113 protein-coding genes and 2 tRNA genes (1 of these 115 running past the window's edge) are annotated in these 115,343 nt (G+C 43.7%); 45 read left to right on the top strand and 70 right to left on the bottom strand.

The window, feature by feature from the left end; all coding sequences use genetic code 11:
* The 5 genes in view from moaC to HWN40_RS00545 are tightly spaced (at most 56 nt apart) and all read left to right on the top strand, a layout consistent with a single transcriptional unit that may run on beyond the window.
* Positions 1–129 carry the final stretch of a cyclic pyranopterin monophosphate synthase MoaC gene (gene moaC, locus HWN40_RS00565; RefSeq protein WP_176963937.1) on the top strand. Its footprint begins 348 nt before the window's first position, so 129 of the gene's 477 nt are visible here — the last part of the coding sequence; its start codon lies off the left edge, out of view; its stop codon occupies positions 127–129.
* 56 nt (positions 130–185) lie between these two features.
* Positions 186–1,034, top strand: coding sequence for a ribose-phosphate diphosphokinase (locus tag HWN40_RS00560; protein ID WP_176963936.1), 849 nt, complete (start codon positions 186–188; stop codon positions 1,032–1,034).
* Between the two features lie 38 nt (positions 1,035–1,072).
* A complete protein-coding gene (locus HWN40_RS00555) occupies positions 1,073–1,585 on the top strand; it encodes a hypothetical protein (RefSeq protein ID WP_176963935.1) in 513 nt (170 codons plus the stop codon).
* A gap of 24 nt (positions 1,586–1,609) precedes the next feature.
* Positions 1,610–2,257, top strand: a complete 648-nt coding sequence (locus tag HWN40_RS00550) for an endonuclease III domain-containing protein (RefSeq protein WP_176963934.1) — start codon at positions 1,610–1,612, stop codon at positions 2,255–2,257.
* A complete protein-coding gene (locus HWN40_RS00545; RefSeq protein WP_176963933.1) occupies positions 2,247–3,026 on the top strand; it encodes a C15orf41 family protein in 780 nt (259 codons plus the stop codon). The genes HWN40_RS00550 and HWN40_RS00545 overlap by 11 nt, the downstream gene beginning before the upstream one ends.
* Here the strand turns inward: HWN40_RS00545 and HWN40_RS00540 are convergent.
* Both HWN40_RS00540 and HWN40_RS00535 read right to left on the bottom strand, forming a co-directional pair.
* On the bottom strand, positions 3,017–3,289 hold the full coding sequence (locus HWN40_RS00540) for a hypothetical protein (RefSeq protein WP_176963932.1): 273 nt from the start codon (positions 3,287–3,289) through the stop codon (positions 3,017–3,019). The two genes, HWN40_RS00545 and HWN40_RS00540, sit on opposite strands and share 10 nt — an antisense overlap.
* 158 nt (positions 3,290–3,447) lie before the next feature.
* Positions 3,448–3,876: a metal-dependent transcriptional regulator gene (locus tag HWN40_RS00535; protein WP_176963931.1), complete on the bottom strand. Its 429-nt coding sequence runs from the start codon at positions 3,874–3,876 to the stop codon at positions 3,448–3,450.
* A 223-nt stretch (positions 3,877–4,099) separates the two neighbouring features.
* Between HWN40_RS00535 and lysS the strand changes: the two genes are divergently transcribed.
* Both lysS and HWN40_RS00525 read left to right on the top strand, forming a co-directional pair.
* Positions 4,100–5,692, top strand: coding sequence for a lysine--tRNA ligase (gene lysS / locus HWN40_RS00530; RefSeq protein ID WP_176963930.1), 1,593 nt, complete (start codon positions 4,100–4,102; stop codon positions 5,690–5,692).
* 1 nt (position 5,693) lies between these two features.
* On the top strand, positions 5,694–6,323 hold the full coding sequence (locus HWN40_RS00525; protein WP_176963929.1) for a class I SAM-dependent methyltransferase: 630 nt from the start codon (positions 5,694–5,696) through the stop codon (positions 6,321–6,323).
* Here the strand turns inward: HWN40_RS00525 and HWN40_RS00520 are convergent.
* The 9 genes from HWN40_RS00520 to hisF all read right to left on the bottom strand — a co-directional run bounded on the left by HWN40_RS00520 (position 6,320) and on the right by hisF (position 13,440).
* Complete coding sequence (locus HWN40_RS00520; RefSeq protein ID WP_176966214.1) at positions 6,320–6,568, bottom strand: pro-sigmaK processing inhibitor BofA family protein; 249 nt, start codon at positions 6,566–6,568, stop codon at positions 6,320–6,322. The genes HWN40_RS00525 and HWN40_RS00520 overlap by 4 nt on opposite strands.
* Before the next feature lie 54 nt (positions 6,569–6,622).
* Positions 6,623–7,054 (bottom strand): nucleoside 2-deoxyribosyltransferase, encoded by a 432-nt coding sequence (locus HWN40_RS00515; RefSeq protein WP_176963928.1) that lies wholly within the window; start codon positions 7,052–7,054, stop codon positions 6,623–6,625.
* A complete protein-coding gene (locus tag HWN40_RS00510; protein WP_176963927.1) occupies positions 7,051–9,504 on the bottom strand; it encodes a U32 family peptidase in 2,454 nt (817 codons plus the stop codon). The genes HWN40_RS00515 and HWN40_RS00510 overlap by 4 nt, the downstream gene beginning before the upstream one ends.
* 63 nt (positions 9,505–9,567) lie before the next feature.
* Positions 9,568–9,900 carry a DUF8060 family membrane protein gene (locus tag HWN40_RS00505; protein ID WP_176963926.1) on the bottom strand — a complete coding sequence of 111 codons (333 nt, stop codon included), beginning with the start codon at positions 9,898–9,900 and terminating at the stop codon, positions 9,568–9,570.
* Positions 9,893–10,882, bottom strand: a complete 990-nt coding sequence (locus tag HWN40_RS00500) for a DUF7490 domain-containing protein (protein ID WP_176963925.1) — start codon at positions 10,880–10,882, stop codon at positions 9,893–9,895. Before HWN40_RS00500 ends, HWN40_RS00505 begins: the two co-directional genes overlap by 8 nt.
* A gap of 102 nt (positions 10,883–10,984) precedes the next feature.
* Positions 10,985–11,443 (bottom strand): redoxin domain-containing protein, encoded by a 459-nt coding sequence (locus HWN40_RS00495; RefSeq protein ID WP_176963924.1) that lies wholly within the window; start codon positions 11,441–11,443, stop codon positions 10,985–10,987.
* A gap of 82 nt (positions 11,444–11,525) precedes the next feature.
* Positions 11,526–12,236 carry a class I SAM-dependent methyltransferase gene (locus HWN40_RS00490; protein WP_176963923.1) on the bottom strand — a complete coding sequence of 237 codons (711 nt, stop codon included), beginning with the start codon at positions 12,234–12,236 and terminating at the stop codon, positions 11,526–11,528.
* Between the two features lie 81 nt (positions 12,237–12,317).
* Positions 12,318–12,605 (bottom strand): MazG nucleotide pyrophosphohydrolase domain-containing protein, encoded by a 288-nt coding sequence (locus HWN40_RS00485; RefSeq protein ID WP_176963922.1) that lies wholly within the window; start codon positions 12,603–12,605, stop codon positions 12,318–12,320.
* A 13-nt stretch (positions 12,606–12,618) separates the two neighbouring features.
* Positions 12,619–13,440, bottom strand: a complete 822-nt coding sequence (hisF, locus tag HWN40_RS00480; RefSeq protein ID WP_176963921.1) for an imidazole glycerol phosphate synthase subunit HisF — start codon at positions 13,438–13,440, stop codon at positions 12,619–12,621.
* 215 nt (positions 13,441–13,655) lie between these two features.
* On the opposite strand from hisF, the gene HWN40_RS00475 reads away from it, so the two are divergent.
* Positions 13,656–14,300, top strand: a complete 645-nt coding sequence (locus HWN40_RS00475) for a DUF6064 family protein (RefSeq protein WP_176963920.1) — start codon at positions 13,656–13,658, stop codon at positions 14,298–14,300.
* Positions 14,301–14,377: 77 nt separating this feature from the next.
* On the opposite strand, the gene HWN40_RS00470 is transcribed toward HWN40_RS00475, so the two are convergent.
* Positions 14,378–17,689 (bottom strand): NosD domain-containing protein, encoded by a 3,312-nt coding sequence (locus HWN40_RS00470; RefSeq protein ID WP_176963919.1) that lies wholly within the window; start codon positions 17,687–17,689, stop codon positions 14,378–14,380.
* Positions 17,690–17,970: 281 nt separating this feature from the next.
* On the opposite strand from HWN40_RS00470, the gene HWN40_RS00465 reads away from it, so the two are divergent.
* The gene (locus HWN40_RS00465; RefSeq protein ID WP_176963918.1) at positions 17,971–18,270 is read left to right on the top strand and encodes a hypothetical protein; all 300 of its coding nucleotides are present in this window, start codon (positions 17,971–17,973) and stop codon (positions 18,268–18,270) included.
* A gap of 211 nt (positions 18,271–18,481) precedes the next feature.
* Here the strand turns inward: HWN40_RS00465 and HWN40_RS00460 are convergent, their stop codons facing one another.
* From HWN40_RS00460 to HWN40_RS00440, 5 genes are all read right to left on the bottom strand, one after another.
* Positions 18,482–19,189, bottom strand: coding sequence for a DUF1614 domain-containing protein (locus tag HWN40_RS00460; RefSeq protein WP_176963917.1), 708 nt, complete (start codon positions 19,187–19,189; stop codon positions 18,482–18,484).
* 45 nt (positions 19,190–19,234) lie between these two features.
* Positions 19,235–19,645 (bottom strand): bifunctional nuclease family protein, encoded by a 411-nt coding sequence (locus tag HWN40_RS00455; RefSeq protein ID WP_246275940.1) that lies wholly within the window; start codon positions 19,643–19,645, stop codon positions 19,235–19,237.
* 108 nt (positions 19,646–19,753) lie between these two features.
* Entirely contained in the window at positions 19,754–23,383 is a 3,630-nt protein-coding gene (locus HWN40_RS00450; protein WP_176963915.1) for a hydantoinase B/oxoprolinase family protein, read from the bottom strand.
* Positions 23,384–23,489: 106 nt separating this feature from the next.
* Positions 23,490–24,167, bottom strand: coding sequence for a protein-L-isoaspartate O-methyltransferase (locus tag HWN40_RS00445; RefSeq protein WP_343044089.1), 678 nt, complete (start codon positions 24,165–24,167; stop codon positions 23,490–23,492).
* Positions 24,113–24,766, bottom strand: a complete 654-nt coding sequence (locus tag HWN40_RS00440) for an HVO_0476 family zinc finger protein (protein ID WP_176963914.1) — start codon at positions 24,764–24,766, stop codon at positions 24,113–24,115. Before HWN40_RS00440 ends, HWN40_RS00445 begins: the two co-directional genes overlap by 55 nt.
* A gap of 225 nt (positions 24,767–24,991) precedes the next feature.
* Here HWN40_RS00440 and HWN40_RS00435 point away from each other — a divergent pair, with 225 nt between their 5' ends.
* From HWN40_RS00435 to HWN40_RS00420, 4 genes are all read left to right on the top strand, one after another.
* Positions 24,992–25,906 (top strand): PAS domain S-box protein, encoded by a 915-nt coding sequence (locus tag HWN40_RS00435; RefSeq protein ID WP_176963913.1) that lies wholly within the window; start codon positions 24,992–24,994, stop codon positions 25,904–25,906.
* Positions 25,849–27,282, top strand: a complete 1,434-nt coding sequence (locus HWN40_RS00430) for a PAS domain S-box protein (protein WP_343044110.1) — start codon at positions 25,849–25,851, stop codon at positions 27,280–27,282. Before HWN40_RS00435 ends, HWN40_RS00430 begins: the two co-directional genes overlap by 58 nt.
* 152 nt (positions 27,283–27,434) lie before the next feature.
* Positions 27,435–28,271, top strand: coding sequence for a hypothetical protein (locus HWN40_RS00425; RefSeq protein ID WP_176963911.1), 837 nt, complete (start codon positions 27,435–27,437; stop codon positions 28,269–28,271).
* A 140-nt stretch (positions 28,272–28,411) separates the two neighbouring features.
* Complete coding sequence (locus HWN40_RS00420) at positions 28,412–29,224, top strand: hypothetical protein (RefSeq protein WP_176963910.1); 813 nt, start codon at positions 28,412–28,414, stop codon at positions 29,222–29,224.
* Between the two features lie 18 nt (positions 29,225–29,242).
* Here the strand turns inward: HWN40_RS00420 and speB are convergent, their stop codons facing one another.
* The 5 genes from speB to HWN40_RS00395 all read right to left on the bottom strand — a co-directional run bounded on the left by speB (position 29,243) and on the right by HWN40_RS00395 (position 33,583).
* Positions 29,243–30,139: an agmatinase gene (speB, locus tag HWN40_RS00415; protein ID WP_176963909.1), complete on the bottom strand. Its 897-nt coding sequence runs from the start codon at positions 30,137–30,139 to the stop codon at positions 29,243–29,245.
* A gap of 29 nt (positions 30,140–30,168) precedes the next feature.
* Positions 30,169–30,552, bottom strand: coding sequence for a translation initiation factor IF-5A (locus tag HWN40_RS00410; protein ID WP_176963908.1), 384 nt, complete (start codon positions 30,550–30,552; stop codon positions 30,169–30,171).
* Between the two features lie 187 nt (positions 30,553–30,739).
* Positions 30,740–32,464: an aldehyde ferredoxin oxidoreductase family protein gene (locus HWN40_RS00405; protein WP_176963907.1), complete on the bottom strand. Its 1,725-nt coding sequence runs from the start codon at positions 32,462–32,464 to the stop codon at positions 30,740–30,742.
* Positions 32,465–32,511: 47 nt separating this feature from the next.
* Positions 32,512–32,892, bottom strand: coding sequence for a methylated-DNA--[protein]-cysteine S-methyltransferase (locus HWN40_RS00400; RefSeq protein WP_246275939.1), 381 nt, complete (start codon positions 32,890–32,892; stop codon positions 32,512–32,514).
* Positions 32,870–33,583 carry a matrixin family metalloprotease gene (locus tag HWN40_RS00395; RefSeq protein ID WP_176963905.1) on the bottom strand — a complete coding sequence of 238 codons (714 nt, stop codon included), beginning with the start codon at positions 33,581–33,583 and terminating at the stop codon, positions 32,870–32,872. The genes HWN40_RS00400 and HWN40_RS00395 overlap by 23 nt, the downstream gene beginning before the upstream one ends.
* Positions 33,584–33,702: 119 nt before the next feature.
* Between HWN40_RS00395 and HWN40_RS00390 the strand changes: the two genes are divergently transcribed.
* From HWN40_RS00390 to HWN40_RS00350, 9 genes are all read left to right on the top strand, one after another.
* Positions 33,703–34,554, top strand: a complete 852-nt coding sequence (locus HWN40_RS00390) for an HAD family hydrolase (RefSeq protein ID WP_176963904.1) — start codon at positions 33,703–33,705, stop codon at positions 34,552–34,554.
* 217 nt (positions 34,555–34,771) lie between these two features.
* Entirely contained in the window at positions 34,772–36,388 is a 1,617-nt protein-coding gene (gene atwA, locus HWN40_RS00385; protein ID WP_176963903.1) for a methyl coenzyme M reductase system, component A2, read from the top strand.
* Positions 36,389–36,428: 40 nt separating this feature from the next.
* Positions 36,429–37,991 carry a methyl-coenzyme M reductase-associated protein Mmp3 gene (mmp3, locus tag HWN40_RS00380; RefSeq protein WP_176963902.1) on the top strand — a complete coding sequence of 521 codons (1,563 nt, stop codon included), beginning with the start codon at positions 36,429–36,431 and terminating at the stop codon, positions 37,989–37,991.
* The gene (locus HWN40_RS00375) at positions 37,991–38,428 is read left to right on the top strand and encodes a methanogenesis marker 6 protein (protein WP_176963901.1); all 438 of its coding nucleotides are present in this window, start codon (positions 37,991–37,993) and stop codon (positions 38,426–38,428) included. Before mmp3 ends, HWN40_RS00375 begins: the two co-directional genes overlap by 1 nt.
* A 9-nt stretch (positions 38,429–38,437) precedes the next feature.
* Positions 38,438–38,899 carry a methanogenesis marker 5 protein gene (locus HWN40_RS00370; RefSeq protein ID WP_176963900.1) on the top strand — a complete coding sequence of 154 codons (462 nt, stop codon included), beginning with the start codon at positions 38,438–38,440 and terminating at the stop codon, positions 38,897–38,899.
* A complete protein-coding gene (locus HWN40_RS00365) occupies positions 38,896–40,137 on the top strand; it encodes a methanogenesis marker 15 protein (RefSeq protein WP_176963899.1) in 1,242 nt (413 codons plus the stop codon). The genes HWN40_RS00370 and HWN40_RS00365 overlap by 4 nt, the downstream gene beginning before the upstream one ends.
* A gap of 4 nt (positions 40,138–40,141) precedes the next feature.
* Positions 40,142–40,741 (top strand): methanogenesis marker 17 protein, encoded by a 600-nt coding sequence (locus tag HWN40_RS00360; protein WP_176963898.1) that lies wholly within the window; start codon positions 40,142–40,144, stop codon positions 40,739–40,741.
* Positions 40,741–41,676: a methanogenesis marker 7 protein gene (locus tag HWN40_RS00355; protein ID WP_176963897.1), complete on the top strand. Its 936-nt coding sequence runs from the start codon at positions 40,741–40,743 to the stop codon at positions 41,674–41,676. The genes HWN40_RS00360 and HWN40_RS00355 overlap by 1 nt, the downstream gene beginning before the upstream one ends.
* A gap of 37 nt (positions 41,677–41,713) precedes the next feature.
* Positions 41,714–42,187, top strand: a complete 474-nt coding sequence (locus tag HWN40_RS00350; protein ID WP_176963896.1) for a carboxymuconolactone decarboxylase family protein — start codon at positions 41,714–41,716, stop codon at positions 42,185–42,187.
* Between the two features lie 3 nt (positions 42,188–42,190).
* On the opposite strand, the gene HWN40_RS00345 is transcribed toward HWN40_RS00350, so the two are convergent.
* Positions 42,191–43,105: a presenilin family intramembrane aspartyl protease PSH gene (locus HWN40_RS00345; RefSeq protein ID WP_176963895.1), complete on the bottom strand. Its 915-nt coding sequence runs from the start codon at positions 43,103–43,105 to the stop codon at positions 42,191–42,193.
* 149 nt (positions 43,106–43,254) lie between these two features.
* Between HWN40_RS00345 and HWN40_RS00340 the strand changes: the two genes are divergently transcribed.
* From HWN40_RS00340 to fen, 3 genes are all read left to right on the top strand, one after another.
* On the top strand, positions 43,255–43,578 hold the full coding sequence (locus tag HWN40_RS00340) for a hypothetical protein (protein WP_176963894.1): 324 nt from the start codon (positions 43,255–43,257) through the stop codon (positions 43,576–43,578).
* A gap of 106 nt (positions 43,579–43,684) precedes the next feature.
* A complete protein-coding gene (locus HWN40_RS00335) occupies positions 43,685–43,975 on the top strand; it encodes a hypothetical protein (protein WP_176963893.1) in 291 nt (96 codons plus the stop codon).
* A 35-nt stretch (positions 43,976–44,010) separates the two neighbouring features.
* Complete coding sequence (fen, locus tag HWN40_RS00330; protein ID WP_176963892.1) at positions 44,011–45,027, top strand: flap endonuclease-1; 1,017 nt, start codon at positions 44,011–44,013, stop codon at positions 45,025–45,027.
* On the opposite strand, the gene gpmI is transcribed toward fen, so the two are convergent.
* The 3 genes from gpmI to HWN40_RS00315 form a co-directional block, all read right to left on the bottom strand.
* Positions 45,024–46,568, bottom strand: a complete 1,545-nt coding sequence (gene gpmI, locus HWN40_RS00325) for a 2,3-bisphosphoglycerate-independent phosphoglycerate mutase (protein WP_176963891.1) — start codon at positions 46,566–46,568, stop codon at positions 45,024–45,026. The genes fen and gpmI overlap by 4 nt on opposite strands.
* 38 nt (positions 46,569–46,606) lie before the next feature.
* A complete protein-coding gene (locus HWN40_RS00320; protein WP_343044088.1) occupies positions 46,607–47,980 on the bottom strand; it encodes an MATE family efflux transporter in 1,374 nt (457 codons plus the stop codon).
* Between the two features lie 117 nt (positions 47,981–48,097).
* Complete coding sequence (locus tag HWN40_RS00315) at positions 48,098–48,427, bottom strand: hypothetical protein (RefSeq protein ID WP_176963890.1); 330 nt, start codon at positions 48,425–48,427, stop codon at positions 48,098–48,100.
* Between the two features lie 199 nt (positions 48,428–48,626).
* Here HWN40_RS00315 and msrB point away from each other — a divergent pair, with 199 nt between their 5' ends.
* On the top strand, positions 48,627–49,025 hold the full coding sequence (msrB, locus tag HWN40_RS00310) for a peptide-methionine (R)-S-oxide reductase MsrB (protein ID WP_176963889.1): 399 nt from the start codon (positions 48,627–48,629) through the stop codon (positions 49,023–49,025).
* Positions 49,026–49,064: 39 nt separating this feature from the next.
* On the opposite strand, the gene HWN40_RS00305 is transcribed toward msrB, so the two are convergent.
* Positions 49,065–49,484 (bottom strand): cupredoxin domain-containing protein, encoded by a 420-nt coding sequence (locus HWN40_RS00305; protein ID WP_176963888.1) that lies wholly within the window; start codon positions 49,482–49,484, stop codon positions 49,065–49,067.
* Positions 49,485–49,592: 108 nt separating this feature from the next.
* Between HWN40_RS00305 and HWN40_RS00300 the strand changes: the two genes are divergently transcribed.
* Positions 49,593–49,880: a DUF1294 domain-containing protein gene (locus HWN40_RS00300; RefSeq protein WP_176963887.1), complete on the top strand. Its 288-nt coding sequence runs from the start codon at positions 49,593–49,595 to the stop codon at positions 49,878–49,880.
* Between the two features lie 7 nt (positions 49,881–49,887).
* Here HWN40_RS00300 and HWN40_RS00295 read toward each other — a convergent pair whose 3' ends face one another.
* Positions 49,888–50,247 (bottom strand): carboxymuconolactone decarboxylase family protein, encoded by a 360-nt coding sequence (locus HWN40_RS00295; protein WP_176963886.1) that lies wholly within the window; start codon positions 50,245–50,247, stop codon positions 49,888–49,890.
* A gap of 58 nt (positions 50,248–50,305) precedes the next feature.
* Between HWN40_RS00295 and HWN40_RS00290 the strand changes: the two genes are divergently transcribed.
* From HWN40_RS00290 to HWN40_RS00280, 3 genes are all read left to right on the top strand, one after another.
* Positions 50,306–50,767, top strand: coding sequence for a GIY-YIG nuclease family protein (locus HWN40_RS00290; protein ID WP_176963885.1), 462 nt, complete (start codon positions 50,306–50,308; stop codon positions 50,765–50,767).
* 25 nt (positions 50,768–50,792) lie between these two features.
* On the top strand, positions 50,793–51,830 hold the full coding sequence (locus HWN40_RS00285; protein ID WP_176963884.1) for a DUF2278 family protein: 1,038 nt from the start codon (positions 50,793–50,795) through the stop codon (positions 51,828–51,830).
* Between the two features lie 203 nt (positions 51,831–52,033).
* Positions 52,034–52,819, top strand: a complete 786-nt coding sequence (locus HWN40_RS00280) for a helix-turn-helix transcriptional regulator (RefSeq protein WP_176963883.1) — start codon at positions 52,034–52,036, stop codon at positions 52,817–52,819.
* 542 nt (positions 52,820–53,361) lie between these two features.
* On the opposite strand, the gene HWN40_RS00275 is transcribed toward HWN40_RS00280, so the two are convergent.
* Positions 53,362–54,018: a DUF2284 domain-containing protein gene (locus HWN40_RS00275; RefSeq protein WP_176963882.1), complete on the bottom strand. Its 657-nt coding sequence runs from the start codon at positions 54,016–54,018 to the stop codon at positions 53,362–53,364.
* Positions 54,019–54,159: 141 nt separating this feature from the next.
* On the opposite strand from HWN40_RS00275, the gene HWN40_RS00270 reads away from it, so the two are divergent.
* The 5 genes from HWN40_RS00270 (at position 54,160) to HWN40_RS00250 (ending at position 59,787) form a co-directional block, all read left to right on the top strand.
* Positions 54,160–54,978: a plastocyanin/azurin family copper-binding protein gene (locus HWN40_RS00270; protein WP_176963881.1), complete on the top strand. Its 819-nt coding sequence runs from the start codon at positions 54,160–54,162 to the stop codon at positions 54,976–54,978.
* A gap of 193 nt (positions 54,979–55,171) precedes the next feature.
* Positions 55,172–55,879, top strand: coding sequence for an SDR family NAD(P)-dependent oxidoreductase (locus HWN40_RS00265; protein ID WP_343044109.1), 708 nt, complete (start codon positions 55,172–55,174; stop codon positions 55,877–55,879).
* Positions 55,880–55,982: 103 nt separating this feature from the next.
* A complete protein-coding gene (locus HWN40_RS00260) occupies positions 55,983–56,420 on the top strand; it encodes a YbhB/YbcL family Raf kinase inhibitor-like protein (protein ID WP_176963880.1) in 438 nt (145 codons plus the stop codon).
* 42 nt (positions 56,421–56,462) lie between these two features.
* Positions 56,463–57,443, top strand: coding sequence for a 2-hydroxyacid dehydrogenase (locus HWN40_RS00255; protein WP_176963879.1), 981 nt, complete (start codon positions 56,463–56,465; stop codon positions 57,441–57,443).
* A 370-nt stretch (positions 57,444–57,813) separates the two neighbouring features.
* Positions 57,814–59,787 carry a VIT and vWA domain-containing protein gene (locus HWN40_RS00250; protein ID WP_176963878.1) on the top strand — a complete coding sequence of 658 codons (1,974 nt, stop codon included), beginning with the start codon at positions 57,814–57,816 and terminating at the stop codon, positions 59,785–59,787.
* A gap of 113 nt (positions 59,788–59,900) precedes the next feature.
* Here HWN40_RS00250 and HWN40_RS13485 read toward each other — a convergent pair whose 3' ends face one another.
* The 4 genes from HWN40_RS13485 to HWN40_RS00230 form a co-directional block, all read right to left on the bottom strand.
* Positions 59,901–60,539 (bottom strand): PEF-CTERM sorting domain-containing protein, encoded by a 639-nt coding sequence (locus tag HWN40_RS13485; RefSeq protein ID WP_246275938.1) that lies wholly within the window; start codon positions 60,537–60,539, stop codon positions 59,901–59,903.
* Between the two features lie 233 nt (positions 60,540–60,772).
* Positions 60,773–61,993 (bottom strand): PAS domain-containing sensor histidine kinase, encoded by a 1,221-nt coding sequence (locus HWN40_RS00240; RefSeq protein WP_176963877.1) that lies wholly within the window; start codon positions 61,991–61,993, stop codon positions 60,773–60,775.
* Positions 61,980–63,161: an alcohol dehydrogenase-like regulatory protein ErcA gene (ercA, locus tag HWN40_RS00235; RefSeq protein ID WP_218165474.1), complete on the bottom strand. Its 1,182-nt coding sequence runs from the start codon at positions 63,159–63,161 to the stop codon at positions 61,980–61,982. The genes HWN40_RS00240 and ercA overlap by 14 nt, the downstream gene beginning before the upstream one ends.
* Before the next feature lie 712 nt (positions 63,162–63,873).
* A complete protein-coding gene (locus HWN40_RS00230) occupies positions 63,874–64,032 on the bottom strand; it encodes a hypothetical protein (RefSeq protein ID WP_176963876.1) in 159 nt (52 codons plus the stop codon).
* A gap of 341 nt (positions 64,033–64,373) precedes the next feature.
* Between HWN40_RS00230 and HWN40_RS00225 the strand changes: the two genes are divergently transcribed.
* Positions 64,374–64,913, top strand: coding sequence for a type II toxin-antitoxin system death-on-curing family toxin (locus tag HWN40_RS00225; protein ID WP_176963875.1), 540 nt, complete (start codon positions 64,374–64,376; stop codon positions 64,911–64,913).
* A gap of 524 nt (positions 64,914–65,437) precedes the next feature.
* Complete coding sequence (locus HWN40_RS00220) at positions 65,438–65,680, top strand: hypothetical protein (protein WP_176963874.1); 243 nt, start codon at positions 65,438–65,440, stop codon at positions 65,678–65,680.
* Positions 65,681–65,758: 78 nt separating this feature from the next.
* On the opposite strand, the gene HWN40_RS00215 is transcribed toward HWN40_RS00220, so the two are convergent.
* The 5 genes from HWN40_RS00215 to ilvE form a co-directional block, all read right to left on the bottom strand.
* Positions 65,759–65,834 (bottom strand) — tRNA-Gln (locus tag HWN40_RS00215).
* A 67-nt stretch (positions 65,835–65,901) separates the two neighbouring features.
* Complete coding sequence (locus HWN40_RS00210; protein ID WP_176963873.1) at positions 65,902–66,993, bottom strand: OBG GTPase family GTP-binding protein; 1,092 nt, start codon at positions 66,991–66,993, stop codon at positions 65,902–65,904.
* Between the two features lie 63 nt (positions 66,994–67,056).
* The gene (locus HWN40_RS00205; RefSeq protein ID WP_176963872.1) at positions 67,057–68,973 is read right to left on the bottom strand and encodes a molybdopterin biosynthesis protein; all 1,917 of its coding nucleotides are present in this window, start codon (positions 68,971–68,973) and stop codon (positions 67,057–67,059) included.
* 10 nt (positions 68,974–68,983) lie between these two features.
* Positions 68,984–69,232 (bottom strand): sodium:proton antiporter, encoded by a 249-nt coding sequence (locus tag HWN40_RS00200; RefSeq protein ID WP_176963871.1) that lies wholly within the window; start codon positions 69,230–69,232, stop codon positions 68,984–68,986.
* Positions 69,233–69,375: 143 nt separating this feature from the next.
* Positions 69,376–70,254, bottom strand: a complete 879-nt coding sequence (gene ilvE, locus HWN40_RS00195) for a branched-chain-amino-acid transaminase (protein WP_176963870.1) — start codon at positions 70,252–70,254, stop codon at positions 69,376–69,378.
* A 150-nt stretch (positions 70,255–70,404) separates the two neighbouring features.
* On the opposite strand from ilvE, the gene HWN40_RS00190 reads away from it, so the two are divergent.
* A tRNA-Arg gene (locus HWN40_RS00190) sits at positions 70,405–70,479 on the top strand.
* Between the two features lie 75 nt (positions 70,480–70,554).
* Here HWN40_RS00190 and HWN40_RS00185 read toward each other — a convergent pair.
* The 4 genes from HWN40_RS00185 to HWN40_RS00175 all read right to left on the bottom strand — a co-directional run bounded on the left by HWN40_RS00185 (position 70,555) and on the right by HWN40_RS00175 (position 72,899).
* Positions 70,555–70,725, bottom strand: a complete 171-nt coding sequence (locus tag HWN40_RS00185; protein WP_176963869.1) for a hypothetical protein — start codon at positions 70,723–70,725, stop codon at positions 70,555–70,557.
* Between the two features lie 173 nt (positions 70,726–70,898).
* Positions 70,899–71,021 (bottom strand): hypothetical protein, encoded by a 123-nt coding sequence (locus HWN40_RS13600; protein WP_281361355.1) that lies wholly within the window; start codon positions 71,019–71,021, stop codon positions 70,899–70,901.
* 649 nt (positions 71,022–71,670) lie between these two features.
* Positions 71,671–72,453, bottom strand: a complete 783-nt coding sequence (locus HWN40_RS00180; RefSeq protein WP_176963868.1) for a winged helix-turn-helix transcriptional regulator — start codon at positions 72,451–72,453, stop codon at positions 71,671–71,673.
* A 2-nt stretch (positions 72,454–72,455) separates the two neighbouring features.
* Positions 72,456–72,899, bottom strand: coding sequence for a hypothetical protein (locus HWN40_RS00175; RefSeq protein WP_176963867.1), 444 nt, complete (start codon positions 72,897–72,899; stop codon positions 72,456–72,458).
* A gap of 403 nt (positions 72,900–73,302) precedes the next feature.
* Here HWN40_RS00175 and HWN40_RS00170 point away from each other — a divergent pair, with 403 nt between their 5' ends.
* The 4 genes from HWN40_RS00170 to HWN40_RS00155 all read left to right on the top strand — a co-directional run bounded on the left by HWN40_RS00170 (position 73,303) and on the right by HWN40_RS00155 (position 78,716).
* Positions 73,303–74,397 (top strand): phospholipase C/P1 nuclease family protein, encoded by a 1,095-nt coding sequence (locus HWN40_RS00170; protein ID WP_176963866.1) that lies wholly within the window; start codon positions 73,303–73,305, stop codon positions 74,395–74,397.
* Between the two features lie 103 nt (positions 74,398–74,500).
* Positions 74,501–75,286, top strand: coding sequence for a hypothetical protein (locus HWN40_RS00165; RefSeq protein WP_176963865.1), 786 nt, complete (start codon positions 74,501–74,503; stop codon positions 75,284–75,286).
* Complete coding sequence (locus tag HWN40_RS00160; RefSeq protein WP_176963864.1) at positions 75,279–75,947, top strand: hypothetical protein; 669 nt, start codon at positions 75,279–75,281, stop codon at positions 75,945–75,947. Before HWN40_RS00165 ends, HWN40_RS00160 begins: the two co-directional genes overlap by 8 nt.
* Positions 75,948–76,442: 495 nt before the next feature.
* Complete coding sequence (locus HWN40_RS00155) at positions 76,443–78,716, top strand: ATP-binding protein (RefSeq protein WP_176963863.1); 2,274 nt, start codon at positions 76,443–76,445, stop codon at positions 78,714–78,716.
* A 33-nt stretch (positions 78,717–78,749) separates the two neighbouring features.
* On the opposite strand, the gene HWN40_RS00150 is transcribed toward HWN40_RS00155, so the two are convergent.
* The 6 genes from HWN40_RS00150 to modA form a co-directional block, all read right to left on the bottom strand.
* Positions 78,750–79,358, bottom strand: coding sequence for a superoxide dismutase (locus HWN40_RS00150; protein WP_176963862.1), 609 nt, complete (start codon positions 79,356–79,358; stop codon positions 78,750–78,752).
* 239 nt (positions 79,359–79,597) lie between these two features.
* Positions 79,598–82,033: a phosphoenolpyruvate synthase gene (gene ppsA / locus HWN40_RS00145; RefSeq protein ID WP_176963861.1), complete on the bottom strand. Its 2,436-nt coding sequence runs from the start codon at positions 82,031–82,033 to the stop codon at positions 79,598–79,600.
* Between the two features lie 102 nt (positions 82,034–82,135).
* On the bottom strand, positions 82,136–83,431 hold the full coding sequence (locus HWN40_RS00140; RefSeq protein WP_176963860.1) for a coiled-coil domain-containing protein: 1,296 nt from the start codon (positions 83,429–83,431) through the stop codon (positions 82,136–82,138).
* A gap of 98 nt (positions 83,432–83,529) precedes the next feature.
* A complete protein-coding gene (locus HWN40_RS00135) occupies positions 83,530–84,654 on the bottom strand; it encodes an ABC transporter ATP-binding protein (RefSeq protein ID WP_176963859.1) in 1,125 nt (374 codons plus the stop codon).
* A gap of 8 nt (positions 84,655–84,662) precedes the next feature.
* Positions 84,663–85,331 (bottom strand): molybdate ABC transporter permease subunit, encoded by a 669-nt coding sequence (gene modB, locus HWN40_RS00130; RefSeq protein WP_176963858.1) that lies wholly within the window; start codon positions 85,329–85,331, stop codon positions 84,663–84,665.
* A 14-nt stretch (positions 85,332–85,345) separates the two neighbouring features.
* Positions 85,346–86,149: a molybdate ABC transporter substrate-binding protein gene (gene modA, locus HWN40_RS00125; protein WP_176963857.1), complete on the bottom strand. Its 804-nt coding sequence runs from the start codon at positions 86,147–86,149 to the stop codon at positions 85,346–85,348.
* A 345-nt stretch (positions 86,150–86,494) separates the two neighbouring features.
* Here modA and HWN40_RS00120 point away from each other — a divergent pair, with 345 nt between their 5' ends.
* Complete coding sequence (locus tag HWN40_RS00120; RefSeq protein ID WP_176963856.1) at positions 86,495–87,670, top strand: SDH family Clp fold serine proteinase; 1,176 nt, start codon at positions 86,495–86,497, stop codon at positions 87,668–87,670.
* A gap of 293 nt (positions 87,671–87,963) precedes the next feature.
* On the opposite strand, the gene HWN40_RS00115 is transcribed toward HWN40_RS00120, so the two are convergent.
* Positions 87,964–88,395 carry a peptidylprolyl isomerase gene (locus HWN40_RS00115; RefSeq protein ID WP_176963855.1) on the bottom strand — a complete coding sequence of 144 codons (432 nt, stop codon included), beginning with the start codon at positions 88,393–88,395 and terminating at the stop codon, positions 87,964–87,966.
* A 191-nt stretch (positions 88,396–88,586) separates the two neighbouring features.
* Between HWN40_RS00115 and HWN40_RS00110 the strand changes: the two genes are divergently transcribed.
* Entirely contained in the window at positions 88,587–94,538 is a 5,952-nt protein-coding gene (locus HWN40_RS00110; RefSeq protein ID WP_176963854.1) for a VWA domain-containing protein, read from the top strand.
* A 189-nt stretch (positions 94,539–94,727) separates the two neighbouring features.
* Here the strand turns inward: HWN40_RS00110 and HWN40_RS00105 are convergent, their stop codons facing one another.
* The 12 genes from HWN40_RS00105 to HWN40_RS00050 all read right to left on the bottom strand — a co-directional run bounded on the left by HWN40_RS00105 (position 94,728) and on the right by HWN40_RS00050 (position 102,724).
* A complete protein-coding gene (locus tag HWN40_RS00105) occupies positions 94,728–95,459 on the bottom strand; it encodes a DUF7289 family protein (RefSeq protein ID WP_176963853.1) in 732 nt (243 codons plus the stop codon).
* Positions 95,443–95,886, bottom strand: a complete 444-nt coding sequence (locus HWN40_RS00100; RefSeq protein ID WP_176963852.1) for a hypothetical protein — start codon at positions 95,884–95,886, stop codon at positions 95,443–95,445. Before HWN40_RS00100 ends, HWN40_RS00105 begins: the two co-directional genes overlap by 17 nt.
* Positions 95,883–96,335: a hypothetical protein gene (locus HWN40_RS00095; protein WP_176963851.1), complete on the bottom strand. Its 453-nt coding sequence runs from the start codon at positions 96,333–96,335 to the stop codon at positions 95,883–95,885. Before HWN40_RS00095 ends, HWN40_RS00100 begins: the two co-directional genes overlap by 4 nt.
* Positions 96,323–96,835 carry a DUF7288 family protein gene (locus tag HWN40_RS00090; RefSeq protein ID WP_176963850.1) on the bottom strand — a complete coding sequence of 171 codons (513 nt, stop codon included), beginning with the start codon at positions 96,833–96,835 and terminating at the stop codon, positions 96,323–96,325. Before HWN40_RS00090 ends, HWN40_RS00095 begins: the two co-directional genes overlap by 13 nt.
* Positions 96,832–97,797: a DUF7287 family protein gene (locus tag HWN40_RS00085; RefSeq protein ID WP_176963849.1), complete on the bottom strand. Its 966-nt coding sequence runs from the start codon at positions 97,795–97,797 to the stop codon at positions 96,832–96,834. The genes HWN40_RS00090 and HWN40_RS00085 overlap by 4 nt, the downstream gene beginning before the upstream one ends.
* 165 nt (positions 97,798–97,962) lie before the next feature.
* Entirely contained in the window at positions 97,963–98,928 is a 966-nt protein-coding gene (locus HWN40_RS00080) for a DUF7308 domain-containing protein (protein WP_176963848.1), read from the bottom strand.
* Positions 98,929–98,950: 22 nt separating this feature from the next.
* The gene (locus HWN40_RS00075) at positions 98,951–99,472 is read right to left on the bottom strand and encodes a DUF7289 family protein (RefSeq protein WP_176963847.1); all 522 of its coding nucleotides are present in this window, start codon (positions 99,470–99,472) and stop codon (positions 98,951–98,953) included.
* A 21-nt stretch (positions 99,473–99,493) separates the two neighbouring features.
* Positions 99,494–100,267 carry a DUF7289 family protein gene (locus HWN40_RS00070; RefSeq protein ID WP_176963846.1) on the bottom strand — a complete coding sequence of 258 codons (774 nt, stop codon included), beginning with the start codon at positions 100,265–100,267 and terminating at the stop codon, positions 99,494–99,496.
* 15 nt (positions 100,268–100,282) lie between these two features.
* Positions 100,283–100,759: a DUF7266 family protein gene (locus HWN40_RS00065; protein WP_176963845.1), complete on the bottom strand. Its 477-nt coding sequence runs from the start codon at positions 100,757–100,759 to the stop codon at positions 100,283–100,285.
* Complete coding sequence (locus HWN40_RS00060) at positions 100,756–101,613, bottom strand: hypothetical protein (protein WP_176963844.1); 858 nt, start codon at positions 101,611–101,613, stop codon at positions 100,756–100,758. Before HWN40_RS00060 ends, HWN40_RS00065 begins: the two co-directional genes overlap by 4 nt.
* 15 nt (positions 101,614–101,628) lie before the next feature.
* On the bottom strand, positions 101,629–102,222 hold the full coding sequence (locus tag HWN40_RS00055) for a DUF7288 family protein (RefSeq protein WP_425487359.1): 594 nt from the start codon (positions 102,220–102,222) through the stop codon (positions 101,629–101,631).
* A gap of 22 nt (positions 102,223–102,244) precedes the next feature.
* Positions 102,245–102,724 (bottom strand): DUF7287 family protein, encoded by a 480-nt coding sequence (locus HWN40_RS00050; RefSeq protein ID WP_246275936.1) that lies wholly within the window; start codon positions 102,722–102,724, stop codon positions 102,245–102,247.
* Between the two features lie 270 nt (positions 102,725–102,994).
* On the opposite strand from HWN40_RS00050, the gene HWN40_RS00045 reads away from it, so the two are divergent.
* Positions 102,995–108,523 (top strand): VWA domain-containing protein, encoded by a 5,529-nt coding sequence (locus HWN40_RS00045; RefSeq protein ID WP_176963843.1) that lies wholly within the window; start codon positions 102,995–102,997, stop codon positions 108,521–108,523.
* A 31-nt stretch (positions 108,524–108,554) separates the two neighbouring features.
* Here the strand turns inward: HWN40_RS00045 and HWN40_RS00040 are convergent, their stop codons facing one another.
* The 9 genes from HWN40_RS00040 to HWN40_RS13460 all read right to left on the bottom strand — a co-directional run bounded on the left by HWN40_RS00040 (position 108,555) and on the right by HWN40_RS13460 (position 115,343).
* Positions 108,555–109,289 carry a DUF7289 family protein gene (locus HWN40_RS00040; protein ID WP_176963842.1) on the bottom strand — a complete coding sequence of 245 codons (735 nt, stop codon included), beginning with the start codon at positions 109,287–109,289 and terminating at the stop codon, positions 108,555–108,557.
* Positions 109,273–109,716, bottom strand: a complete 444-nt coding sequence (locus HWN40_RS00035; RefSeq protein WP_176963841.1) for a hypothetical protein — start codon at positions 109,714–109,716, stop codon at positions 109,273–109,275. Before HWN40_RS00035 ends, HWN40_RS00040 begins: the two co-directional genes overlap by 17 nt.
* Entirely contained in the window at positions 109,713–110,174 is a 462-nt protein-coding gene (locus HWN40_RS00030) for a hypothetical protein (RefSeq protein ID WP_176963840.1), read from the bottom strand. Before HWN40_RS00030 ends, HWN40_RS00035 begins: the two co-directional genes overlap by 4 nt.
* A complete protein-coding gene (locus HWN40_RS00025) occupies positions 110,162–110,680 on the bottom strand; it encodes a DUF7288 family protein (protein ID WP_246275935.1) in 519 nt (172 codons plus the stop codon). Before HWN40_RS00025 ends, HWN40_RS00030 begins: the two co-directional genes overlap by 13 nt.
* Complete coding sequence (locus HWN40_RS00020) at positions 110,671–111,645, bottom strand: DUF7287 family protein (protein ID WP_176963839.1); 975 nt, start codon at positions 111,643–111,645, stop codon at positions 110,671–110,673. Before HWN40_RS00020 ends, HWN40_RS00025 begins: the two co-directional genes overlap by 10 nt.
* 96 nt (positions 111,646–111,741) lie before the next feature.
* Entirely contained in the window at positions 111,742–113,178 is a 1,437-nt protein-coding gene (locus HWN40_RS00015; protein WP_176963838.1) for a DUF7289 family protein, read from the bottom strand.
* A 14-nt stretch (positions 113,179–113,192) separates the two neighbouring features.
* Positions 113,193–113,981, bottom strand: coding sequence for a DUF7289 family protein (locus HWN40_RS00010; protein ID WP_176963837.1), 789 nt, complete (start codon positions 113,979–113,981; stop codon positions 113,193–113,195).
* A 13-nt stretch (positions 113,982–113,994) separates the two neighbouring features.
* A complete protein-coding gene (locus tag HWN40_RS00005; protein ID WP_176963836.1) occupies positions 113,995–114,468 on the bottom strand; it encodes a DUF7266 family protein in 474 nt (157 codons plus the stop codon).
* Positions 114,465–115,343, bottom strand: coding sequence for a hypothetical protein (locus HWN40_RS13460; protein WP_218165473.1), 879 nt, complete (start codon positions 115,341–115,343; stop codon positions 114,465–114,467). The genes HWN40_RS00005 and HWN40_RS13460 overlap by 4 nt, the downstream gene beginning before the upstream one ends.

Below are 115,343 nucleotides of genomic sequence, written 5' to 3'. Positions count from 1 at the left end.
GTTTCCACGGCGCTGCTCACGATCTGGGATATGGTGAAGTCTGCCGAGAAGGATGAAACGGGTAACTATCCCCATACCTGTATACGCAATATAAAGGTCGTTGAGAAGATAAAAGGCGACCAAAACTAATGTATTACATTATACATTACCAGTACTAAAAATGAAGTTCTAAAGAGGTAAATTAATTGAAGATCATAGGAGGACCAGCATCTCAGGCCCTTTCATCACAGGTTGCAAGGGAGCTTAATCTGGAACCGACGATAACTGATTTTTCCAGGTTCCCTGACGGTGAGCTCTATACACGAATACTTGACGAAGACGTCGATGAAGTGACCATTATACAGAGCACAATGACAGACTCGGACTTTGTGGCACTGTTGCAGTTGATCGATGCATGTGAGGATTCACCTGTAATCAACGTTGTCATCCCTTACATGGGCTATGCAAGACAGGATAAAAAATTCAAAACCGGCGAACCTATAAGTGCCAGGGCGATCGCAAGGACGATAAACGCTGACAGGGTCTTTACCGTAAATGTACATGAGGCCAGCATTCTGGATTATTTCAATGCCGACGCATTTGACCTGGATGCGGCATACCTTATAGGCCATCACTTAAGATCACTGGATCTGCAGAACCCTCTGCTTGTTTCCCCGGACCTTGGAGCCCTTGACTTTGTGGAAAGGACCGCAACGGAAATTGGTTTTGATTATGATTACCTTGAAAAGACCCGCCTTTCGGGAGACACTGTTACCATCAAAACAAAGAATGTGGATGTCAAAGGCAGGGATATAGTCCTTCTTGATGATATGATAGCAACCGGCGGGACAATGGTCGAGTCGATAAAACTGCTCAAAAGCCAGGGTGCAAAGGATGTATACCTGGCATGTGTGCACCCGGTACTGGCACGCAACGCAGTCATGAGGCTCTATAATTCAGGAGTTAAGGAAATAATCTCCACCGATACCATAGAAAGGATACAGAGTTCTGTAAGTGTTGCACCTCTGATCGCAAATGCTATCAAAGGACTGTAATAGTATTAGCTACCACTTATAATTTGAGGCACATTACCATGACGCTACCTGAAGTCTGCCCCCGTGACGGGGTATCGCAATGCAAGAAGGCTGATTGTCATCTTTATGTTATAGACTGGCGTTCAGGGGATGAACAGTGTATCATAGGATATGGTTCCACACATAAACAGATGTCAAGATCCGCACCTGTCGTGGATACCTATGCAGAGAGGACGCGGATCAAACGTGAGATCAGAAGAGATTGTCCTGTGGAAGAAGCTCCGGCAGAACCATCTCAGCCGCGCCGGGAAACAAGAATTCCTGATGCAGGGCCGGAAAAACCTGAAACTCCGGAAAAAACTCCTCTTCAGGAAGCAAAGACTCCTGCTTATGAGGAACCTGAGAATGATCCTTTCAATGAAAAGGTAGTCTCAAGCGACAAGAATACGACCCTCATCGAATCCGGTGAAAGCAGGGATGAAAGTCAGCCAGAGCGTAAAAAGAAGAAATCAATAGATGATGTTATGAATCTTGATCTTCCTGAAAACTATGAGGAGGAATTCTGGAAATAATGAGGTTTTGATCTTCATTTGAGCATGAAAAACAATCAGTTAATTGAAATCTACCGTATTCTTCTGGACGAGCTGGGTCCACAATACTGGTGGCCTGCTGATACGGCTTTTGAAGTTGTGGTGGGTGCCATACTGACCCAGCAGACAAAATGGTCCAATGTTGAAAAGGCCATAGGTGGCCTGAAGGAGGAGGGATGGCTTGAACCCTGCTCTCTTGCGGACGCTGATATATCCCGCCTGGAAGAAATTGTAAAGTGCTGTGGTTTTTTCAGACAGAAAGCCTCAAGGTTGAAGAATATCGCCCGCTTTTTCATGAAAAACGATATGGAGGAGCTTTTCTCCATCCCGGTTGATGAACTCAGGGAAATCCTGTTGTCCATCAGAGGCGTAGGTAACGAGACCGCTGACTGTATAATCCTCTATGCTGCCGGCAGGCCGAAATTCGTAATTGATGCATACACCACCCGCATCATGAAATGCCTGGGCAGGGAAGGAAACTACATTCAACTGCAACGGCTTTTTGAGTCATGTCTTCCGGAAGATGTTGAAATGTATAAGGAATACCATGCTCTGATCGTTGAATATTCAAAAGCCTTCTGCGGGAAGAAAAGGTGTGAAGATTGTTTGCTGAAAGGAATATCCACAGATAAGGTGCATGGATATGGACATTGATACCTACGAACAGATATACGGCGCTCTTGACGGAGTGGAGGATGTTGTCAGGGTAGCAGAGCATTTCTGCCAGCCTGTTGGTGTAATATATTCTATACTTAACCAGAAAACAATTGAAGAGGTCAAGAAGAACTTCTCAAGGGTGAAAAACAAAAGCAAGGCCCATCTGCAGCACTGGAAAAAAGGAAGGTCGATAGTCCAGATCGCAAAAAGGAACCATATTCCAGCGACCCTTATGGTTTCCATGATCCTGAAAGAAATGGGCATCCCAAAGAAATCCTTTGTAAAGAACCTTGATGATACTCCCGATACACGCCTTAAAAAAGAGGTGCAGGAAGCAATTGATTCCGATTTCTTTTTCTCGCCCAGGGCCCATGAGATGCATGCCATAAAGGGTCAGCTCGGAGAGAGTATACTTGAAGCATGGCTTGTGGACCAGGGAATCACTTTCAGTACAGAGGAGGACCTCAGGGAAATAGGAATGGCAAAAACACCTGATTTCTTCCTTGATGAAGATGTGGAAATAGAAGGTAAAAAAATATCCTGGATAGAAAGTAAAGCTTTATTCGGCGACGAAAAAGAACACCAGTATTATGTAAAAAAACAATTCACCGATTATGAAGAAAGCTACGGTACCGGTATGGTTGTATACTGGTACGGCTTCCTTGACACGATCACACTGAACGGGCACCTGATCAAAGATTACCGGTTCTTCGGAAAGGACTGGAGCATAATCGACGAATTGCTGAACTACGAAACTCAGTGGTAAATAGTACCGACGTCTGCTTCAACCACGTTCTCCTGAACAACAGTGACCTTCGGAATACTTCCGAAGACGTTTTTTGTGTACACGTGAGCAACTTCCTCATCGTCGTACAGCACTGATTCCTCGTTGATGGTCGCGTGGTTGCCATGAATGGCAAGGAATGGCAGTACTTCTTCGTCCACGGGGTCTCGTCTGTTTTTCATATGGAAGATATCCATGGAGGTACTCAATGGCATATCCTCTCGGGTGGTGGTTATACGGGTCATCAATACTAGACTAGTTGTTTCTTATTAATACCTTCCGGTTCGCATCTGTACGAACAATCTATATTATTTGAGGATGATAATGGCGCCGGCTAGCAATTTTTCGGTAAAACTAAATGCGATTTCTCGGCATCAGAAGCCGTTTTAGATAATTTAAGAAGTCACTGTGTAAGGTTACAACACTTTTTCCCTTTAATATATCCTTCACATTTCGGGCATATCTGTGAATGACGCATGTATCTGCAAATATGTTCCAGAAATGTCTCTGATGCAGAATGTTTAAGCAGGGATGCTTCTTTTGTTGCCTCTTCGGAACCAACGCCAAGCACCTCACAAAGGAATTTCCTTATAACCCTGTTGTTATGTCTCAGTTTTATCGCCTGTATCTTCCCCTGCTCTGTTAATTCCACGCCGTAGTAGGGCCTGTAATCTACGAGTCCTGCGTCTGATAACCTCTGCAGCATCTCGGTAACACTCGGGGCCGAGACCTCCAGAGCGTCAGCTATCTGATTTGTTCTTGCCGGTGAACCATTCCTTCTTACCAGAAGAAAAATAGTTTCAAGATACTCATCCGTACGTTCCGGATACATTCACATCTCTCCAACTCCTAGAATTCCCGTAAGTTATCAAGTAATATATGTTTTTTGAATTGAGTCCACAGTTTATCTTACATGATAAGAAATTCAATGAGATGCTTTCTCAGACTTTGCACCTGTCTTTAGCAAAGATTATAATGGTAGCAATAATTAAGGTAAGAATCCTTAAAACAAAAAATCACAAATGACAATTATCCACTCTTAAAATGGTGAAAGAATGGCAGATATCACACACTGGGCGGATGTAGTTGCAGATGAGGTCCTCAAGAGAGGAAATAAGCACCTGGTTGCAACGGGAATCACGCCTTCCGGACATATTCATATAGGCAATATGCGTGAGGTAGTAACAGCAGACGTAGCATACAGGGCTCTGCTTGACAAGGATACTGAAGCTGAGTTCATTTATATTGCAGATACCTACGATCCCTTAAGGAAAGTCTATCCTTTCCTTGATGAGAGCTATGCTCAGCATGTGGGAAAACCTCTTTCTGAGATTCCATGTCCCTGTGGGGAACATGAAAGCTATTCCGAACACTTTCTCGAACCTTTCCTGGTAGCCCTTGAGCATCTTGGAATACATCCGAAGGTCTACAGAGCAGATGAGCTCTATAAGCAGGGTCTTTACATGGATGCAATAAAAACAGCCCTTGTAAAAAGAGATGAGATCGCATCCATACTTCAGAAATTATCCGGTAAGACACCTGCTGAGGACTGGAGTCCTTTCAATCCCATCTGTAATGTATGTGGCAAGATCAACACGACCAAAGTGACAGGTTTTGATCCGGATGCGGAAACCGTTGATTATACCTGTTCCTGCGGAGACTCGGGTACTGTATCCATGAAAGGCGGGGGAAAACTTACCTGGCGTGTGGACTGGCCGGCAAGATGGAAGGCACTAGGAGTCACTGTTGAACCTTTCGGCAAGGATCATGCATCCAGGGGAGGTTCATATGATACCGGACAGGCAATCGCAAAGGAAATATACGGATATGAAGCACCTTATCCTATAGTTTACGAATGGATCATGCTTGGTAAGGAAGGAGCAATGTCATCCTCCACTGGCGTGGTAGTCTCGATCTCGGATATGCTCAAGGTTGTACCTCCTGAGGTACTGCGTTATCTTATCATCCGTACAAAGCCGGAAAAACATATCAGGTTCGATCCCGCTCAGCCATTGCTAAATCTCGTGGATGAGTTCGAACGCCTCCATTCAGCAGAGGAACCCGGCTCATATGAAAGCAGGATAATCGAACTCTCACATGCTGCGGGGCTATGCCATACGGACATTCCCTTCAAGCACATGACAACCATCTATCAGGCAGCAGGTGGCGATTTCGATCGTATCATGAAGATCGTCAAAAGGGCGGGCTATGATACGGGGAATGAGAAGTGCATCAAGGAACTTGTTGATAATGTCGGTAACTGGCTTGATATGTATGCACCCCCCTTTGCCAAGTTCAGTGTAAAGGAAGAGCTTCCTGTCCAGACGGCCAGTCTTTCGGATATGCAGCGCGCTTTCCTCTCATCGTTTGCAGACATACTTGCCGAAAGTGGTGAGCTGAGCGGAGAGGATTACCATAACCTTGTGTATTCCGCAAAGGACCCGGAGTCAAAACTGCATGTCATGATGGCTGAGTCTCTTGATGTTGCTCCAGAGGAGATGGAAGTTAACCCCAAAGACCTGTTCAAAGCCATTTACACCTCGGTTCTGGGACAGCAGTCAGGCCCCAAGGCAGGATGGTTCCTCTCATCCCTGGAAAAGGACTTTATTATCACACGTTTCAGGGAAGCTGCAGAGTACAGACCCTGATATGAAGGATCTTAAGCAGTCCCGTCGTGCCTGGGAAGAAGAGTACAGGCACGTAAACTGGGGCGGACCCCGCCCCATTTCTGGAGTGGAAGAGGCACTTGCTCCCGGTTCGCTTGTACTGGATGCGGGATGCGGGAACGGCAGGTATCTGCTTCCGCTTTCAAAAAATTTTGATGTGGTGGGTACGGACATCTCGGTAAATGCTCTTCTCAAGGCCGGTCAATATCTGGAAAAAGGCGGATCTCAGGCCGGATGTGTAGCTTCTTCCATCACGCACCTGCCCTTTGCCGATAATTCCTTTGATGCTATCATATGCTACGGCGTTCTGCAACACCTTTTTGAAAATGAGAGATTACTTGCGGTCAAAGAGCTCGGAAGAGTGCTTCGTACTGAAGGCTTCCTTTTTTTTGAGGTTTTCGGCACCGATGATATGAGATTTGGAGGGGAAGAGCTCGAGAAAAACACTTTTTGCAGGAAAAATGGTGTGATATATCATTATTTCACGGAAGAAGAGCTGAAACTGCTGTTCCGGGTTTTTGATATAAAGGAAATTAAAAGTACCAGGACTGAAAAGAGATTCCGGGGTGAAATCCACACCCGGCATCACATAAAAGGAATTGTTCAATCTTAAACAAAAGCGATGCCTGTATAGTTCAGCACGATTATCAGCAAAGCGCCGACTACTCCTGCAACTGCACAGATCAGGATAACCAGCCAGTCGTATGCGATTCCAAGTCCGAGTACGGTGTTTGCGACAATTAGCACAAGCAGTCCAAGTATTGCATTGACTGCCATTTTTGTGGCTGTTTTTAATAACTTGTACAGCACAACTGCAACTACAATGGCTACAACAAGTATTATGAGTTCTTCTACCATAGTGACCACGATTATATTGTCTTGGTTAGTATTTAATCATTACTAAAAAAATAGTTATCCCTGTATTTCCTTCATTCCTGAAAGAAAGGATGCAATTTCCTCCTGCAACTCCTGATCGTTTGCGTATTGTTTTATGACAAGGTCCGGACTGGTGTTCCCGAGTATCATTGCAGATACGTTTGCTTGCATGGTATGAAGGCATAGTACTGGAAGGCCGTATCTCAGGGCACTGCATATCTCATAGCCAACACCAATTGACGGCATGCTGACCTCGGCTATCAAACACTCACTTTTTTCAAGAAAGCCCATGTCACGTTTGAATATCTCCTCTTCTGACATGACAGATTCTCTTTCCTCAAGCTCCGGGTCTGCCACATGAGAGCTCAGGACCTCATGTCCCTGTTCTTGCAGCAAACTGCATATTTTTACATAGATATGAAGCATTTGCCTTCCGCCACGAATGGAGCCTGAAAGGAATATTTTCATAGTACACCTCTGTGGAAGTGACCTCTGGTGTATTCTTTTGAGATGTCCCTGCACTTGCCTTCTCTTACATTGTCATCTTCTGTGGAAAAATATGAATCAATTGTCTTCCTATACGAGGACACGATCTTTTTGATAAGTGAGTTATCTGTCATTCTTGCATCTATCCTGAATCTTGAGACTCCACTGTCGATCAGTTTAGGCATATCCTCAAGGAGGCATAACTCTTTTGAATTGAATATATGTGTCCTGCCTGAGCAATCGGTCCTTACAGGAAAGGCAAATCCTTTTTTGTCTATAAGCTCAAAATCTCTGCAGCCCGGATCAGACACCAAGTCCGGTCCTGTAAGGTTTTGAATAAGACCATGTTCGGATATCATGACCCGAAGGCTGCCGTGAACAATGAATTCCGTATAAGTTGAGGAGCTGATATCTCTGATCTGCTCATAATTCATCTCAGGAGAAAGTACCACTGTTCCGGCACCACTTTTCATGAACATTGATGCGCTTTCTCGGTTGAAAATATTCAGATTGCTGTCGGCGATCACCGGGATTCCGGATTCATTGGCCTTTCTGAATACTCCGATATTTGCAGCAAGGATTCCCTCAAAGCCTGACTCATTTGCAGCATTCATTATCCTCTCAATTCCCGGCATCTCGCTATCCTTTACTATAACTGGAGTGTGCAGGTAGATCGGTACATCCATCCCTTCTGTATACGCAGTTGCCTGACTCAGATCCGAATTATCATACTGCATGCAGTTTTTCCTTTCATAGTATATCAGATCCGCACCACTGGAAACTGCTGTTTCTACAGATGCCGGATCACTGACACTAACTGCAAGCAAGGGCTTTTGGTTTATATTTGCCGGAGCAGACCTTTCAGATTCTCTGAAGGGTTTATGCTCAGGTCTTCTTCTGCCTTCAACTCTCATTTTTTCAAGCTCTGAGACTGCCCTGTTCCTGAGCTCATTAATCTCTTTTATGGGGATGAATATGCCGTCTTCTATGGATATTTCAACATCCTGTGCATCAAAGACGGTGTTCCCGAGTTTTGTAAGTTGTTTTTTGATATCCTTCTCAGTGGTTGCCTTTTTGATAGCGGTCTCTATGACATACTCTGAGCTAATACAGGTGCTATTATCATCCTCATCCCTGACCAGCAATTCCAGCTTCTCTCCTGCAAATGCTCTGATTTTCATAAAAACAGCCACTTTCCTTAGCCCGGGGGATTCGAAGGATTGTTCCAGTTCTTTCATGAGAGAACTGTCAAGTGTTCTGTAAACTACAGTTTCTGTATCGTGTAAAACATCCGATGATACGCTGACGATATCTCCTTTTCCTGCTTCTTTTACAGGTTTACCTTTTTTATACATCTGCCGGACAATGCTTCCTGATTCCTGCTCAGCTTCAAAAACAATGCCATCACCAACATTGAGTTCACCGCTCAGCTCCAGGAGAAGATTCCTGCGTTTATTATCGAACCCTTTAACTTTTCCTATCCTCACTCCCCGGTTATATGGCCTCTCCCGGCTCATTAAGTCATTTCCCGGATTTCCTTTGAAGTATCCGGTGGTGAATTCTCTGTTGAAGAGTTGCTCGAGCTGGAGTCTCTCCTCTTCGGAAACAAAATGCCGCCCCGGATTCTCCATATATCTGTCAATCAGACGCCGGTAGATACGTACGACGCCTGCAACGTATTCGGGACGCTTCATACGTCCTTCGATCTTGAAAGAGCCGATACCGGCTTCTATGAGCTCGGGCAGGATATCGGAGCTGTTCAGGTCCCTGGGGCTTAACAGGAATTTGCCGTTTGTGCTCACTTTTTTTCCTTTTCTGTACAGGTCATATTTTTTCCTGCATGGCTGGGCACAATATCCCCTATTTCCACTTCTTCCGCCTATCATACTGCTCATGAGGCACTGCCCGGAATAACAGATACAGAGTGCTCCATGCACGAAAGTCTCGATTTCCATGTCTGTATTCTGTATGATCTCCTTTATTTCTGAAAGTGCCATCTCCCTTGCAAGTACCACTCTTTTGACACCCATGTCATGTAGAAAACGTACCCCTTCGCTATTGTGAATGGTCATCTGGGTGCTGGCATGCACATTCATCTCGGGTACGATTTTTCCTGCAAGTGACAGCAGTCCCATGTCCTGCACGATTATGGCATCGGTGCCGAGCTCATCCAGTGTCTGCATGAGCTTTGCTATCTTTTCCATTTCTGTATCTTTTATGAGTGTATTCAGGGTAACATAGACTTTGACTCCCCGCATGTGCGCGTAGTCGAGTGCTTCCCTGAATTCATCGATTGTAAAATTACCTGCATATGCCCTTGCACTGAAATCCTTTATCCCAAGGTATACGGCATCGGCACCGTTCTCCACGGCTGCGATTAGCGACCGCATGTCTCCTGCAGGGGCAAGCAGTTCCGGTTTTCTTCTTATCATAAACTGTGCAGTATACTCATGAAAGCTATATAAAAATGAAGACTAAAAAGACAAAAAAGCAGGTTATGCCTGCTTTCTGAACACGAAGAGTTTTATGATGTAGACACAGAGGCCAATTATCACGAGGTTGTACACTGATTTGAACAGGGACACATATTCCCACTCGAACCATGTGCTGATTGCGTCCTGCATGGAGAAATAGAACTGGATCGCTGCAATAAAGAGCAGTAACATGGTGATCCCGAATACAGCCCATCTGAAGTATTCTTCAGGACTCTTGTTCTTCTTATCTGTGTTCCTGACCCTCGAAATATATCCTTTGCTCATACTTTCCTCCTCTGTAACAGCTGTGTCGGAAGTGATGCTCTCCCGGGAGCCTGTATTATCTTCATTCATCCTTTCCCCTCCTGCTTTTTATCCTGATGACCAGCAATGCAGATAGAATAATACCTGCAGTCATTAATGAACCAAGTCCGGGAGCTGCCTCAGAAGCTGACTCAGACGTCTCTTCTGTAGCCATTGGCTCTTCGAAACCTTCCTCAACAATGAAATCACCGGTCTGGATATTCTTGTTCTGGACCTCTTCTTCCTTGCTGATAACCTTTTCAGGATTGAGTTGCACGTAATCCTCACCTGTCATGACAATGACATCATCATCCCAGATACTGACCTCGACCGCGTAATTGTAATCGTCAGGTACTGTCAGGCTGACCGTGCGGATTGCGGTTGCTTCAGGTTCAATAGTTCCGGTATCTGTCCATTCTTTATCTGCCAGGAGTCTTGCATCCATCTCCCTTGCCTTGACAAGCATCCTGTAGTTCTCCGTGCTTTTAGAACCCTCATTTTTCAGGTAGATATCACTCTCGATGAGAACTTTCCCGGATGTCACGTTCTTGACCATGAAATCCATTCCCGATATCTGCAGCCCGATCTCCTGCAGATCGGTCTGCATTGCTTCCAGGTTACGAATGGTTATCGATGAGCTGGCTTTTCTCTGTTCATCCTCGTAAAGGTCAAGTCTTAAGGTATAGCTTCCTTCCCTTGGAAGCCTGATCTGCTGGCTTACGGTAACAGTATCACCTTCTTCAATGACCCCTACTTCATTTTCCTCGGATACTTCAAGCAGGCCTGTCTGTTGCCTGAAGGCTTTGAACAACAGGGTTGTATTTCCTTTGCTGTCAGCTCCTCTGTTCTCGATATAAGCTGTCACGTTCAGGTCAACATAGGAACTTTTGACGCTGTCGGCAGACATCTCAATATCGGTTATCCCGTAGTTGCTTCCCTCTTCAAAATCTTTGATGCATCCGGCTGAGACCGTGAAGGATACAACGAGGAGTAAAATAAGAATAAAATGTTTTTTCCTATCCCTTTTTTCCATGCATTTTCCTCTATTATGCATCAGAAGGGATATTATTTAAGAGTTTCCAAAAATTTAAGACGTACTGGTAATATTTTCTATTGAAGCACTAGGTATAATCTTTCAGACTTCAATGGCATCAAATATCTCATTTATGTCCGGTAACTTATGGTCTTCGTAGACTTTAACGAACTTCACCTTAAGGTCTTCATCGATAAGGATGCTTGCCCTTTTTGACACCCCCATATCCTCATAGAACATGCCGTACATCCTCGCAACCTCCCCATGCGGCCAGAAGTCGGAAAGGAAAACTGTTTTCTCAACTCCGAGCTCTTTTGCCCATGCTTTCTTGGACGGTACCGAATCGATACTTATCCCAAAGGCCACAGTGTTCATGGAACTTAGTTTTTCGTAGTTGTCCTCGAGCATCTTCATATGCCTGGCACATCCTTTGGTCCACGCCAGTGGATGGAAAGCCAGTAATATGTTCTTGCCTTTGAGGTAATGAAGTCTCACTTCATTACGTTTGGTGTCATAGAGTGTGAAATCTACGATTGTTTCTCCGGTCTTTAATTCGCTCATAACTAACCCCCTTAGTTATGAATAGAATATGCAGATTGAACTTATAAAAAATGATCCGGTAATTCGGGAAAGGTAAAAGATCTCACTTTTCTTTAATGCAAAGGTAGCTTGCAATAAAGCCGTTATCGTAGATGGATTCCTCTATCCTGAAACCCGCTCTTTCGATAAGTCCTTCCATCACCCAGTCAAAGGTCGAGAATTCTTCCTTTATGTGCAGGATGTACTCACTGGCCATTTCATCTTTTACATCTTCGGGAATGTTTTCCAGCAATTTTGAAATTAACTCATCGAAATCATCAATACCTGATGAAAAAACAACATCCCTGAGATAGAACCTCCCGGCTGTTTTCAACATTGAATTTATACGTTTGAGTGCGGTAAACTTCCAGAAATCCGGTAGGTGATGCAGGGCCAGCTGGCTTACAACTGCATCGAATAATTCATCATCAGCTTCGTATGTCAGAAAACCGCCTTTGATAAAGCTGATATTGTTCCTGTTTCTCGACCTTGCTTTTTCACGGGCATATTCAAGCATTCCCTCTGAAACATCCAGAGCAATGACTTCTCTGCAGTGTCTCGAAAGTTCAATGGAGAATTCTCCTGTCCCACACCCTATCTCCAGTACTCTGTCATCTGGCCGGGGATCAACCAGCCTGAGCATTGTTTTTACTTCTTCACCTATATTCCGGATTCTTTGCATTTTCCGGTCATAGCTCATGACCTCTTCTTTATCGGTGTAATCGGTACCTGTCTGAACGAACTCATTGTAATACCATTCAGGTAATTTTCTCATGGTTCTCCCCCTATTCTATGAATCACACATGCTATAAAAACAGATGATCATGTAGCAAAATATGATGTGTGAAAGATCATCTCAGTCCGTACAGATGCAGGGCTTTTTGCCACAGCTGGGACACTTATCAGGGTACTTTTCCAGAAAAGCAGCTTCAAGGTCAATGTCATAAAGATTTGCCAGGGCTCCCACCCAGGCAAAACAGTCTGCGAGTTCCTCCCTGATATTCTCGCTGTCGTCTCTGCGGATGGCCTCTGCCAGCTCTCCTACCTCTTCCACAAGCCAGAGCATGGTTGCACTGGGTCCGCGTCTTTTATCGTTATGCGCGTAGAGATCGGACATGAGCTGCTGGAACTCTGCTATTTCCATAGTAATCACCTGTTTAGAGTCTTACAGGTATGCTTTTCTCTTTGAGGTATTCCTTTGTGTCATTAACTGTGTATTCACCGAAGTGGAAGATGCTTGCAGCAAGGGCTGCATCGGCCTTCCCCCTGGTAAAGCCCTCGTACATGTGCTCGGGATTGCCCACGCCACCGGATGCGATGATGGGTATTTCCAGCTCTTCCGAGAGTTTTTTTGTGATGGGGATGTCGAAACCGTCATAGGTGCCGTCCCTGTCCATGCTGGTAAGTAGTATCTCTCCTGATCCCAGTTCCTCGACCTTTTTCGCCCATTGAACGGCATCGATACCTGTGGGCTGACGTCCGCCGTAGATGACGACCTCATACCATGCCGGAGTACCGTCTTCCAGTTCAAGTATGATCTTGTCTTGATTGTCTTCCACGTTGGTGTTTCTTTTGCAGTCGATGGCTGTGACGATGCACTGGGCTCCGAATATCTCTGAGGATTCCTTGATGAGCTGCGGGTTCTTCACGGCTGCCGTGTTTATGGATACCTTGTCGGCACCTGCACGCAGTATCTGGCGTATGACTTCGATGGAGTTTATGCCGCCTCCCACGGTCAGGGGAATGAATACCTCATTTGCGGTTCTCTCGATGACGTCTATCATCGTGGCACGTCCTTCATGGGAGGCCGTGATATCCAGGAAGACAAGTTCATCCGCACCCTGTTCGTTATATTGTTTGGCGAGTTCCACAGGGTCACCTGCTTTTCTCAGGTCTACGAATTCTATTCCCTTGACAACAGTTCCGCCTTCCTCATCAAGCGTAACATCAAGACATGGTATTATCCTTTTTGTAAGCATTATGATTTTGTCCTTTACACTGCATTTGATTATTCGTATCTGTCAGCTAAGCTGGCAGGTGGTGTATTTAATAAGAAGATATCTATTTTTTATTTAATACTTGTTGTATGATTCTGTAACATCTGATCCCCGAAACTATTAGGGGGTAAGAAAATATCCTTAAATATTTATTAATTGGGTCCATAGTGGCATTCTGGAAACAAAAAGGTGCTATTATGAATATACCTTTCACAGAAGAGCAATTCCTGAGTAATTTTGCAAGTTATAACACGGATGTTTTCCCTGCACAGATATTGTTATATCTGCTTGCGGGAGTGGCGATATATCTGGTATTCAGCAGGAAGGAATACTCTGACAGGATCATTTCAGGAATACTAGCATTTCTCTGGCTCTGGATGGGTGTGGTTTACTATATCTTTTATTTCTCCTCGATAAACAAACCGGCCTATCTCTTCGGTTTCCTGTTCATTATCCAGTCTGCTCTGTTCTTAAAATACGGAGTGATTGACAAAAAACTCACTTTTGGCTTCAGCAAGGACATCTACGGGCTGGCAGGACTGGCAATGGTCCTCTATGGATTGCTTATCTATCCTGTATTCGGCTATTTTGCAGGACACATCTATCCGTACCAGCCAGTCTTTGGTGTTCCCTGTCCTACTACGATATTTACTTTCGGAATCCTTCTATGGACCTCTTCCAAAGTGCCAAAATCAATCTTTGCGATTCCTCTGCTATGGTCATTCGTAGGATTTACGGCAGCCTTTGCATTTGGAATCCTGGAGGATATACTGCTGCTGGTGTCAGGTCTTGTGGCTGTGATCTTACTATGGCATCGGGACAGGTACAAAAGTATAGGCTGAAAGATTGAAAAATGAGTGTCTTTGAAAACGAACTCTAATTAACTTTATTTTTTAAAAAAAGTAATAGTAAGAAGGACTTATAGTCCTTCTTTATCTTTCTGGTTTTTCACAAATATGATCACAGCGCCAAGGATAATCACGATTCCTATTATTCCAAGGAAATATCCGCTGCTATCATCATCCTCGGCAGGCGTATCTTCCTCGACAACAGCCGGTGAACTGATATCTTCCGATGCCAGTTCCACCGAAGTGTCCTGCACTTCTTCTGCATCTGCTCCGAACAGGGCATAGAGTGAGAAGTGATTGATCATTGCTGTTGCTCTGCCGTTTTCCCAGTCAACAGTTGTCTCCAGTGCTATCCACCCGTCTTCTGATGTGTAGGTATAGATCACAGGAGAACGTCCCTCGAATTCTTCAGGATTGAAATCAAGTGTTATCATGACATCCTGACTGAAAGTGGTTCCATCAGGTCCGAAATCGAAGTAAAGCCCTGATTCCACAACTTCACGGGGTGTGTCCGCAGGCAGGGAAGCCGGTGTGGTAACGATGATCTTGTTCACAGGATCTCCATTTGGATCTACGGCTTTTGTTCCCTTGTACAATGTCAGGGTGCTTGTTGAGTCGGATGATTTCACGACTGTGTCACCGGTAACTTCTCCGTCATTACCAACCGGTATGTCTGTTATGGTTCCCTCGGATCTGATCCTTGCCATCAGGGAGGAACCATCTCCTGAGCTTTCAGGTTCCGGGTCTTTGAAGAGCCCGAAAGTTCCGAATTCGGTCAGATTTGCAGAGACATAGTTGCCGTTGGTATTGAGTGTGGTATCAGAAACTTTTACCCAGCTACTATTGTTGAGTCTGTATAGTGCAATTGAAGATTCACCTGAGCTGCTCATTCCCGAATCGCTGTAAGAGAATTTAGTGATTATATTGTCGGGGAATGAAAGGGCAATATCCGGGGCAATGGATTCCGTTGACATGGTGATATAACCATTGACATTTGCCTTACCAGACAGAGAATATGGATTTGTTTCAGTTCCGTTTAGCTGTATTAATCTTTCATCTGTCACAAAAGAAACCTGTGCAGATTTGTCATTTAATATCACCTTATCTACTGTAATATTATTTGAAAATTCAGAATGGAATTCGTAGTCATTACCAATTGAGCGATCTCCTGTTGATGTGGAATTGGCAGACCCAGAGAATACAATTCCATAAGATGTAGCTGATATTGCATCTCTATTTATGACAGCATTCAGCTCTATTGAGCGAAGCATCTCATAATTTCCAGTGCTGTAGCTGGCAATATTATTGGCAAGTGTATTATTCTTTGAAGAGCGAATAACAATACCTGCCTGGGAATTAGTATTTGCAGTATTTCCAGTTAGAGTATTCTTATCTGCGTAATAGGTGTAGATTCCATATAGGTCATTGTCATTGGCAATGTTATCTGTTAAAGTATTGTTATCAGAGTATAACAGTCCAATGCCACATGGATAAGTGGCCATTGCTGTGGGATATACTACAAGATCCGGATTTATGGAAGTCATATCATAATTTTGCGAATTACTGCTTGCGGTATTGCTGATAAGTCTGTTATTGACAGAACTATATAGATAGATGCCAAGTTCATTTCCATTGGCAGTGTTGCCATTCAACGTGTTATGGTTACTTGAACTCTGAAGGAAAATCCCATACTGGTTATGGTAATTAGCACTGTTATCATCTAAGTCATTATTACTTGATTCATATAGATAGATACCATTATATCGATTATATTTGGCTGTGTTACTATCTAATGTATTATCATTGGAGTTTTCAAGGTAAATACCATTTCCATAGTTCCTGCTAAATTCATTAGGAGATACAATACCTTTTGGATCAATGGAGCCGATTTCTACATTCGGGTTGTTATTTGCAGTATTTTCTGTCAGTGAATTATTATTTGAACTGCTGAGGTATATTCCACAATCATTTTCACTGGCAACGTTATCGTTCAAAGTATTGTAATCACTTGAATTGTAAAGGTAGATACCATTCTGTGAGTTTTCACTTGCGTTGTTATCAATAAGGGTGTTATAGGTTGAAATATTCAGATAAATACCATGGAGGATATTGTTAGTGGCAGTATTGCTGATCAGATCGTTATTTCCTGACTGGTAGAGACTAATTCCCGAACCCAGATTATCAAGAATAATGTTACTTCTCAGGGTATTGTTTCCTGAGTACCCAAGATCAATTCCATTATCCTCGCTTGAATTTACGATATTATTGCTTACAGTATTGCTTTCTGAATAATCGAGATCAATTCCGTCATCAACATTTGAATTGAGTATGTTATTGGAGATTGTGTTGTCTCTGGACCCATCGATATTAATTCCGTCATCGCCACTGGCGTTGATTGTGTTGTTGTCCACAATACTACGGTTACTCAGGTCAAGGATGAGACCGTCAGCGGTACTGGAAATAATTTCATTGCTGGTTAGAGTGTTGTCATCCGATTCCTCAATATAAACACCATAGTAGTTTTCACTGGCATGGTTGTTATCAACTATATTCGAATGTGATCTGAAAAGATATATTCCGGCATCACTTCCCGACGCGGTGACATTTTCGATTCTTGAATTGTTCGTATATGCAAAAGCTATACCGTCATATCCATTTGATACTGAAATATCTTTTATGGTGACATCTACTGAGTTTATAACATAAACCTGTCCGGAATCCGGGAGTTCCTGAGTGCCAGTTTCATTTACCAGATAATAGAGTATTTTGCTGTCAACCAGATTACTGTTATCTATATCATGGAGGAAATGCTCCAGGTCTGACCCGGATACTCCGAAATTGTTATTATCAGATGTCATCACGTTATTTTGCAGGGTACCATTAATTGATTCCCAGAGATAAATTCCGTATTCATTGGAACTGACAGTATTGTTTGTCAAAATGGTATTGTTTGTACGGGCGAGGTTTATTCCACAGTAATTCTCAGATATCTCATTATTTGAAATATTTCCATTGGAAGCTGAAAGCATATAGATAGCGGTATAGTTTGTCGCACCGGTAACATTAAATCCGGAAATAGTTACATTGCTGGCTGTTACATTGAAAATATGTGCATCCACTGATTTTGCCTGAACTATTGTGCTGTCAGGACCATTCTCTGAGCGGATTGTTACACTTTTATTAACAACTATGTTTTCCGTGTAAGTTCCGTCTGAAACTATGATTGTATCACTGTTGTTTGCATTAGCAATTGCAGTGGTGATGTTGGTATATTCTTGACCGTCACCGACTGTTATCTCGGCCGCGGACGCTGTTTCGATTACTGAAAATAAGAGCAGTAAGAATAGTGAATATTTTAGGATTCGTAATGTAATTTTTGTCATAAAACCTCTTCCTCTATCATAAATTCGATTCCTAAAAATATTCAAACATATTATATAAAGTAATCTATATTTATGGTGTAAGATATCGATGTCGGAACAACCCAAAGTTTCCATTTCTCTTATTCTCTATGAAGATTAAATTTCGCAAGGATTTTCTAGAAGCCTATATTTGCAAAAACCAGTCTATTAATCGTAAAACTTATATTTTAATAGCCTGTACTGTTTTTGGCATTTTACAGTGATACATAATACGCATGGATATTGTGGACAGGAGGATTTACTTGAATACTGACAATACATTACCGGGAAAGTACTGGATTTACGTGTGGGGAATACTTGCAGTATTTTTTGCTTTTTCCTATGTTGCCTTCATTCCAGAGGGACTTGGTGTGGCAGTTCTCATGAGCATAGTAGTTGCAGTGTTTTTTACCGCATGGTTGATACTTGTGCATTTATTGTGGTTTGAAGGCAGCCTGCTTCTAAAAATCCTGGCTCTCATATTTGGTGGTCTGTTTGCTGTAATATTTGTCATTATAATCCAGTTTGCCTATGAGAAGCTCGTTTTGAAAAAGGCGATCTAAGAAGTACCTATGAACGATTTCAAAATACCCGGTATTGCTTTCGGACTGGCTGCAATGCTCAAACCCTCCTATATTCCAGAGATGGATAGCCGGAATGCTCGAAAAGGATAATTGCAGGAAAATTTTGGTGATTGATATACTGACAGGTATTTTCAGGTTAACTGTTCTTGTAATTTTGCTGGTGTTGTATTGATAGATTAAATCCAGTTTCTCACAACAACAACACCGCAATAACCCCTGCCAGAAACACCCCATCAAATGTCCCCGCGCCACCGATACTAGCCACCGGCGCCCCGATCTTGCTTATTGCCCTGAGGTTCAGCAGGTCGGCACCTATGAGTGTGCCCATGGTCCCGCTCACGTAGGCTGTGATGAAAAGCATGTCCCGGCTTGCTCCGGCCATGGAAACCACAAGCATGGAACTGAGTGCGGCTGCAATGGGTGGAATGAATGCGGGAGATACGATTCCCACACCTTTTACGGGGCGGGCTATGATTTTAGATATCACTGCGACTATGGCGGTCGCGTAGATGGAGTATTGGATTGCTTCCGGGAAGAGGCTCAGCAGGTAGAAAGATACCAGAGCCGGGATAATTGCTCCGCCTACGTTTATTGCCAGGGTTGTCTTTGTCTTGAAAGTTTCCTTGAAAGGAACCCGGTAGGATACTCCGAAGACCTTTACAAAACGGTGGTTCTCAATAGGGGTCTCGGATTCTATCGTCGTGAGAGGGATATTGATATTGCTTCCCAGAAGTGAGAGGAAGAGAAGTACAAAGGCATCACTCCATGAGAACCCGATCCTCGCGAATGCCGTACTGGCAAGGCCGAAAAAGAGGATGGATATGCTGAAGGCAAGTAAGATCACCAGAATGACGGTGAAAATGAACTTCAACGGATGATAAAAAATTCTATGTCTCATGGGTATGCTTCTTGTCCCGGGACATTTTTCTCACAGGAATATCGTCTATTCAAAATCGTCAGATGATTTTGATAGCTGGAAGTTTTCCTTGTCTATGGAATCATCAGCAAAGATATCCCTGTCGATCAGGATCGGAGCATTCTGCCTGAGTGCCATGGCGATGCAATCACTCGGACGGGCATCGAACTCGATATCGCTTCCCTCCCTGTCAAGCCTGAGCCTTGCGTAATAGATGTTGTCGATCTTCTCGTCTATAAACACACTTTCGATCTTCGTTCCCAGTCTCTCAAGCATGGTAATGATCAGGTCATGTGTCATGGGTCTTGGCATTGTCTCGCTCTTCAATACCGAATTGATGGAAAGTGCCTCTGCATTGCCAATATGGATTGGCATAAGGGAACCTTCTTCGTCTTCGAGCATCACAGCGGGAACAGATCTTCCCAGAATATTTACCATAAAGACACCCTTGATGGTGACTTCCTTTAGATTTGTATCAGAGTTCATATGATTCAGAGAATTTTGTTTCGTTCACGATGCACATATTAGATTTACGAATGTCATTACTTAAGATTTTCTGGAATTCCCCTCCGACTCTCCGAAACCTCCACCTCCGGGGGTCTCAATAACAATGACATCTCCCGGATTCAGAGAACATTCGGCTTTTCCCCCAAGTTCAAGAATGACCCCATCCCTTTTAACTATATAGTTACGACCGGCTTTTCCGTTCTCCCCTCCATTCAATCCGGCTGGTTCCACCTCTCTGTGTCCGGATAATATGGCCACTTTCATCGGCTCAAGGAAACGTATCTTCCTGACAGCTCCGTTGCCTCCGGAGTATTTTCCTCTTCCACCACTTCCCTGCCTGATGGAGAACTCCTCCAGCAGTACGGGAAAGCGCCACTCAAGGACCTCAGGATCGGTAATCCTGGAGTTTGTCATATGTGTATGCACCGTATCTGTTCCGTTAAAACCATCTCCTGCTCCTGAGCCTCCGCATATGGTCTCGTAGTACTGGTGCTCTGCATTGCCGAAGGTGAGATTGTTCATGGTTCCCTGGGAGCCTGCCATCACTCCGAGCGCTGTGAGCAATGCATCCACGATCGCCTGTGATGTCTCCACATTTCCTGCAACAACCGCCGCGGGATATTCAGGATTGAGCATAGATCCCTCAGGTATATGGATGTCCAGTGGTTTAAGGCATCCTTCGTTCAGCGGAATGTTCTCCTGCACCAGTGTCCTGAACACATAGAGCACAGCCGCCCTGCAGACAGCCACAGGCGCATTGAAGTTTCCGGGATGCTGGGCCGAGCTTCCATTGAAGTCGATCTTTGCCTCTCTATTTTCCCTGTCAATGCTGACCTTTACCCTGATCTCACTTCCGTCATCAAAGACCTGCACGGACTCCCCGTCCTTCAGCTGGCTGATCACCGACCTCACAGCCTCCTCGGCATTGTCCTGAACATGCCTCATATATGCCTCCACGGTTTCAAGGGAAAATGCCTCTGCAAGCCGTTTTAATTCTATAGCACCCTTCTCATTGGCAGCCACCTGTGCACGCAGGTCCGCGATATTCTGTTGGGGATTACGTACCGGATTTTTGCTGTATAGCAACCATTCGTTTACACCTTCTTCCAGGAAATGCCCCTGTTCGACTATACGCATCCCGTCGGTCATGACACCTTCCTCCTCGATATGTGTACTTCCGGGTGGCATGGAAGCCGGACTGATACCTCCGATGTCAGCATGGTGTCCCCTGGATGCGACATAGAAGACTGGCTGATCCTCAATGAAAACAGGGCTGATCACAGTGATATCCGGGAGATGTGTGCCTCCCCTGAAAGGAGAGTTTATCATGTAGACATCCCCTTCCTGCATATCCCTGAACTGGTCTATGATGGAGCGGACACTTTCTCCCATGGAACCCAGGTGTACGGGAATATGGGGAGCATTGGCAACAAGATTGCCTTTCCTGTCAAAGACAGCACACGAAAAATCAAGCCTTTCTTTGATATTCACCGAATAGGCTGTATTCTGGAGGGTATAACCCATCTGCTCCGCAATGGACATGAACCTGTTATTGAATATCTCAAGCATCACAGGATCGGCTTCTGTCCCGATATCTCTTATTTCTGAGACTTTCTCTACCTTCCTGATCACCAGGCAGTTATTCTCTGTGATTTCTGCCTCCCACCCCGGCTCGATCACAACAGTGGTATTCTCTTCGGCTATTATGGATGGTCCTTTTATCTCTGCTCCCGGTTTCAGGCTAGTGCGTTTGATGGTCGGTATCCTGTGGAAGCTTCCATGAGTGTACATTCTGGTAAAGTTTGTTTTCTCACTCTCGTTTTCGGAAAACAAGGTCTCATTTTCCACCATCTTCTCTCCGGCACCCACGGTCTCCACCGAAATTGCTTCCACAACAAGCTCCTTGTCTTCCATTATGAACCCGAAGCGTTTTCTGTGTTCCCGGTTGAATGCATCGGCAATCTCTTCCCTGCTTCCTGAGTCAACTATAAGGGGCGTATCGGTTCCCATGTACTTTACATGCACCTTGTGAAGCGAACTGATATTTTCTTCCCGGACTCCCTGTGCCAGCATCTCATCTTTTCCTTCTGCTTCCATCCTGGCAAACTCGACACTCAGTTTTCTGACCAGTTCATCGCTTAGCACCTTTTCCACTGCATGTTCCTTCAGTATTCTCTGGTCTGCAAGTCCCATGCCATAAGCTGAGAGCACTCCTGCAAAGGGATGTATGAAAACAGTCTTAAGGCTCATCGAATCCGCAACCCTGCAGGCATGCTGTGCCCCTGCACCACCAAAGCAGCACAGGGTATAGTTCTTGATGTCGTAACCTCTCTGTATGGATATCTTCTTGATGGCATTGGCCATGTTCTCAACAGCGACTTTCAGAAAACCCTCTGCAACCTTTTCGGGAGAGTAATCCTCACCTGTGAACTCCGCGACCTCTTTTGCAAGCTCTTCGAACTTCCTGACTACGATATTTGTGTCAAGAGGCATGTTTGCTTCAGGGCCGAACACATGGGGAAAATGGTCCGGCTGTATCCTTCCAAGCATGAGATTGCAGTCTGTGACGGTCAGCGGTCCTCCTTTTCGATAGCATGCAGGTCCGGGGTCTGATCCTGCGGAGTCCGGGCCTGTGCGGAACCTGCCAGAATCAAAATGCAGCACTGACCCTCCGCCAGCTGCAACGGTATGGATGTGTAACATCGGAGAACGCAGATGCACTCCTGCAAGTTCTGTCTCAAAACTCCTCTCATATTCACCGCTGTAATGGGCAACATCTGTGGATGTGCCTCCCATATCAAATGTGATTATATTTTTAAAACCTGACATTTCCGAAGTCCTGACAGCACCCACTATACCTCCTGCAGGTCCGGATAGTATACAGTCCCTGCCCCTGAAATATCGGGAATCTGTAAGTCCTCCTCCTGACTGCATGAACAAGAGCTGTGTTTTCCCGCCTGATTCGTCCAGCTTTTTTGTAATCATATCAATGTATCTTTTCAATACAGGTGACAGATACGCATCCACAACGGTGGTCTCTCCGCTGCTAACAAATTTCATCAGCGGGCTGACCTCGTGTGAAAGTGATATGTGAGAAAAACCGATCTTCTCTGCTATTCCCTTTAACTGCAGCTCATGTTCCGGGTAACGGTAGGCATGCATCAGCACAATTGCAACGGATCGGATTCCTGTATCATATATCCTTTGAAGCTCTTCTCGGGAATGCTCTATATCCAGTGGTACGATCTCCTCACCCCTGGCAGCATAGCGCTCCTGTATCTCCGCCACCCTGTCATAGAGTAGTTCTGGCAGCCTTATGTTAAGTGCAAATATGTCGGGTCTGTTCTGATAGGCTATGCGAAGTGCATCCCTGAAACCCTCAGTTGTGATAAGGGCTGTTGGCTCTCCTTTGCGCTCCAGCAATGCGTTGGTTCCCACGGTGGTTCCCATCTTTATGGATGAGATCTCTTCGGATCTTACGGACCCTTCGGATAAGGATTCAAGTATGTGCCGGACCCCGTGCATGGCTGCGTCTTCGTAGTGTTCAGGGTTGTCCGAGAGCAGTTTATGTGTAAACAGTTTTCCTTCCGGTGATTTTGCCACAATGTCGGTAAAAGTTCCGCCACGATCGATCCAGAATTCCCAGCTCTCGTTTTTCTCAGAAGGCATACTATCTCCCCGGGATATTTATAAAAATATTTAATGATCAGTATTTCCGGAAACAGGTTTTAGTTGAAAATATATTTATTATAGTTTTTCCCAGATCTGATTGGTTTCAGGGCTTTGTCTGGAACCTGAACCCATCCTCTCCTACAAGAGGCACGAAGGTCACTCCTCCCCAGTCCTCTTTTACAATATTGCCATCCTCATCCTTTTTAATCAGATAGAGGTGCTGGTATATGTCTCCCTCGGGCAATACCATAAGTCCACCTTTTTTTAACTGGTCAAGCAGCATCCGGGGTGTATCGGGTGCCGATGCAGCCACGGATATCCTGTCATAGGGTGCTTCAGCGGGATAGCCCAGGCTGCCGTTTGCCATTATGACTACCACGTTCTCGTATCCTGCATTCTTAAGGTTGACCTTTGCAAAGTTTACAAGAGGCTCAATCCGCTCCACTGTGTATACTTTTCCATCTTTACCGACAAGCTCTGCCATTACAGCGGCATTATATCCGGAACCGGTTCCGATCTCAAGCACCTTGAGTCCTTTTTCCAGCTCAAGCAGGCTACACATGGTGGCAACCATATGGGGTGCGGAAATCGTCTGTGCATAACCTATGGGCAGGGGCGTATCAACGTAGGAACTGTCACGATGGACCTCCGGAACAAAAAGGTGTCTTGGCACCTTTTTCATTGCTTCGAGTACTTTCTCGCTGACTCCCTGACCTCTGAGTGAATTTACCAGCCTTGCCTTTTTCCTTTCATACTCCATGCCGTTCTGCCTTCTCCCCATCCCTGCCGTCTTGCTTCGTCCGCAAATATCCTCTTGATATCCTTGGCCTCGACTACACTGCCTCTGCTCGACAGGAAGCTGCCGTCCCTTTTCTTGATCTTTGTGATCCTGAAATCCGTCTGTTCAGCTTTTTCACTGTTCCCTATCGTGAACTCGTAACCTCCGGGAACCCGCTTTTCCAATGCCTGGGTCTTTCTGCCTTTGTGAACGGATATCCTGACTATCACCTCGTCAATGGCCCTTCCCCAGATGGTATTGATATCCGATGCCATTGCGGCATTAACTCTTTTTTCATCCGTATCGATGGCTGTTACGATGATAGGATAGACCTCATCGTTCTCCTCGTCATCGATTATTATTTCATCATCAACTATAACGGCATCCTCGGATGTCATTCTGTGCGTGCAGGTAAATGATTCCTCTTCCCTGCTTATTATTACTTTTACGTCTAACTTTTTCGGCTTTTCAATAGTTGTGGGATGCACGCTACCGCATTCCTGACACTGCACAACTACATTCTGGCCTGATTTTAATACATCATGCGGCACCTCTATCTTAGGTGAACATGACGGACATACAACTTCTACTTCATCATTCATATTCTCAATAATCCCATTGTCCGGGGTATGTAAATAATTAACTGAGTGAAGCTGATTTTTATTTTCTATAGCTTTGTTATTCATGAAAGGACAAATGAAATTTTATGGACAGTGGTACCCATAATATATTTCTTTTCAACAGTTGTTTCTAAGAAGCAATTTATATAATATATTGTGCATAAATCTCTGTGATATCTGATCACTTTGAAAGGGAATGGATTGATTTTGAAACCAACTGTTTTTTTAGTTAAAAATAAAGTCAAAAGCAAAAGTTCATTCCAAAATATCATCGAAGATGATTTCGATCTGGTTGAAATAAGTCCGTGCAGTGCAACGTTAGAAGCACTGCAAAAAGTGATTCCCGATCTTATTGTTCTGGAAGAGGATATCAAAGATCCTTCTGCCTATGAAATATGCCAGGAGATAAAATCCTCGGACAAATATCATTTCATTCCTGTGATCTTTACAGGTCGTCCTCTGTCCCTGCAGGACAGTTTAAGGCTGGTAGAATCCTCTGCAGATTATTATTTTGCAGAACCTTTTGACAGGAATCTTACCTTTGATTGCTTAAAATCTCTTATCGAAAGGAAGCTGCGCTGCAAACACCTGATGGAAAAATATAACGAGCTTAAAAAAGAGGTTTCGGAAAACAAACCCATCCTGCCTGAATTTCTTTACTCCAAAGACGAAAAGCATTTCAGTTCTACCTTTGAACAGTTTGCAGTAGGAATAACTCAGATCGACAGAGAAGGATATTATCAGAAGGTCAATGACAGGTTCTGTGAAATTGTCGGCTATAGCAGGGAAGAGCTCCTGTCAATGAGGTTCCTGGATATAACTTTTCCCGACAGCAGGGGATTGGAAAGTGAGCTGATATCCAGGGTACTTGCAGGTGAGATCAATGCCTATGAGATTGAAAAAAGGTATGTCCACAAAAAAGGTCATCTGGTCTGGGTCAGGGTATATGCCAGTGTAGTCAGGGACAACTCAGGTTCCATCAAGTATTCTCTTAATATAATTGCAGACATTTCCAGGCAAAAGAGGGTCGCTCACTTCATGAAAGCGAGTCATTCTTCAGGTCAATATACGAATCCAGTTCTGTCGGCATTGTCAAGTTATCCGTATCTGATAAAAGGATAGAGCAGGCAAATGGTGCCTTTTGCAGAATGCTGGGATACGATGAGGATGAAATTATTGGCAAAACACTGAGGGAAATTAGCTATAGCGAAGATCTTCCGGAAAATATCATACAGCAAAAAAAACTGGCAGCCGGGGAAATCAATTCAATCCAGATGGAAAAACGTTATCTGCACAAAGATGGCCATCCGGTATGGGGCTTGCTTCATGCAAATCTTGTATTTGACAAAGATAAGAATCCTCTGTATTTTGTGGGGAATATTCTTGACATAACGGCAAGTAAGCAATCACAAAGGATACTTGAAGAGAGCGAAAAGAAATACCGTGCCTATGTGGATAATTCTCCCTATCCTATTTTTGTGGCGGATGCTTCCGGCAGATTCACAGATGCAAATCCTGCGGCCGGCGTAGTAACAGGATACTCTGAGGAAGAACTTAAAGGCATGTCAATACCTGATATCTGTGATCCGGAATCACTTGAATCAATGATAAATCATTTTAAAAGGGTGAAAACCGAAGGTTATGCTTCCGGCGAATTTGTGTTTGTAAAAAGTGGAGGAGTACGTTTTTACATGCAGGTCGAGGCTGTCAGGATAGATGATAACACTTTCATCGGACTCTGTGTGGATACTACAGAACGCAACATAACCGAACAGATACTGCTGGATGCAAAAATTCTTGCAGAAAATGCGTCCAATTCAAAAAGCGAGTTCCTTGCAAACGTCAGTCACGAACTGCGCACTCCGTTGAACGTTGTTATAGGTTATTCGGATGTCCTTCTGTCTGAAGTGTCAGGAAAGCTTAATGAGGATCAGAGAAAATTTGCAGCCAGTATAAAAGGCGCAGGTTCAAATCTACTGGAACTCGTTAATTCCCTGATATATATCGCAGAAATTGAAGGTGGTAATAGTAGGATCGAATTGAGTGAATTCGATCTTCCGTCATTGATTGAGGATATGAAAAAGATCACTGGAGCAGTTGCGGCTAAAAAGTGCGTATCAATTGATTTTCAAATTGAGAATGATATTGGTAGCATAATTGCAGACAAGTCGAAATTCAAGATGATACTTCATCACCTGATAGGAAATTCCATAAAATTCAATAATGACAACGGCTTTGTGAAAGTGGTCATTGAACGCAAGGATGGGGATATCTTTGTACAGGTTACAGATTCCGGAATCGGAATCCCCGAAGAGAGGCAGCAAGAACTGTTCGATCCCTTCGTCCAGCTTGACTGGTCTCATGCACGCAAGTATGAGGGTGTGGGTATCGGTCTTGCCCTTGTAAAAAGTCTTATTGAAATGCACAGTGGAACTATTGACCTGAAGAGCAAGGTCGGGGAAGGAACAACCGTTGCTTTTACACTTCCTCAAAAATAAGATTTTTCAACATTGCTTCAGGATGTCAATCATCCATCTAATCAAATTTTATACAATTATCCTATAAACCGTGCCAGATCATTAATATAAGTTACAACAAAGATTGAAACAGGACCTTTGATCTGCTTGGGGGATAAAAGGGAGTTTTTGATATGAAAAGAAAATTGCTAAGAAATGCATTGTTAATCCTTTTAGGGGTAATGGTCATTTTTGCTTCGGGGTGCACAGACAATTCCGAATCAGAGAACACATCTGTTCAGGAGGTCCCCGCTCAGGAAACGACTGATGAAGAAATGACAGATGAAACTGGTAATACCGCTGAGGGAGAAACAGCAACTGAAGATGAAGCAACGGATGGCTATAGTCCTGAGATAGATCCTGCGAATTTCGTAGAGCAAATAGACAATCCATACTTCCCGCTTACACCGGGCACGACTTTTGTTTATGAAGATGAGGACGAAGAAGGTGCAACCATTGATGTTGAAATATATGTAACCGATGAAACAAGAGAAGTGATGGGCGTAACCACTACTGTCGTCAGGGAAACCGAATGGGAAGACGGCGAACTTGTTGAAGATACATATGACTGGTTTGCACAGGATGCCGATGGAAATGTATGGTACTTTGGTGAAGAGTCAAATGAGTATGAGGACGGTGAGGTTGTAAGTACTGCAGGTTCCTGGGAGGCAGGTGTGGACGGTGCACAGCCCGGTATCATCATGCAGGCCGATCCACAGATCGGTGATGTTTACAGGCAGGAATACTATGAGGGTGAAGCCGAGGACATGGCCGAGGTGATCGGTCTTGATGACACAGCCACAGTTGCCTATGGTTCCTTCGATAACGTTCTGGTTACAAGGGAGTGGACACCGCTGGAACCCGGTATTGAGGAGAACAAGTACTATGCAATGGATGTTGGTCTTCTCATGGAAGAAAAAGTAGAGGGTGGATCTGAAACTCTGGAACTTGTAGATATAGCTACAGAATGAAAGATTTATTTTTCTTTCATTCTGTTTTTTAGAACACTTTTTGGAAATGGAATTTTTAAAGATGATTTACACCTGTATCAGAAATTATCCTACCAGAACTATTATTTAAAAATATAACTGAATTTAATATGACATTTTTTATGTCCGGGGATAAGGGGGAATGTACTTTGAAACAAAGACTTGTAAGAAATGCAATGCTAGTTTTCCTGACATTGCTGGTTATCTTTGCATCGGGTTGTACTGATAATTCCGATTCTGAAGATGCACCTGTCCAGGAAACGACAGATGAAGGAATGGCCAACGAAACAAACAGTGCAGATGAAGCGTCCGTAGACATGGTAGATACTGCTGATTTTGTGGAAAGTGTGGACAATCGGTACTTTCCGCTGGAGCCAGGAACGACTTTTGTTTATGAAGGACAGGTCCAAACTACTGATACGGATATCGAAGTATATGTGACCGACCAGACAAAGGATGTAATGGGAGTGACCACAACCGTTGTCAGGCAAAGCGAGTCATTTGACGGAGAACTTGTTGAAGAGACTGATAGCTGGTATGCACAGGATGTAGACGGAAATGTCTGGTATTTTGGAAAAGATGTAAAAGATTATGATAATGGTGAGGTTGTAAGTACCGAAGGTTCCTGGGAAGCCGGTGTGGATGGTGCGGAGCCTGGTATCGTAATGTTTGGTGATCCGCAGCCGGGACTTGCATACAGACAGGTATATTATGAAAACAGACTTGAGGATCAGGCTGCAGTGGTCAGCCTTACAGAGAATGTAACAGTACCGTATGGGTCCTTTGAGAACAGCCTTCTTATCAGGCAATGGTCTGATCTTGAAATGGGTTATGAAGTTAACAAGTATTATGCAGAAAATGTGGGGCTGATTAAGGAAATAGCTGTAAGGGGTTCAGATGAGGAATTTGAGCTTGTGAACGTAACTTCTGAATGAAAGCTTACTATTCTTTCATCATTTATCTCTTTTATTTAAACTATTTTTGGAATCGTCTGAAGCATGGGCTGCAATAAATTCCCTGAGCATTTTTGTGCCGAGCAGGGCAGTCTGGCCACTGTCATATTCAGGTGCAATCTCCACGATATCAAATCCTATCGATCTTGGTGCAAGGCTGTGTATGACATCTCTTACCTCAATATCGCTGAGTCCGAAGGGTTCAGGTGTACCCAGGCCCGGAGCATATGCGGGGTCCAGCGCGTCCATATCCAGTGAAAGATATATCTTTGAGCTTCCCAGGTAATCGATGATTTCTGAGAGTACTTCCTTTATTCCCTTCTCGCGGACATTATCGGGTGTATAATATTTGATCCCGTTTTCCCTTGCATAGGTCCATTCTTCCCTGGGACCGCTGCGAACACCGATGGTAACATACTTGTCCGTTACTTCGTTGAGGATGTGCCGGGAGACACAGGCATGGCTGTACTTTACTCCGCTGTACTCCTCGCGAAGGTCGAAATGTGCATCCAGTACCACAAAGCCGATATCCTCTTCTGAGTATTTTGCACATGCTTTCACACAGGGAAGGGTGAGTGAGTGCTCACCGCCAAGCATTATGGGGATCTTCCCGTCAGCAACAATGGGCTCCACGGCAAAGGAAAGTTCCTGCAGGGTATCGTCCACGGTGCTATAATGTTCCAGATTCCCTGCATCGTGTATGAGCAGGTCCTGGTAGTCAATATCAAAATGATGGTTATAGGTCTCGAAATTCTCGGAAGCCTGCCTCATGGCATCAGGTGCCCAGCGGCTTCCGGACCTGAAAGATGATGTACCGTCAAAGGGAACCCCGAAAATAACATACCTTGCAGATTCGTAGTCTGCCAGGGCATCCATCATCTCAGGCTTGTGGAACATGATAAAAAAGAGTGAGGAAATGAGATCGATTATCTCATATCGATCTTCATTTTGCCCATTGCTGTAAGGTAGGTGATCTCTTCTCCTTCGTTGACCCTGTCCTTGTATTCTTCTGGTATGGTGATCTCGAAGGTGGAGAAGTCTCCCATGTCCATTAGCTGGGCAATGTCGCCGGATACGCTGAGTACCTGTGCAGTCTTTCTCTCGACGATCGGTACGTAGACCTTATCAGTAACAGGACCTACAATGGATCTCTTCTGTCCGTCAAAAAGGCCGATGACATCGATCCTTGCCTTTGCAGAACCATGCTTTCCCGGCTTGGATTTGGATATGCTTTTGATCACACAGGGCTCATCATCCACAATGACGTATTTTCCTTCTTTGAGCTCTTTTACTTCAACTTGCACTTTCATTTTGTAATCCTCCGATTCGAAAATATATTAGTGATAATGATTTTGCTGTATAATTCCCTGTTCAGTATATCAAATTTACCTCTGAATACAGAAACCGGAACCATTTTATAGCAGGCACTAAGTTAAACATTCAACTATATAAATCAAATTGTTTGTTTTTCATCAATTCCGGTTATATCAGTACTCATTAAGCAAATTCAGTCTCATTTTTTACTGCAATATCCAGCTCCTTAAGTTTTTCCCCTGTCGGAACTCCGTTCGTATCCCATCCTCTGAAATGATAGTAGTCCGATAAGGCATTCCTGAACTGCTCCCTGTCGATACCGTCCTCCCCGAAGAACCTTCCGGGCAAAATGTCTTCCTTTTCATGGGCGCCATCTGTCCTGTTAAGGATTCTTTCAAGGTTGTATATTCGCTCTCCCGCCTGCAACAGTTCCTCTGCGGAATAATCCATGCCTGTTGCAGCATTAAGAAGGGATACAAGCTCAACCTCACTCATGGCAAAGAATGCAAAAGGGCAGAGTACGAGTGAATCGATGACCGCTGCAAGGTTCTGGAAGTACTGCACAAGTGCGGCCTTGCCATCGAAACTCTGTCTTTTGAGCAGCATGGGTTTACCCATAACCTCGGGTGCGATCATGAATGCATTCAAATGGCAGGCTCCTTTGTTGGACGTTGCATATGCAAGGGCCATACCGGCCGAAGCTCCGGGATCATATCCCGGTATCTCAAGTCCCATGACACTCATGTCGATATCTGTGGCACCCTGTGAGCAGAGGTAAGCATGAGAGCCCCTTGAAAGCTCACTTTTTCCCTCTCCTATTCCTGTAAGTGTGGCTTTCAGGTCGATATCCCCGACTGTAAAGGAGTTCAGTTCCATATATGAAGCAATTGAAGCACCACATGATACCGGGTCCATGCCGTAATCAAGGCAGATGTTGTTAAGTTCGATAATCGTCTTCAGGTCGCTGTTGCCCAGATTCGGCCCGAAAGCCCAGATGGCATCATAGTCGGGTACGGGTGTTCCATCGGTAAATGTTCTCCTGCAACCAATGGGGCAGGCATCACATGGAGTTTTGTTGATCTCATAGTTTTCAGCGATGAATTCCCCGGAGATCTTTTCAGCTCCTTGGAAATCCTTCTTTCGGAAATTCTCGGCAGGCAGGATTCCCATATAGTTGAGCAGGTTCACAAATACCGGTGTCCCGTACTCTGCGAGTCCTTTGGATGCAGGCGGATTTGCAACCAGCAGTCTGTTTGCCTTTTCCACTGACTTTTCAAAAGCATCCCTGTCTGCGACCTCAGGTTTATTGCTTCCCTTTATAACCACAGCCTTGAGATTCTTTGAACCTGCAACAGCTCCGTGTCCTCCGCGGGCCCCGTATATTCTGTCATTTACCATACTGGCCATGGGGAGCATTATCTCTCCGGCCCTGCCTATGCATGCAACTTTTCCCTTAGGTTCCAGCAGGCTGGTGGTTTCAGCGGTATTCTTCCCCCATAGGTGGTCCGCAGGCAGTATCTCTACTTCCTCATCCTCTATATGCAGATAAACAGGATTTTCTGCCTTTCCTTTTATTACAAGAGAATCTATGCCTGCAAATTTCATCTCCGAACCGAAGGATCCTCCTGCGTTGGAGTCAAAGATACCCTTTGTAGGGGGTGATCTTGTGCAGATACTGAAATGTCCCGAAAGCGGTGCAGCGCTTCCGGTAAGCGGGCCGGTGCTGAAGATGAGGGGATTCTCAGGGTCTAATGGTTCAACTTCCGGCTCTGCCATCCGGCTCATCAGAGCACAGGAAATTCCCCTGCCTCCTAAAAACTTCTCAGCATCTTTCTTTTTTGTCCTTGATTCGGTAACTGCATTGTTCTCAAGATCAACGATTACCGTTCTTCCTGTCCACCCAAACATGTTCTCTCCTCTTTTACTGACCTGCAGGACTTCATAGTTACTATATCTCACTTATCTGATAGGGCTTTTTTCTCCATTTCAAGCATCTTCTTCTTGAATTCGACCTTCTCTCCGCAGTTTTCCCCGCAAAAGCCGCCAGTGCCTGAAGATGAGACCACCCTATGGCATGGTATTATTATGGGATAGGGATTTCTGGAAAGCGCTCCTCCCACGGCCCGGCTAGCACCTTCTTTTCCAATGCGACAGGCCAGTTCCCTGTATGTGATGGTCTCACCGTAGGGGATCTTCCTGGTCTCTGTAAGTACCTTTTGCTGGAATTCCGTAAGCTCTGACAGGTCTAGTTCATAATCTGAAAAATCAACTTCCTCCCCGCTAAAATAGCGCAGTATGGCCTGGAAAACGGTCTTATTCTTCATCGTCTTGATCACCGAAAATCTCTTCCTCGAGCTTCTCCCTTCTCTTCCTGGAATGTATCCATCCTATTCCGTAATAGAGTATTATCGAGGATGCTATGATCATGCCGGCTATCAGATAGGGACGTGTGGATTCAAGAAGCAGCGGGTCAGCTTCTAGTTTCTGGTCGTAGCTTGGATACATGATATCTCCTCTGTCATTGCTGTGACCAAGTCCCAGGGCGTGTCCGATCTCATGTCTGGCAAGGTCTCTCATGGTGGTGTCTCCGTATTGCCTCCATGAATATCCCTGGTAGTTACCCACCTCCAGCACGATCTCCACTCGCTCGTATCTGCCATTGATCACATAGGGTTTTGCATAACCTGCAACGCCATCCTGGACTCCTGCATCCTCTTCAAGGTTCTCGACCCACATTATGAGAATATCTGCATCGTCCTCTTCGACTATGACAAATTCCGGTGTGTATTCAAGCTGGCCGTTACCGCCATTGCTCCAGTACTCCAAGGCACTTTCCACCTGAGTCCTGTAGCTTGGACTGTAGTGCTCCGGAACGTTCTCATCATCTATGTAGACCGTGATCGTCGTATTATCCCAGGGCATGGGGTTGAGTTTCGGATAGTCCGTACTGCCCGGTGCGAAGATTGTAGTAAAGAAGATGAGGATCAGGCCGATCAGCACTGCGGTTTTTAGCTTCTTGTATGGCATTGTATCCTGAACAGGGTTATTATCAGCTTCTACATATATCTATGGATACAAATTAGATCTTAATGGATACATCCTTTTGCCAGCGTAAAAGTAATTATGGTTCTGAACAATCAGGGAGTATGCAAAAAAAAGTGGCTGTGGTCTTTGACAGTGCAGGTACCCTGCTTCATATGTACCGTGTTGCAAAGGACGCAGGTACCGGTATGATACTTGAGGATATCCAGTCCACTCTTCTGGTAGCCCGGAAACCTCACCGTGCACTTGTGATAGTCAATGCCGATCTTGAAGAGGTATCATACTGTGATCCGAAGCTTACACTCCACGGTCTGATCAAGCAATATGATATCAAACTGGACATAAGCTGTGCAAGCCGGCCCTTTGAACTTGAAGAGGTATATGGTATCATCGAAAAAAGTGATGTTTGTGTCAGTGATGTGAACGATGTTGTATCCCATGTTAGAGGACACTGCCCTGATATCTTCTATCTGGCTGCCGGTATAATCGTGGATGCCCAGGATTATATGATTCCCTATGTTCTGAGCACAGCAGGAAAAATGTACTCCGATACTCCTGCTGCCATCGCAACTCTGCAGGATATGGGTGTTGATGTTTTCATAGCATCCGGAGACGGTTACAATAACCTGGAAAAACTTGCAATGTCCATCGGTATTCCCATGAGCTTTGTACACGGGGTTGCCACCACCCGTGATAAGGAAAGGATTGTACGGGAATTGCAGGAAGAATACGATTCCGTGGTCATGGTGGGGGATGGAATGAACGATATACTTGCACTGAGGGCGGCGGATGTGGGTATTCTGACGGTGCAGCAGGGTGATGAAAGGCCTGATGTCCTGCGCAGATCTGCGGATGTGGTGGTCGGAAATATTCTTGAAGTGGCAACAGTTGCTAAAAGTTTGCTAAATTCAGAAACATTAGAAAATCATGATCAATGGCCGGTTTTTAGAAGTTAACAGTGCTAAATATGTGCGTTATGTTTATGTACTGAGTTAAATAATCCAAGTGTAGTTTATTTAAAAAATCATTAAAATGTTGTCACCAGGATCACAGGGTTCCTGCATCATTAGTTTTGTATTGAAAATACAAAACCATTAAGTAATTTGCCTATATATGCATAGACACATATAATGGACAGTAAACCCCATGCATCCGGTAGGCGGAGGAAATCGTATGGCAGTATTTATTGAGGTCAAAGACCTTTCACTGGAATTCGACGGCGTTAAAGTTCTGAAAGATATCAACCTGAGTATCAATGAAGGTGAAGTGCTGGGTATTCTGGGAAGAAGTGGCTCAGGCAAGACTGTACTTATGCACGTCCTGCGTGGAGTCGAAGAGTATGAAGGGATAAGCGGTTCGGTTATCTATCACCTGGCACGTTGTGAGAAATGCGGCCATATAGAGCCTCCGAGCAAGACAGGAGAAGAATGTCCTGCCTGCGGCGGTGACACCTTAAAACCATTTGATGCTGATTTTGTCAAAATGCCTCTGCACGATCCGAAGAGAAAGGACATTACCAAAAGGATCGCGATCATGCTCCAGCGCACATTCGCGCTATACGGTGATGACAGGGTTATTGCCAATGTGGTAAATTCCCTTACCGAGATCGGGGTAAGCAGTGAAGATGCACTGAGCAAGGCCGTAGACCTGCTGGAAAAAGTACAGCTCTCCCACCGCATGATGCACGTAGCCCGTGACCTGAGTGGTGGTGAGAAACAGAGAGTTGTGCTGGCACGTCAGCTTGTAAGGGATCCAATGTTGCTGATAGCCGATGAACCCACAGGAACACTTGATCCACGTACAGCAAAGGTCGTACACGACGTGATAGAAAAGGCTGTCAGGGATTATAATATGACCATGGTGATCACATCCCACTGGTCCGATGTTGTGGAGGACCTTGCTGACAAGGCCATCATACTGGAAGACGGAGCCATTGTCAGTGAAGGCGATCCTGCTGATATCTCAAAGGAGTTCATGCAACGTGTGTGCTCTGTTGATAAGAGCTGCGAGGTTGAGATAGGAGATCCTCTGATCAGGGTGGACAACCTGGTGAAGAAATATATATCTGTCAGCAGGGGTGTGGTATATGCTGTTGATGATATCTCCTTCGAGGTCAAGGAAAGTGAGATCTTCGGACTGGCAGGTACAAGCGGTGCCGGAAAGACGACAACCTCCGAGATTCTTATGGGTATAGTTCAGCCGACAAGCGGTGAGGTCCAGGTCAGGGTCGGTGACGAATGGATAGATATGAAAAAACCCGGACCCGAATGCAGGGGACGCGCACTGCAGTATATGGGTATACTGCATCAGGAATACGGACTCTACAATCACAGAACCATTATTGACAATCTGACAGAGTCAATCGGTATCGACCTTCCATACGAGCTTGCTGTCAGGAAAGCTATCAATACTCTGATGTCAACCGGTTTTACCGAAGAGAAGGCAAAATCTATATTATCAAAGATGTCAGATGAGATTAGTGAAGGAGAAAGGCACAGGGTTGCCCTCGCCCAGATATTGATGAAAGAACCGGTAATAGTTGTAATGGATGAGCCTACCGGTACAATGGATCCCATCACAAAAAAGGATGTTACAAGGTCCATTCTCACAGCACGTGAAAAGATGGGCGATACATTTATCATAGTATCTCATGACATGGATTTCCTGCAGGAGATATGTGATCGCGTTGCTCTTATGAGAAGCGGCAAGATAGTGGATGTAGGCGACCCGGATATTGTCCTCTCACAACTTACAGAAGAGGAACGTCTGGAAGCTGCAACGGAATCATGACGAAAAACTTAAGGGGTGTTTAACCCCGATTATATAAGAGGTGTTTGACACGAGCGATGAAATTACGGTGGAGATCAATGGCTACGAAATCAAGTTGCCGGAAGGTTCAACTCTTGAAGATGCGATCAAGGTGTCAAATGCCCCGTACCGGAAAGGTACGGCAGTCGGGATATTAATAGAAAAAGAGGATGTCAAGGCCAAAAGTTCCCGGGAATACAAGGTAAGGACATCCAAGGGCGATTTCAGGATAGAACTGGATGAAAACACATCCTCATCCACGGAAAGATGGCTGGATAATTATGATAAATACAGTGACCTGCCGGTACGCTGGGTAAGCAGGAACGCCATTGCTTTTGGCCCGTTTGTCTCGGACACAGGCAGCGTCAGGGGGAACATGGAATTCGGGGCCTTTGAGCTTATGTTCGCAGCCGGAGGCGGTGATCCCGATAACACACATCTTATTTTTACAAGGGACAAACATGTTGCCGAATACGGTGCACCTGAAGAAGGCACATTCGCAAAAGTGATAAGTGCAAAACATGTCCTGCTGGATCTGGGAAAAAGTGACAGGATACTGGGCATCGAACCCTTCGTGGAATGGGAGGAAGTAGGAGAACATATCTTCACCACGGATCTCTCCACAAAGCTGGAAGCTGGCATGAAAGTCTTCACCTATGTGGAGATCGAGATCGACCCGGAGGCTCCGGAAGGTGCAGAACACCTGTTTGCGATCACGAGGGACGGGACATTCAATGTCGATTTTGTCTCATCGTCTTTTATTTCAGACCATCGTTTCCTGGGTGAGATCGTAACTTATGAGAATTTCGAGTCAAGGTCGGCAGGTTCGGTCTTTGTCAGGACCGTGGGTTACGGTTCGGGCAAACTGTTCATTGCCACGGATGACAGGACGTCCACTATCATGCATTCGGTTGTAGGCCATGTTGTCAAAGGGTTACAACTTGCAAAAATGACAACTTCCGGTCAGAAGATCACCATTGAGACATCTCCCGAGCCCATTATGCTTCCGGGAATAAGTCATATGGAAGCGGAAGAGAAAATGAAGGCTGTGGGTGTTGAGGTTGTCAGGAAGGGGTATACAGAGGATGAAGGTTTCATTGTCAGGCAGGATCCCGAAACCACCATTGATATACTGAGGTCGGGCAAGGTCACCCTCACAGGTGTGGACCCCGGTCATCTTGTGAAGATAGAACTCTATGATGAACTTGCTCCGAAAACCCTCGACTTTTTCAGACACGCTACGGACCTGCAATATAAGCCCGTGGGCGTGTTACCTGTGCTCATGACCTATGAGAACACTTATATCTTCAAGGCGGAAAAGGAAGCTGAGAAGTACAAGGAGATATTACCTGAGAACATTCCCAAAGGAGTTGTCAGTGCAGGTGAGATCGGTGTGACCAACCAGGCTGCAAAGAGAGCAGGAATGGTGGGTGTGAAAGCCGAGGATAGTGATCTTTTCGGGCCTACCGGTGAGAAGTTCACAAGCACCAATATCATCGGAAAGGTTATTGAGATGGATAAGCTCAAAACCCTGAAAGACGGGGATATCATGTATGTAATAGAAAGCAGCCGGGAGGATGAGTGATGTCAGACAGAGAAGAAGATGATGTTATTACCAAGCTTGTTGTGATCAGCTCTGACAGTGTCCTGCCGATAGATGCTGCCATGAAGATATATGAATCCGAGACCAGTATAGTTATCAAGGAGACATGTTTCGGGACCATGGTCACAGGTCCGAGGGAAGCTGTCAACAGGGTCGTAAAAGAGGTTGTAGACCTTGACAGGAATCATATATTCGTAAAGGAAAGGGGTTTTCCGCCCGGCGACGAGAGGCGCTGCCGTGCAAGCAGAGGCGGGGGGCCAAGACCCGGTTTCCATTATCTGCGGGAAGAGGTGCAGATGCTTCCAACAATAGGGAAAGCACTTGATGATTATGAGAAGAAGATCCCGTTGAAAGAGACCGGGAAAAAGAAAAAACTTGAGGTCAAACAACTGGAAGATATCATTGAATCCGCGTTATGAGGCATTATCATGGTAAAAGTCATTATTTATCCTACAAACAGTCTGATACTCTCGGACCTTGTCGAGAGATTCGGGCATACACCCATTGCTATGATGGAAAAAATTAAGGAGAAGATATCCACCGTGAGTGTGGATTCACCTCCGTTGAATATTACGGCAGAGGAACCAAAGACCGGATTGAAGTATGCAGCCGTTGAAGTGCCCGCTGGTGTCAGGGGAAGGATGGCGATAGTGGGTCCCATGATCGATGAGGCGGAAGCAGCCATCATTGTGAACGAATCGCCCATGTCCTTTGGGTGCATGGGTTGTGCACGTACCAACGAGCTCACAAAATTCCTGATAAGAGAGCGTGACATCCCAATGCTTGAAGTGGACTATCCCACAGGGGACGAGGAGGCCAGGGAATTCGTGTATGAGATAGGTGAATTCTTAAAATCTCTGCCCGGTGGCAAGAAGGAGGGTGAACAGTGAAGGACGAAGGTGTTGTAAAAGTAGCCCTGGTATCATGCGGCTCCGAGTATGCGGGGGTTCATGGTGAACTTGAGTCCGTGGCGGAATCGGTCAATGCAAAACTTGTCTATCCTGAGATCGATGTTGCTTCCCTGGATAATATGGGAAAGGATTTTGGTATTGAGGCTGCAAGTCCCGATCTTCGCCTGATGATGGCAAGAGCAAAGGCTGTTGTGGAAGGCATTGCGGATGTGGACGGTGTATTCATCACCTCCTGTTTCAGGTGTGCAGAGGCTGCAATTGTCAGAAATGAAGTGCGTCGCTATATTCACAGATATTCGGATATTCCTGTTATCAGTTATTCTTTCACGGAACGTACAACCGCTGCAACCCTGATGACCCGTATGGAAGCCCTCACGACCATTGCAAGACGCAGGCATCTGCTTGCAAGGGAGAACCAGAGCGGTCTGACAGCGGGTATAGATTCTGGTTCCACCACCACCAAGGCCGTTATTATGAAGGATGATGAGATCATCGGTTCCGGCTGGGTGCCCACGATCAAGGTTATCGAGAGTGCTACAGAGGCCTTTGATCAGGCACTTGAGGAAGCAGGTGTCAAACGTGAGGACATACAGGCAATGGGAACCACGGGCTATGGTCGTTTCCTGGTTGGTGAACACTTTAACGCTCAGCTTATACAGGAAGAGATCACGGTAAACTCCAAGGGAGCGGTTTACCTTGCTGACAAGCAGAAGGGTTCGGCCACTGTCATCGACATAGGAGGTATGGATAACAAGGCCATATCCGTTGAGGATGGTATCCCCGGAATGTTTACCATGGGAGGCATCTGCGCCGGTGCATCAGGTCGTTTCCTGGATATGACCGCCAAGAGGCTGGGTGTGGACATTACCGAACTGGGCGCGCTGGCAGTAAAGGGCATGCAGCAAAATGTGAGCATGAACAGTTACTGTATTGTTTTCGGTATCCAGTCCCTGGTGAACTCACTTGCAAAGGGTGCAAGTCCCGAAGACGTTGCTGCTGCTGCCTGTTACAGTGTTGTGGAACAGATATTCGAGCAGCAACTGCAGGAAGTCGATGTAAAGGAACCTCTCATACTTGTGGGAGGATCATCACTTATTGAGGGTGTTCCCAAGGCACTTGGTGACCTGCTAAAGGTTGAGGTACTTGTTCCTCCGAACTCCCATCTGATCGGTGCGGTGGGAAGTGCCTTGCTTGCATCAGGATATGTGGAGGATTAACTCCATGGAAGCTCTCGAGACCTTTATTGTAGAATCCACGGTACCTGAGGAAGGTGAAGCTTACAGGAGCATAATCTCGGACGTCATCTCGGAGCTTGTACTGGGCGGAGCCATCGGTAGAATAAAGGTTGTCATCAGGCCCGAGGATTCGCTCTTTCAGATGGCTATTATCCTGAGAGGAAGCCAGAACCCTGTAAAACTCTCAGACTTTGGCGAGGCAGGATACGGGGCACTGGAAAAGAAAGAGGTCAAAATCACGATCAATGAGGAAAAGTATCTGCCTGCCCTGCTTGAGAAACTGTGGGCAAGGTACGGCCGTGGAAATGTGACACAACCCGAGAGAAGGACCGTTCTTGTAAGACAAAAAGGTGATCTTGAAACGGAGATAGAGTTCCTGATGGAAATGGTGGTTGCCGATCCGAAACAGACCCTGCTCTCAAGACTTGTGGAAATGGCAATAAGGTCAACTCCCGAGGGTTTCAGGGTGCGTTATCATTCCATGAAGGACAATTATTTTATTTTCGTGGCCAGTGAGGACAGCCTCAGACCCGAATGGATAGATGAAGGGCATAAGATACTTGCCGAACTACAGGAGGTGGAATAATGGCTGCAGTGCTTGAACCGTATATCTACGAAGGTGGTATCCATAAGCACACCCTGATCACCGAACTTCTGGAAGATCTGGGCGGATACCTGATACAGAAGGTACCGGCTGCCACAGAAGTCACCCTTACCATGCTGATACCCCGGGAAGATGTGCATCTGATCGAGGAGCTCGGCAAGAAACTGCTCGGCACACTCACAAAGGCTCCGCTCACGGGCACTGAAATCGCCGTGGTGTCTCCTACATTGGCATCCCATCACCTGCCCCACTCTGCCTGCGACGTTGCAGAGCACCTGCGCAGGGATGGTGCCAATACGAATATGCTCGGTCTTGCAAGAGGTATGGGAAGAAGGGTTGCGCTGTCTGCTGACTATGAGCGCAGGCTTATAAACGAGCATGATCTGGCTGTATTCTCTTTTGGTACCTTCAGTGACTGTATCAAGAACAAAAAACCAAAGCTTCTTGAAGGTGTGAGGATTCCCAAGGTAGTGACCGGAGGCCCGGAGCTTAAGACCGAGGAGGTTGCACATGCCGATGTGTATGTGGGTAATATAGGAAGGGTTGCCCACCGTCTGCGCAAATCGGATGAGATCAGTTCACTGGATGTCATGAACCAGAAGGTCGGTGAGGTCGTGGAAAAGATGCGTGAGGAACTTGCAAAGGATCCTCTGGCGGTACTGCCCCCGAGGGTTATGAAGGAAGTGCATGAACAGGTACCTCAGATATACGAGGTACTCACGCCAGCCCCGATAACCCTGCAGCTTGACGGTCTGCGCATAAAACTTCCCTACGGGCAGTTCCATGAAAAGATAGAGAACCTTGAATTCGATGAGGGTATAAGGCTTTCAGAGCTTGCAAGGATAACCCCCTCCAAAATGAAAAATTATATATTGGTCAAAATCAAACGTGAATCTGAGGTTGGCTTTGTTATTTGACAGCAATCGTCCATCTCTCTGAACCGAGGCTGTTCTCATGGAAATCGAAAAGATACGGAAAACTATTGATAAGGATACCGACGAGGCTGTAGAAGATATTCTCACAGAGGTGGAAGAACGTTATGGTGAAATTCCGTATATTGTGAATTTCATGAAGGACATGCCCGAGCTGTTCATCCCGAGGATGATATACGAGAACAGCGTCATGCGTGAGTTCAGGCGTATGGACCCTAAAACTGTGGAACTCATATGTATTGCTGTTTCCTCAGCACTTCGGTGCGAATACTGTCTGAAGACCCATGTAAGGGTTGCGAAGAGACTTGGAGTATCAAAGGAAGAGATATTCGATTCTATTCTGATTGCTTCCACGATATCCAATGCCGCCGTGCTTGCTGAAGGTACACGTTCCCTGGACTCGGAATTCAGCGAGGATGAGTCCGAAAAGCAGAATAGCAGGGATGGTACCTGCACGATCTGCAATATCGCTTCGGAGCTTCCCGAAGAAGAATAATTTTCAGTAGAAAGGTGTTCCTGCTATGAGAACGCCTACGATGTAACCCAGGATCACACCACCGTTCAAAAATGGTAGTCCTGCCTGTGGTTTTCCTCTCATTACAAGTACTGTTAGTGCAATGAATCCCACTAGAGTACCTACCATGGCTGCCAGTGCCGGGATGTTTATGAATCCTGCTATCCGGTATGCGTCTGTGAGGAAGATGTTTGCCGATACCACAAGTATGGTCGGCATGATGGCGTCTCCCAGACCCATGAAGAACGCTTCCCTCTCCTCTCCCTCTTCTTTTTTGAAGGAGTCCTCGATAAAGGAATATTTCATGTGCTTTGGCATCACGAAAAGTATTGGGAGACGCATATCCATAACTCCTTCTGCAAGGTCTATCATGTGTTTTGTCCTGTAAACTGCGATGGCATCATATATTGCCAGAAGTCCGAGGAGTACCACCACCGGTATTATGGAAAGTGAGATGCCGAATATTGCACTGGCTCCCGCACCGATTAGCAGTCCCACTGTGTTTATCACATACCATTCCGGGAACTTATAGAGGAGCACGGTCAGGATCACGGCAAGGGAAATTGAGATCACGTTATTGATCAGAGCGGATACTGTGGTAAGTGCAAACAGAGCGTAGAATACATAATACATCGTTGAAGCCACTGCAAGCAGGATGACCAGTTGTATTATCCACTGCATACCTCTTCTGATGGCCATCAGCAGCAGGAATGTGAATACGAGTATGGCACCAATGTAGAATATGGCGTTTGAGGCATCATCAGGGTCTTCGAATGCCCTCATATCCTCGGCCACCATGGGTGCGGCCAGTAGAAGGGCCACCAGCTGTACGATTATAATGATACCTGCCATTGCGAGCATTGGCCTGTATTCTTTGAAGCTTTTTTCCTCCGAACTCAATTAATAAACTCCCGTTATTTATTACAAATATTTATATCAGTTCCAAATATGTTATGAGCATATATATTTAATACTATGCCACATCTCTGTCAAATATAAAACCTATAAGTACAATAGGATACCCATATAAAGCAAAAGAGGGAACGAAAATGGAAAGCCGGGATATTATATTCTCAGTTGTAATGGTAGTGTCTGCGTTTGTTCTGACATATGAATGGCTTGGAAGGTTCAAGTACAGTCCGGCAAACGCTCTGATCATACTTGCCGCCATCGTGATGGTTGGTTCTCTGGCAGCTATGATCCTGTCTGTAGATATGCGTCTCAGAAAAATAGACAGCATGCTTGAGGCAAAGGAACGTTCATTGAGAATAAATGTCCAGAGCGTCGAGGGCAACCTTGACAAGAGGATGAACGAGGTTCTTGGCAGAGTGGATGACGTAATGAACTCTCTGGAAAGGACCCGTTACAGATGAATTTTCTTCTTTTTCCAGTTTATTCCAGCATTAATCCGAAAGTCATATTAACAGGATGTTATGTACATGGGATTCAATGTCTTCCATTCTAGTGAGAGGTGCGTAAATGCGCATTAACTTAGAACCGGTAGGAATAATTAAAAAAGCTGGTAAATGTTCTGAGGTTCTCATTTATTCCGAGTTCGAGCAGTTGATAAAGAATATCGCTACAAGGCTTGGAAATAGTGATCCTGCAGAACAGAGTCTTCTTATTGTTCACAGAAATAAGGACAATAAAGACATTCATCAGGTACAGGTTACGAAAACAAATATTATCGATCGGGTGGGGAATATCTTAAAAGTGGGGAAGATAGATGCCAACGATGACTCGGTCATCGACGTAAGGCTCAACGAGTAATTATAAGACTCTATTTGAAAAAAGGATGAAAATAAATGGGTACTGATATAGGGGACCTCTTGAAGAAAAGGCCGGTGGAACTGCCAGATCTGACTGCCAGAGTGGTCGCCATCGATGCATACAATACCCTGTACCAGTTCCTGAGCATAATACGCCAGAGGGATGGCACTCCTCTTAAGGATTCCAGCGGGAATATCACATCCCATCTGTCGGGAATACTGTACCGGATGACAAATCTAGTGGAAGCAGGAGTAAAACCTGTTTTTGTTTTTGATGGCAAGCCCCCCGAACTGAAGTCCGGGACCATTGAAAAGCGCTCCCAAATCCGTGAGAGTGCAAAGATAAAAGCCACCGAAGCGCGTGAAAAGGGACTGGCCGAAGAAGCGTACAAGTATGCACAGGCTTCCTCAAAGGTGGATGCCACAATAGTTGAGGATTCTAAGAAACTGCTTGATGCAATGGGAATCCCCTTTGTGGATGCACCCTCGGAAGGTGAGGCACAGGCAGCTTATATGGTCAGAAAAGGAGATGCTGATCTTATAGGTTCACAGGACTATGATTCTCTGCTTTTTGGTGCTCCGTCTGTGGTCAGGAACCTGACCGTCTCCGGGAGGAGGAAACTGCCCGGAAAGAACATCTATGTGGATGTGAAACCTGAGATAATCGATCTTGAGGAATCCCTGACAGAACTTGGGATAAGTCATGAACAGCTTATCGATCTTGCTCTCTGTGTCGGAACCGACTACAACAGCGGACTCGAGAAGGTCGGCCCTAAAACGGCACTCAAGCTGGTAAAAGAGCATGGCAGTATTGAGAATATTCTGGATGCAAAGAAAGCTGAGATCGACAAACTGGAATCGATTAAGGGATTCTTCACGGACCCTCCGGTATCAGATGATTATGAGCTGAAATGGAGCAAACCAAAAATTGAAACTGTTATCGATCTGCTCTGCACGGAACATGACTTTTCAAATGCCAGGGTTACAAAGGCACTGGAACGCCTGGAAGCATCTTCCGGGGGCGGCCAGAGTACCCTTGACAAATGGTTCTAATTTTTGACAAGCAGTGAATCGCCTGTCATATCCTCAGGCTTTTCTATGCCAAGCATCTCAAGCATTGAGGGTGCTATATCGGCAAGCTTTCCGTTTTTCAGAGATATGCCCTTATCCGGATTTACAAGAACACATTTTACAGGGTTGCAGGTGTGTGCGGTATGTGCTCCTCCTGTGTCATAATCCAGTATCTTCTCGGCATTACCGTGATCCGCTGTGATAAACGCCGCTCCGCCTGCATTTATCAGAGCATCGATAATCTTTCCTACACACTCATCCACCGCTTCTACAGCTTTGACCGTGGCATCAAAGAAACCCGAGTGTCCGACCATATCCATGTTCGCAAAATTGAGGATAATTGCATCATATTTGCCTGATCTGATACGCTTTACAAGCTCGTCCGTGACCTCATAGGCACTCATTTCAGGTTTCAGGTCGTATGTGGAGACCTTTGGGGATGGTATGAGACATCTTTCTTCTCCGGGGTTCTGTTTCTCCTCTCCGCCATTGAAAAAGAAAGTAACATGGGCGTACTTCTCGGTTTCAGCGATACGGAGCTGTTTTCTGCCAGCTTTGCTCAGGACCTCGCCCAGTGTATTTTTTATTGTCTCAGCAGGGAATGCCACCGGGACATCCAGTTTCTCATCGTACTCGGTCATGCATACATAGAACACATCCGGTTCTGCTTTTCTTTCAAATCCTTCAAAATCCTTCTCCACAAAAGCATATGTGAGCTGGCGTGCCCTGTCCGGCCGGAAGTTAAAGAAAATTACCGAATCTCCGTCCTTCACAGTTGCAACAGGATTGCCTTCTTCGTCAACTATCACCGTGGGTTTGACGAACTCATCGTTCTCACCCCTGTCATAGGCAAGTTCTATGGCTTTAACCGGGTTTCCTGCAACAAGTCCTTCTCCAAGTGTGAGAGCATCGTATGCTAGCTCCGTCCTCTGCCATCTCTTATCACGATCCATTGCATAGTATCGGCCCGATACAGTTGCCACCTGTCCGTAGCCGGTATCTTTCATGAGCTTTTCCTGCTCCTGCATATCTTTGAGTGCTGCTCTTGGTGGCACGTCCCTGCCGTCAAGGAATGTGTGGATGTAGACGTTGTCAAGTCCTTCTCTTTTTCCCATTTCCACAAGAGCTCTCATGTGGCTCATGTGGCTGTGTACTCCACCATAGGAGAACAGGCCCATTATATGAAGCGAGGAAGCGTTCTTCTTTACATTCTCAATAGCCCTGAGAAGAACAGGATTTTCAAAAAAAGAGCCATCTTCTATTGCCTTGTTAATCCTGGTGTAATCCTGATAAACTATCCTTCCGGCACCGATATTCAGGTGACCTACCTCTGAATTTCCCATCTGTCCTTCGGGAAGTCCCACGGCATTCCCTGCAGCATTCAGCAGGCAGGAAGGATATTTCTCTACAAGGCTGTCCAATACAGGTGTTTTTGCAGCCTGGATCGCATTACCGGTTTTTTCCTCTGTATAGCCCCATCCGTCAAGTATCATTAACAAAAGAGGCTTTTTAACCTGTGACATATGGGTTGAGATATGTCTGAAGGTTCATAAATGCGTTGTTATGGTTCCAGGCTTACGGGATTGTTCAGCAGGCGGAATTCCCTGTTTACCATTATGAGCGTGACCAGAAATGAAAGGCCGTCCGAGAGCGGGAACGCCATCCATACTCCTGTTAACTGGAAAAAGTTCGGGAGTATCAGCACAAAAGGTATCAGGAACAGCAACTGCCTGCTCATTGAAAGTATGAAGGAGGGTTTTGCCTTTCCGATAGCCTGGTAAAAGGAGGCTCCAACTATCTGGAAACCAACCAGTGGCACGGCTATTACCATTATGCGTGTGGCATACTGGCCGGAATTTATGAGTTCCTGATCACTGCTGAAAATACTGAACAACTGTTCTGGGAAAAGGAACAGAAGCAGGAAACCCGTGACCGACATTATGGTTGTGATAGCGATTGAAAGCCTGACGGACTGTTTTACTCTGTCGAAGTTTCTGGCTCCATAATTGTATCCGACAATGGGCTGCAATCCCTGTATCACACCGAACATGGGCATGAAAGTGAACATGAAGAGCCGGTTGATTATTCCGAATATGGCGATCGCAATATCTCCTCCGTATACTGCAAGTGCATTGTTCAGCACTATTATCATCAGACTGCTGGAAGCATTCCTTGCAAGTGGACTGGAGCCAATCGCCAGTATCTCTTTTACAATACCGATATCCGGTTTGAGATATCTCATGTGGAAGTTCAGCATGCTTCTGCCCGTCGCAAAATAGTGGACCAGATAGAAGGCTCCCACTGCCTGTGCCAGGACCGTGGCTATTGCAGCACCCTTTATGCCCATATCAAAACCGAAGATAAATACGGGATCCAGTAGAATATTTAGCCCTGCTGATGCTACCATGGTGTACATTGCTACCTTCGCATTGCCTTCGGACCTGACAACGTTGTTCATTGCCAGAGCATAGATGAAGAACACAGAACCCAGAAGTATTATACTCAGATAGTCCAGAGAATACGGTAAGATCGTTTCAGTGGCCCCGAAGAGTTTCAGGATTGGGACTATGAAAATGCTTCCAAGTATGGTTATCAGTACGCTGGATATTATGACCAGGGACAGGATATTTCCCATTGTCCTTTCTGCCTTCTCGTGATTCTTCTCCCCGAGGGCACGTGAGATTATGGACGATCCGCCAATTCCCATTGCAAGGGCAATGGACATTACGATCATCATTATCGGGAATGCTATGGCGATACCTGCGATTCCCTGTATGCTGTTCTCGCCCAGGGCCTGTCCGACAAAGACCGTATCCACGACATTGTAGAGGGCCTGCACTATCATACCTATGGTTGCAGGTGCGGACAGTCTGAAAAGCAACTTCCCTATGCTTTCATCGGCCAGTAACTTACTACGCTCATGCAAAACTTTCATCCTCGATACTGTGAAAACAGGATGGTATATTAGAAGAACAAAGCTATATATGATTTTCTTCGCTAATTAATCATGATCGAATGTGAAAGATGCGAACGCAGCGAACTGGTCTGAGAGTTACGATGCTCTTATTCTTGACAGCAGCATATTGAACATGAGTAAGAGATTGCTTTCGAACATGATGACATCAATGTTGCTCCTGTCCCTTTTAGTTGCACTCAGCACCGTGAACTCAAGGTCTTTTTCAGCTTCCGTGCGTATAAGCTCAAAGGGATTGGAAAAATCCTTTTTTTTCTCAATGACGGCCCTGCGGATATAGAAAGGATCCAGGTAGTTATTGATCCACAGGGAAAGCTCTTTCCTGTACTTGATGGAAAGTGCCATGTTCCTGATTCTCTTCAATGCATAGTTCCGGTTTTCTTCGCAATATGCAGTCCATTCAGGCATTTTATACCTCCCGTGTTTGATCCGGATTCGGATCTCAAACCATTCCCGATTAAATATTGATTTCAGTCAATAATAAATTTACTCCTCTCAATATTTATATTTATCTTATTATTTAATTGGTTTTTTCTTTTCGATATTTATTTATCCGAGTATAAGCCACTTTTATACGGGGAACAATTCGAATTCCGGAGTTCTGGTTATGGTAGAAAAGATCGAAAAGTCAGAAGAAGAGTGGAAGCAGATACTTTCAAGGGATGAGTTTTTAGTCCTGCGGAAAAAAGGCACAGAACCGGCTTTTACAGGTAAGTATTATGATCTCAAGGAAAAGGGAACTTACCTGTGTGCAGCATGCGGTCAGGAGCTTTTCAGCTCGGAAGATAAATATGATTCCGGTACAGGCTGGCCGAGTTTTACAAAGCCTATTTCCGAGGACCGTGTTATACGCAAAGTGGACAATAGCTACTTCATGCAACGCACTGAGGTTCTGTGCAGCAGGTGTGGCAGCCATCTGGGTCATGTATTCGACGACGGTCCCAAACCCACAGGTGAGAGGTTCTGTATGAACTCAATATCACTGGATTTTAAAAAAGAGGAATAGGACTAAAGGATTAAAATTAAGTGAGAGAAACCCTCACCCTTATCTGACATTTACCTTGAGAGTCATCTCAGGTACATCTTCTACACTGAAGGTATAGGTTCCGCTTTCAGTGAAGGTGTAAGCGAACGCATCGTTGGAATCCATTTCCTGATCTTCGAAAAGACCGTCATCACTTACCAGTGTATATGTGCCCTGTGGCTTATAGTTCCTCCAGGCTACTGTGTCACCTCTGTTTATTTCAAGCTCGGAAGGTTTCATCATACCGTAGTATTCCATTCTTACGGCATAGTCCTGCCCTTCTCCGGTAACTGTATCAGAGACTTCTGTTGCCTCTTCCATTGATGCTTCTTCACCGGCTTCTTCTCCACTATCAACCTCTTCGGTGCTGTCAGTACATCCGCTGACCATGACACCGGCAAATATCAATACTATTATCAGTACCAGCCATTTATTTTCCATATCTGCCACCCTTTATTGCTAAATTCTATGCATATTGGTGCTTTTCCAGCACTGAGTTATGCAAGTGTTTTCGGAAAAATTTATACGAAATATAGTGAAATAAGAGCTATGGACACATCCCTTATATTCTTTATGTATTTGCTGCTGGTGAATATAGTCGCATTCTCACTTATGGGTGCCGACAAGAGAAAAGCAAAGAGAAATGAGCGCAGGATATCGGAAAAGACCCTGTTCACCTGGGCAGTGATCGGTGGCAGTGTGGGTTCCATTGCAGGGATGTATTTTTTCCGCCACAAGACAAAACATCCGACCTTTAAGATCGGCCTGCCCTTTATACTGCTGCTTCAGATATTCGTATTTATTCGTTTCCTGCTCCCTCTTTATATTTTGACCTGAGACAGGATTAAAATCCCAGTCTCTCCATTTCCTTGAGTATCTTTGGTGTAAAATCCGTGAAATTCTGGATGCCGCCTGTCCATGATGCTATCATCATGGCATCCTTGACCTCCTGAGAGGTGGCTCCGAACTTCTTGAGCCTCTGGAGTATCTTGAGTGCACTCTTTGTTTTCAGATTTGAGCAGGCGATGGCGAAAACCAGCAGATGCTTGTTCTTCTTCGAAAGTCCGTTTTCCCTTTCGGCCCAGACTGCGGTGTAAAGTCCTGAAAGCCCATCTGCAAAATCCTCATCCAGCTCCTTTGCATAACGTACTGACCTTGGCTGGAATCCCTTTACGTCCTTTACTTCCTGTGTATCGTCTGCCATAGTTATCAGTAAATATCTGGCAGGAAATGATTTAATATTTTCTTAACAGGGAACGTACATGGACCGGAATATCCCTGAAATTGAGGGAAAAGGCATCTACTGCCTTATACTTCGCAACATCGCATGCAGTATTAATGTCGGAAGGTGTGGAAAGATCGATTTTGAAGCAGGCTATCATATTTACGTGGGCTCTGCCCTTGGGCCCGGAGGGCTTAAGAGACTGAATCGCCATATCCGTGTCGCACAGGAAAGAAATATAAGTAAAGTTCACTGGCATATTGATTATCTTCTTACGTATCCTGCCTTTGATCTGGTAAGCGTGATCTATACACATAGTTCTGAAAGGATGGAATGCCTGCTTGCAGAGAGGATAGGAGCTGAAAACGTTCCAGGATTCGGGTGTAGTGATTGTAATTGCCGATCTCATCTCTTCTATCGCAGGAGCAGTCCGCTGAAAGAGATTGGGGAAGCATTCTCGGATATCTTCTCCTTTGCACCGGTTACAATAGAAAACTTTTAATGCCGGGTAGCACTAAAGTTCCTGTATGTCTCTTGAAAGCTACGGGGTATTAAAAGGCAGACCCAAAGACTGGCGATACGGAACCGGAAGAAGTCCTCATTTCCAGATACTTTTGCATGACGGTCAGATGGAACATCGTATTGCTGTTAATGTCAGATCAAAGGTACCGCCTTCGGAACTCCTTTATTTTGTAGACGAGAATTTCGACCACCCCCTCCTTTCAGGGCTCAAGGACCTTGATACGGGCTTTCATTCTCTTGAAAACAAGAAGGAACTGTCACTTGACTATGTACGCGGAGAGCTTTTTGATCTCTCTGCCATGGAAACTCTCAATCATAACATCCCCGGACCGGATAACGACCTGAATGAGATGATCCGGGACTATATCAAAGAAGCAATATCTACTAAAGGCACGGTATACGCTTTCGGAAAGAGATGGGGACCTGAAACGTTTCTGCAGGACAGTTGCTTTGGTTTCAGGCCGGGAAGCGGTATCCATGATATCCATATGAACCAGGGAAGCCTTAAGAAATGGAGGGATGACGATGCGCCTTTCAATGACGGCGGCCTGCTGATACATCTTCCGGAAAAGGACCGCTGGGTAGCACTTTTCCTTGCCTTCCAGTCACAGTGCTTTGAAACCGACGAGACAACGGGTCATTGCAAAGAGGAAAAATCCGAATCCGGATCTGATACAAAGGATATTTCAGAATCCATTGAATCATGCCAGTGTGTGGTATCTGCAGGTACAATCAGGATCATTGCGGCTCTTGTGGATCCCGCTTCCGATGATCCGGGTCTGGAAATGATCACATTGTTCAATGCATCTCCGGATGATGTCAATATTGATGACTGGACCATAGTTGATGCAAATAACAGGAAGTCAGTTCTGAAAGGAACAATAAAAGCATGCTCGGGTGTAAAGGTACACCTGTCAGGAAAAGGTGCCCAGCTATACAAGGATGGTGGCAGTATCGGCCTTTTCGATGAGATGGGTGTAATGATGCATGAAGTGGATTACCGTAAGGATGATGTCAGGACCGGATGGATGGTTGTATTTTAACCGTCCTGTGTCCCCTTTTTTTCAGAATTTATTTTCAGATCCTATTGATTTTGTATTTGTTTTACTATTTTTACCAATTGCTTACAAACCGGCTATTTTTAAAGCAAATTTAAATACTAAAATGAAATAGTCTAAGTTATTAACGTACTTTGGAATCTGTCATCCGGGGGAGGTAGATTCATCAGGCATGTACGGGAGGTTTTATGAAGAAATCATTGATTGAAGTAATTTTCATGTCTGAAAAAAGGAAAAAAGTACTTTTACTCCTTCAGGATGGGCCCATGAGAATGGATGCACTTCTGGATGCGCTTAATACGAACAGGCAGGGTCTGCTACCCCAGATCAAGATTCTGGAGGACCACCACCTGATAACAAAAGAAGGTGACCTGTGCAGTCTGACAACCATCGGAGAGCAGGTGGTCAAACGTATGTCTTCTCTGCTTGGAATTGCAGAGGTTCTTGATAATGATATTGACTACTGGGGAAGCCGTGAATTAGCTTTTATTCCACCTGCCCTTCTTGAAAGACTTTATGAACTTGAACCTTGCACGATAATAGAGCCGGATATGTCCGACCTGTATGAGATGAACAGGAAATTCAGTGAAAAGGTCAGAATATCAGAATCCATGAATATGGTAACAACTTTCCTTTACCCGGATTTCTTTGACCTGTTCTCTGACTATATGAAACACGGAGTGAAGATTTCCCTGATCGTCAGCACTGAACTGGCAGATAAGATCATGACTGACTACAGGAATGAATTCAGGGAGCTGATGAAAAAGGGAAGGCTCAATATGTTTGTATCAGATCTGGATATACCTTTTTTGTCTATCGCACAGAATGATCACTGCATATTTCTCAGGCTTCTGAAAAAAGAACTTGCTTTTGACAGCAAACAGGTTATGTGCTGCAGTCAGCATGCACGTAGATGGGGGAAGGATTTCTTCAATTATTATCTGGAAAATTCCAGGCCATTTACAGAGATTTAATATACTTTTTTTAGCAGGCAACTGAAAATACAATGCTGTTAAAAAAAGGGCCTGACATGAAATATAGTGTATCGATTCTTATTAAGAGTGGATTGGGTTATATACCTCAATGACATATTTACCTTTGCGGGTCGTGGGGTATGAACCGCAGATTACAGGAGTGGAGTTAAAGGGATATGGGGATATCCCGATACACAAGGAGAGAGGCACCATAAGCGTGGTGGTTTGTTAGGTGCCTCATCTTACTTCTCAAACGAGATATTTGGGGTCTGAATAGATGGGGATTGTTCAAGACTCATAAGGAGAGAGGCACTTTAATTGTGGTGGTCAATGAGGTGCTTTTTCCCGATATAAGTCTTTCTCAGCCAACAGTATGTTTTCTAGTATAAAAGCTGATCGAAACGCCGGCAGGTGCTTTCCGGTGTAGGTAACTCGGGAAGAATTTCTGTTAAAATCCTTCCCAAATGTCCGGTAAAATAAAATTATTTTTTATCTATATAATATTCAAATGTGTATGGTCTAACGTCCAAAGTATGACAATTTCATTCCAGCAAAATAAGGGTGTACTGGGATGGTATTGTATCATCCATAGGGAAGTTCTTCAAGGGTGTGCCCATTTTCTCCAGTGTTTTATCCAGTCGCACTCCAAGACCCATAAGACATGGTCTGCGGATTGTGGGATGATGACATGTTCCGTCCTTTCCGGCGCATTTCACATCGGAATATTCACTGTTGGCACACCATGTACACATTCCCGGAAAAGTGGCAAGGGCTGTATTGTATCCAAGGCCCCAGGCGAGTTTTTCAATTTCTATACTGCCAGGCTGAATCCTTTCCTTGCGTTCTTTCATCACGGTCTTTAAAGTATCTTCGTGCTCTCGTCTGATGTTTTCATCTTCCGGTGGAGATACGCTGTATTTTATGAAATTCTCACTAATTTCTTTTGAAAATTCATTCTCGGATTTCCAGTCCACAAGAAGTGCCCATTCATACTCTTCAAGCATTTTCCTGAATTCATCCACTTCAGGTATGAATGGAGGGCAGACCTGGCTTCCGTAACCGTTACACCCGAAGATACATTTCAGTATCGTCCTGTTCTCAACTACGATATTTTCCGCGGGTAGAAGCTGGATACTTTTTGCTCCTTCCTGTTTAGCCTTATCTTCCAGAATTCTGTAATTTTGGTCTGTGATTCTCATGAATAAAGTTACTGAGCCCACATTAGTTTTAGTTTATGCTTAAACCGCCTGTACTGACCAGGTTTGCCGAATCTCAAATCAGGTAATCAACATAAAACTATTTCTAGCGAGCCGTCAAATATTATTCAGTGGGGTTAGTTCATGAAAATAGGAATAATGGTATTTCTGGTTTTTATTGCCGTGATCTTAGTGGCAGGTTGTGCTGACACTCAGGATCAGGAGGACTTGGTAACAGAGGATACTGACACTCAGGATACACCGGAACCTGACTCTGTGTCCGTTGACCCGGATATGCCTGAACCAGATGGAGAACAGGTTTATGCTTACATAACTGAAGAGAATAATTATAAAAGATGGAGCTTGTGGCCTCTGAAGGAGGAAATCTACGCAAGTACGAGTATCCATGGTCCGCTTCTCACAACTTATGTTTCAGACGATGCAGAAACCGCAATTAACGAGAGGGCAGGTGTGCTGCCCTACGGAAGCATTATAGTACGGGAGAGCTACGATGCCGACGGTGAACTAAGAGAGATAGGTGTGCGTTATAAGGTCCAGGGATATGACTCCGAGCACAATGACTGGTTCTGGGCAGCCTATTCCCCGGACGGGGAGATAATAGTGGAAGGTATGGTCGATTCATGTCAGGAGTGCCATTCAGTTGTAGCTGACAATGATTATGTCTACACAAGCTATATCACGGATACTCCTTTCCAGGAGGTTGAGGTGGATATCCGTGATTACAGTTTCGAGCCGGATTCGATTACCATAAGTGTGGGAGATACCGTTACATGGACCAACCAGGATTCTGCAGTACATATTGTTGACGGCGGTGCGTTCAGATCTTCCGCACTCAGTCAGGGGGAATCCTACAGTTACACATTCGGAAGGGAAGGGAGGTACAGCTACATGTGCACCGTGCATCCCTATCAGACTACAGGGCAGATCATAGTAACCGGATAATTTTATCGTTCCTGTTTAAAATCGAGTCGGAAGGCATTGTATCATCTGTCTGATCCAATGCCTTATACCTTTGATTCGGTAGTACTATTAAGCATGCTGAACGTCTTGAAGATAAGGAGTGAATTTGATACGGGGTTGCTGGCACAATATTTATGATCGGTGCCCTTCCAATTTATTGTTCGGGGTGTAATCTATTCTGGGAAATAGACTGGAGCTTGAAAATAAAACGGCTATCGTAACCGGTGGAAGCAGAGGTATCGGAAAAGCAACATGTATTGCTCTGGCAGAAAAAGGTGCAAATATTGTTGTGACTGCAAGAAGCAGGGATGAGATAGATGAAGTCCGAAATATGGTGGAGGATATGGGTCGTGAGTCAATTGCCATCACAGCCAACCTTCGGGAGAGGTCCAATGTGGAGAACATGGTGGAAAAGGCAATCGATCACTTCGGTGCTATAGACATCCTTGTCAACAATGCAGGTGTTGCTGTGAAAAAGCCCCTGGTTGAGACAAGTGTGGAAGAGTTCGATACTGTCATGGATGTCAATGTAAGGGGTCTTTTCCTGTGCACCAGATATGTGCTGCCCCATATGCTTGAGAGAGGTCATGGCACAATTGTCAATGTTTCATCAGGTGCCGGTAAAACCGGAATAGGACAGCTTTCTGTATACTCCGCTTCAAAGTTTGCGGTGATCGGACTTACAGAATCTGTGGCACAGGAAGTTTCAGGAAAGGTAGGTGTGTATGCGGTCTGTCCGGGCGGAGTGGATACGGACATGTACAGGTCTCTCTATCACAACATCCCCTCTCTTAAACCCGAAGACGTGGCTGCGAATATAGTGAAACTCTGTCTGCCGGATTCAGGGACAGCTTCCGGATCATGCGTTACGGTTTATAGTTAAACCGGGACACAGGTCGGAAGCTATGAAACAATTATGTATTGTGGTGATGCAGTAGCATGTTTCTGTTGATTTGATATAAGTGATAAGTTTAAGGTGATAAAGAATGAGAGTTGTAAGCAGTGCTTTTGAGAACGGCGAAACGATACCTGCCAAATATACCTGTGAGGGAGAGAACATCAGCCCTCCCCTGCAGTTCTATGATCTGCCTTCGACAACAATGAGTCTTGTGGTGATGGTGGATGGTATTGATTCATCTTCAGGCACAATGACTCACTGGATAGTATGGAACATACCCTTTGTTGAAGCAATAGCTGAGAACTCGGTTCCGGGAGTGGAGGGGATGAATGGTTTTAATGAAGTGTCATACTGTGGTCCATGTCCTTCTTCGGGTACACACAGCTATTACTTCATGGTATATGCACTTGACACCCGACTGGATCTGCGGACAGGGACAAGCAGAAATGAGGTGGAGAATGCCATGAGGTCTCATATAATCGATAAAGGAGAACTTATGGGCAAATTCGGAAAATCCCGGGCGTAATATGTAAATTTGCTGCAATTTATAGGGCAATGGGGGAAATTTATGAAGATAGTCGTATCTGATCCTATAGTTCTGCAGCTTGAATATCATCAAAAGCTTGAAGAAATGGGCGAGCTGAAGGTCTATAATACTTGGCCGTCCTCTGATGACGAACTTATCGAACGCATTAAGGATGCGGACATCGTGATCGCCGGAAGGTATGGTTTTTCTGCAAGGGTCCTTGAAGCTGCAAAGAATCTCAAGATGCTTGCCGTATGGCAGACAGGTTATGACCATATCGACATTGATACTGCCAGCAGGAAGGGTATCGTAGTCTCGAATGTGCCGGGCTACGCCTTTGATGCGGTTGCTGAATTTGTTTTCGCCCAGGTTCTGAATCTTTTGAGACGTTTGCATAAGGCGGACATGTCTCTCAGAGAAGGAGAATTTGAATGGAGGGATTACATCTGCGAAGCTTACAGGGGTAATCAGCTTATGGGTAAGACCCTGGGTGTCATCGGTACCGGCAATATCGGAAGCAGGGTTATAGAGATCGCACATGGTTACAAGATGCAGGTACTGGCCTACACGGCCCATCCGGATCCGGTTAAAGAGAAGCAGCTTGGTGTCAGATTCGTGGATATGGATACTCTGCTTGAAGAATCCGATATCCTCACACTACATGTACCTCTTACACCCTCTACTGAAAAAATGATAGGTGCCGAAGAACTGATGAAGATGAAATCAACCTCCATTCTTATCAATACTGCAAGGGGAGAGGTTGTTGATGAGGCAGCTCTACTGAGTGCTCTGCGTAGTGGTGATATTGCGGCCGCCGGGCTTGATGTATTCGAGAAAGAACCCCTTCCATCAAACAGTCCGTTCCTCCGGCTTGATAATGTGTTGCTGACACCTCACATAGCCTTCCTTTCAGAGGAATCTATTGATGAGTGCACATCGGTCACTGTGGATAATATCAGTTATTTCCTGCAAGGAGATCCGCAGAATGTTGTCAACAAAAAGGCCCTGAAAAAATTTGCATAATTAAAATAGCTTTCTGGCTAATGCCAGGTATTTTTCATGTATTTACAAAAGAAGGTGTGTGATTTAAGGAGTGGGGGTGGTTGGTTGGGTGGTATAAAAAAATGATCCACACACCTTCAGCTTCGTTAACGGCGTTAGCATATAAATAACTGAGCGTTCAAAAAATCTGATGGAATTTATCCACCTGTGCTTCATGGCGGATGATTTACTGACAGATTCTGAGTACAAAATACTATCGTTATTTTTAGTTGTTCCTGAATAGTTGGACATACGGCCATAATATTTTTAATAGTTGTCTTATAATCTTTGGATGTACCACCGTTGGATTCTACCTGCAGGTATTTTCCAGTACTCAAAGGATGTTCTTATCATGAAATTCCAAAAGTTTCAAAAAAAGCCTTTCAGGACAATTGCCTGTACTTTATTGCTCCTGTTGTCTTTGTTGTTAATCGTACTGCCTGTAAATGCGGAGTCTGTTGCAGAAGAGAGTTTGGGAACATATATCGAATCTGAATATATGGATATAGATGTGGAGATCAATGATGGCTATGCCGTTACCACGGTTGAGGAGAAACTTGTTAATGCGAATAATTTTTCGATAACTGACAGTTTTGAGATCCTGATCCCGGAAAACGCCTTTATGTCTGATTTTTCTATAAGTATCGACGGGAAGGAGTACCCTGCTGAAATTCTGATAAAGGAAGAAGCCAGGCAGCAATTCGAAGAAGCTGTGTCAAGTGGCAGAACTGCAGGTCTTCTGGAGACAAGGGATTCCGAACTGTTCTCATATTCTTTGAACTTTGATGCCGGGCAGAGTATTGTGATTAGGATGACCTATGAGCAGGCTCTGACAAGAGATATGGGTGAGTATGATTATCTGCAATACCTACGCAGCAACCATCGTGTGGATGATTTGACCATTTCCGTGGATATCAATTCCTCCACGGATGTGCTGAGTGTGGAAACTCCAGAATTTGCTTCGGATATCAACTATCCGTCTCCAACCAGTGCCCATGTGGAATACAGTTCTAACAGCCTGCCTCAAAGTGACATGAATGTCATATTCAAAACCGAAAATACAGACGAGGACGGCGAGATGAAGTTCTATGAGCTTAATGGTACGGGATATTTCATGCATGTCTTTTCCCCGACTGCGGATGATATGGATATATCTCCCCTGAACAAGGACATTATTTTTCTGATAGATAAGTCAGGTTCCATGTCCGGGGAAAGGATAGCTGATGTCAAGGAGGCTTTCTCACAAATAATAGGCGATCTGCCCGAAGATGATAATTTCAATGTGATTTTCTTTGACGCTTTCATGTATCCGCATAGCGAATATATCCTGGCTGCGAACGAATCTAATAAGCAGCAGGCAACGTCAGTGGTGGTAAATACAAATGCTAACGGGGGCACAAATATCAACGAAGCCCTGCTCACGGCAATTGATATGTTCTCTGCTAAAAGCGATAACCTGCCGATTATAGTTTTTCTCACGGACGGGGACCCTTCGGAAGGTGTAAAATCCACCGCGGTTATCCGGCAGAACGTGCTGGAGGCCAATAATGTGGACGCTTCTATATTCACTATAGCCTTTGGCAGGGAGTTCGACTATGATTTCAATTTCCTGCAGGCTCTGAGTCTGGAGAACAAGGGGATTGCAGTCTACTTTGAACCCGATTCCGAGGCCACCGAAGGCATCACCCATTTCTATGAAACGATCTCGACACCACTTGTCATAGATCTTGTGTTAAGCTATGATGATGTTACATCCGATGTCGTTACTACCGGAAAGGACCACCTGTTTGTGGGTTCCGAGTCTATTGTTCTTGGTAAGTACGAAGCTGATGCCGATGAAGTTACTGCCAGGGCAAGTGGTGGTGTAAGAAATGGTATGTATGTTTCTGAACACGATTTCCAGATTCAGTCCGAGGAAGGCAATGATTTCATTCCCCGCCTCTGGGCTTACAATACCATAAAGAAAAAACTTGATATGATGAAGGTAGAGGGTGAGACAGAAGAACTGGTCTCTGATATCACGGATCTTTCTCTTGAATATGGATTTGTCACACCGTACACGTCTTTCTTTGTGGAAATCCCGCAGGCAGAGAAAAAAGAAGAACCCGTATCCGAAATGGCAGAAGATGCAATGGTGGAATCCCCTGAAGAAGAGGAAGAAACCGAAGAGCCAGTTTCAGAATCCATTGATGAAGAAGATATTTCTGGCGATGAGTCAGCTGTCGAACCCACTGAAGATTCATCAGAAGCTGCACCGTCATTCAGCTCCTTAATGGCACTTTGCGTTATTGGATTAATTGCAGTTGTTTTAAAGTCCAGGAGGTAATTCAATATTGTATCCAGGGATAAAAACCGATTGACAATTAAATTAAGCAAAAAATGGTTTGATGTATAATAAAATAGAAAAGTGTGAAGCTCATTGAGCTTCATTCAATTGATTTATTCTCTTCTCTGGAACAGGAATGCAAGTCCCAATACTGCGGCTACCGGAAGTGCGACTGTCGGGAATTCGGGAATCTCCTCGGTCGGGCAGTCGTATCCGTACTTGTAGATGGTTACATGGCCGTTGTGTACGCATTCAGCACTCTGAATCTGTACTGAATTTGTTATATCTGGATTTACTATTTTTATCGTATGAGTATTGCTGTCCAGATCAGTGATTTTCAGTGATCTTATTTTTTGATCCTCAATTGGTTTTTCTGTATCAGTTGAGGCCCAGGTATCACCTTCCCATACCATTACATCATCCACGTAAACCTGTGCATAGCCGTCATTTTTGTCACTGGCGAATACTATGCAGAAACACTCGGTCGGATATTCTGTATTTATGGTCATGGACCCTTCTTCCATGATTATGGCAAGTCTGCCATCGTCATCTGTCCATATGTTGCCATCTATGCTTGTTTCAAAATAGTCTTCATATCCACTTGTTATAATGTCGTGGTTACCATAGGTCCATATGTCAAGATCACATTCTCCGTCAATAAGTTGCACGGAGGGGGTCGCTGAAGCTGTTCCGATCACCACTGCCAATGCTGCAAGCAGTAGGATGCTTATTTTTATACCATTATTTTTCATTTCTACCACCACTTTTGTAGATATCTTCCGTTTCATGTGAAACTACTTAAACATTATTCATAATATTGAAAAGTGGTAATACTACTCATAATCATTTTTTTGATTTTAGAAAGTTACTGTTCTTTCATGAGGTATAGTATATGTGCAGAGCTTGTATCTCTTTCAGGTGGCAAGAACAAAAAATTGGATTTCTCCAATGGGATTAATGTACCTGGCAAACTGTGCAGGAAATATTATACACAGACAGGCAATGTAAAAGTAAAGGTACTTCCCTTTCCGGGTTCACTTTCAGCCCATATATTTCCTTCGTGAAGTTCAACCAGCTCTCTGGATAATGCAAGTCCGAGGCCCGTACCCTCATATCTTCTTGATTTTGAGGAATCCAGCTGTACGAAGGGTGTGAAGAGCTTTTTCATATCTTCCCTGTTGATGCCGATTCCTGTGTCTGTCACGGAAATGCGGACAAATTTATCCCCGTTCTCGGTATCAATTCTTATATTCCCTCCGTTTTCCGTGAATTTGATAGCATTGCCTACGAGGTTATAGAGTATCTGTTTTAGTTTTGCCCTATCGGCATAAACGCAGCTTGTATAGGAATTCGTTGATACGTCGATCTCAATGTTCTTGTTATCTGCAAGGTACTTCAGGTTGGAATAAACTTCCTCATATACTTCTGGCAGACTTACCTTTTCCCGGTGCAGTGTTATTTTTCCGGATTCGATCTTGGAAATATCCAGTATCTCATTGATTATATTGAGCAGATGCCTTCCGCTCTGGGAAATATGATTAAGATAACGGTATTGCTGCTCGTTAACCTCACCTGCGACCTCATTAAGCAGAACGTCGGAAAATCCGATTATGGAGTTTAGCGGAGTTCTCAGTTCATGGCTCATATTGGCAAGGAATTCGCTCTTGGTACGGTTTGCGTTCTCCGCAGCTATCTTTGCCTGCAATATTTTGTCTTCTGCTTTCTTTTTCTCAGTAACGTCCATGCATATTGCAAGGAATCTGTTACCGGGAATCCTTACAGCGTTGACTTCCATGTAGATTATATCGTCATCCCTGTTCACAAATGGGAATTCTCCTGAAAGATCCCCTTTTTCATTCAGGGACCTGAAAAGCTGGATATATTGTTCCCTGTTGAAAGGCATCAAAAAATCAGAGAGACTCATGTTCAGTATCTCTTCTCTTGAATAACCGGTTATCCTGGATGCCGCAGGATTCACATCAACAAGACTCCCCTGCAGGTTCATTACAAATATAGGTGAAGGAGATATGTTTACATAGGTCCTGTATTTCTCCTCACTTTCCTGCAATGCACGCAGGGCCCGGTTTAATTCGTTGATCTGCTCCTTTAGCTGAGGGTAGTAACTCTTCCTGTGTGACGATTCACCAAGTCCGATGATCTTTTTGCGTAGATGATCCTGTCTGCCCTGATCTTCAGAGTGCTTCATGGTAAATTCTCTCTATGTCTTCTATGCTGGCAGAACGTGGATTGGTGGCAAGACAGGGATCAATGAATGCGTTCTCACTGAGGAATTTGATATTCTCTTCTTTCACTCCGATGTTTGATAGGCCGGGTCTGATATCCAGATGTTCGGTCAGTTCCCTTATCTCCTGCAACAGGCCTTCCGGTCCGTAGCTTTCTGATGTTCTTTTCCCGGACATGGCAGCCTCGAGGTCTCTGTATTTGTCAGGTGCACTGCTGAAGTTGAAGCTGACAATATGCTCGAGAAGCTGTGAGTTACATTCGCCATGGGCAGAATCGAGATAGCCTCCCAGACTGTGTGCCATGGCATGCACCAATCCCAGGCTGGCGTTGGAAAATGCCAGTCCCGCGTACATACTTCCAAGCATGACCCTGTCCCTGACCATCAGATTATCGGGCTCGTCGTATGCTTTTGGTAGATATTCTGCTAACAGTCTGGTAGCTTCCAGGGCAAACATGTCGGTCATGGCAGATGAAGCGTTGGATACGTAGGATTCAAAGGCATGGCTTAAGGCATCCATTCCTGTGGATGCGGTCAGCTCGGCACTCATTGTCATGGTAGTTTCGGGATCTATGAGTGCAAGGTCCGGAAGCATTGCCTTGCTGATTATGGCAAATTTGCGCTTTTTTGCTTCATCGGTTATTATGGCAAACTGGGATACATCTGCAGAGGAGCCGGCTGTTGTGGGCACGCAGATGATCGGAGGCGCAGGCAGGGTAACCTCGTCCACTCCTTCCAGATCCTGAACATTGCTCCGGTTGGACGCTACCGCACCTATACCCTTTCCGCAGTCAATGGAACTGCCACCGCCAACGGCCACTACCAGGTCGCATTGCTCTTCACAATAGATGCTGGCGCCCTGCATGACCTCTGAAGCCCGGGGATTAGGAGATACCCTGTTGTAGATTACCACATCCAGTCCGAGGGATTCCAGATTATCTGCAACTTCCCCGGCCCAGCCTGCTTCAAAGACTCCCGGGTCGCTGACTAAAAAGATCCTCTTGCCGGATAAACTGAGTACATACTGGCCGATATAACTCCTGCAACCATCCCCCAGGATGATCTCAGGTGCCAGGAATTTCCGGGTGGGAAGACTCCCTGCACCGGGGATCTCTTGTGTAATATCGATCACTTAACACTCCCTGATAATAACTTTGTTCCCATAACTATTTATATATTATCATGCTGTCTTTGCGGACCCATCTCAAAAGTGTGTTTGAAGTATCCGGCTTTCGGACATTGAAGTCAGCCTGATATATTTCTGTTTTGTCTCTGATTTTCGGCTGCCTGCTGAAAATTCAACACCGCTAAAACATTGCCTGTTAAAAAAAGATAGTAGCAATGCTAAGATTAAAATCCGTTCTGGTTATATGTGAAAACCGCTTATTAGAGCTTGTGAGCATTATGGGGTTGCTCACAAGCTATGGAGTGGAGTTAAAAGGAGATATTGGGGAATATCTCGGATACGTAAGGAAAGAGGCGCCATAAGCGTGGTGGTTTGTCAGGCGCCTTATCTTCCTTCTCAACCGAAAAGCGGGTTGGGGAGTGGGGTTTAAGAGATGTGGGGACATCTCGGATCAACAAGGAAAGAGGCACCTTAAAGCGTGGTGGTTTGTCAGGTGTCTCATCCTGCCTATCATCTAATTCCAAGATTGTCGTTCTAATATATAAGTTGTTCTCAATTGTGAAACACCTTTCCCTTTGGGGTCATTCTGTTACACAAAATAACAGATTGTGTCCTTTTCAGCTTTTTTAAGAAATGAAATTTTGGGATGATGTAAGTTGATATGTTACCAGAGAGTTTTGTATCAAAATAGAATTGGGATGGCAGCAGATAGTGAATCTTATTCTATCTGCTCATCTATCTTGGACTCGTCATAGTTGCAACGCGTATTGATTATACCACGAAGCATAGGCCTATAGGCCGCATCTTCATCTTCGGTATCTGCATCAAAGCTACTTCTTTCAATATTGTTTCCTTTTGTAATCGATAAGGATTCCATAAGAACTCCCCCATTTGGTTATTTTATGGGGAGGAGTGAATAATATAAAGCAATTTTACCAATTCTTAACTGTTTTATTTTCAAACAACCATACTGTTTACTGGTTGTGTTTGCATTATTTATATAATCTGAATGCAAATTGGGAAAAACATGCGAATCCATAAAACGCATATAAAAGATGAAAGGATCATGGGAACAAGTTGTCTTATATATTGAAACTAGTAAGGCAGATGACAAGGCACAATAAATACTTAAAAGAATAGACTTAGAAAATTGACGCAAAATAAGTTTTAATAGTTAGTCGCATTACATAGTGTCGACTTAAAAAAGCTGGGCATACAATGGATCAAAAACCAATAATTCATCTAAGTATAGAAAAAGTCATAGAAATCCATGACTTGATTATAGAGCTAGATAAGATAAGTAACCCAGATGATTATTTACCCGGAATACACGAGATGGGTACTTTACAAACATTATTTGAGTGGAGAATTCAGCCAGAAAACGATGTATTTCAAAATGCATCGGTTGCCCTCGATTCCATCACATGTCGCCATGCATTTAGAAATGGGAATAAAAGAACAGGATTCGCAGTTGCATACATTTTGCTTGAAGCAGAGGGATATATCATCAATGCAACTGAAGAGGAAAGATTAGAATTTCTTCTGCAAATTGCAAGATATGAAGTAGATGTGGAGTATATTGAAACTTGGCTTCGGGAGAATACCTACAAACGAGGAAAATTTAAATTTCTGCTCAACTGGATGATTAAAAGAACAAAGCTAGGTGCCGTATACTTATTCATAGGCTTGCTGATGAAGTGCCTACCCAAAAAAAACAATTCAGATGCTGAAGAAAAAGAAGAAGAAATTACATTTTAGCTAAGGTCTTTAACAACCCACGGTTGTCTTCAATGAAATTATCAAGTAAGACCTTTTCATCCAAGGTCAAATGGTTGGTTTTACCGGACCTCTTTTTGAGACTTGATAACTTTTGGCATACGTGTGTGTCAAACATGCTTTCTCCACCTATTTTATTCATATAATTAATCAATAATCCTAATTTTGTGATGCTACTATCAGCCTATATTATAAATACTATTGCTCATGGAATGAATATAAGCTTTTCCAGTGTAAAAGTGATCAGTGATAGCACTGTTATCATATGTTATATAGAGTTACAAATAAAGCTTTTGCCATCTCTACTAATTATCCACCATCCAAAACAGAGGCATGTGATCACTTTTAGGAGTGGGGTTGTTGGGTGGTATTCTTTGGGAAAAGAAATGTTGAGATCACACACTTCTCAGGTTTGAGAAGAAGTTTTATTATAAAAATATATTGTTTTAATTCAAATCGATTGAAATAAAAAAATGTATATACTGTTTTGTAAAGATTATAAGAGTGTGGTTGATTTATTGGAAGAAATTTACAATAGGTTTATAGTAATCCCACTCACGTTGATTATTACAATCATTATACTCAGTGTCCTTTTTAGCAATGCACCAATAGCAGAAGGGGATACATTTTATCCTGCATTTGAACTTATAAAAGCAAATATTATTATAGCTATTACTCTTGCAATTGGTTTAATCGGCATCCCAGCAACTGTTATTATTGGTTTGTTGGTAAGTGGATCTCGGAATTAAAAAATATTTTGATTGGTTATAGATGCTTGAAGTATCTTTTAAAAAAGCACTATCACAATAGAATTACTGAAAAATTGTTGGTAGTCCCGCGCGGATTCGAACCACGGTCTTCGGCTCCAAAGGCCGAAAGGATTGACCACTACCCTACGGGACTACGCTGGTCTAGCAGAATAAATGCATTATAATACTTATTTGTTATGTAGGGAGGTCTTTTTCCCTTCTCATTTTGCGATGATAAGTGTCAGGAGGTCCTTGTCATACAGTGTGTGGTCAAGACCGGCTCTCTGTCCGGGGTGCTTGGCCGACTCTCCCCATACCAGCGAGTATCTGAACTTTCTTCTGAAATCGCGATGCAGGTGGTCACAAATGTCCCCGACAGTGGCACCTTTGCGCACGATCAGCGGCTCCTCCAGATCAGCGGGGCCGCCCTGTGGTTTTAGGTATATGCGGATAAAGTCCAGTGAATCGAATATCAGATCCTTCACAGCCTCAAGGTTTTCCTCCTTGTCGGCGGAGATGTATGTTGCGTTCGGATAGTCTTTCTTGCATTGCTCCAGTATGTACTCGTCCGCCATGTCCACCTTGTTCACCACGACAACTGACGGGATGTACACCCTGTTGCCCATGATCACATCTATCAACTGGTCGACATCGATACTGTCCCTGATCAGAACGTGGGCGTTGTGTATCTTGTAGTCGCCGAGTATGTCCTTGATAAGGTCCTCCGAGATGTCAAGATCAACTGTACTGCTGATAGTCACACCGCCCCTGTCTTGTCTGTTGATAACGACATCAGGTGGCCTCTGGTTCAGGCGTATGCCTGCATCGTAGAGTTCCTGGATAAGTACATCGTGGTGGTAGTTCTGGAACACGTCAAGTATGAAAAGCACAAGATCACAGTTCCTGACAACCGAAATGACTTCCCTTCCGCGACCTCTTCCGCTGGCCGCTCCCTTGACCAGACCGGGTACGTCAAGTACCTGAATGCTTGCATTGTTATGATTGAGTACACCGGGTATTACATCCAGTGTTGTGAACTCATAGGCACCCACCTCTGAATTCGCACCTGTGAGCTTATTCAGGAGAGTTGATTTTCCCACTGAAGGGAAACCTACCAGTGTGACCGTGGCATCTCCTGATTTCCTGACGGAGTATCCTTCTCCGCCTCCCTTGCTTGCAGCTTTCTTTACAACTTCATCACGCAGGCGTGCAAGCTTTGCTTTCAGTTTGCCTATGTGATGCGATGTTGCCTTGTTGTAAGGAGTTTTCTTTATCTCCTCTTCTACTTCCTGTATGTCCTCGTGTAAGCCCATTTGCAACCTACCATAACGTCAAAATAAAAAACATTTTCCCGATTTTACAGACCCTTCATATCCTCAAAAGGAGGATATTATACTACCGGTCATCTCATATGTACGAATACCGTTTGGGAGCCTCTTTGAAAAATCCTCTGAACGGAGCGTATCAAGGAAGGTCTTAATTTCCCTGATCTCAAGAATATCCTTCCGTATCACAAAGTCAAACTCATCCTCTGTGATCTTCAAGAACCCAAGTCCTGTTTCCTCGGCAGCGCTCCTCAGTCCGAATCCCACATCAACTCTGCCGTCCTTTATTGCATCACAGACCGAGCGGTGGGTCTTTGAAGCGGAATTGTATCCTTCGATACTCTTTGTAAGCTCCGCTCTGGAAATTCCTTTCTCCTCTGCCAGAATTCCAAGCTCTCTCTCAAGCACAGCCCTGGTTCCGGAGCCCCGGTTTCTGTTAATGAATCTGTAATTTCCCTCTGTCAGGTCTTCAAGTCCTGAAATTTCGATATCTTTCCTGAATATCAGCCCAAGCTCTCGTCTGTAGCCCCTGACAAGCACTACGTCAGAAAGGTTCATTTTCCTGATAACTGACAGGTTATAATTACCATCAGCATCCGGCATGTTCACACCGGCAATATCGGTGGTTCCGCCGGCAATTGCCGTGAAACCCGCACTTGAACCCATATTAAGCATCCTGAAGTTCATGCCAGTCCTTTCTTCCAGAATATCGATTCCTGGACACTGGCCGCCCACATACATAATATCGGGACTCTTCACGTTACCGAACATCGTAACTTCTACCGGACTTCCGGCTTCTACATATTCGGTTTCCGCCCTGATCTCGATAATACCGTCGGCATCTGAGAGGGTTGTAATGGCTCCTGATGTCTTGTCCGCAGGATAGGCCCTCCCACGGATGACTCCTACCGGGAACAGTTCCTCACGACCACCGGAGCGCAGACCCGTACCCATGACCGCCTGCACCTTTGTCCTGAAAGATGGCGTGGTCCCCAGCGAATTATGTATAATGGGCGCCACGAACTCGTTGAATATACTCAGTGCCGATGTGGGGTTTCCGGGCAAACCGATTGTCGGAACATCGTCTATCATTCCTATGACCACGGGTTTGCCGGGTTTGATGGAAATTCCGTGGGTAAGTGTTTCTCCTTTCTCTTCGATGATCATATACATTATATCCCCGACACCAGCGGAAGTGCTCCCTGATGTGAGAACTATGTTGCATTCCCGGATGGCTCTCTCCAGAGCTTCTTCCATTAGTTTCTCATTATCCGGGATTATGCCATACATTCTGGGAATCCCGCCGGCCTCTTCCACACTGGCAGCTATGGCATAGGAATTTGCGTCGAAGATAAGTCCCTTTCCAAGCTTCCTGCCGGGTTCTATAAGTTCGTTACCTGTAGAAATAATACCTATGAGCAGTTTCTTCACAGGTACTTCTCTCATACCAACCGATGCCAGCACTCCGATCTCCCGGGATCCTATGCGCGTATTCTTCCTGAGCACACGCTCCCCCTTCATGATATCGGAACCTGCCTTCATGATGTTCTCATTGATATGTGTTGGCTGATAAACAAGTACACTGCCGTCCACCTGCTTTGTCTGCTCTACCATGACCACAGCATCGGCACCATCCGGCATGGGTGCTCCCGTGGATATCTCGATAGCCTCTAAATCATCTACAAAAAAGTCTTCAGCACAACCTGCAGGGATGGAGGCTGTAACCTTAAGTTCAATAGGTTCGGGCTCACTTGCCTGATAACTGTCCTTGGCCCGTATTGCATAACCGTCCTTTGTGGAGCGGTTAAATGCAGGCACATCTACCGGTGAAAAAACGTCTTCTGCTAATATACGTCCTGCAGAATCCTCGATCGCTACTGTCTCAGTTTCCGGTGTTGCCTTGATACGGCTGATGAGCTTCCTTGCGTCTTCTACCGGGGTAAGCTCCCTGAATTCCTTGCGTTCCATTATGCTCGGCTTACTCTTCGTCAAGATACGCTATAAGCGTTTTGTTGAGCTTGAACACCCTTGCTGCAACATACCACAGTCCCATGAGATAAACGATCCATGTGGCGATAGAGAGTAATTTCAGGTTATGGGTTGCATCCAGGGCCTCAAAGGTGATCACAAGGGTCACGGGCATGAGCAGCAGTATTGCCATTACCGAATCATTGAGGTATTTGAGATTCTGCATAACTACTTTACCTTTTTTTCCTGTTATGTCCATTTTTATTCCTCGATTAAGCTGTTTATCTTAGTCGAATATATAATATTATAATATTAATATATAATTATGTGGTAGCAAAATGGACTTCTGATCAATTTCTGAAAATATAAAGGAGGGAAAATGCTTCCCTTCAAAAAAAAGAATTATGAGTAGATTGGTGTTCCGCTGTTCTGAGTTATATCCTCAAAAGCCGCAATCATCTTCTTTGTGATGGGTCCCGGCTTTCCGTCACCTATGTCACGCCCGTCGACCTTTACAAGGGGTGCGGCTTCTGCAGCAGTTCCCGTAACAAATATCTCATCGGCGGTATAGAGGTCGAAAAGTCCGAGATTCTCTACGGAGACCTCGATATCCATGTCCTTGAGAAGTTCGATTGCAGTAGCCCTTGTGATTCCCTTAAGGTTGTTGATCGTCGGGGGTGTGTAGACCTTGCCGTTCTTTATTATGAAGATATTGTCTCCTGAACCTTCAGAAAGATAGCCGTTCCCGTCAAAGAAAATGGCCTCATCACCGCCTTTCTCATTTGCCTCGATCTTTGCGAGGATGTTGTTCAAATAGTTAAGTGACTTGATGTTCGGGGAGAGTGCGTCGGCTGAGTTTCTTCTGACAGCAACGGTAACTCCGGTAAGTCCTACCTCGTAGAGGTCCCCGTACATCGCTCCCCATTCCTGGCTGATGATGTAGACATTGGGTTTGGGACACTTCCTCGGGTCAAGTCCGAGGTCTCCGACACCCCTTGATACGATCGGCCTTATGTATGCATCCTTGAGGTTGTTCTTCCTGAGTGTCTCCAGAATGGCCTCTTCCATCTCCTCCTTTGTCATAGGAATATTGAGGGCAATCGCCTTTGCAGAGTCATAGAGCCTGTCAACATGCTCTCTTAACTTGAAGACACGTCCGTTGTAGGCCCTTATTCCCTCGAATACACCGTCACCATAGAGGAATCCGTGGTCGTATATCGAAGTGGTGGCCTGGGATTTCGGGACAAACTCGCCGTTGTAATATATCAAAAGTTCACTCATAATAAAGCCTCATCAAATTGATGGTAGATTTGATGTCAAACTATTATATATTTGTATTCACTATATCTTTCTGAAAATGCTGCCGGTTTGCAGGTACAAAAGACTTTTATGCTAAAACGTCTATTTCGTACCCCTGCAATCATAATGCGCGGTCCCGTGGCTTAGCCAGGATATAGCATCGGGCTTCTAACCCGAGGGCCGGGGGTTCAAATCCCTCCGGGATCGCTATAATATTTTACGCAGTCCTATAATGCTAGTGCTTTTTTTTATAGATATTTTGAACACCTAAAAAAGAGAAAGTTAAAGGATCTCACGCCAGTTACGGCTGTTGAGATTCACTGTTTTTAGCTTGTGTTTATCCTTAACAAGCACATCAGTGTCTTTGTAAGGTCGGAGATCATAAGGATCTCTCTCCCACGGGTGACATTGTTTTGATTTGGGTATATTATCCCCTCCTGTTGTTTCACCCATATTAAAATTGAATCGCGATGTTATTAAATGTTTCCAATGCTAATGTTTTATAAAAGTTTGTTTTAAAAAGAATATACATATTTGTGAATTTTATCCCGGGGCCTGGAATAGTCTTGGAAACTCTCCAGAAGACATCTTTTCAGGATCACTTTTCCTTCTATTCATCCTTCTTTTCAACCTGTCCGAATTCCCTGACCAACATCCTCTGCATCGGTGATCCACTTTTCCACTTCAGGACAATGTGTGGATATTCTTTCAAAAATTGCCTGGCCTCCACGAGTATCTTCTTTGTTCACTAACACCACTCCTATATAATTTTCAACTTTTGTAGTATATATGCCTTTTTATTTACACTTCAATATATATTTACTTGTCATTATAATTATACTTTCATCAGCGTCAGCTTTTTTAATGTGCATGTTCCATTCTTGTTTGGTTAGCAACATTTGCACAGAATGGAGGAATAGATAAATGTTTCATGAATGTTTCTTTTGTAACCATCCTTTCGAAGATAATGCGATAGCCAAAGGGTATGTTCACTTCATCGGCAAATATTTGATATGTACTAACTGCCTGGCCGAACTTCGGGATGCTCTTGATGCGAGTAGTGTTAAAGAAATGGAGGAGGGTCTTGAAGTGTTGGAACATAAAAATAATATCCTTCTTGTTTAAAATATGAGACCTGGTTAATTATAAACACTATATTTTTATAATAAAACTGCATCTCAAATCTGAGAGGTGTGTGATCTCAACTTTTATTTTTTCAAGGAAATACCACCCAACCACCCCCACTCCTTAAAGTGATCACATGCCTCTCTGATGTTTGAAATTAGGCTAATGCCTTTATATTTTCAGGCAAACGATGGTCTGTAGGGAATTCAAAAAGTATTAAAGATAAGGGTTAAGATGACGAATAGATTCCTATAAATATTGGCAAAAACGTTGTTATTCATTATAAGCAGAAAATTGTGAACTCCTGTCTTCGTTCTGTATATTGTTTTCAAAATCAAAACCGATTTTAAAGTCACTTTTCAAATAATGTCTGTTGAATCGACCATCTCTTTTAATGTGGACAACACCATCATCCAAGAGTTCACTGACATGCCAATGAATTGTACTTTTATCCAGTGTTAACTCAGAAGCCAATTTTTGTCCTGTTATACCTGGCTTTTCGGTTATAGCACTAAGTATAATCTTGCGAGTATCGCTTTTTAGATGTAGGTGTAATTTTTTCTCTTCGCTTGATCCAGAAAAACTTGTATGGAAAATACTTTTGACTTTGCCTTTCTTGATGGTTGATATTAGATTTCGTTCTGCTAATTGGCTAAGATAATAACGAAGAGTTCCTCTTTTTATACCTAAGTCTCTTGAAATTTTAGCTTCAAAGCAACCAGGGTTTTCCTTTATGTATGAATGAATAGCATGTAGTTTGGGATTTTCTTTTATGTTAGCAAGTTTCCCCAGAAGAATTGGGAGATATTTAAACGCAGCAACTCCAGGAATTAGCACCCCACTGATAACAGATACTTGTATCCATAGCGGTAAATCCCAAAAAGTGATATTTCCATCTGCTTCTGTATGGTCGACAATTGCACCTTCTGGATATTCACCGGTGGTGGGTGTTACTATATATCCACCGTTGTCATCTGAAGCTAATACAACGGTTACACTGATGCCTAATATAAAAAACAGGAAAAATCCTGCTTTGATAAACGTTTTTGACTCCATGGTTAAATGGTATATGATTCAGTGCCTGATACACTATATCCATACACTTTGTAGTTCCATGTTCCTTTAACAATGCCATTTGGATTTGTGATATCAAGGTCAATCTTGCCATTAATAGATCCGTCTGCACTATCATAGTAAGGACCAAGCGTATGGCCTTCGGGAGTATAAATCGTTAGCTTGAGAGAATTATACGTGTTACCCCAGTTAAGGTTTACATCTATAGTCGTGATATAAGAACTAATTAATTTATAATGCCAGTTTGTTTCTCCCTGTGTTATAGTATCAGAAGTCCTCAATATTTGGAAAGGATCTTTGACATCATTTGATGGTGTTACAATATAACCATGAGTAGAGAGTTCATTCGAAGTAGAATTTTCTTCTGCAACTGCATATCCTGCTGAAAACAACAGTAATAATAGGACTATAGTTATTCTTTTTATCACTTTAATCACCTTTTTTATGAACTTGTAAATGTATTTAACTAATATATATACAATTTATGGCCTTATCTTCCAACTCAGCATGTTATAGTTTAAACGCTCCGTAACCGCCAAGTAAAGGCAGGTGATAAAATTCTTCCAACTCAGCATGTTATAGTTTAAACTAAACTTACACAGTGGTTATGAGGCCATATTTTTCTTTGAGTTGGAAGATGTGGCCAAAATTAATTAATATGCATCAAAATTATTTTTATTTGCTACCTTAAAAAGTGTAGTCGAGATTCAAGCAAGATTGCATGTGGACTTGAATCTCGGAATTGCCCTGAGGCATGGTAATGTCAGCTTTGATTTGGTTTAAAGCTTGTGTAATCTTGCTTCGGGAGTGACAAAATGAGGTAAATAAAGAATGAATAAAAAAAATGGTACATTGATAATATGTATCGCAGTGATGTTATGTATATGTCTTATACCAACATCAACAGCTTCAAATGCTGAAGAAAACATAGTTGTTAAGGATGCTGCTCAGCTAAAGATGGAATCCCTAGAAGCAGAATTGGGTGAAAAAGGCTTAGTAGAAGTTGAAAATTATTTAACACTGCAGGCTTCTTTACCAGAAGTAGTGAAAAATATGCCTTTTAGAGGGCTTGCTTTTGCTGCTACAAAGCCTGAAAGTCAAATTATTAAGATGAAATATATTGACAATTTTGACGTTTCAGATAAAGAAAAGGAAGAGTATAAAGCTGGGCTGCAGGATATTTGGGATAGGTATCCAGATAAGATAACCAAGGATGACTATGAATTCATGGCTGAAATCGGTCCTATGATCGAGAAAGAGGCTTTTAGTGATTATCAAGATGTTGGGATAAAGTGGACTTCTACACCTCACGAGGATTTTGCAGGATATGCTTGTGATGCATATGCATCATATGCAAGAGATACAGCAGCTGATCCCGATGAGCCAGGATTTGAACTTCCAGGGTACAGATACTATAATCACTATGAAGATGCTGAATATGGCGTTGGCGGAGCTGCAGGAAGATGTGATGCCTTTGCAGGTACTGCAGCAGTTTATGCAGATAATTCAAACTATGTAGCTGCACATCAAGAATTTGGAATCGCTAGTCACTATATCTCAGATGCTGGGATACCTTTCCATTCATCAGGAGCACTTGATCAGGCACTGAATTTTGTTGAGAATCTATTCAATAGTAATGCACATGATGCTTACGAAAATTATATCTACTATCAGTGGGCTCCAGATACTGATTACGAGTTTGGTGATTACGTAAGTGGCAATACTCAGTCTATAACAGTGACTGATCCAGAAGAAGCTACTGAAGACAATGCTGATTTTAGTGCCCAATATTTTGATTATATTTGGGATGAAGTAACTAATGATCCACAAAACTTCGATTCAGATATATATGTAGGATATTATACAGCTCAGTGTGTCCGAGAAACTGCAAAGTATAATCATGGATTATATGATTATATTATGTAAGATTGGTGTAATTGTATAGGGTTTGTTTAAACCCTTTTTATTTTAAAATAGTTATAATTTTGAAGATAAATATCATTTTCGAGTAGTAAAAAGTAGTGGTTCGATGAATTTCTTTATTCAATTTATATCGAGGGTTAGGGCTAAAATGCCTTTAGAATCTCCTATTTTTGTTATGCAACACCTGTTATTGGTTATTATTGTGTTAACAATAGGTATGATGATGGGAACAGGAGTTAGTTTTATCCAAAATATATTTGCTTTATCGATCACTTTAGGTGCGTTTATTCTTTTTGTTATACCCTTAGCTTCCATCGTACAGAATATCTTTCAGAGTAGAAAGGATGTTAAAAAAGTATTGTGTTCTATACCTCTATTAATTGCTGGAATATATCAGACTATGGTAGCTATATTTGGATATACTAAAGTTATGGTTTATGAAGCCCACCCTGATTCATTTTTCTATGCTTTGTTGTTCCCTATTCAGACAGTCGCAGAAAGTGTAATATATTCAAGAACTGACCAGATATTTTACATGGGTTTTCCTTATAATCAATTACCTTCCCTACTTTTGTATATCGTAATTCTCCCTTATAGTTTGCTTATTTACTTGCTTCCCTCAATAAATTATGATCTTAGGAAAATTACTACGGAGATGAAAATAATTGCTTTGCTGCCAATTGTTGTTGTTATTGTCCCTGTAATATTCCACACCATAAAACTGGAAATGGGATGGATAGATGAACTAATGGTCCAGTTTTTCTGGTTAGATATTGTTTCTAACATCAAACTATTAGGTTTTTTTTTGCTATTGCCAATATTGAGTGTATTGTACATTAGACATTATCGGAGGACTGCATATTTGCAAAATACAGAGGATTTTCATGGGTAAAATACCAATACAAAAGTTAAAAAATACCGTAATCATACTTTTGTCAGTTTACTTAGCCATTAGTTTATCAGGCTGTTTGATTCTGAATTCAGGAACAGATTCTGCTGGAAACTCTGAGTTTTTTGAAGGGCATAGAGAACTCACAATTCATGAAAATGAATCTGAAGGTCTGACAGCACATTCTTATCCTGAAATTGAATATGTGAGCTATGATTACCTTCCCAAGAAATCTGATGTAATTATCATAGGTACAATGAAGGAGTTTCTGCCGAGTAAATGGAATACTGCAGATGTTAAAAGACCCCATGATTCGATTGAGGACTTTGAATCAAATGATGTAATTTACACCGATGTGGTAATAACCGTGAACGAATATCTAAAAAATCAATTAGATGAAGATGAAGTAATAGTGAGAATACTTACCGGTACTGTAGATAATGATGTAAGTACAGCAGACTATGAAGCTAGTTTTCAGCCCGGAGAAAATGTTTTACTTTATTTAGTAGAAGATGACTGGAAGTATACAAAAGATATAGGGCCTAAACACTACTTTGTTCTTGGTTCCATGCAAGGAAAATTGACTTTGAAAGATGATGGAACTGCTGTTGGCCCTCATGGAAATATCAGTTTGAGTACATTAGTTGAAATGATTCCGGATTAAAACAATGAACATTCTCTTTTATAAATAGATATCATTGATCTTCGGATCCGTTGCTATTGCAGCTGCTTTTTTCAAGCCTTCCCTTCTGCAGTTAATAATGAACTTATTGATAAGATCCTTATTCCTATGCTAAGTGTCTATTTTTTCCACTCTTTGTTTTGCACGGAGAAAACGAGTCTCAAAGGAGTGTACGTCATCTACATTGCGAGTCATCATTTTCTAAAATGTTGGAAATGTTTATGTACTTTTGTTCCGTGGCCCCGCTGGAATCGCTTTTTACTTTTCACGACACTCATATCGTTGACTACCTATCTGATACTCAGTCAGACTTTTCTTTTTCCGGATTCAGTCCTCAAATAGCAATTTGATCCTGCTTCCCATAAAGTAATATATAAAAAAACATGTTATTTTAATAAAGATAAATATATATTTACTATACAAATGGATGTAGTTTCACTGTAAAACAGACAAAAATTCCACTGCATCCAGAATGAAATGAAATGGAAAGATGTAGAACTTGAGACCAAATTACTGTTTCTGATAACAGCCGGAACTGTGATTGTCATGCTAGTGGCCACAATGGGCATTACTTCTACTGTAAAGGATCAGCATACAGAGCTTGCTTACCGGCAATCCATGATCACGGCCGAGAACTACGCGAACAGATTCGATACGGACATGCACACAAGTATGGTTCTGGCACGTACTATTTCCAGTACCATGAAACAGTATGAGGGTAGTAATCGCAGTGAAGTGAACAACATGCTAAGGCAGATCCTGCTGGATAACCCTGAGCTGCTTGGTACCTATGTGTGCTATGAACCCGATGCATTTGACGGCATGGATGCCGAGTATGCGTTCACGGAGGGCCATGACGGAACCGGACGATTCATACCCTACTGGAACAAACTCAATGGCCCGGTCCGGATGGATCCGCTTCTCTATTACCAGACATACGATTACTATCAGTTACCCAAATATTATGGTACGGATATTGTTACTGAACCGGATTTCTATGAAGGTATAATGCTTGTGAGTTTTGTTTCCCCTATAATCGATAACGGCACCTTTCAGGGTATAGGGGGCGTGGACCTGTCTCTGGATCACATAGACAGTACTGTCAGTAATGTGACAATATTTGACAGCGGTTATGCATTTATGGTAAGCAGTGCGGGGATATTGATGTCTCATCCCACTGAAAAAGGATGGATAGGTATCCGGAATCTCCATGATTTTAAGGACCCTGCCTTCAGGGAAATGGCAGATGATATTAAAAATGGAAGGGACGGGCATGTCAGGACTGTTGATCCCAGCACCGGCAGGAAGGTCGTTATGTTCTATGAACCTATAAGTTCAGGTGCTTCTTCCTTTGTTCTCGTGGTCCCCGAAGAAGAGATGTTTGCCGGGGTAAATGAATTACAAGGACAACTTGTAGCAATATCTGTTCTGTCAACCATTTTTATGGGTGCTGTGGCGTTTATTGTAGCAAGGTCCGTAACACATCCGATTAACAGGATCGTGGGAGATTTCCAGAATATCTCCCATGAAGCTCTGGAAGGTAAACTGGATAGCAGGGCAGATACTGATGTGGAAATTGATTTCAGGAAGATTCCAGAAGGCTTGAACGATATACTGGAAGCACTGGAAAGATCCACCGTGTTCATGAAGGAGATGAAAAAGGTTGTAGACAGCAGTCCTGTAATAGTATTCAAATCCAGTTTAACCGACGAGTGGCCTGTGGAACTGATCTCCGGGGGTATCAGAAATATTGGCTATTCCCCGAAAGAGATAGTAAGCGGCCACATGTGGTATCTGGAAATTGTCCACCCCGAAGACCGTGAACGTGTATTGAGCAGGTTGAACCACGAGCTTAAAGGAAATAAGAACGAAATACAGCAGGAGTACAGGATATTGACAAAGTCCGGGGAGATATGCTGGGTAGATGAAAGGACAGTTATAATGCGTGATTCCAGAGGGAACGCTATCTCACTTCAGGGTATCATATTTGATATTACCGAAAGCAAGAAAGCCGAAGTTGCCCTTGTTGAAGCAAAAATGGTGGCCGAATCCGCCAATCAGACAAAGAGCCAGTTCCTTGCCAATATGAGCCATGAACTGCGAACTCCCTTAAACTCCATAATCGGCTTTTCTGATATGCTGGATGAGGAAATTTTCGGAAAACTGAACCCCAAACAGAATAAATACGTTTCCAATATCAACCGGAGTGGAAGGCATCTGCTCAATATCATAAACGACATTCTTGATATCTCAAAGATAGAGGCCGGTAAAATGGACCTCAGTCCGGAGTTTTTTTTAATGAGCGAACTGCTCGATGAACTGATGCAGAACATGGAACCTCTTGCAGCTAACAAAGACATTAGTCTTCTCATTGAAGATGATATTCCGGATTGTGACGTATATGGTGATAAGCTGAAGATCAGACAGGCTCTGTACAACCTGCTCAGCAATGCAATAAAGTTCACTCCCGCAGGTGGCAGTGTCTGGATTTTAGCTGAATGCAGTCCCGATGAGCTTTCAGTCAGCGTGAAGGATACAGGTATCGGGATATCTGAAGATCAGCAAAAGGAACTGTTCAAACCATTCAGACAACTTGATCCTGCTACTAACAGGGAATACGAAGGTACCGGTCTTGGCCTGGTACTGGTAAAGAGCTTCGTCGAGATGCATGGTGGTGACGTGCTGGTCAAAAGTAGCCCAGAAAAAGGCAGCACCTTCACCATGGTGATTCCAAAGAAACCAGATATTTAGGGTATCTTTTCCTTTTAAAAAAAGAGAAGACATTTATTTCAATGCCTTGAATCGTTTGTCAAGCTCATCCCAGTTAACGATATTCCAGAAAGCATCGATGAACCTGGTTTTCTCATTCTTGTAATCGATGTAAAATGCATGCTCCCACATATCCAGCGGCATGAGGATAGGATATTCAGGGAATACCACATCATTGTGCTTTTCTATCTGCATTATCCCCAGTTTCTCAATAACGTGGCAGTATGTGAGTACGGCCCATCCGGAACCCTCAATAGTTGATGCTGCTTTTGAGAAGTCTTTCTTGAAGCGCTCATAGCTTCCGAAATCGGCCTTTATCTGTTCTGCAAGCTCACCGACAGGCTCTTTGCTGACATCATTTTCAGGTCCCATGGTCGGCCAGAAGTAACTGTGCAGAACATGGCCCCCAAGATTGAATGAAAGCGCTTTTGACATGTTTTTGACATCATATTCTTTGTCTTCTTCTATTGCGTTCTCTATAGTTTCAATAATCGAGTTAGCCTTCTTGACGTAGCTGCTATGATGTTTGTCATGGTGTGTTTTCAATTGCTCTTCTGAGATGTATGGTTCCAGATCTGCATATCCATATGGCAGATCAGGTAATGTGTATTCTTTCTTCCCCATCTTTTCCCCTTCTGTGTTGTAATTTAATTCTGATGTTCCTGAAAAAAGAAAGTGCTGTAACTTTACTACAGGTCCCTGCGCCTATAAAATGCAGTCCTCTAAACCCGAGTCCCCTTCTTTCAGTGAAGATCGTCCTTCTGAACACAATGACGACCTTACTATTCATTTATCATTTGTGTAAATATAAGCATTTTGAATCATGATAAATAAAAACGATATGTGGGGAAGTGCCCGAAACATTAGAGGTCTATGGAAAGACAGTCGTTCTTTTCCATTTCCTCTTCTGTCTTCTTGATTCTTGGCACGATCTCCATAACAGAATCAGGGTTCAGGGAGATCGAGTCTATGCCCTGTCTCACAAGGAACTCCGCAAACTCCGGAAAATCACTTGGTGCCTGCCCGCAGAGTCCGCTGTGCTTGCCGTTCTTCTTTGCACCCTTGATAGCCATGGCAACGATTTTCTTTACTGCCTCATCCCTCTCGTCAAAGGCTTCTGCAAGTATCTCCGAATCCCTGTCAACTCCCAGTGTAAGCTGGGTCAGGTCGTTGGATCCGATGGAAAAGCCGTCAAAGTACTTACTGAACTCGTCGATCAGAAGGATATTACTTGGTATCTCACACATGACATATATTTGCAAATCGTTCTTTCCCCTCTCAAGGCCATGTTTCTTCATCTCCGCGAGCACCTTCTCAGCTTCTTCTATCCTCCTGCAGAACGGGATCATAAGGATCAGGTTTGAAAGTCCCATCTCTTCCCTTACTCTCTTCATCGCCCTGCATTCAAGTGCAAATCCTTCCCTGTATCTCTCATCATAATAGCGGGAAGCACCTCTGAAACCAAGCATGGGATTGTTCTCCTCGAACTCGAAATATTTCCCCCCGAGCAGGCTTTCGTACTCATTTGACTTGAAATCGCTCATACGCACCACTACAGGTTTTGGATGGAAGGCTGCGGCAATGGTACCAACTCCGAAGGCAAGTTTTTCCACAAAGTAATCTTCCTTACTTTCGTAACCCTTTGTAAGTTCCTCGATCTGCTCAAGCACGGATTCATCATCAACCTTCTCGGGATGAACAAGTGCCATGGGGTGGATCCGTATATAACTTGAGATGATGAATTCCAGTCTTGCAAGCCCTATTCCGTCATTGGGTATCATGGAGAGCCCGAAGGCTTCCTCGGGGTTGCCAAGATTCATCATAACTTCAGTCTTAGCATTTTCAATTTCCGTGAGATCAACACTTTCCGTATGGAAATCAAGTGCTCCCTCATACACCTTTCCGACATCCCCTTCCGCACAGCTAAGGGTTACTTCCATGCCGGTTTCCAGCTTTTCCGTGGCATCCGTCGCCCCGACAACAGCCGGTATTCCCAGCTCACGGCTCACAATTGCTGCGTGGCATGTTCTTCCTCCCTTGTTTGTGATAATTGCCGCCGCTCTCTTCATTACCGGTTCCCAGTCAGGTGTTGTTGTATCAGCAACAAGTACCTCTCCTGCCTTAAAAGATGAAAGTCTGGATACATCTTCAATGACCCGAACCTTTCCGCTGGCTATCTTGCTACCGACGCTTCTGCCTTTTACAATGACAGACGACCTCTCGTCAAGAATATAGTTTTCAAGTATGTTCTTTTTCCTCTGGGACTGCACCGTTTCGGGCCTTGCCTGAACGATAAAAAGCTCTCCGGTTTCCCCATCCTTGGCCCATTCTATGTCCATGGGCGATCTCTTCTGATTCTTTCCGGAATAATGGTCCTCTATGGTGACTGCGTAGCGTGCAAGCTGCAGTATCTCTTCATCATTGATACAGAAGCTTTTTCTCTCGGCCTCGGGGACTTCCACATTGCGGGTGAGCACCCGGGAATCCCCACGGCCGTAGATCATTTTTATGGCTTTCTCACCCAGTGTTTTATTGATGATGGGTCTGTTATCGTCTTTAAGTGTGGGTTTGAATACATAGTACTCATCAGGGTTCACAAGTCCCTGGACGATGTTCTCTCCCAGGCCATAGGCCGCGGTTATGAAAACAACATCCTCAAAACCGGATTCCGTATCTATCGTGAACATCACTCCGCTTGAAGCAAGGTCCGAGCGGACCATCTTCATGACTCCGACAGAGAGACCGACCTTGAAGTGGTCGAAATTGTTGTTCACACGATAGGAAATGGCCCTGTCTGTGAAAAGCGATGCAAAACACCTGCTGCAGGCATCTTTCAATGAATGGTAGCCGCTGATGTTCAGATAGGTTTCCTGCTGGCCTGCAAAAGAGGCATTGGGGAGGTCTTCCGCAGTTGCCGAACTACGCACGGCCACATCGGTATCAACTGTTCCGTACTGCTCACTGAGTTTGTCATAGGCCTCTTTTATCTCCTCCCAGAGATCATCGGGGATACCCGCATCAAGGATAATGCTCCTTGCCTTCTTCCCCCTTTCCGAGAGGTCCTGGACATCTTCCGTGTCCAGCCCTTCAAGGGTCTTTTTAAGTTCATCAAGAGTTCCTGACTCCTCCAGCACATGCCAGTAGGCATCCGCAGTGACTGCAAAACCGTTTGGTATCCTGATTCCCTCTTTTGTCAGTTCCCTGTACATTTCCCCGATAGAAGCGTTCTTTCCTCCCACCAGAGGAACATCACCTATAGTTATCTCTTCAAACCACCGGATATACTTGCTGTTTCCCATCAATAAACCCCTGAATTACTCAATCAGTATGTATATGGATATGATTGTTTTCCAGAAGTATATGTCTTTGGGAAAGGGATTGAAGCGGCAGAAAAAATAAGATCAGGAATATATTATTTCGGCATCCTGTCCGAAAATGGTTTTTATCTCTGAGTTGAGCAGATGTTTTGAACTTTCCAGATTATCCTCAATATCCTGCAGATGATTACGTTCTGCCTCTATTCTGCTCAGGATCTGTCCGATGGAGTCACTGTACTGAGATTCCTGAGTTTCGATATTCTCCATCTTCCGGTAAACGTCCAGTTGATTCAGCTCATAGGTGACTGCTTTTTTCTCCGACAGATAGTTCTCTCTCTGCTCGAGCAGATCTGCCATTACAGATGTTTCTTTCAACTTCTCTATCTGCCTGAGTATCTTATCATACATCTGCTCTTTGAGGCCAAGGTCCCTGTTTTTTATACGCTGTTCCAGCATATCAAGAAACGATCCCAGCTCCGTTTCACCGATTGCAGCCGGGTTATTTTTTATTGTTTCCAGTGTCCTTCTGTTCTCGGGTGACAGTACGTGTATCTCTTTATTATCCTGCTTTTCAACCCTTGATATGGCCTTGGACATGGGTGTGAACAGTCTTCTGATATCCGAATCTGTGGACGATATCTCATTCTCAAGTTCCTTTATCCTGTTCTCAAGGTTGCGTGCATTCTCAAATTCATCGCTTTCCTTGAGCTCCTCCATCCTGGAACCAATATCAGCCACATCTTGTTTTGCAGATTCGTATTTTTCTTCCAGGTCGATAATCCTGCCCTGGATTTCTTCGATCTCCCTTTCCAGGCGGCGGATACTTTCTATCTGCTCCGGGAACTTATCGAAGATCTCTATCTTCTCTTTTTCATCCTTTATCAAACCATAGAGTTCATCAATCCTGCTTTCAAGACCTGCCAGACCCGGGCCTACATTCTCAAATTCCCTTGGATAGAGAGCCTTGATATATAGCATGCTTCTCTGGGTATTTTCCAGTACCTGCTTAAGAACGGTCTTTGAATCCTCATAGAAATCAAAGGCATCCTTTGGATCCTTATTCGAGGGTACGTGTATCTTTTCGATCACCAGGTCGAGGTTGTGGATTACGTTGTCACGATTGGACTCTCCCAGTTTCTCAGCCCTCTTATTTGCATCCGCCATCGCTTCCGCCTCAAGCAGCCTCTGTCTGGCATCCCTGATATCCTTTATAGAGCTGTTGATCTCTCTGTACTTCTCCCCGATAGGTGCCCTCAGTGAGTCCAGCTCCTTCTTGTATTCCTCATTGATAACATCCGGGAGCCTGTTGAAGTCAATCCTTTGGGGCAGGCTTTCAGTCTCTTTTTTCTTTTTCCCGAATATTCTGTCCAGAAAACTCATAGTCTTATGAAAAGACGGAATACTGTTTTAAAAGCCTGTTGGAATCTTATACTGTAAGTCTGTTTCCGGAAAATCCTATGAACAATAATACCCGGGACTCAGATTACAACGACCCTGCTCTTGTCAATGGCCACCCTGCATTTATCCCCGGCTTCAAGTTTTGTATTCTCTAAAAACTGGTTTGCCACCTCGGCGATGATCAGGTTGCTGTGTTCTTTGATCTTCAGAACTATTACCTTGCTGGACCCCTTGTTGACAATACTCTTCACCGTTGCATCAAATATATTCTCATCCTGCATTCCTGTTCCATCTCCTATCTTACGCAGGACACGCAGGTTCTCAGGACGTATTCCCCATGATATCTTTGTACCCTTTTCAATTGCCGGATGTTCTGCTCTTACAAGCATTTCCTCGCTTTGAACTACGATCGTGCCGGAAGCAGGGTCCACCTCCTTCACAATTGCGTTCCTGAACAGGTTGGACATACCGACAAGTTCCGCAACATGATGGTTCTTCGGATGATAGAATACATCCTCAGGCGTACCAAGTTGCTGCACACGGCCGTCGTGGAAAACGATGATCTTGTCGGCAATTGTGAAAGCTTCCACATGGTTGTGTGTGATAAAAAGTACCGGTATCCCGAGCTCTCTCTGTATCTCCTTGATCTTGTCCCGAAGATTCAGGCGGACTACCATGTCCAGCGCTGAGAAAGGTTCGTCCAGCAGGAGAATGTCAGGTTTTGGTGCAAGGGCACGGGCAAGTGCAACCCTCTGTTTCTGCCCACCCGAGAGCTGTGAGGGATAGTTATCCTCCAGACCTTCTATATGAAGCAATTGCAGCATCTCATTTACCCTGCTCTCTTTTTCTCCGTCACTCCATCCCTTGAGTCCGTAGGCGATATTCTTCTTCACATCCATATGCGGGAAAAGTGCGTAATTCTGGAAAACATATCCGAGGCTTCTCTCCTGTACCGGCAGGTTGATCCTTTTGTGGCAGTCAAAATATACCCTGTCGTTTACTATTATCTTACCACCATTTGGCTCCAGGAGGCCGGAAATACACTGAAGTGCGGTTGTCTTCCCGGAGCCTGAACGTCCGAAAAGCACCACCAGCTCATCTCCCATCTCGAATTTGGCATCAAGTGTGAAAGCGGCTTCAATGCCTTTTTTCTTGTCACTCTTTTTCCTGTAATAGCGTTTTCTGAAATCCACTCTGATGCCCATATTAACACCTAGACCTTCCATGTATTGACAAGCTTTGCGGTAATCGCCATGGAGAGCAGTGACATGATTATAAGTATCAGTACCAGCATGTTGGCAAGTTCGTTGTTTCCTGTCTGGAAGGCACTGTATATCGAAAGCGACATGGTGTTCGTTCTCCCGGGGATGTTCCCGGCAACCATGAGCGTTGCACCGAATTCTCCCACAGCCCTTGCAAAACTGAGTACAATCCCTGCAAGTATGCCTTTCTTTGCAAGTGGAAGGGTGATAAAAAGTGCGGTTTCAAGTTCCCGTCTTCCTAGTGTGAACGCGGCATACTCAAAATCCCTGTCAACTGATTCAATTGCTGCGGCTGTTGTTTTCACCATCAGGGGAAGTGATACCACAAAGGCTGCAATGACTGCAGCTTCCCATGTAAAAAGTATGCTCCATCCTGTGAGGTTGTAGATGATATTTCCAAGTGTTCCGTTTCTTCCCAGCAGGATAACCAGGATATATCCGGTAACGGTGGGAGGGAGCACTAAGGGTAATGTTACAAGGACATCTGCCAGCCATTTTCCCCTGAAATCACGCCTTGCAAGTACATATGATATAACCACTCCTATCAGTGCAACTACGAGAGTGGATAGTGAGGCAATTTTCAGCGTGATTGTGAGGGGAAATAATATCTGTTCCAGCATGTCCTTTTTCCGTTTTAAGCCGTGAAGCCGTATGATTCCAGTATTGCCCTTCCTTGATCAGAACTGACAAAGTCTACAAATGTCTGTGCTTCTTCCTTGTTCTCTGAAGCTGATGTCACTGCTATCGGGTAACTTATAGGTGTGACCGTGGGTAATGTTGCCGCGATGTCTATGGTACCCTGCTCAGATGTCGCTGCATCCGTACTGTAGACAAAACCTGAATCTACCTCTCCCCTTTCGACATATACGAGCACCTGCTTGACGTCATCTGCCAGCAATGTCTTTGCTTCGAGTTCTTCCCATAAGCCTTCTGCTTCAAGTGCTTCCACCGTATACCTGCCCACAGGTGCGGTCTCCGGGTTTCCGATGGAGATTGTACCAACTTCACTTGAAGTGAGGTCTTCCGGTCCGTTTATGTCCAGCTCGTTGCCGGCAGGTGTTATCAGAACCACTGTATTTGCGGCAAAGTCCTCCCTTGAATCCTCGACTATCAGGGACTGCTCACTTAAAAGATCCATGTGGTTCTGTGAAGCTGATGCGAATACATCTATGGGTGCGCCGCCTTCGATCTGCATCCTGAGTGTTCCTGATCCCGCAAAGTTATAGTTCACATCTATATCGGGATTCTCTTCTTCGAACTTTTCCTCTATCTCGTTAAAGGCTTCTGTAAGGCTTGCGGCAGCGGATACTGTAATTGTTGTGGCCTGTGCCTGCTCTCCTGCGTTAGTATCCTCGTTTGTGTCAGTGCATCCGCTGGCGAGAAGTGCGATTGTCAGAATAGCTGTAATTGCCAGAATGAGTTTCCTGTTGTATAACATAATTATTACCTTCTATGTTTTGTCTTCGGACTTAATGGTGAATACGGATTTTCACCGTTATGTTCTGTCAGACATAACGCTATTCTTCTTTGTTCTGCCATAAATATTTTTCTATGTATGGATTCTGTTAAGTTAAGGAGTATTTCTGAATAGATGGGGTTCGCGGTATAAAATTGTAATTATAGAGATTTTGGATAACAAAATGTTAAAAATCAGTGTCTATAATACACAAATAATTAATAAAATATATTAAATATATAATTAATATGCAAACTTAATATAGTTTGTTGCAATATAAACTTCATAACAGTATTAAAAAGTAAAATTAATTAGAATGGGTATAATATGGGTTTGATGAGTGAGTACATTAAAAAGAATAAGCCAATTGAAGAGTTAAACTCCGAACTCCGCGAGCTTATAAAAAAATATAATCAAAAAAAAGATACATATATGGTTGTCCATGCAAGTGCTATAAGCAAGTCAGATATACCAGATGTCGCTTTGAACATGGATGATTATTATGCAATAATTGATTTAATTAGAGATGTAGAATCTACTAACCTTGATTTTTATATAGAAACACCGGGGGGAAGTGGCGAAGCTGCGGAAGAAATCGTTCGCCATCTACGGAATAAGTTCGAAAATATAAATTTTGTAGTTTCAGGTGAAGCAAAGAGCGCAGGGACAATAATTGTTTTGTCTGGTAATGAAATATATATGACAGAAACTGGGAGTCTTGGTCCGATAGATGCACAAGTATTTATTGGACGGTATAGGGTTTCTGCACATGATTATATAGAATGGGTAAATGAAAAATGGAAAGAGGCTGAAAGTAAAGGAAGATTAAATCCTTTTGATGCCACAATGATTGCTCAAATAAGTCCAGGAGAATTAAGGGGAGTCGAACATAGTTTAAGGTTTGCTGAAGAAATTGTAGGAAAATGGCTTGCTAAATACAAGTTTAGTAAATGGAATGTTACGGAGACCCATCAAAGGCCAGTAACTACTGATATGAAAATTAAAAGAGCAAAAGAAGTAGCTTCTGAACTTATCAATCACGGCAAATGGAGATCGCATGGGAGATCATTAAAGATTAATGACTTGGAAGACATTGGGCTAAAAATAAATCGAGTTGATAGTGATTTAGAATTAGCAGACATCGTGTATAGGATTCAAACGATAATACGCTTAATCTTTAGCAATAGCAATACATACAAAATATTTGTAACACAAGATAACATCCTTAGTAAGAATGCTACAGTTGCTTCTCCCGTGATGCCTATAAATGAGGCTATGCCAGAAGCAGTAGAGGCAAAGATAGAATGCGAGGGGTGCAAGAAGATCCATGAATTATACATTAATTTAAATGGTAATAAAGAAGTTGACCAAGAGCTTAAATCAAAGGGTTTAATACCTTTCCCAAACAATAGCAGATTGATTTGTGAATGTGGAACCGAAAATGATTTAAGTGGGTTAAAAAATGATATTGAATCAAAATTTGGAAAAAAAATAGTAAATTAGGAGGGTGTATGTGCAGAACGAGTCAATGTTTACATTTTTGAAGCGCGTAAAAGAAGGTGAGTATGCTCCAATAGAGGAAAGCTCACTTCAATATGTAAGAATGAGAGAGAGTACTATTGTCGTTCAACAAGACTGTAAACAATATCATTACAGCATGAGTTAAGTTCAGTTTGTACATAGCATCAATGGAATAATGATGCTCTTTTTATTTTTAATTATTTAGTTTGTTTTAATTATCTTAAAAAACAGAGGTTGGAGTATCAGAAATACTCCACCGGTAAAGTCCGGAAAACCTATTCTTCAACGATAGTGACCTTTTTCATCACATCATTTGCCTTTATCTTGTTGACAACGTCCATGCCCTCGATAACCTGTCCGAAGACCGTGTGCACGCCGTCAAGATGTGGCTGTGGGGAATGTGTGATGAAGAACTGGCTGCCACCGGTGTTCTTTCCTGCGTGTGCCATTGAGAGTGCACCTGTGCCGTGTTTACGCGGGTTTCCCTTTGTCTCGCATTTTATGGTATATCCAGGGCCGCCTGTACCGTCTCCCTTGGGACATCCGCCCTGGATAACAAAGTCAGGTATTACCCTGTGGAAAGTGAGTCCGTCATAGAATCCTTTCTTGATAAGTTTCTCGAAATTTTCCACGGTCTTTGGTGCATCCTTCTCGAACAGTTCCAGTACGATCTTACCCTTTTCAGTTTCGATGATTGCCTTCTTCATGAGTTTCACCTCTGCAGTTTACAGGTATTATGGATTTAAGCATTTTGCAAGGAATTACGATATCTCCATTATTTTTATATATCTTATTTTATATAGATGTTTAATAAGTAATATATTGATAACTGCGCATCAGATAGTTTTCAAAGTTGTTTGAGTATTCCGGTAATAAAAAAAGGTGACAGGTGTATTTAATGAAAGGTCCCGGTAGATTAATTCTTACTTTTATTCTCCTTCTTACTTTAAGTTTTACAGCTTACGCCCTGGATATGGAATTTCTAACCAGGGATGTCCAGAGTAGTGTGGGGAATTCGGTTAATTTAAGTGTGTCGATAATGTACGATAATGGAACTCCTGTGAATGATTCCCGGGTGAACTTCACAACTGATCTGGGGATATTGAATCAGGAATCTGTTTTATCTGATTCTTCAGGTATTGCTGAAGTTTCACTCAATTCCTCCACCGCAGGAACGGCCCATATCAATGCAAGTTCAGGCGGTACTTATAATTTGACAAATATTACCTTCTATCCGCTTTCTGCTGATTCAATTCTGGTAGATGCTGATAAGTATGAAAATGTTGCCGGCAGCATTACGAACATCACTTTTACACCTGTTGATGTCTTTGATAATACGAATTGCAGTGAAAAAATAAATCTGGATATTGCCGTAAGTGACTATTCGGGAAGCCCTGCATTAAATCCCGTATTTACCATTAACTATGACAAGATCACAACTCTTGAAATAAGCCGGGATGAAAATGGCGATGCATACTGGAATGTTTCCGAAGTGGGTAGCAGCCCGGAGTCAGATTGTGCTTTTCTTTCTGTAAACTCTACGATTTCAGGTAATATCACTATTACATCAACCACAGGCTCTGCATCCAATTACACGGAGCTGGTCATCCTTCCGGGTGAACCGGATAGGATAACAGCAGTGTATAATGATGAATGTACTGTTAATACAAGCCACAATATGTATGTGCGTGTTTATGACAGGTACGCAAATCCGACTCCTGAGGTTGATCTTACTTTCAGTGTAACATCTCCGGAGAATACCGTTTATAACAGCCCTGTTGAATATAGTTCTGCATCTCTTGAATATTATAGTGGGATCACTGATGCAAGCGGAAAGTTGTCCAACACTTTCACAACTGATAAAAGAGCGGGATCGAATATTATAACTATATCTGTTGTCAGTACATCGCTCACAGGAAACATTACTATACAAGGTCTTGCGGATGAGATACACAGATTCTTCCTGACATATACTCCTGAGTATGCCCTGTCAAACAATCAGGACACATACACACTATCCGCACGTCCAGTGGATCAGTTCATGAATCCGATACTGCCACTTACAACCCCCATCAAGGAGCAGGTCAGGTTCACAACGGACAGCGGCAGTTCGGTTCTGGTACCACTGAACAGCCAGGGACGTGCAAATACCATCGTAGGTCCCACTCCGTACATAGAATCCCTTTCAGTATCAGCTACCTACAGGAATGAATCCGGGTATACCAGCTTCACTAATAACACTACACTTTATTTCACGGCGGGACCACTTGAAATGATAGATATATATTCTGTTCCGAACGCTGTTCTGTCCCGGGAATTGAGTGGAAATCATGAATCAAGTATAGTCCTTGTCGCACTGGATGAATGGGGTCATTCATTGCCTAATGTTCATGTCACATTCAACAATAGCAACGCAACCGTGGGAACACTGACAATTAACGAAATCAATTCTACCCATATCAATGCAACAACGGATTCCGAAGGAAGGATATATGGTACTTTCACAGGAAATGTCTCCGGAAACACAACTATTACGGCTGCTAGCGAAGATGTGAACAGTTCAACCAATATCAGCGTAAAGGCCGAGCCTTTTATGAGTGTTAACCTGAATGTACAACCCACATCGGTGACATCAGGGTCTCTTATCAATGTAACAACAATCATTTCTATCGAGGGAGAGCTTCCCATTGTAAGGCCTGCTGCAAGTGCCATGCTTGTGCTTGACCGCTCTGGAAGTATGGATCCGGATTACTATGCGGGAACTCCACTTGATGTGGTACTTGTGATAGACCGTTCGGGAAGTATGTCAGGAACCCCTATCGAAGATGCAAGGAATGCTGCAAAAGAGTTCACCGATAACCTTGTTTCCAATTCTGAGGCAGGAGTGGTTTCATTTGCCAGCTCCAGCGGGGTGGATAAGGACATGACGCTTCTGAACTCATATGATAACAAGGCTGCCGTAAAAAGTGCTATCGACTCGATAGATGATGACGGTATGACTGCAATGGGTGAAGGAATGGCGGATGCTAATGACCTTCTTATAAATCATGGCCGTTCAGATACCAGAAAAGTTATGATCGTTCTCACGGATGGAGAAACGAATTCCGGAGATGATCGGGATGGTGAAGATGCTATTGCATTTGCAAATGCAAATGGTGTTACAATCTATACCATAGGTCTGGGAAGCAGTCTTGATGAAGCACTGCTCAGGCATATCGCATCTGAGACCGGTGGTACATACTACAATGCACCTGACAGTTCCGATCTGCGTGAGATATACAATACGATTGCCCAGGAACTGAGTGATTATGATATATCTGATGTAGAGTATGGAGTTGAGGGATTCACTCCTTATGATTATACTTTCCAGGAATCTCTGGGGACACCATCTTCAATAGAAGGGATCACGCTTAGGTTCGAAGGCTATGATCTGGACACAGTATTTGATGCAGGTTCAGCTTACGGCGGATCAAGTGCCGGTGAATGCCTTATTCAGATAAACGGAAACAATTTTGAATTAATACCTTCCTATGATACGGGTATTAATGAACAGTGGGATGATTATGAATACGATATCTCTGCTTATGTGCAGCCAGGGATCAACACCATAACTTTCTATGATTATCATGACTATGAAACTGGAAGCAATTGGAATAATCGTGTAAGAAATGTAGAAGTTTTCTGGAATGGCACAAAGATTGCATCCCATTCAGATGATACTGAGTTATATGCAGGCGGTTATGATTGTTCAGTGAATCTTGTAGAGCCTTTTGAAACAGACATTTTTATTAATGAAACAATAAATGACCTTAAAGTTCAACTTGACTGGGAGGATGCAGCAGAAGATTTCTATCTTCAGCTGACCAGTCCCTCTGGAAAGATGTACGGCCTCAACAAAGATACCACAGGATACTATCCCAATGGAGATACTTCTGAATACATATGGATTCAACCGCTTTCTTACTTGTATCCGGATGATGACAGCGACACAGTTGAAACTGGCTACTGGACTATAACTGTCATGGGTACGAGTACAGATGACTTCACTATTACTACTTTCATCGACAAGAAGAGTGCTGCCAAACTTTCATCCCATGCTTTTATGAGCAGTTTTGACGAGAGCAGAGGTGACAAAGCGGGACTTGCACTTTATAGTTTTGAAGATGTGGTCGAAAGTAATAACCAGACAAGTTACCTGCTCGATGATAGTAGCTGGGTAGGGTATTTCACAGCCGGAACGGATGGTTTCCATACTTTCAATATCACATGGGATGATACTTCATCCATTGATGCTTATCTCTATGATGGTATAGAGGTCCTGGATTCCTCTGGAGGAACAGGAGCATGTGAAGTATCCCATCTGCTTTCAGAAGGGAAGACATATCATCTGGAAGTAGTTAAAGGAGCAGGCACACTTACAGATACCCGGTTTACGATCAACGTCTCAACTTCAGAACCTGATTCTTTTATGACCGCCTACTATGACAGCAGTGGCGGTGGCGGTACTCCTAAGTATCGCGTATGGGATGGCCTTGAATGGTCAACAGAACGTTCGGCTAACTACGTCGGTGGAAGCCCCTATTACGTGGTCCTTGAATCAAGTCCTTTGAACTCTGAGATCATAATGGCCACTGCAGACAGTAATAATGATGTGAATGTACAGGTATGGGACAGTTCTTCCTGGGGCAGTGTGAATCAGTTAAGTGGACATCTTTATTCCTATGAACAACGGGGCTTTGACCTAAAGTACGAACAGGTATCAGGGGATGCGATAGTAGCCTATATGGATACGGATATAGATGACGCGACTCCTCGATATAGAGTATGGGATGGTAATTCGTGGAGTCCCGATAATTCAGTGGACGACAGCAATTCCGGTGCAGGTGATACAGGATGGATAAGGCTTGAGGCAAATCCCTATTCAGATGAAATGGTCCTTGTGACTCTTGATAATGAAAGGGATCTACGTGCACAGGTCTGGGATGGTGATTCATGGGGAAATGTCAATTCCGTCACAAATAGTGCCAGTGCGATACGTGAAGGATGGGGATGGTTTTCTTCATATAGCGTCTATCAGTGCTTTGACGTGGCTTATGAGCAGACTACAGGAAGAGCAATGGTAGTATGGGCGGATAGTGATGGACACGTGAATTATTGTATCTGGGACGGAAATTCATGGAGTTCAGAATATACCATTTTTGACCTGTCTGATGATATCTGCTGGATAAAGACAGCATCGGATCCTAACACTGATAATATACTCCTGGCAACACAGGACAATGGCGATAATATTCATATAGCTGTCTGGGACGGTTCTACATGGTCTGGTCCCACACAGATTGAGAACAATGTGTACGAGTATGAAAGAAGATCTGTTGATGTAGCTTTTGAGCAATCCAGTGGTGAAGGTGTTGTTGTCTGGGGTGACAGCAGTTCAACTCCTAAATATCGGACATGGGATGGCTTTTCATGGAGTGATGAATCATCAGCATCAGATCTTGGTGGAAACGGTTATACTCGTTGGGTCCAGCTTACACCTGATCCTGAGAGTAATGATATTTTCCTTATGACCTCTGATGGTAATTACGATCTTAATATCCAAAAATGGGATGGCTTTTCATGGAGCATAGTCACAGAGCTTGAAACATCGTCAACAAGGTACTATGAGTGCTTTGATATGGTGTTCAACGAACTGGCAGGTGACCCGGAAATCACTTCTGTTTCCTGGAATCAGTGGACTGCCAGTGTAACATCAACTCTGGAAAATGATTCCCTCTCCCACCTTGAAAACGCTATAGGCACAATGACGGCAGACGGACTTACTTCAATAGATGAAGGTATGTATGCTGCCAATAACGAGCTATCTTCAGTGGATGGTAATTCCACAATGGTGATTATGACAGACGGTCTTGACAATGCAGGTTATCATTCTCTGCTTGAGGAAGCTCACAGGGCAAAGGAGAATAATACCATCATATATACTGTGGGTTTTGGTAATGATGAATCCGAAGTGGACCCTGTGCTTGCTGAGGTCGCAGAGATCACAGGTGGCGAATACTACTTTGCACCAAACTCCAGTGTTCTGAAGGATATCTTCCAGGGTATTGCCATGCAGATCACCAACTTCTCCGCAGGTGGTCCTGTATTAAGTGTACATGTGCCTTACAATTACATAACTCCACTCTCGGTGGCAAAGGCCACCTACATTCCGGGAAGCAGTAACTCAACAACCGGTAATGCAACTTTGTTCGTAGCACCCACAGCACCAGCTACAGGCAATGCTGAACCCACGATCACAACTTCCGGTACAAGGTCTGCACTTGAATGGCAGATGCCCACAATGGGCTCAGGTGACAAATGGGGTATATGGTATCAGATGAGGGTGGATGGAGCAGGCTATGTGCCTATAATCATGCCGTCATCCACGGTTACATACACTGACCTCGATGGTGAGAATGTAACTGTCTATGTGCCCGCCAGTGGGAGTGCAAGTCTGGGAGGAAATGTTGCAGGTGTTCTCACATATGCTCTTGGTAGTCTGGAAATGGTGCCGGATGACCATCTTGTATTGATAGACAATTCTTCCAGGATAACTTTGACCGTAGAGGATGTAACAGGCAATTCAAGTTTTGCCTATGTAATACTTGAAACCGATCTGGGTTATTTCAACAATTATCAGAATCCTGTAAATATAACTGTAGTAGGATCGGACACAGTTGATTTCTCAAGTGCTATCGCAGGAAAGGCCCACATTACTGCCCGGGCATATAATATCAACAATGTAAGCGATATGCTTACAGCAAAAGATATGCTTGTGGTAAGACCAAAAGGGATGATAACAATAAGTTAAATCATCTCTTTTGTATTCTATTTCTACCATCTGTTCTGAAAAAAGAACTAAATATGTGATTCAACTAGGTTGAACTTATTTTGATATTCCAGTTGAGATCAGCGGCAAAAAAAGATTCTTTTTAGTATTGCCTGTGTTCTCCCGCAGACTGATCTGTAAGATTAAAAAATAGTATAAAGAAATCAATTTTTAACTGATATCAACATCGACCACATGTCGGCTAAGTATCAGGAACGTATCCTTTCTTACAGCAGAAACCACTGAAGAATTGCTGTTGATGATCTCAAAACCATTCTCATCAAGGAACTTTTCCCATTCAGGTGCATACCTACTACTGAGATTTACAGTAAGATCGCTTGTCCCGCTACTCGCACTCATATGACTCTTATTGTTCTTCATTGTGATCGTTGCGATACCGTTTCCTGAAACAGATCGGTTGCCACTCACAGATACGATTCCAATAGTAGTTGAATTGACATTATTTATAGTTCCGGTGTATATGCTGGGTTTTGATACCATTACACTGGAGTCGGGAGAATAATGTTTGAATACTCCTCCCATTTCATACGTAATCGTATTATCTTTCCTCAAGTATTCTATCTCTCCGGCAGTATAATACGTAGTGTTACTGTCATAACTAATGGTTATTGATGAGCTGTTGCTCGCTGAGAGTGTAGATTCCTGAAGTTTCATCTGAAGTACTTTTACAGGTGTCTGGTCAAAGGCAACCCTGTCCATGTTACTCTGCAGAACTATGAAATTCTGTTCAGTACTTTCGAATACGTTTGCATCTATGTTTGACTGCAGGGCGGGATACCCTATTGCATATATAACACCCATCGAAAGGGTAACGATCGCAAACAGCAGGATATATCCCAGTGTTTCCGAAACAGCAGCGTTATTTCTATCTTGTTGAGTCATAACTGATCATATGTTCTGTAGAACTGCTCTGGGCGGTTCCGTTTATTGGCATTGTTGAAGCTATTCCGCCAATTGTCACTCGTACTTTCTTTCCTGTAGAATATGATATCACCTCTATGATCTGGTCGCTGGTGGCGGCATCGGCGTTTATATGGTATGTGCCTGTACCAGCTAGCGCAGGTATCCTGTACTCTGTTTCCATCTGTCCGTTGGATGGCAGGATGACATACATATCCGTTATCATTGTGCTCATCATGTTTCCTATATCGGTGAATTCATCCTCTACTACCACTTCATTAGGGCGGTCCAGGAAGACCTGGGTTGAATTGAGGAACAGGATCGCAAAAAAACCAACACATACCACGGAAAGCATAATATATTCGATGAGTGAAGAAACTCCCTCTTCATTCCTGAAAAAAACCTTCATTTAATCACCTCTATTATTTCGGGAGCGGACACATAGTTTGTTTTTGCGTCCTGGAAACTTATATTCGCCCATACAAGTCCACTGGATGAGGAATTATTATATGTCATATTTGCCAGTGTAACATCTATTGTTTCACCATGTAGCGCATAGATGTATCTCATCTGTGAGCTGCAACTATCAAAGATAGATGCATAGGCGGTGGAAATGCTCTGGTTGCTGCTTGCATTGATTTCCCTTGAAATATCCATGGCTATTCTGGCATTTTCCCGGGTTTGCAGATTCAATTCCCTTATATTCTCCTTTGGCAGTTCCAGTGCAGCGTTTGAAGAATAAAATCCTGCAACAACTGCCTGATTTGCCAGCAGTGCAAGTGATATGATTATTAGTGATATGACCAGCCCTGAAAGAGCTATCCACTGTCCTTTTGTATCATCTTTCAGACTTTCCATGCTGTCATCCTCACTTCAACTATCTTTATCTCATCGTCAGCCAGGTTCCATCCCCCTCCCATGGTACTGGCAGTCTCGTTCGTTAGGGCTACAAGCCTTCTGGCAACAACATCATTCTCAGTAGCTATGCCGTTTATTATTACAGGCTTTGTAACTACTTTACCACTGCTCAGATATACAAGATCTACATTGTACCGGATTCCCGGCAACAGATATGCAAGTTCTTCGTCCAGCTTCTCCAGATTGTCACCTACACCTGTGGATTCACCCATATCCCAGCTTGAAACACATTCTGTAAGGTTGTATTGTATTGCGGTATCAGGGGTCATATCCACAATTGCCAGCGCATCGTGAGCCAGCTGTTCCAGTTGTACATCCATGGCAAGTTCGTTCTGGGGGGTCACGATCGTAGTTCCCTGGGTAACTGCCAGCATCGTGAGTGTCATCAGTATTGCGGCAGCAAGACCTTCAAGGGTATGTATCTGTGCCCTGTCGTTCATTGCCAGACCTCCACGTTAAGATATGCAGGTTCATAGAGTGGTTCGCAGTTCTCTGTAAACTCAAAGTACGGAGGTGCAGACCGGGTGAATCTTATATCACTGAAAGTAAGCTCTAAACTGTAAGTCTGATTGTATTCAAAAAGGCTTGAATTGAAATCGAGACACAGTACATCATCAGTGTCCAGTGAACTTCCGGGAGATGAACGCGTCGCACCATTTTTTTCATATACGGTATAGTCTGCGGATGTGGTTAATGTACTTCCGTTCAGTTTCACATATTTTAAGGAAGGGTTCGTTCCGTTGATATCGAACTGACCGAGTTGGATTGTAATGTTCTCGCTTAATGGTCCCCTTACATTGATCAGGGATGTATTGGAAGGCAGTGTGAGGTTTGTTGTCAGTTCTGTGGCATTGATATAGGCCACTCTCCCTGTTTCCACAAGCATAAGACGTGTGATTCTTGATGTTTCCCTGTCAGGTGGTGCGGGGTCTCCTCTGGTGATCGCAGTATTATTTATTGAAAGGTACTGTTTATCCTTTATAATAGAGATATTGTAACCATATGAGAAAACAGCATCATTGACGTTATCATAGAGACCAAGCCTGTCTACAAAAATGCTCTCGTTGACCTGCATCATGGCAATGATCTTATCTCTTGAGATTATGTTCGGCCTGTTTGTTGATTTTGAACTGTTGTCGTCATCCACCGCAAGGCCGATTCTCATAATGTCGTTAGTGTGGGACTCCCAGTCCGTACTGCTGGAAGTGCTGTTGCCCCACCAGCCAGGATCTTCAGTGAGAATGGTCGCCGTACGATAAGCCGTATAATCAAGGCTACTCTCGCCTGCCGAACCCGACATGAATAAACCGGGGATGAACTGAACTACGAACATAAGGGCAATAAGGAATAATGATATCCCCAGAAGAAAATCTACTGCGATCTGTCCTTCCTCATTTATCATTGGATTTATATATAGAGTATTTAATATAAAAACTGTTTGCTTTTTATTACATGTTTGTAGAAAAAAAGTATTTGTTACACGCTTGATTTTATTTGATTTTGTATAACAGCGACGCTAACTAAACTTTACAAAAAAATATTGTAGAAAATAAATGGCAGGAAATGTTTATTCTATATTTACATCAAGTTCGTTATTCGTGATGTGCATATAAGTGAGTATTGCACCACCTGCGTCATAATTAAGAGTATATGTGGAGCTATCAATCTCTATTTTTTCATTACTCTTTTGATCCCAGCTACATTCGATAGTGCCGTCCTGTGCCATGAGCCTCATATAGTGCTGGGTAATGTTGTTCAGTGACTGAGTACTGTTTGCGTTAACATATGATATATTTATGTTTGGTGTTGTTGAGTAAGAGCTGACGGAACCCCATGATGAGGCTGTTCCAATGCTATTGTAATCCATAAGGTACGAATCACTGATAAGGTCTACAGTGCTATTTGCATACTTTATACTGCCAGAATGGAATGAATTGACACTAAAATTGCTAGTGGAATTCGTTTCCCATATTTCGCTAATTCCTGCAGAGCTATCTGTGTATTCTATCGCGTAATTCGAATAATCTACACCCTTGGCTTTGGACAGTATTATGTTGTCTTTTCCATCCTTATCAAAGCTATATACAAGCCTTTTTGTTCCTGATGTGGCAGTTATTGTCATTCCAGAAGAAACAAAGAAGCTTGCATCTCCATCAACATAAAAATAGAAAGAAAAGTTATGGAATGGTGTGGTGTTAGTGTGGTTCAAAGCTGGAATGTCAAAAGAATACGACATGGGAAACGTTCCCATATTGGGCTCTGTGTCCATTTCAACGATAGCTGTCTTGTTCCCGTGATCCACAATTGCATTAGTAGAAGTAAGGCTTTCCGCATATTCTGCCCAGCCGTCGTAGAATTCGCTGTTGATGTATATCAGGATCTTATTGCATTCCAGGGGATTGGTGAAATTAATATTACTGCTTGTATTCGGGTATAGAATGACAGGTGTGTTTGAAGATCTTACTTTGATATTAACATCGGAACTTCCTCCGACGGAGTCATTCCCATTGACCTTCACAATGGGCAGGGTCATGGTCTCTCCATTATAATGGAACTCAGGGGGGGGATATCATAATTGTTCCTCCGTCCGAATATCTGGACCAGACTCCTCCTCCTTCATATGCTATCACCCTGTCTCCCGAATAGTATCTCACCGTTCCCATTGAAGCATTAAGTCCTGAAAAATCCGGATAGTGGTCATAGTTCTTCCATGAACCCCATGTTCCACGCTGCGGGTAGAAACTACTGTACCATGATGAATCGGAGGACAGAAATATGATCATCATCCGACTCTCATTATAGGAATCACTGTTACCCTGCACTTCTACGTTTTCTCCCATTAGGGAAAGTGAGGTTGTCTGAAGAGGCGATTCTCCGAGCGATGCTTTGCTTGTCCTTGAGTCCAGAACTGTAAATGCCTGCTCGATTTTCTGGGATTTGGCCATCTCCTGTGTTTCACTTATCACAGGTGATGTGTACAGAAGCATAAGGCCTATGGATAACAGGCTAATTGCAAGTATTATTGAGATACCGATGACGGATGAAACCGCCAGATCACTTCTCCAGACATTTTTCAAATTCTCCACCCCTTCGTTTTATCAATCTATTGTAACCTTCATTGGTGAATCAATCACGTATACATCAATATTTATAAGGTAATTCTTGCTGCAGTTCACAGTTCTGTTATTGCTATCCAGCATGACTACTGGCATTTCCAGGCTTTTATTAAGGTATCTTCCCCAGGCTTCGAAATAGTCGCTTGTAACTGATATGTTCATTTGTGAGACATTCTCGTATCTGTAGATCCTTCTCCCACCGCCGTCAGCGGTTACACTGACAAGCCCGGAACCTGACAGGGATTCACGACCATCGATCTTAGCAATGGGTATCACCATGACGTTGTTCGCATAGGTAAAACGTGGCTCAGATATCATCACTGATCCTCCATCCTCATATTTTGCCCATACGCCTGTGTTCTCATAAGAAATATTGGTGTTATGATAACTATTTTCTATATCTTTTATTTCGAGACCAACAGCAGACTGGATTTCATAAGCATTTGCAGAGGAATTCCATACCTGAATATCAATACTCATGTAATTGTCCCCGGCCACAGACAAGGCACCTCCGTACATTTTTAGTTCTACTGACTGGGATGGAGCATTTCCGAATACCACCTTATTCATGTTCAGGGCCAGAACTTCAAAGCTCTGCCCTATATTCTCCGAATGTCTGGCATCCTGCATGTCTTCCAGCATGGGTACTCCGGCTACGATGATGATACCGGTTGCAAGAATTATGATGCCCAAAATGATGCTGTAGTCCACCACTTCTGATACTGCGGCATCTGATTTTGTAAGATTTCCTTTCATGCAACTCTCCGGTACTTAGTCTATTCTGATCATGTTTGAGGCTGGATCATAGTGTAATATGAATTCGTTCGATCCGCTGTACAATTTGACGGATTCAACTTCGGTTTCATGCACTTTATAGGGCACTTTAACTCTTGTAGCGTACTTCCCGTGGGATTCGAATATGATCTCATTTGTCTGATTCGATAACTCCACCGAATATTGCTGGCCGGCAATTTCATCGGGAAGTGGCAGGATGAAGAAAAAACTGCCGACTTCCCCTCCTGCATTTCTGCTTATCTGTACGGCGGTATCAATGTTTGATATCTGCAATGCCATGTCGTTGCCATGTATCTCGAACTCATCACGCATGACAGTCTGTTCGGCACGGTCCATCATTGTGTAAAAAGAACTGATCACGACTACCATAGTGATCACAGTAATTGACAGGGTCAATACAAAACCCACTGAAACGGATACTGCTTTCTCATCATCTCTGAATTGCCGGATCATATCTGTCCCTTCGGTAGTGTTACAGGTATTGTTGTATTGATCTCCAGGTGTCCGTTCTTGTTCAGTTTAATTGTACTGTTGACAACATTAACCCTTTCAATGTAGAACGGATCTCCGTTTACGAGATCACCTGATATCATAAACGTTCCCATGGCCTGGCTGCCGTTTATGAATTTGATAGTGTAAGTTTGATTTGCTGTCTGGCTATTGAAATGAAGATTGGAGTTTATTCCATCAATTTCATTGCCTGTGATATTTATCTCACTGAAAGAACTATTCTCCGACTTCAGTATAGAACTACTATTGTATATAGTGAGGTTGATATTACCACTTGAATTGAACATTGTGGCTGACCAGATGCTGCTGGACTGATTATTAATTTCAATTACAAACTTGTTAGATTCATTTCCCAGATTAGATGAATTGGGTATGGATAGCAGAAAACTGTCTGTGTTATTTACTCTCTCAATGACAACCCAGTCATCATTACCGTCAGCAAGGCCGTTTTCAGTAAAATATGCATCCTGTAATGTATCATTTTCCAGAGAGAATATAAACCCTGACAGTGAATAACTTTTGACCATCCTCTCTGAATAATTTGTCATATATGAATTGAATTTATTACCATCTATTGACGATCCGTTCCTTGCGTCAACATATGCTTTTTCATAGGCCTCGGTGGTGGTCTTTACAACATTGGAATAATCAAAGACATTTGTCTCAATACTTGACTCTGAAGCTGTGTTGCTTGCATATACGATGTTGTTGAGCATGATTGTAAGGACTACTATGCCTATTCCGATAATAAAACCGGCAATTAATATTATCTGTCCTGCTTCATTCATCTTTTTCATGTCAACACCTGTATCTTACATTCGCCACAGAGTCATCTTCACGTCAATAAGGTTGTAGAAATCGGTACTCGTATCAGTGTCAGGTATACCCGTATAGGACCTGAATTGGGTTGGGTCCGTGATGTCTGAGTCTGATAATAACACTCTTCTGGACACGACCACGGCATTGTCCGATGGCTCACCATTATAGATGTAGGGCAGAGTGACCACAGACCCTGCATCGTTTACCATGGTGAATTCAACATTGTGTGCTATACCTTTGGGAACGATTACATTTTTCAGCAGATCGGCAGTTGTACTGTTCGTAAGGGTGTTATTGTTCTCTGATACATATGCTGTGGAATTCCATATGTATCTCTCCCCATTCCAGTTCAATATATCCTCCTTAAGACCTGAACTCTGTCCCGATTGTGATCGATCAAGTACATTCAGCATATCCTGTCCCAGGATCTGGAGCTGTGCTTCTATGTGTGCATTTGCAGTTGAGGACGTGAGGGGAGTAAGTGAAGTTGCCTGGACAGTGAATACTATGATCCCTGTGATGATTATAAGAGTCATTAAAGCTTCCAGGGTATGTAGCTGTGCCTTTTGGTCAGATCTGATGTTCAATTGTCCTTTATCATCTTTCAGATTACCACACCCTCACAGCTAAGATCGCCCGGACTTCATCACCCGTGTTTTGATTTCGGACCAGTACGATTCTTTTAGTCTGACCGATATTTCCCTGCATCGGTAATGGCTTGCCAGTTGAGTAATCGAGAGTGCCCGCAGTTATGTTCTGCAAAGTAATATTGAACTCATATCGAAGGTAAGAACTGTTCATTCCATAGTAATTGATAACGCCTTCATAATTGCTGTTTGAGTTGTTGAAAAAATCATCTACTTTCGTGCCATTAAGAAGGTTTGTTGTCAGTGGGTCACCGGCACTCATGTTTTGTTCTATTATATTTGTTGATATTCTGTCAGCTATTAATGTGACTTCGTCTGAATTGGATTGGAAGGGGGTGAACAGTCCTGTAGTATAAGTGAAAACAAAAACGATACCCATAAGGAATATTGAGATTCCGATCAGGTAGTCGATGTGCATTTGTCCTTCATTATCCATATTCATTTTCCATGGAATGATCATTTATTATATAATATGGTTATTATGCAATAATATATATATTATCCTGCAGGACTTATTTATTTATTTTGTACAGCAGTATAAGGAATTTAGCTGGTGTCTCTAATCTTTATCTGGACTACAGATTTCACAATTTTGTATAATAAATAACTTATATTGGTAATATTATATACTTGTTCTGAATGTCATAGTCGGTCTGAATAGTTCCCGCATAATGTCCGGCTTAGTGACAATGGGTGGTTTAGAGGTGATTTCATGGGGAATCTGAAAAAATTATTATGCGTCTTAGCTTTATCCCTTCTGTTTTCAATTTCAGCTTCGGCGCTGGATCTGGACTTCCTGACATCGGATATTCAGGGTAACGCAGGTGAGTCTGCCAGCATCAGTGTGCTTATTACAGATAACGGCACGGCTGTAAACAACACTGTAGTAAATTTCACAACAGATATGGGTATTCTTAACTCTTCTTCTGCGGTCACAAATGCTTCGGGCATTGCAGAGGTGACTCTTAATTCCACGTCAACAGGAACTGCACACGTTAATGCGAGTACAGGAAATGAACACGATCTTGCAAATGTAACGTTTCTGCCATCTGAAATATCTTCAATACTTGTCGAAACCGATCATTCAGTAAATAAGGCCGGTAATATCACCAATATTACATTCACACCGGTGGACATCTTCGGTAACGTGGATCCGGATGAGAACATCAACTTGAACATTATAATAAAAGATCAGTCAGGAAATACGATTCAGGATATTTATACAACTGTATCCTCTTCCAATACAACATCGCTGGATGTCAATAAAACAGATACAGTATTCTCATATGCAGGCTCTTCATCCAAAAATTCAACCCTGCGTCTTAATTCCACAATCGCGGGAAACATTACAATCAATTCAACTGCCGGTCCCGCTTCAAATATGTCCTGTATTAATATAACAGCCGGCTCTCCCGCCCTTTTGAGGATTGTATATGATGACGATCATACTGTCAACACGAATTCAAGTATTTATGTTAGTGTTTATGATGTCTACGAAAATCCCGTAGAGGATTCCAATGTCACTTTCTCCGTGATATCTCCTGCAAACACAATCTATAATAGTCCGGTTACGTACAACTCTTCTTCTATTGCCCATAGCAGCGGCCTGACAGATATCAATGGTAAATTCGCGAATATCTTTACAGCAGATAAAAGAGCTGGTAACAATGTAGTACAAATAAGTGTTATCAACACCACTTTACAGTCGAATATCACAATTAGCGGTCTTGCAGATAGGATCGATGATCTTTTCCTTACTTTCAGTCCTGAAAATGTTCTCTCGAACAATGAGGATTGTTATACATTATCGGCCCGTCCTGTGGACCAGTTCCTCAATCCGATAATACCACTCACAACTCCGATAAAGGAACAGGTCAGGTTCACAACAGATGATGGTAATCTGGTATTGGTACCACTGAACAGTCAGGGACGGGCAAACACTATCGTAGGTCCCACCCCGTATATAGAATCTTTATCGGTTACAGCTACTTACAGGAATGAATCCGGATATACGAATTTCACCAATGTCACTGAACTTAATTTTACAGCCGGACCACTTTACATGATGGACTTTTATTCTGTTCCGAATACTGTCTTGTCACAGGGTTTAAACGGCAACCACAAGTCTACTGTCACTCTTGTTGCGCTGGATGAATGGGGTCATTCGCTGCCTGATATCAATGTAACGTTCAACAATAGCAATACAACGGTCGGAACTCTTACAATCGACGGGATCAATTCAACCCTTATCAATGCCACTACCGATTCCGAAGGAAGGATATATGGTATTTTTGAAGGCAACGTTTCAGGAAACACGACTATTGTAGCTACTAGTGGAGACATTAACCAATCCGCCAATATCAGTGTCAAAAGTGAACCTTTTATGAGTGTTAACCTGAGTGTACAACCCACATCGGTGACATCAGGTGATCTCGTAAATATAACAACGATCATTTCCGTGGAAGGTGAACTACCTATCACCAGACCAGCGGCAAGTGCCATGCTTGTCCTTGATCGTTCGGGAAGTATGGATCCTGACTATTATGCGGGTACTCCGCTTGATGTGGTACTTGTGATTGACCGTTCGGGAAGTATGTCCGATCAGCCTATTACTGATGCAAGGGACGCTGCAAAAGAGTTCACCGATAACCTTGTTTCCAATTCCGGGACAGGAGTCGTTTCATTTGCTAGCTCAAGCAGGGTGGACATGGGTATGACACTGCTGAACTCATATGATAACAAGGCTGCCGTAAAAAGCGCTATCGACTCGATAGATGATGGCGGTATGACTGCAATGGGTGAAGGGATGGCGGATGCTAATGACCTTCTTATAAATCATGGCCGTTCAGATGCCAGAAAAGTGATGATCGTTCTCACGGATGGAGAAACGAATTCCGGAGATGATCGGGATGGTGAAGATGCTATTGCGTTTGCAAATTCCAATGGTGTCACAATCTATACCATCGGTCTTGGAAGCAGTCTTGATGAAGCACTGCTCAGACATATCGCATCTGAGACCGGGGGTGCGTACTATAATGCACCTGACAGTTCCGATCTGAGTGAGATATACAATACGATTGCCCAGGAACTGAGTGATTATGATATATCTGATATAGAATATGGTGTGGAAGGTTTCACCCCATATGATTATACTTTCCGGGATTCTCTGTCCATGCCATTTTCTTCCGAAGAAACTTTCCTGATCAACGATACTATCAATGATCTTAAGGTGCAGCTTGAATGGGAAGATAGTTCTTCGGACCTTGATCTTCAACTGACAAGTCCTTCCGGAATTATCTATGGTATTAGTGATAATACAACAGGCTACTATCCTGTTAGTGATACTTCCGAGTACATCTGGATACAGCCGCTATCCTATCTGTATCCTGATAATGACTATGATTCTGTGGAAAAGGGCATATGGACTATCAGGGTAACGGGTTCAGGCACAGGTACTGAGAATTTCAATATTGCTACCTATATCGACAAGAAAAGTGCTGCTAAATTGTCCTCCCATGCATTTATGTCAAGCTTTGATGAAAGCAGAGGTGATACGGCAGGGCTGGCTCTCTACAGTTTTGAAAATGAAATAACAAGCGACAACCAGACCAGCTATGTTTTTGATAACAGTAGTTGGGTCGGATATTTCACTCCTGAAATCGGAGGCTTCTATACTTTCAACATATCCTGGGAAGATGCCTCCCTAATGGATGTTGACCTTTACGATGGTATGGATGTTCTTTCATCTTCCAATGGAACTGCCGCCTGCGGGGTCTCTTCAATGCTTTCGGCAGGAGATACGTATTATATTGATATATCCAAGGGAGCAGGAGCACTTACGGATACCCGATTTACGATCAACGTCTCCACATCAGAACCGGATACTGTCATGACAGCCTACTATGATAGCAGTGGTGGTGGAGGTACTCCTAAGTTCAGGACCTGGAATGGTCTTGAATGGTCAGTTGAGCAATCGGCCAACTATATAGGTGGAAGTCCCTATTATGTGGTTCTTGAATCCAGTCCGTTGAACTCTGAGATCATTATGGGTACTGCTGACAGTAATAATGATGTGAATGTTCAGGTCTGGGATGGCTCCTCATGGAGTGGTGTTAACCAGTTAACAGGAAATCTCGATTCCTATGAAAGAAGAGGTTTCGACATAAAGTACGAACAGCTCTCAGGGGATGCAGTCGTAGCCTATATGGATAAGAATATAGACGATGGAGTTCCACAGTATCGTGTCTGGGATGGCTCTTCCTGGAGTTCTGATGCAGCAGTTGATGGAAGCATTCCCGGCGCAGGTGATATCGGATGGGTAAGGCTTGAGGCAAAACCCGGTTCAGATGAAATGGTCCTTGTGGCTCTTGACGATGAAAGAGATATACGTGCGCAGGTCTGGGACGGTGATTCATGGAGCAATACGGTTCTTATTACAAATGATGCCAGGGCTACAAGCTATCAGTGTTTTGATGTGGTATATGAACAGGGCACGGGTAGAGCCATTGTTGCCTGGGCCGATCGGGGTACCGATACAGTAAGATATCGTATATGGGACGGAAACTCATGGAGTACTGCTTCGGACATGTATGTCCCGGATAACCGTGTATACTGGATTAAAATGGCTGCAGATCCAAATTCAAACGATATTCTCCTGGCAGCAGAAGATAATGCCTATGATGTTAATGTGCTTTCATGGAATGGCTCTGCTTGGTCTGCACCTGTGCAGATTGGGAATGACGTACCTGAATACAGCAGAAGATCTGTTGATGTTACTTTTGAGCAGTCCAACGGAAAAGGCATTGTTGTTTGGGCTAATAGAAATTCCGTTCCTGAATATCGGACATGGAATGGCTCTTCGTGGAGCGATGAATCACTGGCATCGGATTCCGGTAGCAGTGGTTACGTACGCTGGGTACAACTGACACCGGATCCCGAAAGTAATGATGTATTTCTCATGACCTCCGACTGGAACAATGACCTGAATATTCAGAAATGGGACGGCTCTTCATGGAGTATAGTCACAGAGGTTGAAACATCATCAACCAGGTACTATGAGTGCTTTGATATCGTATTCAGCAATAAGGATGATACTCCGGTGAGTACCCCGGTATCATGGAGTGAATGGGGGGCCAGTGTAACATCCACTCTGGAAAATGATTCCCTTTCCCACCTTGAAAACGCGATTGACACAATGACAGCGGACGGACTTACCGCAATAGATGAAGGTATGTATGCTTCCAATAACGAACTTTCATTGGTGGATGGCAATTCCACGATGGTGATCATGACGGACGGTCTTGACAATGCAGGCTATCATTCCCTGCTTGAGGAGGCTTACCGGGCAAAGGAGAACGATACCGTGATATATACTGTGGGCTTTGGTAACAATGAATACGAGGTCGATCCAGTGCTTGCTGAGGTCGCAGAGATCACAGGTGGTGAATACTACTTTGCACCAAACTCCAGCGTGCTTAAGGATATCTTCACAGGTATTGCCTCACAGATCACCAACTTCTCTGCAGGCGGTCCAGTCCTGGATATACATGTCCCTCATAATTACATTACCTCTTCGTCGGCTGCAAAGGCAACATACATCTCCGGAAGCAGCAACTCTACAACCGGCAATGCAACCTTGTTCATGGCACCCACAGCACCTGCCACCGGGAATGCTGAACCCACTATAACCACCTCAGGGAACAGTTCCTCTCTTGAGTGGCAATTGCCGAATATGGGGCCAGGTGACAAATGGGGGGTATGGTATCAGATGAGGGTGGATGGTGCGGGCTATGTGCCTATAATCATGCCGACATCCACGGTTACATACACCGATCTTGGCGGAGAGAACATCACCGTATATATCCCAAGTGGGGGAAGTGCAAGTGTAGGCGGTGGCGGCGCAAATGTTCTTTCATATTCACTGGGAACTTTTGAAATGGCTCCCGACCGTTCAATCATGAGAATAGGCAATACTGCGAATATCGGCTTGACACTCCTGGATACGCTGGATAACTCCAGTTTTGCATATGTCCATCTTTACAGCAATATAGGCTATTTTGAAAATTACGAGAACCCGATAAATGTAACTGTAGTGGGTTCCGATACTGTGGATTTCACAAGTATCAATGCCGGGAAGGCGTGCATTACTGCTTATGCCTACAACGTAAATAACGTAAGCGATGTACTCATAGCCAGAGATGAGATATATGTCCGGCCAAAAGGGATGATAAGTATCAGCTGAGTTGTGGCTCTCAGGAACTTAGCATTTAAACTCAGGAAATATCCACATCCACTACATGCCTGCTAAGGATCAGCATTGTGTTGTTCATATGTGCGGTAATTCCAGAAGATGTAGTATTTGTCACCGTAAAACCTATGTCTTCAAAATATTTTTTCCAGACAGGTGCATAATTACTGTTTATATTGACTTCCACATCGGTAGGTGATGAGCTCATACTCATATTACTCAGATTATGCGTGAAAGTCATCGTGGCTATTCCTTTACCTGATACGGAATCTTCTCCGTTGACCGATATTAGTCCTACGGTGGTCACTGTGGTATTATCTATGTCAGTTACATAGATGGGAGGTTTGGATACCATTATCATGGAATCTGGCGGGTAGGACTCGAGGATGCTTCCCATTTCATATATGATCTTCTTTTTGTCCTTTTCAAATTCTATATTGCCTGTGTTAACAGGCAGAGGGGGAGTACTATCATAGGTAATGGTCATGGATGAGCCATTGTTTACGGAGAGTTCAGAATTCTGCAGTTTCATTCTTGTAATTGTCACAGGTTTCTGGTCAAAGGCTACCCTGTCCATGTCACTCTGGAGTACAATAAAACTCTGCTCTGCGCTTTCAAATATATTGGCATCAATATTCGATTGCAGCATCGGATATCCCACAGCATAGATAAAACCCATTGAAAGGGTTACTATCGCAAACAACAGGATGTATCCAAGTGTTTCCGAAACAGCAGCGTTGTTCCTATCTTGTTGAATCATAACTGATCACATGCTGTGTAGAACTGCTCGAGGCAGTGCCATTGATCGGCATTGTCCTGGCGATTCCGCCGATTGTCACTCTTACGTTCTTTCCAGATGAGGCTGAAATTACCTCGATTATCTGGTTGGTATATGCGATATTTGCATTGATAACGTAGTTTTCCCTCCCTACTTTCTCAGGTATCCTGTATCCTGTGTCAATATTGCCATTGGGTGGCAGAACAAGATACATATCCGTTATCATTGTGCTCATCATGTTACCAACGTCACTCATCTCATCCTGCATAACAGCCTCATTCGGCGTCTTGATGAAGATCTCGTTCGAATTGAGGGTCACTGTCATAAAAAAACCAATGCAAATAAGCGTAACCAGGATGTATTCAAATAAGAGGGAAGCTCCTTTTTCATCTTTGAACAGATTTTTCATTCTCTCACCTCGATCATCTCGGGCTCTGAGGCATAATAGGTGTTCCCGTCATTGTACCTGATGTTCACGAGAATCATATCAATGTCATGGTTATATGTGCCATTGGTCGAGTTTATGGAAACAAGGGATACGTTCACGGTCTCCCCGTGTACTGCATGCAGCTTCTTTACCTGATCACTATAGCTGTCAAATAAATTCTCAAATATCACAGGCACGGTTTCATTACTGGTCTGGTTGATGCTTAAAGAAAGATCCCTTATTATTCTTGCATTATCTTTAGTATGTAAGTTTAATTCCCTTATATTCTCTTTCGGAAACTCAAGAGCGGCATTCGATGAATGATATCCTGCGAGCATTGCCTGATTGGCCAGAGCAGCAAGACCTATGAGTATAAGTGATATCACAAGTCCTGAAAGAGCTATCCACTGTCCCTTTGTATCATCTTTCAGACTTTCCATGCTGTCATCCTCACTTCCACAACCTTTATTTCATCATCAGCCAGGTTCCATCCTCCTCCTGCCAAACTGACGGTTTCGTTAGTAAGCGTCACTAAATGTCTAACGACAACGGCATTTTCAGAGGGTGAACCATGTATGATCACTTTTTTTACATTGAGATCATCATTATTGAAGTAGGCAAGGTCCACATTGTACAGTATTCCCGGCAGCAGGTATGAAAGGGGTGCGTCAAGTTCTTCCAGATTATTGTCAGGATATACTGCTTCTGTCATATCCCAGGCTGCAATGCATTCTGTCAGGTTATTGCGAATCGGTCCATGGTGTGCCATGTCAATAACCGCAAGTGAATCAGAGCTCAACTGCTCCAGCTGAACGTCCATAGCAAGTTCATTCTGCGGGGTTACTATGATTGTGCTCTGTGTGATCGTAAGCACGGTCAATGTTATTATGAATGCTGCACTCAGCCCTTCAAGGGTATGCAACTGTGCCCTGTCATTCATTGCCATACCACCACCTCAAGATATGCAGGTTCGTACAGGATTTCCTGCTGCTCTGAATATTCCGGGATGGGAGGTGCGGTATTTGTGAATGTTATGTCCTTCATGTCAATTTGCAGCTGATAAGTATGGGACCCGCTAAAAAGTCCCGGGTCCATACGGAATATCACAGTGCCTCCACTGTCGATCTTACCTGTGCTTGTCAGTGGCAGTTCAGTTCCATTGATTACTTTGTACGCTGTATAATCCGTTCCTTCATTAAGATTTGTTCCGTCCAGAACAAGTTTCTTAAAACTCGGGTCTACTCCGCTTATGTTCAGATTATCAATTTCGATTGTAAGTTCGTAATTCAGCGGACCGGTTATGTTTATTATTGTATTTTCAGATCCGGGTGAATACGGATCCACAGGAAGCTCTTTTGCATCAAAGCTGGCTACAGTTCCTGTTTCAATCAGTACTATGCGTGTGATTCCGGACATTTCCCTGTCACCGGGAACAGGGAGGCCCCTGTGAACTGTTGTATTATTCAGAACAAGATACCGGTCATTTTTTAGAATAGAGATATTGTACCCGTAAGCAAAATGAGTGTCTTCAACGTCATTGTAAAGGCCAAGTTTCTCGATTATCGTGCTTTCATTAAGAAGCAAAAATTGTTCAGTTTTCTTTTTTGAAATGAGATTGGGTGTATCGGTAAGCCTGGATCGGGGTTCATCATCCGCTGCAAGTCCTATCCTCAACATGCCATCGGGATGGTTTTCCCAGTCTGTCCCGTTCATTGTGATGTTCTCCCACCAGCCAGTATCTTCTGCAAGAACCGCAGCGGTACGGTAGGCTGTATAGTCGAGGCTGCTCTCTCCTGCTGATCCGGAAATAAAGAGACCTGGTATGAACTGTATTGTGAATCCAAGGGCAATAAGCACTAGTGATATTCCCAGTAGAAAATCTATTGCAATCTGCCCTTTTTTATCAAACATTAAATATACATATATACAACATTTAATATAAATAATATTTCATGTAAATTATTATTTTATGTTACACATGTGTATATTTTGAGAAGCAAGTATATTTTACCTCAAAGTTGCAGAAAGATCGTTCCTGCTCACATGCAGGTATGTGATACTGCCCGGCATTCCATCGTAATATAGTGTAAGGGTGGATTCATCATAATCTACAGGGTCTGAATTCCCAGGTGAATGAATGTTGAAAATCACAGATCCATCCTCTGTAATAAGTTTCATGTAATGCTGGGTTAGATTGAAAAGAGGTAACTCATCTCCTGAGGTATAATTTACAGTTTCCCATGAAAAGTCATCATTACTTTCATCATATGTCAGATTCAATGATGTAGAAAGTAAGTCCACAGTGGATTCTGCATCTTCTTTTTCACCGCTGATGTAAAATACGTCCGTAGCTCCTCCGGTCCATGATTCGATCCCTCCTCCTGATGAAGTATCTTCATACAGGAGATCGATTGTGAGTTGATCATGTCCTTTACGTTTTTGGAGTTTGTATGTAAGGGTTTTTGCTCCTGCTGTAGCAATTAATTCATAGTTTAAAGAATTAAGCTCCTGATTCGACCGTGCCCCAAGATCAAAAGAAAAATCCCATATTGGGTCGTTTGAATATGGATTTACTTTTCCAACTTTAAAAGCTGTTTTTAGTTTGTCTTTTCCCATTGCAGGAATTACTTCAAGCTCTACAACTGCAGTCTTATTTGCATCATCCTTCTCAGCACTTGCATATGCCAGGGAATTCGCATAGTCTGCCCATGCGTTATAAAATTCACTTTTTATGTAAATAAGTACTTTATCTGAATTCAGGGGATTTATCCTTCTGGTATCTGCCGAAGGATTTGGGTACATTACAACAGGCATGTTGTTGGAACTAACTGTTACATCAACATCGGCTGTTCCACTTGACACATCTGTTCCACTTACCTTCATTATTGGTAATGTAAGCGTTTCACCATTATAGTGAAACTCCGGTGGAGATATCATTACTGCTTTGCCGTTGGGATATTTAGACCAGACTCCCCCTCCTTCGTAACCGATTATCCTGCCTTCTTTGGTATAGGTGATACTGCCCATGGAGGCGTTGAATTCATTCATCCCGGTTTCATTAAGGTGTGGTTCCCATCCTCTCCATCTATTTCTGTTCTTTTTAAATGTATCATTGTACCATGTGGCATTCATGTCAACGCAGATTATTACTACCTGGCTTTCGTTATAGGAATCGCTGTCACCGTTTACCTCTATGCTTCCATCCATAATAGAGAATGATGTGGTCTGGCTGGGAGATTCCCCCAGGGCTACCTTACTTGTGCGTGAATCGAATACCGTGAACGCCTGTTCCACCCTCTGGGCGTTTGCCATGTCCTGCATGTCATTAATAGTAGGTGTTGCATAAAGCAGGATTGCACTTGTGGATGTGATTGTAAGTGCCAGGATTATTAGTACTCCTACAACAGCAGATGCGGCTTTTTCTGATTTAAACAGGCTTCTCATAGTTCATCACATTTTTATTCTACTTTCACGCTCATGGGTGAAATTGAAGTAATAACATCGATATTTGGACTGAAACTTCTGCCTGCAGTGACAGTAGTGTTAGCTGCGTTCATATCCAGGATATGCATCTCCATGGATTCGTTAAGGTATTTTGCCCAGCCATCATAATAGTCACTCATAATGGTTATATTCACATGCGATACGTTCTCGTATCTGGAAACAGACAGCTGGCCACCATCGGAGATCACTCTGATAAGTCCTGATCCCGAGATACCGCTTGAGCCGGAAATTGTTACCATCGGTATCAGAAGTGTATTCCTGTCATATGCAAAGTCAGGCTTTGATATTGCTACAGCACTTCCCTGTGGATACTTCGCCCATGCACCGGTATTCTCATACGCAATGGATGTATCCGCAAACTCGTTTTCGATCATCCTCAATTGTCTTTCAACAGCTACTACCTCTGCAGAAGATGTGGATTCATTCCATGTCTGCATACTGATGTTCATATAGCTGTGTCCGGTAACCGCTACAACTCCTCCATGCATTTTCAATTCAACTGACTGCGAAGGTGCTTTACCGTAAACTACTTTGTTCATGTTGGGTTTGAGGACCGAAAAGCTCTGCTCTATATTCTCGAGATGTCCTGTATCCTGCATGTGCTCAAGCATAGGGTATCCGACAACTCCGATGACTCCCAGAGCCAGAAGCATTATTCCGAGGGTTATTGTGAAGTCCACTACCTCTGTAAGAGCTTCTTCGGATGAACTGAAATCCTTTGATCTGTTTTTTCTGCCGGTCATATGCATTTCACTTTCAGGATATCTCTATGGTCCTTGCATCTGGATTATATACGATACTGTATTCACTTTTTGAACTATAGAGGGTTGTTGGGAGCACTGTTGTATCCTCGGTTGAGAAAGGTATCTTTACCCTCGTCTCGTCCCTGTCTTCTGATGCGAAGACAATGTCGTTTGTCGTGTTCGAAAATTCTATCGAATATGTCTGGCCTGCAATCTTTTCAGGTAGTGATAGGCTATATCTGATCTCTCCTATGTCCGAACCGGACCTGATAGCATTTCCTGCCATGGTGTCGATGGTAGTTATCTTGACTGCAATGTCATTCCCGTGTATCTCATATTCGTCGCGCATGACAGTCTGTTCAGCCTGGTCCATCAATGAGTAGAACGATGTCAGGATGGTCACAAGTACAAGCACAGTGATTGAGAATGTGAGAATGAATCCGATTGAAATTGAAACAGCATTCTCATCATCTGTCAGACTTCTCATTGAACCCCTCCCGGCAACGAAACGGGAACTGTTCTGTTAACCGTTATCTCCCTGGAAGATATGCTTATTGTAGGTTCTACTACCCAGTATCTTGCCTGGGTAAATGGCTGGCCTGTGGAAAGATTGCCTGAGATCGAATATGTTCCGACAGCCTGGCTTCCATTTATGATATTTATGGAATATTCCTGTCCTGCTGTAAGGTCTGAATAATCAAACTCAGGAGTTACATAAGAATTATCTATTTCATCGCCTGTTATATTGATCTCGCCGGCACCACTGGTGCTGATCTGATAATTCCCTATGGTTGAGGACTGGTCGGATACAGTAACGTTGATGTTCCCACTTGAATTGTATAGTTCCATTGACCATAGCGTATTTCCTGAAATGTTGGTAGCTTTGATTATTACTTTATTTGATTCATTACCGAGCAGGGATGTATCTGGTATGGAAATTGCAAACGAGTCAGTGGTATTGATATTCTTAACAACTGTCCAGTTGTCCTCGCCATCTGCCAGCCCGCTATGCGTGAAGTATGCTTTTGACAGATTTCCTGGCTGGCAGGAAAATGTCAGTCCTGTAACGCCATAGTTCTCTGATGCTTTTTCAGTATATGTTTCAATATATTGCCTGAATGTGTCATTATCGACATTGCTGTGTGATCCGTTTATGGAATACTGGTAGGCATCCTCACAGGCCTCTGTTGTCATCTGGATGGCGTTGGATATATCATAACGTGAAGTGTCAATGCTTGATTCCGAAGCTATGTTGCTTGCATAGATCACATTGTTGAGCATGACCGTGAGTACAACTATTCCGACCCCAACTGCAAAACCTGCGATCAATAACAACTGTGCGGAATCATCAAGCTTTTTCAT

It is taken from the genome of Methanolobus zinderi (assembly GCF_013388255.1).
GTDB classification, from domain to species: Archaea; Halobacteriota; Methanosarcinia; order Methanosarcinales; family Methanosarcinaceae; genus Methanolobus; species Methanolobus zinderi.
The sequence above is the reverse complement of the archived record's forward strand: the minus strand, read 5'-3'. Positions and strand labels throughout refer to the sequence as shown.

Bases quoted from the DNA above. Each gene is read 5' to 3' on its own strand.
- HWN40_RS00120 (WP_176963856.1), top strand. From the start codon at position 86,495: ATGGGTTTGATGAGTGAGTACATTAAAAAGAATAAGCCAATTGAAGAG.
- HWN40_RS00060 (WP_176963844.1), bottom strand. From the start codon at position 101,613: ATGAAAAAGATGAATGAAGCAGGACAGATAATATTAATTGCCGGTTTT.
- HWN40_RS00180 (WP_176963868.1), bottom strand. From the start codon at position 72,453: ATGGAGTCAAAAACGTTTATCAAAGCAGGATTTTTCCTGTTTTTTATA.
- HWN40_RS00355 (WP_176963897.1), top strand. From the start codon at position 40,741: ATGGCTGCAGTGCTTGAACCGTATATCTACGAAGGTGGTATCCATAAG.
- HWN40_RS00210 (WP_176963873.1), bottom strand. From the start codon at position 66,993: ATGGGCTTACACGAGGACATACAGGAAGTAGAAGAGGAGATAAAGAAA.
- HWN40_RS00445 (WP_343044089.1), bottom strand. From the start codon at position 24,167: ATGGGGAGAAGGCAGAACGGCATGGAGTATGAAAGGAAAAAGGCAAGG.
- HWN40_RS00290 (WP_176963885.1), top strand. From the start codon at position 50,306: ATGGACCGGAATATCCCTGAAATTGAGGGAAAAGGCATCTACTGCCTT.
- HWN40_RS00170 (WP_176963866.1), top strand. From the start codon at position 73,303: ATGAATAAAAAAAATGGTACATTGATAATATGTATCGCAGTGATGTTA.
- HWN40_RS00240 (WP_176963877.1), bottom strand. From the start codon at position 61,993: ATGAAGCACTCTGAAGATCAGGGCAGACAGGATCATCTACGCAAAAAG.
- HWN40_RS00185 (WP_176963869.1), bottom strand. From the start codon at position 70,725: ATGGGTGAAACAACAGGAGGGGATAATATACCCAAATCAAAACAATGT.
- HWN40_RS00395 (WP_176963905.1), bottom strand. From the start codon at position 33,583: ATGCCATACAAGAAGCTAAAAACCGCAGTGCTGATCGGCCTGATCCTC.
- HWN40_RS00450 (WP_176963915.1), bottom strand. From the start codon at position 23,383: ATGCCTTCTGAGAAAAACGAGAGCTGGGAATTCTGGATCGATCGTGGC.
- modB (WP_176963858.1), bottom strand. From the start codon at position 85,331: ATGCTGGAACAGATATTATTTCCCCTCACAATCACGCTGAAAATTGCC.
- HWN40_RS00545 (WP_176963933.1), top strand. From the start codon at position 2,247: ATGGACATTGATACCTACGAACAGATATACGGCGCTCTTGACGGAGTG.
- HWN40_RS00550 (WP_176963934.1), top strand. From the start codon at position 1,610: ATGAAAAACAATCAGTTAATTGAAATCTACCGTATTCTTCTGGACGAG.
- HWN40_RS00275 (WP_176963882.1), bottom strand. From the start codon at position 54,018: ATGAGAATCACAGACCAAAATTACAGAATTCTGGAAGATAAGGCTAAA.
- HWN40_RS00255 (WP_176963879.1), top strand. From the start codon at position 56,463: ATGAAGATAGTCGTATCTGATCCTATAGTTCTGCAGCTTGAATATCAT.
- HWN40_RS00225 (WP_176963875.1), top strand. From the start codon at position 64,374: ATGGATCAAAAACCAATAATTCATCTAAGTATAGAAAAAGTCATAGAA.
- HWN40_RS00360 (WP_176963898.1), top strand. From the start codon at position 40,142: ATGGAAGCTCTCGAGACCTTTATTGTAGAATCCACGGTACCTGAGGAA.
- lysS (WP_176963930.1), top strand. From the start codon at position 4,100: ATGGCAGATATCACACACTGGGCGGATGTAGTTGCAGATGAGGTCCTC.
- HWN40_RS00160 (WP_176963864.1), top strand. From the start codon at position 75,279: ATGGGTAAAATACCAATACAAAAGTTAAAAAATACCGTAATCATACTT.
- HWN40_RS00460 (WP_176963917.1), bottom strand. From the start codon at position 19,189: ATGAGACATAGAATTTTTTATCATCCGTTGAAGTTCATTTTCACCGTC.
- HWN40_RS00500 (WP_176963925.1), bottom strand. From the start codon at position 10,882: ATGGAAAAAAGGGATAGGAAAAAACATTTTATTCTTATTTTACTCCTC.
- HWN40_RS00020 (WP_176963839.1), bottom strand. From the start codon at position 111,645: ATGTTTGATAAAAAAGGGCAGATTGCAATAGATTTTCTACTGGGAATA.
- ppsA (WP_176963861.1), bottom strand. From the start codon at position 82,033: ATGGGAAACAGCAAGTATATCCGGTGGTTTGAAGAGATAACTATAGGT.
- HWN40_RS13460 (WP_218165473.1), bottom strand. From the start codon at position 115,343: ATGAAAAAGCTTGATGATTCCGCACAGTTGTTATTGATCGCAGGTTTT.
- HWN40_RS00135 (WP_176963859.1), bottom strand. From the start codon at position 84,654: ATGGGCATCAGAGTGGATTTCAGAAAACGCTATTACAGGAAAAAGAGT.
- HWN40_RS00085 (WP_176963849.1), bottom strand. From the start codon at position 97,797: ATGATAAATGAGGAAGGACAGATCGCAGTAGATTTTCTTCTGGGGATA.
- HWN40_RS00070 (WP_176963846.1), bottom strand. From the start codon at position 100,267: ATGAAAGGAAATCTTACAAAATCAGATGCCGCAGTATCAGAAGTGGTG.
- HWN40_RS00540 (WP_176963932.1), bottom strand. From the start codon at position 3,289: ATGACCCGTATAACCACCACCCGAGAGGATATGCCATTGAGTACCTCC.
- HWN40_RS00315 (WP_176963890.1), bottom strand. From the start codon at position 48,427: ATGCCTGAATGGACTGCATATTGCGAAGAAAACCGGAACTATGCATTG.
- HWN40_RS00105 (WP_176963853.1), bottom strand. From the start codon at position 95,459: ATGACTCAACAAGATAGAAATAACGCTGCTGTTTCGGAAACACTGGGA.
- HWN40_RS00230 (WP_176963876.1), bottom strand. From the start codon at position 64,032: ATGGAATCCTTATCGATTACAAAAGGAAACAATATTGAAAGAAGTAGC.
- HWN40_RS00520 (WP_176966214.1), bottom strand. From the start codon at position 6,568: ATGGTAGAAGAACTCATAATACTTGTTGTAGCCATTGTAGTTGCAGTT.
- speB (WP_176963909.1), bottom strand. From the start codon at position 30,139: ATGTTCCACAAGCCTGAGATGATGGATGCCCTGGCAGACTACGAATCT.
- HWN40_RS00515 (WP_176963928.1), bottom strand. From the start codon at position 7,054: ATGAAAATATTCCTTTCAGGCTCCATTCGTGGCGGAAGGCAAATGCTT.
- HWN40_RS00150 (WP_176963862.1), bottom strand. From the start codon at position 79,358: ATGGGGAAGAAAGAATACACATTACCTGATCTGCCATATGGATATGCA.
- HWN40_RS00090 (WP_176963850.1), bottom strand. From the start codon at position 96,835: ATGAACGACAGGGCACAGATACATACCCTTGAAGGTCTTGCTGCCGCA.
- HWN40_RS00510 (WP_176963927.1), bottom strand. From the start codon at position 9,504: ATGATAAGAAGAAAACCGGAACTGCTTGCCCCTGCAGGAGACATGCGG.
- HWN40_RS00030 (WP_176963840.1), bottom strand. From the start codon at position 110,174: ATGGAAAGTCTGAAAGATGATACAAAGGGACAGTGGATAGCTCTTTCA.
- HWN40_RS00005 (WP_176963836.1), bottom strand. From the start codon at position 114,468: ATGAGAAGTCTGACAGATGATGAGAATGCTGTTTCAATTTCAATCGGA.
- HWN40_RS00015 (WP_176963838.1), bottom strand. From the start codon at position 113,178: ATGAGAAGCCTGTTTAAATCAGAAAAAGCCGCATCTGCTGTTGTAGGA.
- HWN40_RS00250 (WP_176963878.1), top strand. From the start codon at position 57,814: ATGAAATTCCAAAAGTTTCAAAAAAAGCCTTTCAGGACAATTGCCTGT.
- HWN40_RS00045 (WP_176963843.1), top strand. From the start codon at position 102,995: ATGGGGAATCTGAAAAAATTATTATGCGTCTTAGCTTTATCCCTTCTG.
- HWN40_RS00305 (WP_176963888.1), bottom strand. From the start codon at position 49,484: ATGGAAAATAAATGGCTGGTACTGATAATAGTATTGATATTTGCCGGT.
- HWN40_RS00280 (WP_176963883.1), top strand. From the start codon at position 52,034: ATGAAGAAATCATTGATTGAAGTAATTTTCATGTCTGAAAAAAGGAAA.
- HWN40_RS00375 (WP_176963901.1), top strand. From the start codon at position 37,991: ATGTCAGACAGAGAAGAAGATGATGTTATTACCAAGCTTGTTGTGATC.
- HWN40_RS00470 (WP_176963919.1), bottom strand. From the start codon at position 17,689: ATGACAAAAATTACATTACGAATCCTAAAATATTCACTATTCTTACTG.
- HWN40_RS00155 (WP_176963863.1), top strand. From the start codon at position 76,443: ATGAAATGGAAAGATGTAGAACTTGAGACCAAATTACTGTTTCTGATA.
- atwA (WP_176963903.1), top strand. From the start codon at position 34,772: ATGGCAGTATTTATTGAGGTCAAAGACCTTTCACTGGAATTCGACGGC.
- gpmI (WP_176963891.1), bottom strand. From the start codon at position 46,568: ATGTCACAGGTTAAAAAGCCTCTTTTGTTAATGATACTTGACGGATGG.
- fen (WP_176963892.1), top strand. From the start codon at position 44,011: ATGGGTACTGATATAGGGGACCTCTTGAAGAAAAGGCCGGTGGAACTG.
- HWN40_RS00370 (WP_176963900.1), top strand. From the start codon at position 38,438: ATGGTAAAAGTCATTATTTATCCTACAAACAGTCTGATACTCTCGGAC.
- modA (WP_176963857.1), bottom strand. From the start codon at position 86,149: ATGTTATACAACAGGAAACTCATTCTGGCAATTACAGCTATTCTGACA.
- HWN40_RS00100 (WP_176963852.1), bottom strand. From the start codon at position 95,886: ATGAAGGTTTTTTTCAGGAATGAAGAGGGAGTTTCTTCACTCATCGAA.
- HWN40_RS00165 (WP_176963865.1), top strand. From the start codon at position 74,501: ATGAATTTCTTTATTCAATTTATATCGAGGGTTAGGGCTAAAATGCCT.
- HWN40_RS00340 (WP_176963894.1), top strand. From the start codon at position 43,255: ATGGAAAGCCGGGATATTATATTCTCAGTTGTAATGGTAGTGTCTGCG.
- HWN40_RS00115 (WP_176963855.1), bottom strand. From the start codon at position 88,395: ATGAAGAAGGCAATCATCGAAACTGAAAAGGGTAAGATCGTACTGGAA.
- HWN40_RS00110 (WP_176963854.1), top strand. From the start codon at position 88,587: ATGAAAGGTCCCGGTAGATTAATTCTTACTTTTATTCTCCTTCTTACT.
- HWN40_RS00205 (WP_176963872.1), bottom strand. From the start codon at position 68,973: ATGGAACGCAAGGAATTCAGGGAGCTTACCCCGGTAGAAGACGCAAGG.
- HWN40_RS00490 (WP_176963923.1), bottom strand. From the start codon at position 12,236: ATGAGAAAATTACCTGAATGGTATTACAATGAGTTCGTTCAGACAGGT.
- HWN40_RS00320 (WP_343044088.1), bottom strand. From the start codon at position 47,980: ATGAAAGTTTTGCATGAGCGTAGTAAGTTACTGGCCGATGAAAGCATA.
- HWN40_RS00010 (WP_176963837.1), bottom strand. From the start codon at position 113,981: ATGACCGGCAGAAAAAACAGATCAAAGGATTTCAGTTCATCCGAAGAA.
- HWN40_RS00495 (WP_176963924.1), bottom strand. From the start codon at position 11,443: ATGAGCGAATTAAAGACCGGAGAAACAATCGTAGATTTCACACTCTAT.
- HWN40_RS00440 (WP_176963914.1), bottom strand. From the start codon at position 24,766: ATGAATGATGAAGTAGAAGTTGTATGTCCGTCATGTTCACCTAAGATA.
- HWN40_RS00425 (WP_176963911.1), top strand. From the start codon at position 27,435: ATGAAAAGAAAATTGCTAAGAAATGCATTGTTAATCCTTTTAGGGGTA.
- HWN40_RS00285 (WP_176963884.1), top strand. From the start codon at position 50,793: ATGTCTCTTGAAAGCTACGGGGTATTAAAAGGCAGACCCAAAGACTGG.
- HWN40_RS13485 (WP_246275938.1), bottom strand. From the start codon at position 60,539: ATGAAAAATAATGGTATAAAAATAAGCATCCTACTGCTTGCAGCATTG.
- HWN40_RS00260 (WP_176963880.1), top strand. From the start codon at position 55,983: ATGAGAGTTGTAAGCAGTGCTTTTGAGAACGGCGAAACGATACCTGCC.
- HWN40_RS00420 (WP_176963910.1), top strand. From the start codon at position 28,412: ATGTCCGGGGATAAGGGGGAATGTACTTTGAAACAAAGACTTGTAAGA.
- HWN40_RS00295 (WP_176963886.1), bottom strand. From the start codon at position 50,247: ATGGCAGACGATACACAGGAAGTAAAGGACGTAAAGGGATTCCAGCCA.
- HWN40_RS00335 (WP_176963893.1), top strand. From the start codon at position 43,685: ATGCGCATTAACTTAGAACCGGTAGGAATAATTAAAAAAGCTGGTAAA.
- HWN40_RS00390 (WP_176963904.1), top strand. From the start codon at position 33,703: ATGCAAAAAAAAGTGGCTGTGGTCTTTGACAGTGCAGGTACCCTGCTT.
- HWN40_RS00475 (WP_176963920.1), top strand. From the start codon at position 13,656: ATGAATATACCTTTCACAGAAGAGCAATTCCTGAGTAATTTTGCAAGT.
- HWN40_RS00300 (WP_176963887.1), top strand. From the start codon at position 49,593: ATGGACACATCCCTTATATTCTTTATGTATTTGCTGCTGGTGAATATA.
- HWN40_RS00080 (WP_176963848.1), bottom strand. From the start codon at position 98,928: ATGACCCTGCCCATTGTGAAGGTCAATGGGAATGACTCCGTCGGAGGA.
- HWN40_RS00505 (WP_176963926.1), bottom strand. From the start codon at position 9,900: ATGAATGAAGATAATACAGGCTCCCGGGAGAGCATCACTTCCGACACA.
- HWN40_RS00350 (WP_176963896.1), top strand. From the start codon at position 41,714: ATGGAAATCGAAAAGATACGGAAAACTATTGATAAGGATACCGACGAG.
- HWN40_RS00555 (WP_176963935.1), top strand. From the start codon at position 1,073: ATGACGCTACCTGAAGTCTGCCCCCGTGACGGGGTATCGCAATGCAAG.
- HWN40_RS00140 (WP_176963860.1), bottom strand. From the start codon at position 83,431: ATGAGTTTTCTGGACAGAATATTCGGGAAAAAGAAAAAAGAGACTGAA.
- HWN40_RS00410 (WP_176963908.1), bottom strand. From the start codon at position 30,552: ATGAAAGTGCAAGTTGAAGTAAAAGAGCTCAAAGAAGGAAAATACGTC.
- HWN40_RS00040 (WP_176963842.1), bottom strand. From the start codon at position 109,289: ATGATTCAACAAGATAGGAACAACGCTGCTGTTTCGGAAACACTTGGA.
- ilvE (WP_176963870.1), bottom strand. From the start codon at position 70,254: ATGAGTGAACTTTTGATATATTACAACGGCGAGTTTGTCCCGAAATCC.
- HWN40_RS00485 (WP_176963922.1), bottom strand. From the start codon at position 12,605: ATGGAAATAGCAGAGTTCCAGCAGCTCATGTCCGATCTCTACGCGCAT.
- HWN40_RS00455 (WP_246275940.1), bottom strand. From the start codon at position 19,645: ATGGTAAATATTCTGGGAAGATCTGTTCCCGCTGTGATGCTCGAAGAC.
- HWN40_RS00035 (WP_176963841.1), bottom strand. From the start codon at position 109,716: ATGAAAAATCTGTTCAAAGATGAAAAAGGAGCTTCCCTCTTATTTGAA.
- HWN40_RS00050 (WP_246275936.1), bottom strand. From the start codon at position 102,724: ATGAATATGGATAATGAAGGACAAATGCACATCGACTACCTGATCGGA.
- HWN40_RS00095 (WP_176963851.1), bottom strand. From the start codon at position 96,335: ATGGAAAGTCTGAAAGATGATACAAAAGGACAGTGGATAGCTCTTTCA.
- HWN40_RS00025 (WP_246275935.1), bottom strand. From the start codon at position 110,680: ATGGCAATGAATGACAGGGCACAGTTGCATACCCTTGAAGGGCTGAGT.
- HWN40_RS00200 (WP_176963871.1), bottom strand. From the start codon at position 69,232: ATGGACATAACAGGAAAAAAAGGTAAAGTAGTTATGCAGAATCTCAAA.
- hisF (WP_176963921.1), bottom strand. From the start codon at position 13,440: ATGCTTACAAAAAGGATAATACCATGTCTTGATGTTACGCTTGATGAG.
- HWN40_RS00525 (WP_176963929.1), top strand. From the start codon at position 5,694: ATGAAGGATCTTAAGCAGTCCCGTCGTGCCTGGGAAGAAGAGTACAGG.
- HWN40_RS00405 (WP_176963907.1), bottom strand. From the start codon at position 32,464: ATGTTTGGGTGGACAGGAAGAACGGTAATCGTTGATCTTGAGAACAAT.
- HWN40_RS00065 (WP_176963845.1), bottom strand. From the start codon at position 100,759: ATGATCCGGCAATTCAGAGATGATGAGAAAGCAGTATCCGTTTCAGTG.
- msrB (WP_176963889.1), top strand. From the start codon at position 48,627: ATGGTAGAAAAGATCGAAAAGTCAGAAGAAGAGTGGAAGCAGATACTT.
- HWN40_RS00270 (WP_176963881.1), top strand. From the start codon at position 54,160: ATGAAAATAGGAATAATGGTATTTCTGGTTTTTATTGCCGTGATCTTA.
- HWN40_RS00535 (WP_176963931.1), bottom strand. From the start codon at position 3,876: ATGTATCCGGAACGTACGGATGAGTATCTTGAAACTATTTTTCTTCTG.